The sequence below is a fragment of the Singulisphaera rosea genome, assembly GCF_054877945.1.
In genome coordinates, this window is record NZ_JBTYIP020000001.1 from 1 (window position 1) to 115343 (window position 115343).

95 protein-coding genes and 2 pseudogenes (1 of these 97 running past the window's edge) are annotated in these 115343 nt (G+C 64.9%); 54 read left to right on the forward strand and 43 right to left on the reverse strand.

The annotated features are described in order from the left end of the window. Positions 1-702 precede the first annotated feature (702 nt). The gene (gene mutM, locus ACYOEI_RS00005) at positions 703-1581 is read right to left on the reverse strand and encodes a DNA-formamidopyrimidine glycosylase (RefSeq protein WP_462847185.1); all 879 of its coding nucleotides are present in this window, start codon (positions 1579-1581) and stop codon (positions 703-705) included. A 123-nt stretch (positions 1582-1704) separates the two neighbouring features. Here mutM and ACYOEI_RS00010 point away from each other — a divergent pair, with 123 nt between their 5' ends. The 15 genes and pseudogenes from ACYOEI_RS00010 to ACYOEI_RS00080 all read left to right on the forward strand — a co-directional run bounded on the left by ACYOEI_RS00010 (position 1705) and on the right by ACYOEI_RS00080 (position 14203). Beyond that, a complete protein-coding gene (locus ACYOEI_RS00010) occupies positions 1705-2592 on the forward strand; it encodes a DeoR/GlpR family DNA-binding transcription regulator (RefSeq protein WP_462847186.1) in 888 nt (295 codons plus the stop codon). Next, positions 2589-3275 carry a PduL/EutD family phosphate acyltransferase gene (locus ACYOEI_RS00015; RefSeq protein ID WP_462847187.1) on the forward strand — a complete coding sequence of 229 codons (687 nt, stop codon included), beginning with the start codon at positions 2589-2591 and terminating at the stop codon, positions 3273-3275. The genes ACYOEI_RS00010 and ACYOEI_RS00015 overlap by 4 nt, the downstream gene beginning before the upstream one ends. 99 nt (positions 3276-3374) lie before the next feature. Continuing rightward, on the forward strand, positions 3375-3707 hold the full coding sequence (locus ACYOEI_RS00020; RefSeq protein WP_462847188.1) for a BMC domain-containing protein: 333 nt from the start codon (positions 3375-3377) through the stop codon (positions 3705-3707). A gap of 5 nt (positions 3708-3712) precedes the next feature. Beyond that, positions 3713-4036: a BMC domain-containing protein gene (locus ACYOEI_RS00025; protein WP_462847189.1), complete on the forward strand. Its 324-nt coding sequence runs from the start codon at positions 3713-3715 to the stop codon at positions 4034-4036. Between the two features lie 112 nt (positions 4037-4148). Next, on the forward strand, positions 4149-4436 hold the full coding sequence (locus tag ACYOEI_RS00030) for a BMC domain-containing protein (RefSeq protein ID WP_462847190.1): 288 nt from the start codon (positions 4149-4151) through the stop codon (positions 4434-4436). Beyond that, on the forward strand, positions 4433-5626 hold the full coding sequence (locus tag ACYOEI_RS00035) for an acetate/propionate family kinase (protein ID WP_462847191.1): 1194 nt from the start codon (positions 4433-4435) through the stop codon (positions 5624-5626). The genes ACYOEI_RS00030 and ACYOEI_RS00035 overlap by 4 nt, the downstream gene beginning before the upstream one ends. A gap of 66 nt (positions 5627-5692) precedes the next feature. Then, on the forward strand, positions 5693-6010 hold the full coding sequence (locus tag ACYOEI_RS00040) for a EutN/CcmL family microcompartment protein (RefSeq protein WP_462847192.1): 318 nt from the start codon (positions 5693-5695) through the stop codon (positions 6008-6010). An 83-nt stretch (positions 6011-6093) separates the two neighbouring features. Further along, entirely contained in the window at positions 6094-7521 is a 1428-nt protein-coding gene (locus ACYOEI_RS00045) for an aldehyde dehydrogenase (protein WP_462847193.1), read from the forward strand. A gap of 123 nt (positions 7522-7644) precedes the next feature. Beyond that, positions 7645-7899, forward strand: coding sequence for a EutN/CcmL family microcompartment protein (locus tag ACYOEI_RS00050; protein ID WP_462847194.1), 255 nt, complete (start codon positions 7645-7647; stop codon positions 7897-7899). Beyond that, positions 7896-8696: a hypothetical protein gene (locus tag ACYOEI_RS00055; protein ID WP_462847195.1), complete on the forward strand. Its 801-nt coding sequence runs from the start codon at positions 7896-7898 to the stop codon at positions 8694-8696. The genes ACYOEI_RS00050 and ACYOEI_RS00055 overlap by 4 nt, the downstream gene beginning before the upstream one ends. Positions 8697-8718: 22 nt before the next feature. Then, entirely contained in the window at positions 8719-8997 is a 279-nt protein-coding gene (locus ACYOEI_RS00060) for a EutN/CcmL family microcompartment protein (protein ID WP_462847196.1), read from the forward strand. 34 nt (positions 8998-9031) lie between these two features. Next, the gene (locus ACYOEI_RS00065; protein ID WP_462847197.1) at positions 9032-9943 is read left to right on the forward strand and encodes a class II aldolase/adducin family protein; all 912 of its coding nucleotides are present in this window, start codon (positions 9032-9034) and stop codon (positions 9941-9943) included. 54 nt (positions 9944-9997) lie between these two features. Further along, positions 9998-10918, forward strand: a pseudogene (locus tag ACYOEI_RS00070) (lactate/malate dehydrogenase family protein); the annotation flags it as partial. A gap of 166 nt (positions 10919-11084) precedes the next feature. After that, on the forward strand, positions 11085-12428 hold the full coding sequence (locus ACYOEI_RS00075; protein ID WP_462847198.1) for a hypothetical protein: 1344 nt from the start codon (positions 11085-11087) through the stop codon (positions 12426-12428). Beyond that, the gene (locus ACYOEI_RS00080) at positions 12425-14203 is read left to right on the forward strand and encodes a hypothetical protein (RefSeq protein WP_462847199.1); all 1779 of its coding nucleotides are present in this window, start codon (positions 12425-12427) and stop codon (positions 14201-14203) included. Before ACYOEI_RS00075 ends, ACYOEI_RS00080 begins: the two co-directional genes overlap by 4 nt. Before the next feature lie 138 nt (positions 14204-14341). Here the strand turns inward: ACYOEI_RS00080 and ACYOEI_RS00085 are convergent, their stop codons facing one another. Further along, complete coding sequence (locus ACYOEI_RS00085; protein ID WP_462847200.1) at positions 14342-15463, reverse strand: Gfo/Idh/MocA family protein; 1122 nt, start codon at positions 15461-15463, stop codon at positions 14342-14344. 148 nt (positions 15464-15611) lie between these two features. Here ACYOEI_RS00085 and ACYOEI_RS00090 point away from each other — a divergent pair, with 148 nt between their 5' ends. Next, positions 15612-16733 (forward strand): Gfo/Idh/MocA family protein, encoded by a 1122-nt coding sequence (locus ACYOEI_RS00090; RefSeq protein ID WP_462847201.1) that lies wholly within the window; start codon positions 15612-15614, stop codon positions 16731-16733. A gap of 87 nt (positions 16734-16820) precedes the next feature. Here the strand turns inward: ACYOEI_RS00090 and ACYOEI_RS00095 are convergent, their stop codons facing one another. After that, positions 16821-17957, reverse strand: a complete 1137-nt coding sequence (locus tag ACYOEI_RS00095; RefSeq protein WP_462847202.1) for a carbonic anhydrase family protein — start codon at positions 17955-17957, stop codon at positions 16821-16823. Between the two features lie 499 nt (positions 17958-18456). Between ACYOEI_RS00095 and ACYOEI_RS00100 the strand changes: the two genes are divergently transcribed. Next, positions 18457-19122 (forward strand): MBL fold metallo-hydrolase, encoded by a 666-nt coding sequence (locus ACYOEI_RS00100; RefSeq protein WP_462847203.1) that lies wholly within the window; start codon positions 18457-18459, stop codon positions 19120-19122. A 237-nt stretch (positions 19123-19359) separates the two neighbouring features. On the opposite strand, the gene ACYOEI_RS00105 is transcribed toward ACYOEI_RS00100, so the two are convergent. Next, positions 19360-20340 (reverse strand): YfaP family protein, encoded by a 981-nt coding sequence (locus ACYOEI_RS00105; RefSeq protein WP_462847204.1) that lies wholly within the window; start codon positions 20338-20340, stop codon positions 19360-19362. A gap of 231 nt (positions 20341-20571) precedes the next feature. On the opposite strand from ACYOEI_RS00105, the gene larB reads away from it, so the two are divergent. The 3 genes from larB (at position 20572) to ACYOEI_RS00120 (ending at position 22983) form a co-directional block, all read left to right on the forward strand. Beyond that, the gene (gene larB / locus ACYOEI_RS00110; protein WP_462847205.1) at positions 20572-21390 is read left to right on the forward strand and encodes a nickel pincer cofactor biosynthesis protein LarB; all 819 of its coding nucleotides are present in this window, start codon (positions 20572-20574) and stop codon (positions 21388-21390) included. Continuing rightward, the gene (locus tag ACYOEI_RS00115) at positions 21380-22252 is read left to right on the forward strand and encodes an NAD(P)H-hydrate dehydratase (protein ID WP_462847206.1); all 873 of its coding nucleotides are present in this window, start codon (positions 21380-21382) and stop codon (positions 22250-22252) included. Before larB ends, ACYOEI_RS00115 begins: the two co-directional genes overlap by 11 nt. A gap of 224 nt (positions 22253-22476) precedes the next feature. After that, positions 22477-22983: a hypothetical protein gene (locus ACYOEI_RS00120; RefSeq protein WP_462847207.1), complete on the forward strand. Its 507-nt coding sequence runs from the start codon at positions 22477-22479 to the stop codon at positions 22981-22983. A 138-nt stretch (positions 22984-23121) separates the two neighbouring features. Here the strand turns inward: ACYOEI_RS00120 and argJ are convergent, their stop codons facing one another. Both argJ and ACYOEI_RS00130 read right to left on the reverse strand, forming a co-directional pair. After that, positions 23122-24330 carry a bifunctional glutamate N-acetyltransferase/amino-acid acetyltransferase ArgJ gene (gene argJ / locus ACYOEI_RS00125; protein WP_462847208.1) on the reverse strand — a complete coding sequence of 403 codons (1209 nt, stop codon included), beginning with the start codon at positions 24328-24330 and terminating at the stop codon, positions 23122-23124. An 89-nt stretch (positions 24331-24419) separates the two neighbouring features. Continuing rightward, positions 24420-25190 (reverse strand): SDR family NAD(P)-dependent oxidoreductase, encoded by a 771-nt coding sequence (locus ACYOEI_RS00130; protein WP_462847209.1) that lies wholly within the window; start codon positions 25188-25190, stop codon positions 24420-24422. A gap of 406 nt (positions 25191-25596) precedes the next feature. On the opposite strand from ACYOEI_RS00130, the gene ACYOEI_RS00135 reads away from it, so the two are divergent. Further along, a complete protein-coding gene (locus ACYOEI_RS00135; RefSeq protein ID WP_462847210.1) occupies positions 25597-27855 on the forward strand; it encodes a hypothetical protein in 2259 nt (752 codons plus the stop codon). Between the two features lie 82 nt (positions 27856-27937). On the opposite strand, the gene rdgB is transcribed toward ACYOEI_RS00135, so the two are convergent. The 6 genes from rdgB to argB all read right to left on the reverse strand — a co-directional run bounded on the left by rdgB (position 27938) and on the right by argB (position 34281). Beyond that, the gene (gene rdgB, locus ACYOEI_RS00140) at positions 27938-28594 is read right to left on the reverse strand and encodes an RdgB/HAM1 family non-canonical purine NTP pyrophosphatase (protein WP_462847211.1); all 657 of its coding nucleotides are present in this window, start codon (positions 28592-28594) and stop codon (positions 27938-27940) included. 110 nt (positions 28595-28704) lie between these two features. Next, entirely contained in the window at positions 28705-29832 is a 1128-nt protein-coding gene (locus tag ACYOEI_RS00145; RefSeq protein ID WP_462847212.1) for a hypothetical protein, read from the reverse strand. Positions 29833-30054: 222 nt separating this feature from the next. Next, positions 30055-30771 (reverse strand): ribonuclease PH, encoded by a 717-nt coding sequence (rph, locus tag ACYOEI_RS00150; protein WP_462847213.1) that lies wholly within the window; start codon positions 30769-30771, stop codon positions 30055-30057. A 251-nt stretch (positions 30772-31022) separates the two neighbouring features. After that, entirely contained in the window at positions 31023-31970 is a 948-nt protein-coding gene (argF, locus tag ACYOEI_RS00155) for an ornithine carbamoyltransferase (protein WP_462847214.1), read from the reverse strand. Between the two features lie 23 nt (positions 31971-31993). Next, positions 31994-33202, reverse strand: coding sequence for an aspartate aminotransferase family protein (locus ACYOEI_RS00160; RefSeq protein ID WP_462847215.1), 1209 nt, complete (start codon positions 33200-33202; stop codon positions 31994-31996). A gap of 107 nt (positions 33203-33309) precedes the next feature. Further along, the gene (gene argB / locus ACYOEI_RS00165; protein WP_462847216.1) at positions 33310-34281 is read right to left on the reverse strand and encodes an acetylglutamate kinase; all 972 of its coding nucleotides are present in this window, start codon (positions 34279-34281) and stop codon (positions 33310-33312) included. Between the two features lie 233 nt (positions 34282-34514). Here argB and ACYOEI_RS00170 point away from each other — a divergent pair, with 233 nt between their 5' ends. The 3 genes from ACYOEI_RS00170 to ACYOEI_RS00180 all read left to right on the forward strand — a co-directional run bounded on the left by ACYOEI_RS00170 (position 34515) and on the right by ACYOEI_RS00180 (position 39803). Further along, entirely contained in the window at positions 34515-34982 is a 468-nt protein-coding gene (locus ACYOEI_RS00170) for a hypothetical protein (protein ID WP_462847217.1), read from the forward strand. Positions 34983-35313: 331 nt separating this feature from the next. Beyond that, positions 35314-39018 carry a methionine synthase gene (gene metH / locus ACYOEI_RS00175; protein WP_462847218.1) on the forward strand — a complete coding sequence of 1235 codons (3705 nt, stop codon included), beginning with the start codon at positions 35314-35316 and terminating at the stop codon, positions 39016-39018. A gap of 269 nt (positions 39019-39287) precedes the next feature. After that, on the forward strand, positions 39288-39803 hold the full coding sequence (locus ACYOEI_RS00180) for a hypothetical protein (protein ID WP_462847219.1): 516 nt from the start codon (positions 39288-39290) through the stop codon (positions 39801-39803). A 141-nt stretch (positions 39804-39944) separates the two neighbouring features. Here ACYOEI_RS00180 and fusA read toward each other — a convergent pair whose 3' ends face one another. The 8 genes from fusA to aroE all read right to left on the reverse strand — a co-directional run bounded on the left by fusA (position 39945) and on the right by aroE (position 47856). Then, entirely contained in the window at positions 39945-42017 is a 2073-nt protein-coding gene (fusA, locus tag ACYOEI_RS00185) for an elongation factor G (protein WP_462847220.1), read from the reverse strand. 99 nt (positions 42018-42116) lie between these two features. Then, positions 42117-42848 carry a 1-(5-phosphoribosyl)-5-[(5-phosphoribosylamino)methylideneamino]imidazole-4-carboxamide isomerase gene (hisA, locus tag ACYOEI_RS00190; protein ID WP_462847221.1) on the reverse strand — a complete coding sequence of 244 codons (732 nt, stop codon included), beginning with the start codon at positions 42846-42848 and terminating at the stop codon, positions 42117-42119. A 103-nt stretch (positions 42849-42951) separates the two neighbouring features. Continuing rightward, entirely contained in the window at positions 42952-43557 is a 606-nt protein-coding gene (gene hisH, locus ACYOEI_RS00195; protein ID WP_462847222.1) for an imidazole glycerol phosphate synthase subunit HisH, read from the reverse strand. Between the two features lie 93 nt (positions 43558-43650). Further along, on the reverse strand, positions 43651-44238 hold the full coding sequence (locus ACYOEI_RS00200; protein ID WP_462847223.1) for a hypothetical protein: 588 nt from the start codon (positions 44236-44238) through the stop codon (positions 43651-43653). A 181-nt stretch (positions 44239-44419) separates the two neighbouring features. Next, entirely contained in the window at positions 44420-44794 is a 375-nt protein-coding gene (locus tag ACYOEI_RS00205) for a lipopolysaccharide assembly protein LapA domain-containing protein (protein ID WP_462847224.1), read from the reverse strand. A gap of 43 nt (positions 44795-44837) precedes the next feature. Next, the gene (locus ACYOEI_RS00210; protein ID WP_462847225.1) at positions 44838-45776 is read right to left on the reverse strand and encodes a prepilin peptidase; all 939 of its coding nucleotides are present in this window, start codon (positions 45774-45776) and stop codon (positions 44838-44840) included. Positions 45777-45805: 29 nt separating this feature from the next. After that, positions 45806-46363, reverse strand: coding sequence for a shikimate kinase (locus ACYOEI_RS00215; protein ID WP_462847226.1), 558 nt, complete (start codon positions 46361-46363; stop codon positions 45806-45808). Beyond that, positions 46360-47856 carry a shikimate dehydrogenase gene (gene aroE, locus ACYOEI_RS00220; RefSeq protein ID WP_462847227.1) on the reverse strand — a complete coding sequence of 499 codons (1497 nt, stop codon included), beginning with the start codon at positions 47854-47856 and terminating at the stop codon, positions 46360-46362. Before aroE ends, ACYOEI_RS00215 begins: the two co-directional genes overlap by 4 nt. 449 nt (positions 47857-48305) lie before the next feature. Here aroE and ACYOEI_RS00225 point away from each other — a divergent pair, with 449 nt between their 5' ends. Then, positions 48306-51407 (forward strand): PSD1 and planctomycete cytochrome C domain-containing protein, encoded by a 3102-nt coding sequence (locus ACYOEI_RS00225; RefSeq protein ID WP_462847228.1) that lies wholly within the window; start codon positions 48306-48308, stop codon positions 51405-51407. Positions 51408-51527: 120 nt separating this feature from the next. Continuing rightward, on the forward strand, positions 51528-52910 hold the full coding sequence (locus tag ACYOEI_RS00230) for a DUF1501 domain-containing protein (protein WP_462847229.1): 1383 nt from the start codon (positions 51528-51530) through the stop codon (positions 52908-52910). Positions 52911-52986: 76 nt separating this feature from the next. Here ACYOEI_RS00230 and ACYOEI_RS00235 read toward each other — a convergent pair whose 3' ends face one another. Continuing rightward, positions 52987-53367, reverse strand: a complete 381-nt coding sequence (locus ACYOEI_RS00235; protein WP_462847230.1) for a hypothetical protein — start codon at positions 53365-53367, stop codon at positions 52987-52989. A 269-nt stretch (positions 53368-53636) separates the two neighbouring features. On the opposite strand from ACYOEI_RS00235, the gene ACYOEI_RS00240 reads away from it, so the two are divergent. The 5 genes and pseudogenes from ACYOEI_RS00240 to ACYOEI_RS00260 all read left to right on the forward strand — a co-directional run bounded on the left by ACYOEI_RS00240 (position 53637) and on the right by ACYOEI_RS00260 (position 58226). Beyond that, a complete protein-coding gene (locus ACYOEI_RS00240) occupies positions 53637-54266 on the forward strand; it encodes an MIP/aquaporin family protein (RefSeq protein WP_462847231.1) in 630 nt (209 codons plus the stop codon). 342 nt (positions 54267-54608) lie between these two features. Continuing rightward, positions 54609-55349 (forward strand): 3-oxoacyl-ACP reductase family protein, encoded by a 741-nt coding sequence (locus tag ACYOEI_RS00245; RefSeq protein WP_462847232.1) that lies wholly within the window; start codon positions 54609-54611, stop codon positions 55347-55349. A 462-nt stretch (positions 55350-55811) separates the two neighbouring features. Then, positions 55812-56432: a hypothetical protein gene (locus tag ACYOEI_RS00250; protein ID WP_462847233.1), complete on the forward strand. Its 621-nt coding sequence runs from the start codon at positions 55812-55814 to the stop codon at positions 56430-56432. Between the two features lie 249 nt (positions 56433-56681). Further along, positions 56682-57930: pseudogene (locus ACYOEI_RS00255) on the forward strand (IS256 family transposase). A gap of 50 nt (positions 57931-57980) precedes the next feature. Continuing rightward, entirely contained in the window at positions 57981-58226 is a 246-nt protein-coding gene (locus tag ACYOEI_RS00260) for a hypothetical protein (protein WP_462847234.1), read from the forward strand. On the opposite strand, the gene ACYOEI_RS00265 is transcribed toward ACYOEI_RS00260, so the two are convergent. The 4 genes from ACYOEI_RS00265 to ACYOEI_RS00280 all read right to left on the reverse strand — a co-directional run bounded on the left by ACYOEI_RS00265 (position 58220) and on the right by ACYOEI_RS00280 (position 60943). Then, positions 58220-58849: an MSMEG_1061 family FMN-dependent PPOX-type flavoprotein gene (locus ACYOEI_RS00265; RefSeq protein WP_462847235.1), complete on the reverse strand. Its 630-nt coding sequence runs from the start codon at positions 58847-58849 to the stop codon at positions 58220-58222. The genes ACYOEI_RS00260 and ACYOEI_RS00265 overlap by 7 nt on opposite strands. Positions 58850-58925: 76 nt before the next feature. Next, entirely contained in the window at positions 58926-59573 is a 648-nt protein-coding gene (locus ACYOEI_RS00270; RefSeq protein WP_462847236.1) for a cysteine hydrolase family protein, read from the reverse strand. Positions 59574-59798: 225 nt separating this feature from the next. After that, the gene (locus ACYOEI_RS00275; protein WP_462847237.1) at positions 59799-59960 is read right to left on the reverse strand and encodes a hypothetical protein; all 162 of its coding nucleotides are present in this window, start codon (positions 59958-59960) and stop codon (positions 59799-59801) included. A 707-nt stretch (positions 59961-60667) separates the two neighbouring features. Continuing rightward, positions 60668-60943, reverse strand: a complete 276-nt coding sequence (locus tag ACYOEI_RS00280; protein WP_462847238.1) for a hypothetical protein — start codon at positions 60941-60943, stop codon at positions 60668-60670. A gap of 1034 nt (positions 60944-61977) precedes the next feature. Between ACYOEI_RS00280 and ACYOEI_RS00285 the strand changes: the two genes are divergently transcribed. The 4 genes from ACYOEI_RS00285 (at position 61978) to ACYOEI_RS00300 (ending at position 64443) form a co-directional block, all read left to right on the forward strand. Next, positions 61978-62325: an RNA-binding regulator gene (locus tag ACYOEI_RS00285; RefSeq protein WP_462847239.1), complete on the forward strand. Its 348-nt coding sequence runs from the start codon at positions 61978-61980 to the stop codon at positions 62323-62325. Between the two features lie 275 nt (positions 62326-62600). Beyond that, positions 62601-62939, forward strand: a complete 339-nt coding sequence (locus ACYOEI_RS00290; RefSeq protein WP_462847240.1) for a hypothetical protein — start codon at positions 62601-62603, stop codon at positions 62937-62939. A 749-nt stretch (positions 62940-63688) separates the two neighbouring features. Continuing rightward, positions 63689-63898: a helix-turn-helix domain-containing protein gene (locus ACYOEI_RS00295; RefSeq protein ID WP_462847241.1), complete on the forward strand. Its 210-nt coding sequence runs from the start codon at positions 63689-63691 to the stop codon at positions 63896-63898. Then, a complete protein-coding gene (locus ACYOEI_RS00300; protein ID WP_462847242.1) occupies positions 63895-64443 on the forward strand; it encodes a hypothetical protein in 549 nt (182 codons plus the stop codon). The genes ACYOEI_RS00295 and ACYOEI_RS00300 overlap by 4 nt, the downstream gene beginning before the upstream one ends. 309 nt (positions 64444-64752) lie before the next feature. Here the strand turns inward: ACYOEI_RS00300 and mutL are convergent, their stop codons facing one another. The 8 genes from mutL to ACYOEI_RS00340 all read right to left on the reverse strand — a co-directional run bounded on the left by mutL (position 64753) and on the right by ACYOEI_RS00340 (position 78887). Then, on the reverse strand, positions 64753-66729 hold the full coding sequence (gene mutL / locus ACYOEI_RS00305) for a DNA mismatch repair endonuclease MutL (protein ID WP_462847243.1): 1977 nt from the start codon (positions 66727-66729) through the stop codon (positions 64753-64755). Between the two features lie 127 nt (positions 66730-66856). Beyond that, entirely contained in the window at positions 66857-68227 is a 1371-nt protein-coding gene (locus ACYOEI_RS00310) for a sigma-54-dependent transcriptional regulator (protein ID WP_462847245.1), read from the reverse strand. 7 nt (positions 68228-68234) lie between these two features. Further along, the gene (locus tag ACYOEI_RS00315; protein WP_462847246.1) at positions 68235-69023 is read right to left on the reverse strand and encodes a sensor histidine kinase; all 789 of its coding nucleotides are present in this window, start codon (positions 69021-69023) and stop codon (positions 68235-68237) included. A gap of 444 nt (positions 69024-69467) precedes the next feature. Then, complete coding sequence (gene pnp / locus ACYOEI_RS00320) at positions 69468-71777, reverse strand: polyribonucleotide nucleotidyltransferase (protein WP_462847248.1); 2310 nt, start codon at positions 71775-71777, stop codon at positions 69468-69470. A 246-nt stretch (positions 71778-72023) separates the two neighbouring features. After that, positions 72024-72293 carry a 30S ribosomal protein S15 gene (gene rpsO / locus ACYOEI_RS00325; protein ID WP_462847250.1) on the reverse strand — a complete coding sequence of 90 codons (270 nt, stop codon included), beginning with the start codon at positions 72291-72293 and terminating at the stop codon, positions 72024-72026. A 425-nt stretch (positions 72294-72718) separates the two neighbouring features. Continuing rightward, positions 72719-75256: a YfhO family protein gene (locus tag ACYOEI_RS00330; protein ID WP_462847251.1), complete on the reverse strand. Its 2538-nt coding sequence runs from the start codon at positions 75254-75256 to the stop codon at positions 72719-72721. Positions 75257-75270: 14 nt separating this feature from the next. Next, the gene (locus ACYOEI_RS00335; RefSeq protein WP_462847253.1) at positions 75271-76866 is read right to left on the reverse strand and encodes an ArnT family glycosyltransferase; all 1596 of its coding nucleotides are present in this window, start codon (positions 76864-76866) and stop codon (positions 75271-75273) included. A 224-nt stretch (positions 76867-77090) separates the two neighbouring features. Further along, positions 77091-78887 carry a TIGR03960 family B12-binding radical SAM protein gene (locus ACYOEI_RS00340; RefSeq protein ID WP_462847254.1) on the reverse strand — a complete coding sequence of 599 codons (1797 nt, stop codon included), beginning with the start codon at positions 78885-78887 and terminating at the stop codon, positions 77091-77093. Between the two features lie 320 nt (positions 78888-79207). Between ACYOEI_RS00340 and ACYOEI_RS00345 the strand changes: the two genes are divergently transcribed. Next, on the forward strand, positions 79208-79372 hold the full coding sequence (locus tag ACYOEI_RS00345; protein WP_462847255.1) for a hypothetical protein: 165 nt from the start codon (positions 79208-79210) through the stop codon (positions 79370-79372). 37 nt (positions 79373-79409) lie between these two features. Continuing rightward, positions 79410-80489 (forward strand): 4-hydroxythreonine-4-phosphate dehydrogenase PdxA, encoded by a 1080-nt coding sequence (pdxA, locus tag ACYOEI_RS00350; RefSeq protein ID WP_462847256.1) that lies wholly within the window; start codon positions 79410-79412, stop codon positions 80487-80489. A gap of 13 nt (positions 80490-80502) precedes the next feature. On the opposite strand, the gene ACYOEI_RS00355 is transcribed toward pdxA, so the two are convergent. The 4 genes from ACYOEI_RS00355 to ACYOEI_RS00370 all read right to left on the reverse strand — a co-directional run bounded on the left by ACYOEI_RS00355 (position 80503) and on the right by ACYOEI_RS00370 (position 84441). Next, positions 80503-81660, reverse strand: a complete 1158-nt coding sequence (locus ACYOEI_RS00355) for a hypothetical protein (RefSeq protein ID WP_462847257.1) — start codon at positions 81658-81660, stop codon at positions 80503-80505. Positions 81661-81819: 159 nt separating this feature from the next. Next, entirely contained in the window at positions 81820-82512 is a 693-nt protein-coding gene (locus ACYOEI_RS00360) for a hypothetical protein (protein ID WP_462847259.1), read from the reverse strand. A gap of 47 nt (positions 82513-82559) precedes the next feature. After that, on the reverse strand, positions 82560-83687 hold the full coding sequence (locus ACYOEI_RS00365) for a PfkB family carbohydrate kinase (RefSeq protein ID WP_462847260.1): 1128 nt from the start codon (positions 83685-83687) through the stop codon (positions 82560-82562). A 439-nt stretch (positions 83688-84126) separates the two neighbouring features. Beyond that, positions 84127-84441, reverse strand: a complete 315-nt coding sequence (locus ACYOEI_RS00370; RefSeq protein WP_462847261.1) for a carboxymuconolactone decarboxylase family protein — start codon at positions 84439-84441, stop codon at positions 84127-84129. Positions 84442-85189: 748 nt separating this feature from the next. On the opposite strand from ACYOEI_RS00370, the gene ACYOEI_RS00375 reads away from it, so the two are divergent. Beyond that, on the forward strand, positions 85190-86071 hold the full coding sequence (locus tag ACYOEI_RS00375; RefSeq protein ID WP_462847262.1) for an MBL fold metallo-hydrolase: 882 nt from the start codon (positions 85190-85192) through the stop codon (positions 86069-86071). 124 nt (positions 86072-86195) lie between these two features. Here ACYOEI_RS00375 and ACYOEI_RS00380 read toward each other — a convergent pair whose 3' ends face one another. Continuing rightward, on the reverse strand, positions 86196-86501 hold the full coding sequence (locus ACYOEI_RS00380; protein WP_462847263.1) for a Rieske (2Fe-2S) protein: 306 nt from the start codon (positions 86499-86501) through the stop codon (positions 86196-86198). A 279-nt stretch (positions 86502-86780) separates the two neighbouring features. Here ACYOEI_RS00380 and ACYOEI_RS00385 point away from each other — a divergent pair, with 279 nt between their 5' ends. The 8 genes from ACYOEI_RS00385 (at position 86781) to ACYOEI_RS00420 (ending at position 97703) form a co-directional block, all read left to right on the forward strand. Next, entirely contained in the window at positions 86781-87704 is a 924-nt protein-coding gene (locus tag ACYOEI_RS00385) for an NHL repeat-containing protein (protein WP_462847264.1), read from the forward strand. 27 nt (positions 87705-87731) lie between these two features. Beyond that, on the forward strand, positions 87732-90824 hold the full coding sequence (locus ACYOEI_RS00390; RefSeq protein ID WP_462847265.1) for a glutamine amidotransferase: 3093 nt from the start codon (positions 87732-87734) through the stop codon (positions 90822-90824). A gap of 212 nt (positions 90825-91036) precedes the next feature. Beyond that, complete coding sequence (locus ACYOEI_RS00395; RefSeq protein ID WP_462847266.1) at positions 91037-92071, forward strand: AAA family ATPase; 1035 nt, start codon at positions 91037-91039, stop codon at positions 92069-92071. Between the two features lie 88 nt (positions 92072-92159). Beyond that, positions 92160-92522 carry a hypothetical protein gene (locus ACYOEI_RS00400; RefSeq protein WP_462847267.1) on the forward strand — a complete coding sequence of 121 codons (363 nt, stop codon included), beginning with the start codon at positions 92160-92162 and terminating at the stop codon, positions 92520-92522. Positions 92523-92529: 7 nt separating this feature from the next. Beyond that, complete coding sequence (locus ACYOEI_RS00405) at positions 92530-93423, forward strand: DUF58 domain-containing protein (RefSeq protein ID WP_462847268.1); 894 nt, start codon at positions 92530-92532, stop codon at positions 93421-93423. 22 nt (positions 93424-93445) lie between these two features. Then, positions 93446-93577: a hypothetical protein gene (locus ACYOEI_RS00410; protein ID WP_462847269.1), complete on the forward strand. Its 132-nt coding sequence runs from the start codon at positions 93446-93448 to the stop codon at positions 93575-93577. Positions 93578-93723: 146 nt separating this feature from the next. After that, a complete protein-coding gene (locus ACYOEI_RS00415) occupies positions 93724-95838 on the forward strand; it encodes a VWA domain-containing protein (protein ID WP_462847270.1) in 2115 nt (704 codons plus the stop codon). A gap of 359 nt (positions 95839-96197) precedes the next feature. Beyond that, on the forward strand, positions 96198-97703 hold the full coding sequence (locus ACYOEI_RS00420; protein WP_462847271.1) for a Gfo/Idh/MocA family protein: 1506 nt from the start codon (positions 96198-96200) through the stop codon (positions 97701-97703). Positions 97704-97800: 97 nt separating this feature from the next. Here the strand turns inward: ACYOEI_RS00420 and ACYOEI_RS00425 are convergent, their stop codons facing one another. Beyond that, entirely contained in the window at positions 97801-99594 is a 1794-nt protein-coding gene (locus ACYOEI_RS00425) for a PKD domain-containing protein (RefSeq protein WP_462847272.1), read from the reverse strand. Positions 99595-100225: 631 nt separating this feature from the next. Between ACYOEI_RS00425 and polX the strand changes: the two genes are divergently transcribed. The 6 genes from polX to ACYOEI_RS00455 all read left to right on the forward strand — a co-directional run bounded on the left by polX (position 100226) and on the right by ACYOEI_RS00455 (position 105797). Beyond that, complete coding sequence (gene polX, locus ACYOEI_RS00430; protein WP_462847273.1) at positions 100226-101956, forward strand: DNA polymerase/3'-5' exonuclease PolX; 1731 nt, start codon at positions 100226-100228, stop codon at positions 101954-101956. A 262-nt stretch (positions 101957-102218) separates the two neighbouring features. Beyond that, on the forward strand, positions 102219-102677 hold the full coding sequence (locus ACYOEI_RS00435) for a DUF2203 domain-containing protein (RefSeq protein ID WP_462847274.1): 459 nt from the start codon (positions 102219-102221) through the stop codon (positions 102675-102677). Between the two features lie 136 nt (positions 102678-102813). Beyond that, positions 102814-103491 (forward strand): (d)CMP kinase, encoded by a 678-nt coding sequence (gene cmk / locus ACYOEI_RS00440; protein ID WP_462847275.1) that lies wholly within the window; start codon positions 102814-102816, stop codon positions 103489-103491. Positions 103492-103631: 140 nt separating this feature from the next. Continuing rightward, positions 103632-104321 (forward strand): lysophospholipid acyltransferase family protein, encoded by a 690-nt coding sequence (locus ACYOEI_RS00445; protein WP_462847276.1) that lies wholly within the window; start codon positions 103632-103634, stop codon positions 104319-104321. 162 nt (positions 104322-104483) lie between these two features. Beyond that, on the forward strand, positions 104484-104849 hold the full coding sequence (locus ACYOEI_RS00450) for a hypothetical protein (protein WP_462847277.1): 366 nt from the start codon (positions 104484-104486) through the stop codon (positions 104847-104849). Positions 104850-104882: 33 nt separating this feature from the next. Beyond that, positions 104883-105797: an SDR family NAD(P)-dependent oxidoreductase gene (locus tag ACYOEI_RS00455; RefSeq protein ID WP_462847278.1), complete on the forward strand. Its 915-nt coding sequence runs from the start codon at positions 104883-104885 to the stop codon at positions 105795-105797. Between the two features lie 46 nt (positions 105798-105843). Here ACYOEI_RS00455 and ACYOEI_RS00460 read toward each other — a convergent pair whose 3' ends face one another. Together ACYOEI_RS00460 and ACYOEI_RS00465 are read right to left on the reverse strand one after the other, a co-directional pair. Beyond that, positions 105844-106683, reverse strand: a complete 840-nt coding sequence (locus ACYOEI_RS00460) for a Matrixin (RefSeq protein ID WP_462847279.1) — start codon at positions 106681-106683, stop codon at positions 105844-105846. 51 nt (positions 106684-106734) lie between these two features. Continuing rightward, positions 106735-108597 (reverse strand): tetratricopeptide repeat protein, encoded by a 1863-nt coding sequence (locus ACYOEI_RS00465; protein ID WP_462847280.1) that lies wholly within the window; start codon positions 108595-108597, stop codon positions 106735-106737. Between the two features lie 553 nt (positions 108598-109150). Between ACYOEI_RS00465 and ACYOEI_RS00470 the strand changes: the two genes are divergently transcribed. Beyond that, positions 109151-112456 carry a hypothetical protein gene (locus ACYOEI_RS00470; RefSeq protein WP_462847281.1) on the forward strand — a complete coding sequence of 1102 codons (3306 nt, stop codon included), beginning with the start codon at positions 109151-109153 and terminating at the stop codon, positions 112454-112456. A gap of 34 nt (positions 112457-112490) precedes the next feature. On the opposite strand, the gene ACYOEI_RS00475 is transcribed toward ACYOEI_RS00470, so the two are convergent. Further along, a complete protein-coding gene (locus tag ACYOEI_RS00475; protein WP_462847282.1) occupies positions 112491-113987 on the reverse strand; it encodes a class I adenylate-forming enzyme family protein in 1497 nt (498 codons plus the stop codon). Between the two features lie 446 nt (positions 113988-114433). Between ACYOEI_RS00475 and ACYOEI_RS00480 the strand changes: the two genes are divergently transcribed. Continuing rightward, entirely contained in the window at positions 114434-115051 is a 618-nt protein-coding gene (locus tag ACYOEI_RS00480; RefSeq protein ID WP_462847283.1) for a DUF6655 family protein, read from the forward strand. 132 nt (positions 115052-115183) lie between these two features. On the opposite strand, the gene ACYOEI_RS00485 is transcribed toward ACYOEI_RS00480, so the two are convergent. Continuing rightward, positions 115184-115343, reverse strand: the 3' portion of a protein-coding gene (locus ACYOEI_RS00485; protein WP_462847284.1) for a CoA-acylating methylmalonate-semialdehyde dehydrogenase. 1376 nt of this gene lie beyond the right edge of the window; only the last 160 of its 1536 coding nucleotides appear in the window; its start codon lies off the right edge, out of view; its stop codon occupies positions 115184-115186.

Consider the following 115343-nt stretch of genomic DNA (forward strand, 5'->3'; position numbering starts at 1 on the left):
CTGGCTCCGCAGCGAAGCGCAGGTGCCTGTCCCCGTTTCCGCCGCAGCGGACGGCGACGGCCCGGAAAATGGGGACAGGCACCCGGCCTCCATGTTCATTCGCGAAAACCCCAGCCTGATCCTGCCGGGAGCCAGTCCCCGTTTTCCTCCGACGTGCGCAACGCGTGTGTGATCCGCTATAGTCGCCCGACATGCGAGCCCGGGTGGAGAGGTCGCCTTCGTAGGGATTCGTGGGTGCGATCCTTTTCGACTCGGGCTTCGCGGGAGGCTATTCTACATCCCGGAGCGTCTAGAAGGCCGGCGCTGGGTCCTCGACCGGGCCGACGGGCCCTTGCTGGGCAGATGCGCGGTCACAGCACCACAAACACACCAATGCAAATATCTTATTGACAAACGTCCGGTGTCCAATCCCCAGACACGGCGTCACAATCGTTCCAGGTTATGTGCCATACGGGCCAGGCCTTTCCTGAAAAAAGTATCGTTTCAATGAAGTGTCTTCATGAGCCGATTGATTTCCGGGCAGCCGGTAGACCCGACATACAGGTCGCGTCCGGGGACCAAACTGGGCCAGAACTCGAAGGGACAGGGCCGGGCTTGCTTCCAGCAACCGTGGTCTAAGCTCGTTCAAAATCCCTACATCCCGTCGAGCCCCCCAAAACCCTCAACGAAAACGACATTCGCTCTATTTCATGCTATATCATGTCAACTTTTTATTTTATCGGGTCTCTCCCGGCCTCGTTGGGAGGGTTTGAGCGGCTGGCAGGCGGGGCAGAAGTGGGTCGGGCGGCCCGCGAGGCCGGCGATCCGAGTCTTCTCGATCGGGGAGCCGCAGGAGGGGCAAGGTTGTCCCCCTCGACCGTACATGGCGTTCTTGGCGAGGAAGCCCCCTTCAAGCCCTAGGACCGTGCGGTAACCGGCGTCGAAGCTCGAGCCCTCGGCGGCGATCGCCTCCGCCAGGACTTCGCCGATCGCCGCATGTAGCCGGCCGAGTTCGTCCGCCTTCAATGAGTCGGCCGGCCGGGTCGGGTGGATTCGCGAGCGGAAGAGCACTTCGTCCGCATAGATGTTACCGATCCCGGCGAGGACCTTCTGATCCATCAGGGTCGGCTTGATGCCCCGCGTGGTCCTCGAAAGGCGTGCGGCGAGGTCGTCTCGAAGGATCTCGAGCGCATCGGGCCCGTGGGAACGGTCGAATGCCTCCTGGGCGAGTTCGGGGCTGGCGAACCAGGCGATTTTCCCCAGGCGACGGTTGTCGCAAAACCAGACCGTCTCCCTTGATCCGTCCGGATGGAGCGTCATGCGCACGTGGTCCGGGCGTTCGGGAGTGACGAGCCAAAACCCTCCAGTCATTCGGGGCTGGATGACGATCAATCCACGGTCTCCGCCGAAGATGATGACGACCCACTTGCCCCGACGCTCGACTCGCGCGACGTTCGCGCCTCGGCTCCGGGACTCGATCTCATTCGTCGTGCAGCCTTGTAACAGGAACGGGTCGATGACCTTCAAGTCGCGCAAGGCTCGACCTTCGAGGGCCGGCCGCAACCCACGAACCATCGTCTCGACTTCGGGCAACTCGGGCATATTCGGTTTCCTCCGCCTTCTTTCCTCATTTTAAGCCTCACGACAATCGTTCGCCGCCTCGAGCCGCGAATCCGTCAAAAACCTCCAAAAGCGGCCAATCGCCTTGAAGGTTCTTGACAAATCGTGATTGAGGTTGAAGACTATTATCGTAAGGTCGTGCTCGGTTCCCTCCGGCAGGATTTCATGCTCGCGGAAACACGGCGTCGACTGCTCCTGGATTTGATCACCCGGCAAGGGTTCGCGACCCTTGAGGAGCTGGTGAGGTCTTCGGGAGCCTCGGAGAGTACCGTTCGCCGCGACCTCGAGGCGTTGGACATGTCGAGGGCCGTCAAGCGGACCCACGGCGGGGCGGTCTTCCTCGGCGAGGTCCGACCCGTTCCGCCGTTCGAGGAACGGGCGACGACCGCGACCGTGGAGAAGCAGGCGATCGGGCGGGCGGCGGCCTCGCTCCTCGAGGACGGCGACACGGTACTGCTCGACGGCGGGACGACGACCCTGGAGGTGGCCCGGGCCCTGATCGGCAGGCCGCTGCAGGTGGTGACGAATAGCCTCCCGATCGCACAGCTCCTGGCGTCGAGCGCATCGATTGATTTGATCATGATCGGTGGATATCTCTACCCGAGGACCGGGGTCGCCCTCGGTCCCCTGGCCATCGCGACGATGCAGGGGATCCGCGTGCGGAAGTCGATCCTGGGCGCGGGGGGGATCATGACCGAGGGAATTTATAACGAGAACCTCCTCCTGGTGGAGACGGAGCGGCAGATGATGTCGTGCGGCCAGGAGGTGGTGATCGTCGCCGACCACTCGAAGTTCGGGCGTCTGGCGTTGTCGAGGCTCTGCGGCCTGGACGAGATCCACCACGTCGTCTCGGACCCGGGCCTGCCGTCCGACTACCGCAACCTGCTCGACTCGCACGGCGTATCCATCCACCTGGCTCACTTGGGCGCGGAATCGGCCGAAGGCCGGACAAATGGGGCGGCCCGCCTCGACGGGTCGAGGACAGACGCATGAGCAGCCTCGTCGCATCGCGTGACCAAATCGAGCACCTGGTCCGCTCGATCCTCCAGAAGCAGTTGGGGGGCGCCCCGGCCAACGGCCAGGCGAAGGCCGATACCTATCGGCCAAACCTCGTGGCGAACATCTCGGCGCGTCACTGCCACTTGACCCAGGCGGACGTCGACGTCCTGTTCGGCCAGGGCTACCAGCTCACGGCGATGAAGTCGCTCTACCAGGCCACCGACTTCGCGGCCAACGAGACGGTCGCGGTCGTGGGGCCTCGCCAGAGGATGATCCCCGGCGTCCGGATCCTCGGGCCCTGCCGAACGTTCAGCCAGGTCGAGCTCTCGTTCACCGACGCGATCAGCCTGGGGATCGACATCCCCGTCCGACTCTCGGGCGACATCGAGGGGACTCCCGGGTGCCTGCTCATCGGGCCCAAGGGGAGCCTGGTCATGCCCAAGGGGGTCATCCGTGCCGAGCGACACGTCCACATGGGGCCGAAGGACGCCGAGTACTACGGCGTCAAGCACCTCGACCGGCTGAACATGCGGATCGAGGGGACCTGCCCGACCACGCTCGAGGGGCTCCTGGTGCGGACCCACCCCGACTGGAAGCTCGAGGTCCACATCGACACCGACGAGGCGAACTGCTGCGACCTGGCGAAGGCCACCAAGGTCACCTTGGTGCGTCCCTGATCCGTCCCGTACGAATCATCGATAACCGTCTGCGCAACCGTGCGAGTCATCCCCCAACGAACGACCTGATCCGACCCGAATGACCGAAGGAGGGCCGCGATGGCCTCATCGACGCTTGAAGCACTAGGCATGATCGAATGCAAGGGGTTCGTCGCGCTCGTCGAAGCCAGCGACGCGATGTTGAAGGCGGCCAACGTTGAGCTGGTCGGCTGGGACAAGATCGGCAGCGGCCTGGTCACGGCCTTCGTGGCGGGCGACGTCGCGGCGGTCAAGGCGGCGGTCGACGCGGGTGCGGCGGCGGCGAGCCGGATCGGCGAGGTTGTGAGCGTCCAGGTCATCCCGCGTCCGCACGAGGACCTCGCCGGGATCCTCACCTTCACCAAGGCCGCGCCCCCCGCCCCCGCCAAGTCCTCCAAGAACGAGGGAGCCTGAACCCCATGGCCACGATCCAGAAGAGTGCCCCCCAGGCCGCGTCGAACGGCCGAGGGTTCAATGGTGACGCCCTCGGCCTGGTCGAGACCAAGGGCCTGGTCGGCGTGATCGAGGCGACGGACGCGATGCTGAAGGCCGCGAACGTGACCCTCGTCGGTCGCGTCGGCATCGGTGCCGCGTTCATCACGACGCTGGTCCGCGGCGACGTCGGCAGCGTCCGCGCCGCCGTCGAAGCCGGTGCCGAGGCCGCCAGCCGCGTCGGCGAGCTGGTCAGCGCCCACGTCATCCCCAGGCCCGACGAGGCCGTCCTGCGGACCTACATCGGCTAAGGCGAGGGGGACGCGCTCGTCCCCCATCCCCGGCGAGCCCGGCAAATCCAGCCGGGCGGGCCCTGCTCGCGCCGAGGCCCGGGACGAGTCTTCCATCGAAAAGGCAGCACACATGAATGGCTCTGCACTTGGACTGATCGAGACCCAAGGTCTCGTCGGCCTGATCAATGCGGTCGACGCGATGCTCAAGGCGGCGAACGTCGAGCTCGCCAGCTCCGTCATCAAGCTCGACGGCGGGATTGTCAGCGTCTTGATCCGGGGCGACGTCAGTAGCGTCCGCGCCGCCGTCGAGGCGGGCGCCGAGGCGGCGAGCCGGATCGGCGAACTGAAGGCCGCCCACGTCATCCCCAGGCCGGGCGCCCGCGTCCTCGAGGCGTTCGGCGGAGGTTCGGCACGTTGAAAATCCTCGTCGCGAATCTCGGCAGCACCAGCTTCAAGTATCGCCTCTACGACCTCGGCGACGGGTCGGAGCAACTGCTGGCCCGCGGGTCCGTCGAGCGGATCGGCTCAGACAACGCCAAGGTCGTGATCCGCTCCGACCACGGCGACCTCGAGTCGGTCCGCCCGATCGCCGACCATGGCGACGCCTTGCAGATCTGCCTCGACCAACTGGTCGACCCCAAGAACGGGGTCTTGGAGCGGGCCTCCGACGTCGCGGCGATCGGGTTCAAGGCGGTCCACGCCCGCAACCTGACCGGCGTGCAGCGGGTCGACGAACGCGTCCTCGAGGCGATGGAAGCGTTCGCCGACGTCACCCCCGCGCACAATCCACCCTACATCAAAGCGATGCGGATGCTCGGGGAGCGATTCCCGAACCTCCCGCTCGTCGCCGCCTTCGAGACCGGCTTCCACCGCACGATCCCCGAGTGCAACCAGCGCTATGCGATCCCCGAAGAGTGGGCGACCACCCTCGGCGTCCGCCGCTGGGGCTTCCACGGGGCGAGCCATCGGTACATCTCCGGCCGGATGGCCGAGCTCCTGGGTCGTAACGACCTCAAGCTGATCTCCTGCCACCTCGGCGGCAGCTCCTCCGTCTGCGCCATTCGCAACGGCCAGTCGGCGGCGACCTCGATGGGCATGAGCCCCCAGTCCGGACTGCCGCAGAACAACCGCGTGGGCGACTTCGACCTGTTCGCCCTGCCGGCCCTGATCCGCGAGACCGGGCACTCGCTCGACCAGATCCTCGACATCCTTGCCAACAAGTCGGGCCTCGAAGGGGTCAGCGGCGCCGGGAGGGACTTGAGGGACATCGAGGCGGCCTCGGCGGCCGGCGACGAGAAGGCTACCCTGGCCCTCGACGTCTACATCGCCTCGGTCCGGCACTACCTCGGCGCCTACCTCGTCGAGCTCGGCGGGGCCGACGCGATCGTCTTCACCGGCGGGATCGGCGAGAACTCGGTCAAGATCCGCTCGGGCGTCTGCCGAGACCTGGGCTGGTTCGGCATCGAGCTCGACCCGACCGCAAATGCCTCGGGCGACGCCGAACGCAAGGTCTCCGCCCCGGGCTCGCGCGTCCAGGTGTGGACGGTCCCGACCAACGAAGAGATCGTCGTCGCCCGACAGGCGAAAGAGCTTCTCTCCGGGGCGTGATCGCCGCTCGTACTTGCCGACGATTACCGACGTCCGCGTCCGAGTCCCCAGGGAGTCCCTCCGACCATGTTCGTCGCCCGAGTGACCGGCAGTGTGGTGGCCACCCAGAAAGTGGCGTCGATGACCGGGCACAAGCTCCTGACCGTCGAGCCCTACCGGGTCGACGAGAAGGCGAAGGACCGCCTGGTCCCGACCGGGAGGACGTTCGTGGTGGTCGACACGCTAGGGGCCGGGCTCGACGAGATGGTCCTCATCTGCCAGGGGTCGAGCGCCAGGCTCACCCCCGAGACCGAAAAGCTGCCGATCGACGCGGTCGTCATCGGGCTGGTCGACACGGTCGACGTCGGCGGCCAAACGATCTTCTCGAGTCGCGAGCCGTCCTGAACCGGACTGAAGCCTCGCGGCTCGCGTCCTCGACTCGCCCCACCGGACCGGCGTGACGTCCACGCCCTTTACGAGTGCCTGACATGGAAATGACCGAAGATCTGATCCGCAACCTGGTCCAGCAGGTCCTCTCGCAGATGGGGGGCGAGGTTGCGCCGACGAATGGCAAGGCCCCGGCCAAACCCTCCGGCCAGCTCGGCGTCTACCCGACCGCCGATGCCGCCGTCAACGCCGCCAACGCCGCCTTTGATCTCTTCAAGACCCGGCCGTTCGGCGACCGCAAGAAGGCGGTCGACTGCATCCGCAAGATCTGCGTCGAGCAGGCCGAGGAACTCGGCAAGCTCGAGCTCGAAGAGACGAAGATCGGCCGGCTCGACCACAAGATCGCCAAGCTCCGCGACGCCATCCCCAAGGCCCCCGGGGTCGAGTACATCCGCACCGAGAACTTCTCGGGTGACGACGGCCTGACCCTGACCGACTTCTCCCCGTTCGGCGTCATCGGCGCCATCACGCCGGTCACGCACAGCCTGCCGACCCTGGCGGGTAACGCGATCAACATGCTCGCGTCGGGCAACACGGTCGTCTTCAATGCCCACCCGTCGGGGGCGAAGATCGCCGCCGAAGGGGTCCGCCGCTTCAACAGGGCGATCCGCGAGGCGATCGGCCTCGACGACCTGCTGACGATCATCGACCCGCCGACCCTCGAGTCGGCCGCGGCCCTGTTCGACCACAAGGGGGTCCGGCTCCTCGTGGTGACCGGCGGCCCGGCGGTCGCGAGGGCGGCCCTGGCGAGCAAGCGCCGGGCGATCGTGGCGGGACCGGGGAATCCGCCGGTCGTCGTCGACGCGACGGCCTGCCTCGAGAACGCCGCTCGCTCGATCGTCGCGGGCGCGGCGTTCGATAACAACCTGCTCTGCATCGGCGAAAAGCAGGTTTTCGCCGTCGCCGAGATCTACGACAAGCTGATGGAGGCCGTCTCGAGGCACGGCGGGTTCCGGCTCAACTCGGCCCAGATCGACGCGCTCACCAAAGTCGCGTTCAAGCCGGGCAGCGACGGGGCCTTGCACGTCAACAAAGACCTGGTCGGCCAGGATCCGGTCGTGCTCGGCAAGTTCGCCGGCGTCGACGTCCCTGCCGGGACCCAGATCGTCTACGGCGAGACCGGGGTCGAGCACCCGTTCGTCGAGCACGAACAGATGATGCCCTTCATTCCGTTCGTCCGGGTATCGAACGTCGACCGCGCGATCGCCCTGGCGAAAGAGACCGAGCACGGCTACGGCCACACGGCGATCCTGCACTCGCGCGACACCTCGGTGATGTCGAAGATGGGCAAGCTGATGGACTGCACGGTGTTCGTTATCAACGGCCCCAGCCCCGCCGGCCTCGGCCTCGGCGGCGAAGGCGTCCTCTCCTTCTCCATCGCCGGCCCGACCGGCGAAGGCGTCACGACGCCGCTGACGTTCTGCCGGCAACGCCGGACGGCTGTCGTTGGAAGCATGCGGTTTGTCTAAGCGGCGGACCCACCACAAAGGACACAAAGACGACAAAGGAAATTATTCGAAAACTTTTTGATTTGCATTTCTTTGTGTCCTTTGTGCCTTCGTGGCGAACTCTCCCCTCCGGGAATCGACCCAATGCAACTCGGCCGTGTGATCGGGACGGCGACGGCAACGGTCAAGCATCCGTCCTTTCAAGGGGAACGGTTGCTCGTCGTGCAGTTGGAGGGTCGCTCGGGGCAGCCCGACGGCGAGCCGGTCCTGGCGTTCGACCGGATGGGGGCGGGGCGAGGTGACATGGTCCTGCTAACGAACGACGGGATGACCTTGCAAGAACAGCTCGGGCGTAATACGCCCGGGCGTTGGAGCGTGATGGGGCTGCCCGACCGATGAGTCAGCCGAGTCTCGAAGAAGTCCAGGCGGCCGTGAGGTCGGTCCTGCTGGATCGTGCGGAGCGGCCGAAGCCGAAGGCCCAAGCGGCCCCGGCCCGCGCCGATCGGTACGCCGACGTCTTCGCGGGGCGACTCCTCGCACTTCGGCACGCGGAAGCCTTGTCCGATCGGGCTCGAGAGGTCCGGGTCACGCCCGGGACCGTGATCACCCCCCTCGCCCGGGATTTGTTGAAGCGGCGAGGCATCGCGGTGCGAATCGTCTCGAGGCACGAAATCGCCTCGGTTCGCCGGGAAGGGGAGTGGGGATTCGCGATCGGGCTCGAGTCGGGCCTGGTCTCGGCGATCCGCAGGGGCCTCCTCGACGACGTCCGCCCCTGGGTTGAGCTCGACCCTTCGGTTGACGCCGCGGCCCGATGGGTGGCCGAAGCGACCGACCGAGGCGCGATGCTCGTGACCGAGGAAGCTTCGGTCGCCGTCTGGAAGGCGTGCCAGATCCCGGAGATCCGTGCCGCGACGGCCGTCGACGTCGAGTCCGTCACGCGAGGCGTCCGAAGACTCGGGACGAATCTGCTCGTGGTCGAACCCGCCGGGAAGTCGATCGCCTTGCTGAAACACATGGGCCTGGCGTTCCGGCAAGCCGGGGCCCCCGAGCTCCCCGAAGAATTGTCGGATGTGCGGCCCGGGCCGTCGGACGAGGATCGGTTCGTCGAGCGCGTCCTTCGCTCGATGCAACCCCCGACGATCACGCCGGTCCGGCTCCAGGGACAACCGAATCTGTTGGGCTTCCCGACGTGGTGATCGAGGGAAGGGAGGGGCGGAGATGCGAATCGCCGAGGTGATTGGCCGAGTGACGCTGTCGAGGATCCACCCGAGCCTCCGCGCCGCCCGGTTCGTCATCGCCCTCCCGATGCCGTTGGAAGCCCTGCTCGAAGATTCCCCCGGGCGCGGCGAGGAGGTCATCGCGTATGACGACCTCGGGGCCAGCCCGGGTGCCTTGATCGGACTCAGCGAGGGCCGCGAGGCGGCCAACCCGTTCGGAAAAGTCAAAACGCCTGTGGATGCTTACTGCGCCTGCCTCCTGGATCGACTGTCGCTGTGAGCGGACCGGGGCGGCCTCTTGATCGGAGAGAACGATGATGGTCGGCAACGGTTCGATGACGAGCGAATGGAAACTCCGCGAGGAGATGTGTGAAATTGGCCGGCGCGTTTATGCCAAGGGCTTCGCCGCCGCCAACGACGGTAACATCAGCTACCGGCTCAGCGACGACCGCGTGCTCTGCACGCCGACGCGGGTCTCGAAGGGCTTCATGAAGCCCGACGACCTCTGCATCGTCGACATGGACGGAAAGCAGGTCGCGGGGAAGCGCAAGCGGTCGAGCGAGATCCTCTTGCACCTCTCGATCATGAAGACCCGCCCGGACGTGAAGTCGTGCGTCCACTGCCACCCGCCCCACGCCACCGCCTTCGCCGTCGCCCACGAGCCGATCCCGAAGTGCACGATGCCGGAGTTCGAGGTCTTCCTCGGCGAGGTCGCGATCACCCCGTACGAAACGCCGGGCACCCAGGCGTTCGCCGACACGGTGATCCCTTACGTCAAGGACACCGACGTCATCCTGCTGGCGAACCACGGCACGATCACCGCCGGCAGCGACTTGATGGACGCCTACTTCAAGACCGAGATCATCGACGCCTACTGCCGGATCCTGATCCTCACCAAGCAGCTTGGCCGAGTGAACTATTACAGCGACGAGAAGGCCGCCGAGCTGCTGAAGATCAAGCCGAACCTCGGGATCCGCGACGTCCGGCTCGAGAAGGGGCTCGAGAACTGCGACCTCTGCGGCAATAGCCTGTTCCGCGAGGGCTACACCGAGTTCAAGCCCGAACACCAGGCGTTCATCCCGGCCAAGCTCCAGCAGGCCGCGACCCCGGCGCCGGCACCGTCCTCGAACGGCTCCGCGTCGAAGGGTGGCGCGGACATGGAGTCGCTCGTCAAGTTGATCACCGACCAGGTCGTCCAGGCGATGGGAAGCGTCAGCCGGTCCTGAAACCACCGCTCGCAAGCAAGGTCGTCCCCCGCGAAGGGGACGAGGAGGCAACAGATGAAAGTCAGCATCATCGGCGGCGGCGGCCTGGTCGGCTCGTGCGCAGCCTTCGCGTTGCAGTGCGGCGGTGTGGTCAGCCAGATCGACCTCATCGACCTGAACGCCGACCTCTGCCGAGGCCAGGCACTCGATCTCCTCCACGGCGCCTCGCTCGTGGCGGACCAGCGAATCCGGGCGACCGGTTACGAGGCGATCCCCGAGAGCGACGTCATCACGGTGACCGCCGGGTTGCGGAGGAAGCCGGATGAGAGCCGCCTCGACTTGATCAACCGCAACGTCGAGCTCTTCCTCAGCATCCTCGGCCAGGTCAAGGCCGCCGGTCCGAAGAAAGACGCGATCGTCCTGGTCGTCTCGAACCCGGTCGACGTGCTGACCTACCTGGCGACCGCCCAGCTCGGACTCCCCTCGAACCAGGTCATCGGCCTCGGCACCCAGCTCGACTCGGCGCGGTTCCGGAGCCTGATCGCCGAGGCCCTCAAGCTGCCGCCGACGCAGGTCACCGCGACCATCCTCGGCGAGCACGGTGATAGCATGGTCCCGATCTGGTCGGCCGCCCAGGCCGCCGGCCTGCCGCTCGAGAAGTTCCCCGGCTGGGACTCGGGGACCGCCGAAGCCCTCTTCAAGCGGACCAAAGGCAGTGGCGCCGAGGTCATCAAGCTCAAGGGCGGGGCCGGCTTCGCGGTCGGGATGTCGATCCGCGACGTGATCCACGCCGTCGCGCTCGACCAGAAGCGGATCCTCCCGGTCTCGTCGCTCGTCTCCGGCCAGTACGGCATGCGAGACGTCTGCATCTCGGTCCCCACGGTCGTCGGCCGCAAGGGGGTCGAGGCGCAGCTCGAGATCGAGCTCTGGCCGAAAGAAGTCTCCGCCCTCCAGCATTCAGCCCAGGTCCTCCGCGAGACGATCGACCAAGTCCTGAAGACGAACCCGAACGCCGCGAAGTCCTCGCCCAAGCCCTCGACCGGCTCGAACGGGTCCACCTCGGGGTCTTCGAAGCCGGTCCGAGTCACGATGAGCTCGGGAGGCAACGGCAACTACGGCTCGTCCCGCGTCACGATCTCGGGCCAGTCGAACGGGGGAAATCGTGGATAAGTCGCTCGACCGGAAGCTCGCCGCGATCCACGCCAACCCGAACTGCCGCGAGTTCATCCTCGCCGATGCCAAGGACGCCGACATGGCGTTCGGCATCGGCGCGCCCGGACTCTCGCCCGAATCCCACGCGGGCGAGGTCCGGAACAAGACGCTCGAAGAGTACCGAGAGCAGATGCGGCAAATCACCCGCCAGGGTGCCGTCGACATCATGCTCATGTCGGCCAGCACGAACTACGCCCTCACGATCCACGAGCGGCTGTTCGAGAACTCGCACGTGACGCCGGCCGTCCGCGCCAACGACACGACCGACGTCCACCTGGCCCGGGGCGCCCACTACGCCGAATCCCCCTCGCGGCCCTTCCGCACCGCCAGCCTCGACCACATCCAGTGCGGGCACCTCGACTGTGCCCCCGATGAACGGGTGCTCGGCGCGAACCTCGGGCTCTACAGCGTCACGTTCAATAACGATCTCGCGCACGACGTAGCCACGCTCGAGCGGTTCCACGAGTTCCGCGCCGAGGCCGAGCGCAAGGGGTTCCGCTACTTCCTTGAAGTGTTCGACCCGAACATGCCCGAGGCCATCCCTCCGGACGTGCTCCCGGGATTCATCAACGACATGATCGCGCGGATGCTGGCGGGCGTCGCCCCGGCCGGCCGGCCCGTCTTCTTGAAGATGGTGTATCACGGGCCGAGGGCGATGGAAGAGCTCTTCCGCTACGACCCGCACCTCGTGATCGGGATCCTCGGCGGCTCGGCCGGGACGACGCTCGACGCCTTCCAGCTCCTCTTCGACGCCCAGAAGTACGGGGCGAAGGTCGCGCTCTTCGGCCGTAAGATCAACGGGGCGGAGAACCAACTTGCCTTCGTGCAGTTCCTCCGACTGATCGTCGACGGGGTGATCGCGCCCGTCGACGCGGTGAAGGCCTACCACGCCGTCCTCGGAAAGCTCGGGATCCGGCCACATCGCTCACTCGAGGTAGACCTGACGAACCAGGTCGGCTCGATGAGCTATGGCGAGAAGAAGGTCTCCGTGACCGTGCCGCCGAAGCCGCAGGCTGCCTCTCCTATCCTGGCGCCGGCCCCGGCTGCCGCGGCCCTCGATTGCCAGTGCCACACGAACGGTGCCAAGGTTCAGGAACCGGCCCGCAACGGTTCGGCCGCGGCCCACGACTGCGGCTGCCACTCGAACGTCGCGAAGCCCTCCGTCGAGCCGCAACGGAACGGCTCGATCGAGAAGGGTTTCCCGATTTTCTCCGACGGGCGACCCGACTTCGGTAAGATGGATGTCGGTCAGCGCCTCGCCTACCACCGACAGAGATTGGGACTGGGTCGATGAACCTGAGCACGACCGCGGCAGGACCTCCGGGGATTTCGACGGCGTCGAACTCGGATCAGGAGGTCCCGTACCGCGGCCATCTCGCCGCGGCGTGCCTCAGCATCGTCATCGGAATCGCCATCTCGGCCCTCCCCCACCTGCTCTGGTGGCCCAAGCTAGGTGTCCCCGTCTGGCTCGCCGACTATGACAACATCATCTACGCCCAACTCGGCGCTCAAGCCTACGACAACCATCCCACCCATCTCGCCGACCCCGTCGTCCCTTTCGGCAGCCGGAGCCCCTATTCCGACGTCGCCCTCCTGCCGAGCGTGATCGTCGCCAAGCTGCTCGACCTCGGGCCGATGGACATCTCATTGGTCTGGCGGATTTGGTCCGGGTTCGCCATCGGCCTGACGACCTATCTCCTCGTCAGCCAATTCGTGAAGCGTCCCCTCGCCGCGTTGGCGGCGACGTCGATCCTCCTGGTCGACGCCGGGAACCTGTCGACACAACTCCTCATCAAGCCGGCGGTGTTGACGCTCCAGGTCCTCTCGGGGAAGACGGGAGACCTCTTCTCGACCTATCCCCAGATCATGACCGTCTGGCGGATCGGGAACCCCGCGCTCACGCTCCCCTACGTATTGCTCCAAATCTGGCTGCTGACGCGGGCCCGTGAGTCCCCGACAGTGGCCAGGATCGTGCTCGCGGGACTCGGGTTCGGACTCTGCTTCTTCGCCGGGTTCTACTTCTGGACGGCGGCGGGGCTCGCCCTCGTGCTGGGGATCGCCCTCGACCCGGGCCGACGTCTGATGTACTTCCACGTCGGCTGGATCGGCGTCCTGGCCGGGCTCTATGCCATCATCACCTCTTACAACTTCAGCAAAGAGTTCCCGGTCGACTGGCTCCTCCGCGCCGACAAGTTCCTGAAGATCCCCCGGTTCCACGAGTTACTGTTTCCGAAGGCCTCGATCGCCCTCCTCGCACTCGGGCTCGTCTGGGCCCTCCGGCGCCGGCGCGACTTGATCCCCGTGGCGACGGTGGGGATGGCAGGACTGCTCCTGCTTAACCATCAAGTCGTGAGCAAGCTCCAGATCGAGAACTTCCACTGGATCTTCGTCTTCGGCCCGGTCATCTCGATTTTGGGCGTCCTCGTGGTGGCGGACATCCTTTCACAAGGGCTGGTGTGGTCGCCGGCGGTGCGAGTGCTGCTCGTCGCCGGAGTCGTCGTCCATCTGGCCATCGGACTCTGGCTCCGAGGCGTGGAGGCGACGCGGACCCTCGAGCCCCGCGAGATCCTCGCCGACTATGCGAACTATCGGGCGCAACGGGTCGTGGCGAAAGAGGGAAGGCTCGCGCCCAACGCGATCATCGGCGGAGATCAGAAATTCGCCGACCTCGCCGCCATCCTCGAGAACCAGCGCCCCCTCTCGGGCTACACCGTGATGATCAGCCCTTACATCGATCACGAAGAATGGGATGACCGCATTGCCCTGAACGCCTTCCTCCTCGGGCGCGACACCGCGACCTTCGAAAGCGAGCAGCGTACGCTCCTCGCGACCGACAAGTGGGGTCCCTGGTCTCGCGACAAGTCTTTGCAGGCCGTGCGGCTCGCCAGGCGCATGGGCACCTTCGCGGCGATTGCCGCCGGCACGCCGGCCGCCCTCGACCGGTTCAAGGTCCGTTACGTCGCCCTGCCGATAGAGACCCCGACGCCCGCCTACCTCCAGAAGGATTGGCGGTCGCTCCAGGCGGGAGCGACCTGGAACCTTTGGGAACGCACTCCCGCGTCCCGTTGACCACAAATGGTCGGGGCTCGTGTGATGTCCGTCCGAAATACAAGCTCGAAGCGCAAACGAGTGAATCTTCCTCGGATTTCATGGGGGAAGATTCATTCGCTTGCGCGTCGCGCTTTTAAAGTTCCGTTCGAGCGGTAATCAAGGAGTGGCGAGCGGGGTCTGGATCCAGGTCTTCTTCGCGTAGGATTCGAGGACCGCGTCGGCGACGATCTGGGCGTTCAGTCCGTCGTAGAAGCTCGGGACGGCCTGTCGGCGTTCCACGATGGCCGAGATGAACTCCCAGACGAGGTCGTAACGGAATACGGTCGCGGGAACTCCTTGGCTCGGATCCCGCGGGCTGTCCGCCGGCTTGAGGAACTCGGCCGGGACCTCGACGGGGGCGAGGTCTTGACCGGTCTTGCCGAGGAGGATCGCGTTCGGCTCGTGGAGCCGATAGACGGCCGAGCCTTCCGAGCCGTTGATCTCGGCCCACTCGTGGCCGAAGCCATTTCGTCCATACCCCTTGGCGAGCGTGGTCCCTTCCCAGACGCCCGTTGCGCCCGAGGCGAACTCGCCGATCAGGCTCGACCAATCATCGACGTCGGAGGGGGGACAGGGCTTGCCGTCAGGGGTCTGGGTGCGCGGGGCGAACCGCGCCACGGCGCCGCAGACGTGGGTGATCGGGCCCATGAGATCGATGGCGAAGTCGATCCGGTGGATCGTCATGTCGTAGAGGTCGCCCGCGCCGGCCTTGTCCTTGTACTGGCGCCAGCCCCAGCTCGTCTCGGGCCAGTCGAGGAAGCGCTGAGAGCGGAAGTGCCTGGGCTCTCCGAGCGCGCCCGACTTTAGCAGGTGCCGGAGGTATCGCATCGAGGGGGCGAAGCGGTAGGTGAACGCGGTCATGTGGACGACATTCGCGTCACGCGCGGCGACGTACATGTCGTGGACTTCGCCGGCGTTCAAACCGAGCGGCTTCTCGCACATGATGTGCTTGCCCGCCTGGGCCGCGGCCACCGAGATCGGCTTGTGGGTGAAGTTGGGCGTGGCGATGATCACCGCATCGACGTCGGGCGACTGGCAGAGGGCGACGGGGTCGGTGGTCACGAAGTCGACCCCCCAATCCGTCCGCCGCTTCTCGGCCAAAGCCGGGTCGGCGTCGCAGACCCCGGTCAGCTCGGCGCGAGGGTCGAGGCGAATCGCCGGGACGTGATGATAGTCGCTGACGGCCCCGGCCCCGATGATCCCGACACGCACCTTGCCCCGATTGGAAACATTCGACATCGGACTCTAAATCTCCTCGCCCCGACAACGCCCGGGCCGGCCTCGATCCCTTCTGAACGCTTGCCATTCACCCCACCGTCCTACTATCCTGCACGCGACTCCGCAAGGGTCCCGATCTGAATTCCACGCTGACCGAGGGCGACGTCCAATGGCAAACGACTCCACGATCCGGGTGGCCATCATCGGCCTGGGATTCGGGGCCGAGTTCATCCCGATCTATCAGGCGTACCCGGGGGCCGAGGTCTCCGCGATCTGCCGGCGCTCGGAGAAAGATTTGAACGAGTGCGGTGATCGCTGGAGCATCGCGAAGCGTTACACCCGCTTCGAGGACGTCCTGAACGACCCCGACATCGACGCCGTCCACATCAACTCGCCGATCCAGGACCACGCCCCGCAAAGCCTCGCCGCGCTCAAGGCCGGCAAGCACGTCGCCTGCACCGTCCCGATGGCCACTTCCGTCGAGGACTGCCGCGCGATCGTCGAGGCCCAACGCGCCTCGGGCAAGGTCTACATGATGATGGAGACGGTCGTCTACAGTCGCGAATATCTCTTCGTCAAAGACCTGTACGACAAGGGCGAGCTCGGCCGGATCCAGTTCCTCCGCGGCAGCCACCAGCAGGATATGGAAGGCTGGCCCGGCTACTGGGAAGGGCTCCCGCCGATGCATTACGCCACCCACTGCGTGAGCCCTTGCCTGGCGATCCTCGGCAAACACGCCGAGCACGTCGTCTGCCATGGCTCCGGCCGCATCGCCGAGCACCTGATCCCGAAGTACAACAGCCCGTTCGCGATCGAGACCGCCACCTTCAAGTTCAAGGACTCGGACGTCTGCGCCGAGGTCACTCGCAGTCTGTTCGCCACGGCCCGGCAGTACCGCGAGAGCTTCGACGCCTACGGCAGCAAGAAGACCTTCGAGTGGCAACAGGTCGAAGGCGAAGAGCCCGTCATCCACACCCTCGGAGTTCCCGAGCCCGAGATCCCCAAGCGCGTCCCGGTCCCCGACTTCGCCGAGCGGCTGCCGCAGCCCATCCAGCGCTTCACCACCAAGGGCGTTTACAGCCTCGACGACGAACAGCACCTCTCGTTCACCCAAGGGGGCGGGCACGGCGGCTCCCATCCCCACCTCGTCCACGCCTGGCTGAGCGCGATCCGGGGCGAACGACCGGCCCTGCCCGATGCGGCAACCTCCGCTAACTGGACCATGGTCGGCCTCTGCGCCCATGAGTCGGCGCTCAAGGGGGGCGAGAAGATCGTTATCCCGACCTTCTGAGCGTTCGAGATCCATTCAAAAAAGAGACCCGGCCTTTCGTTCAAAGCCGGGTCTCTGTGGCGACTTCGACCGAGGCACCAGGAGTGCTCAGAACCGGCGGACGTTGGTGAAATTCAGGCCGACCATCGTCGGCCCCTGGAAGTTGACATTGTAAGTGAATTGGTTCAACTGTCGGCCGTCCAGGGGCTGGATCGGTCGGTTGTTTGGCAAGAATCCAGACCCGCTGGCGACCGCTTCGTACTGCTTGAGCTGCTGGAAATCCATCGTCATCGGGGTCGAGAGGACGAAAAAGTTGACCGGCTGCGACAGGGGCGGGGTCGTCAGCGAGCCCTGGTAGAACCAGCCTTGAAGGCTTGAAGGGATCAGGCCCGCGAAATTGATCGCGCTGGTCCCCGGCGTGGAGGTCCCACTCGTCGCGAGGTGGGCCGTCGCCGTGTCGAGGATCGGTTGCAACGCGTTGTTATGGGCCCCGAGCTGGAGGAAGACCGCGACCACCGAAATGGCGCCCGAGGCGTTCACATTCACGAAGTGCTCCTCCATCGTGAATCCCTGATGGGCGACCAGGTGCTCGCTGGGATCATGGAAATGGAACTGGGCGAGTTGGAATGGCTGGCCACCGACCGTGATGCTGTCGGCCGTCGAACTCGAGAATTGCAACTGGAGCTCATGCCCATCGTTCACGATCTGCGAGGGGACGGCACCCGCATAGTTGATGGAGAGAAACTGTGAGAGGTCGACGGGGGGGACGTTGATGTCGATCGGCGACTGGAACGGCCGATCACCACCGGTCGAGACCGTGTCCCAGAAATAGACTCCGACCGGCCCAAGCGTCGGGTCGCTGTTGCCCGTGGTGTAATTCCACGAACTGCTGCCGAACCCCGGCGCCATCGAACCGGTGGGCGTCCCGAAATTGAAGGTCGGGGACGTCTGCACGAACCGCCCCGGTACCATCTCGCGGATCACATACGCGCCCGCCGTCGGCACCCTGAACGCATAGTTGCCCCGCGCGTTCGTCAGGGTCTGCCTGATCACGACCCCGTTGGCATCGAGCAATTGGATGCGAACCCGGGCCATCCCCCGGCCAGTCGCCCCGTTCGTGACGGTCCCCCCCACAACCCCCACCGACGTTTGCCCCGACTGATCGGCGTGCAAACCATGACGGGCTGGGACGTGGCTTCGCGTCGCCGCCCCGATACCAACGCTCACGGTCGAGGCAGACGCCACCGTCCGATCCTCGAGGGATTCGCACGACGGCCTAAACGGTCGGCGCGGCTTCCTACGCTCGGATCGGACAGGATCGATCATGGCAATCTTCATGGATGTTCATCTCCGAATTAAAATCACAGGAGATCGACCGAAACGAGGCCATCGCCGTCGTCCTGACGACGACCGCGCCCGACCTTCACGGGTCCCGTCGCATGGGCTCATCCGGCGGCATCGCCTCGACCAAGGCTCCGCTGGGCCCACGGACAACCTAATCCCCCAAACGACCCCATCACCCTACCTTCGCGGAATCCATACTATTGTCCCGCTTTCACTCCACGCAAGAGACAAGCCTAACTTGTCCACGCGATTCCTCCCAAATTAACAGCATTCGGATCCCTTTAGGCCCTCCTGCGGTCTCGATGGCGAGGAATTGAGGGCCGTCGCGAGGGTTCGCCTCGAACGGGTATGATGGAGGACTGCCTTATGAAGACGTTGAACGCAGGTTTCGCCGGGAGAGATGATGCGAATTACCTGGTATGGGCATGCCGCGTTTCTGATCGAAGCGGAGGAGCGAAGGATCATCCTCGACCCGTATCGGTCGCCCGACTCGGGAGGATATTTACCGATCAATGAAGGGGCCGACCTCGTCGTGGTCAGCCACGAGAACGACCGATACCACAGCCATCTCGGACAGATCACTCCCCCCTTCCGGGTGCTGAAAGCCCTGGAAGTCGGTCAGGAGGGAGAGTTCGCCTGCGGGATCCGATTCGAGACGATTCGCGTCTACGAAACGCCCGAGCGGAAACCCGAGGACGAGGTGACGATCGTCCACTTCCACGCGGAAGGCTTGCACGTCGTGTTCCTCGGTGATCTGGGTCATGCACTAGGTGAAGGTGAGGTCGAGCGGTTGCGAGGTGCCGACGTCTTGATGATCCCGGCCGGAGGTCCGCCGACCCTCGACTTTCCCGAGATGCCCCCCTTGCTCGACGCCATCGGTCCCAAGCTGATTCTCCCGATGCATTACAAGACACCGAGAATTAATCTCAACATTCAGCCCCTCGAGCGATTCCTCGATCTGTTCGAGGAGATCCCCGTCGATCGTCCTGGAGGCCCGACTCTGGAAGTCGTCCCCGGAACCCTGTCGTCAGCGTCTCGGATCGTCGTCCTCGAGCATGCACGTTGAGGTGACGTCGGCTCGACAACAGGTTCGATCGATGAGGTACGACGGGCCGTCGAAGTCGCCCGTGGATCAAATCGAGACGCCGGGGCGTCATTCCTCAATCTCGGCCCGAGATTTAGGTCAAGTCAATCGAAGTTCGGGCCGATGCTTATCCCTAGAAGATTTTCCAGTGGTTGAACACGAAGGCGTCGGTGATACCTGGCGGTTCACCGACGCCTTCGTGTTTGCGCGTGAATGAATTCATCGAGACAAAGAAGGTACGACGGCGGGCTCGGTTGGCTTGACGTTGAGCGTGTAAATCTTGCTCCGCTCGTTGAGTGCGCGAAACTTACCGTTCACCACCGTGACTTTGCCGTTGTGCTTGATCCGGACTTTCCACTTCGTCGGTTTCGGGATCCCTCCGAAGCCTCCCCAGTACACGACGAACCACTTGTATTCGCCGGGTGGCCCTGCCCCTTTGATTTTCCCGCCATCGGGGCCGTCGTCGTGGAGCCAGTAGATATTCTCGGGGCCGAATCCCTTGGTATTGTCGACGTCGAGTTCACCGCCGAGCCCGGCCTTGCCCTTCGGGTCTTCCCAGAAGATCTCCTTGCCTCCCGGTTCGATCACGTGAAGGTCGAGGTCGGCGTCGTTGTCCCAGAGGAGCGTGAACTGGGGGTCGCCGACCTTCACCTCGACGCCTCGGATCGTTTCGCCCCCATCGCCGAACCGAGCGAGACCGAAGCCGTCGCCATTCCCGGCGCCGGGGTTGATGGTGTCGAGGCCGCCATCGGCAGACGGCTTGTCCGAGCCTACCGACTTGGCGACGACCTTGGGTTCGGGCTTCGGGAGCTCGAGCGGCTTGATGACGGCTGGCAGAGGATCCGGGGCGGTCGGGACCGGGGCCGGTTCGATCGTCAGTTCGGTATTCAGCCCCCCCGTCTCCGTCAGGCCCTCGTCGACCCCCATCTCCGCTCCCATGAGCCTCGAGCTGATCGGCCTGGGCGTATCCGCCTTGGGGGAGAAGTACCAGAAGGCGAGGATTAGTAGGACGACGGCGTGGATGACGAGCGAGGAGCTCCAGCCCTTGACGTCCTCTTTCGTGAGGAAGGGTTTGGGGGCCCCGTCCTCAACATCCGGTGAGGTGGTGACGAGAGGGAGCGGGGGAGCGACCTTCGGAGGGTTGGCGGGTTTGGCGATCAGGGTGATCGCCCGAGCGGCCTTCGGCGACTCGGCAAACATCGCTCAGTTCCCTCCGCATCGGGGACGCGATCGTCGTAGGGGCTCGTCCGAGGGGAAAACGGCCGGTGACGCACGGCACAGAAAGGTCGTCGTTAGGAACCACGATAGCACGCCAACAGACACGCGCGAAAGTCCGAACTGATTGCGGTATGACGGTCGCTGGGTTACAAAGGTTTCGTTGAGTTGGGCCGCCCTCCGCGAAGCCGAGGCACCGAGAGTCGAGACAGTCACATGGATTCGGAGTCGCTCAGACAGTTGCTCGAGGCGGTCCGCCACGGCCGGGTCTCCCCGACCGAGGCCACGCACAAGATCCGGACGGCCCCGTTCGAAGACACCGGCGGTTTCGCCACGGTCGACCTCCATCGGGGTGTCCGGTGCGGTTTCCCCGAAGTCATCTTCGGGCAAGGGAAGACCGCGAAGCAGATCGAAGACATCCTCGCCGTCTTGCTCAAGCACGACCAAGGGGGCCTCGTCACTCGCGTCGAGGAGGCCACGGCCGAGCACCTGAAACGAGTCTATCCCCAGGGCGAACACAACGTCCTGGGCCGGACGTTCCGCATCAAGGGCCCGGCCGACCCCGGCCCGGCGCTCGGGCGGGTGGTAATCGTGACGGCAGGGACGAGCGACCTTCCCGTCGCCGAAGAGGCGAGGGTCACCGCCGAGTCGTGGAACTGCGACGTCCGGGTTTTGGCCGACGTCGGCGTCGCCGGGCTGCACCGGATCCTGACCAAACTCGACGCCCTCGGCGGGGCCGATGTCGTCGTGGTCGTCGCGGGGATGGAAGGGGCGCTGCCCAGTGTCGTCGGGGGCCTGGTCGACTGCCCGGTCATCGCCGTCCCGACGAGCATCGGCTACGGCGCGGCCTTCGGCGGGCTCGCCGCCCTCCTTGGGATGCTCAACAGTTGTTCATCTAATGTCGTCGTCGTCAATATTGACGCAGGATTCAAGGGAGGCCACGTGGCCGGCCTGATCGCGCGGAGGGCCGGGCAGGCTCGACTCGCGGGGGCGGCCGACGCGGCCTCGTCTGGAGAGCCAGTTAATGTCGCTTGAACGGATCACGACCCTGCCGACCCTCCCGAAACGGCAACCGGACAGCCACAAGGGCCTGTTCGGCACCGTGCTCGTCGTGGCAGGGAGTCGGGGCATGGCGGGCGCCGCGGCCCTCAGCGGAGCTTCGGCCTTGCGGTCGGGGGCGGGTCTCGTCCGAATTGCCACGGCCGCCGAGGTCCAACCGACGGTCGCCAGCTTCGAGCCCTCCTACATGACCTACCCCCTCGAATGCGACGGGGAGGGGTTGATCCGATTCGAACCGGCGCGTGCCCGACTCGAACGATTCCTCGAGACCTCGAGCGTCCTGGCGATCGGACCGGGCCTTGGCCAATCGGACGACATTCGCAAGCTCATCCGTTGGGTCACCGAGTCGGTCAAGATCCCGGCGATCCTCGACGCCGATGCGCTAAACGCCCTGGCGGGACAAACCGATGCGCTCTCGGGCCTCAGGCATCCGGTTGTCATCACGCCCCACCCCGGCGAGTTCGCCCGACTCACCGGTCGGAGCATCGCCGAGATCCAGGCGGACCGCGAGCGACACGCCATCGCCTTGGCGCAGGAGGCGGATCACCTCGTCGTCGTCCTGAAGGGGGCGAAGACCGTCGTCACCGACGGGACGAGGGTCTATGAGAACATGACCGGCAACCCCGGCATGGCGACGGGTGGCTCGGGCGACGTGCTGACGGGGGTGATCGCGGCCTTGATCGCCCAGAAGCTCCCTCCGTTCGAGGCCGCCCAACTCGGCGTCTATATCCACGGCCTCGCCGGGGACATCGCCCGGGACCAGAACGGGGAGATCGGAATGATCGCCGGCGATATCGTCGACGTGCTCGCCGACGCGTTTTATCACCTCAGCGCCTGACGTTCGAGCCTCATCGCTGTTTCCATCGACGGGTCCGACGATCGGTCGGGCTCGTCGAACATCGAACAGAGCCTTCACAATACGGCAACTCCCGCGCCGCTTGGCCTGTCCCTGAGAAGATTCCTCTTGTATACTTCCTAGTTGGCTGGATCGGGCCGGGACGGATCCATCGAGAGGCGGGCCCCGGCCACACTCGCCGAGCGATGAATGCGAAGGAGGTCGGGGTGTCGTCACGCGAAAACCCATCGTCGCCGCCTTGGACGTACCGCATGGAAGTCTCGCCGACGGGCCAGGGCTCCTCTCAGCCCGCCCCCAACTACAACGACCCCATCGCCCTGCTCCACTTCCTGGTGAATCTCCAGAACCAGTCGCTCGAGATCCAACGGCAGATCCTCGAAAATCAGAAGCAGCAACTCGAACTCGCCCGGGAAGCGGCTCAGGTGAGCCGAGACCAACGCATCCGTCAAATCGCCGAGCTCGAACGCTGGCAAACCGGCCACGAGCCCGTCCTCGAACACTGCCGAGAGTCGCTCGGGAATCTCGAGAAGGTCCACGCCGCTCTCATGGGCGAGCTCGCGACCTACGTCTCCGAGAATCACGAGAACCTGATCGATGGCGACTACGCCCTCACCGACTTCGTCGATCGCTTCGGGCCCAGGCTCGCCCACCTCAACACGATGCTCGCCGTCCTCCGCCCATTGGCCGCGTCGATCAAGAAGGCCGAAGCTTGAGCACCGCTCCCGAAACCCGGTTTTTTCTTCAAAACCGGGATTCTGACACAGTCGACGTCGACCCCTCCCGGAATCGCCCGGCCAACTCCATCATAAACCCGGTTTTGAAGAAAAAACCGGGTTTCGAACGACTTGAAATCACGTCGTATAGTCGGCATTCAAGTGGATGTATTCCGCCGTGAGGTCGCAGGTCCAGAACCGGATTTTCGCCTCGCCTCGGCTGAACACCAGTCGGATCGACGTCTCTCGCTCGGCCCGGAGTTGGGCTGAAACCGCGGGCGCGTCGAACCGCTGGGGCACGCCGTCGAGATACAGCAAGGTCCCGTTGAGCCAGAGCGAGACCTGGGATTCCTCGAAGTCGACCCCGGAGTAACCGGCAGCGGAGACGATCCGACCCCAGTTCGGGTCGGCCCCGTGGATCGCCGTCTTGACGAGCGGACTATCGGCGACAGCCCGGGCGAGCGTGCGCGCCTCCTCGCGATCGCGTGCCCCTTCGATGTCGATAGTGATCAGGTGCGTGGCCCCTTCCCCATCCTCGGGGATCATCCGCGCCAGCGATTGACATTGCTGATATACCAGCTCGCCGAATGCGTCGAGATCCTTGCCCTTCAGCGGCGTGGGCCCCCCGGACGAGGCGCCGTTGGCCAGAAGCAGGACCGTGTCATTGGTGCTGGTGTGTCCCTCGACGGAGATGCAGTTGAACGACTCCTCGACCGCCTGAGAGAGGATCTTCTGGAGGTCATCAGGGGCCACATTCGCGTCGGTCAGGAAGAACCCGAGCATCGTGGCCATCTTCGGGCCGATCATCGCGGCCCCCTTGGCCATCCCGAAGAGGGTGACTTCGGCTCCACCCAGTCCACGACGGGCCGAGACGACCTTAGGACGGGTATCCGTCGTCAGGATCGCCCGTGACGCCGAGTCGAAGCTCTCGGCCGACGGGGAGAGTCCTTCGAGGGCTTGGGTCAGTCCGGCACGGAGTCGGTCCATCGGGAGTTGGTGGCCGATCACACCCGTGGAGGCGACGAGGACCTGTTCCAAATTACAACCCAGCCCCTTGGCGGCGTGCTCGGCGGTCGCTCGGGCATTCTCCTCGCCCTGGGCGCCGGTCGCGGCGTTGGCATTGCCGGCGTTGATCACGATCGCCCGGATCGCCGAAGACGGCAGGAGCCTGCGGTCCCAACGCACGGGGGCCGCGCAGACGCGGTTGGTGGTGAAGGTCCCGGCCCCGGCGCAGGGGCGATCCGAGACGAGCAAGGCTAGGTCCAGGCCCCCCGAAGGCTTGATACCCGCCTTCACCGACGCCGCCTGAAATCCCGAAGGAAGCTCCCAACCCATGTGCGACCCCATGATCCGACCGTCCTCTCGCGAACTCAGAACCGTCGACTCGAAACCCTTCACGTCCCGAGGCCCGCGGCAACGGGCCTCGAGGCTTTCCCTCACTGGGCGGTGTAACCGCCGTCAATGAACAATGTGGCGCCCGTCATAAAGCTCGAGGCCTCCGAGGCGAGGAACACCGCGGCGGGCCCGAGTTCCTCGGGCTCTCCCCAACGCCCCAACGGCACCTTCGACTGCATGGCCGCCTTGACGGTTGCGTCGGTCAGGAGCGCCGTGTTGATCTCGGTCGCGAACGGCCCGGGGCAGAGGGCGTTCACATTGATACCGTCGCCGGCCCACTCCAGGGCCAGGGTCTTGGTCATCAAGGTCAGCCCTCCCTTGCTCGACGCATAAGGAGTGCGGCCCGGCAGTGCGATCTCTCCGAGCATGCTCGAGAGGTTGATCACACGCCCCCACTTCTGCCGCTTCATCGGCTCGGCCACGGCCCGACAGCAGAGCCAGGGGCCTTTCAGGTTGGTGTCGATCACCTCGTCCCAGTCCGCCTCCGAGAGTTGCTCGATCGGGCCTCGGATGTTGATCCCGGCGTTGTTGACGAGGATGTCGAGCCGGCCGAACGACTCGAGGACCTTCGCGACCATCGCGCGGACGTCCACATCCTTCGTCACGTCACCGGTGAGGCCGAGCGCCCGTTGGCTGGTCGCATCGGAGACCTGCCCCGCGACCTCGGTCGCCCGAGACGGGTCCCGCGCCGTGAGCGCGACCGAAGCACCCGCGGACGCCAGGGCGTCGACGATCGCCCGGCCCAGGCCACGGGTCCCGCCCGTCACCAGCGCCACCTTGCCGTCCAGGCGAAACCGATCCATGACGCTCATCGCCAACTCTCCCGAGGCCCAGGGCCCGGACCGCTCGTCCGGCGCACCGCCCCGATAGCGTACCCCACGCGGAGGAGAGGCCATAGGCCCTCGGAAGGTTCGCTGGGAGTTGGTGCCGGTTGGCGAAACTCTCTCGGTTCTTCCCGATCGCCTAATTCCGGTCTCCTTGGCGGATTTCCTGGTATTAAGGGGCCTCTAAGGAAGCTACGTAACACCTGGGTAAACCTTGCGTTTTGGCAAACTTGGTTTGCTAGGAAATTTGGAGAAGTCGTTGAAGCCCCCGAGGCCGGTTGGCCGAAGGTTAAGGGTGAGTTGGCGGAACGTGGTTGATTGAGCGGAGCTCGACGGCCCGTCACCCGTGAATCAGCGATGATAGGTCGGGAGTGTTGTTGAGGAGCGTCTGACGATGTGGAAACTTCTGTCGGTCTCTCTCGTGACCCTGTTCTTGGGGGCATGGGCGACCGAGCACCCGGCGGAGGCGGCCAGCTATGCTGGTGGTGCCTCAACTCGATGTTGCCCGGTGCCCCAGGAGTGTGGGGGGCACGTAGAATATCAACTCCAACGGCAGACCGTCCTCCGGAGCGTCCAGGAGACGGTCTACGAGTCACAGCAAGTCGCGTGCGTCCGTGATATCTGCGAAACGGTGATGCAGCCCAGGACCGTCACCACCCTGCAGAGCTACACGGAGCAACACGTCCGCGACGTCCCCTATACGGTGCAACGGCCCGTGTATCGTACCGTGCAGCGGGAATGCCGCTACACCGTACAACGGCCCGTTTCCAGGACGATCTGGAAGGATTGCACCTACACGGTGAATCGACCGGTTCGCGAGACCCATATCGAGAACCGTTTCTATACCGTCAGCCGGCCCGTGCGAGAGACCACCCTCAAGTCCTGCGTCTACAACGTATGCACGCCGGTCCGCGAGGTCTCGTACAAGCAGTGCTACTACACGGTCTGCCGGCCCGTGCAAGAGACCTTCATGAAGACCGTGAACTACACGGTCTGCCGGCCGGTCCAGGAGACCGCCTACAAGAACTGCACCTATACGGTGTGCCGCCCGGTGCAGAAGACCTGCTACCGCTCGGTCCCCTACACGGTGCAGGTGCCGGTCCAGTGCACGGTGATGGAATGCCAGCCGTACACGACGATGGTCTCGGTCCAGCAGTGTGCTTATAAGCAAGAGGCTTATACCGTCAATCGCCCGATCCGCGAGACGGTGATGCAGGAGCAGCGCTACACCGTCCAGACTCCGGTGCGCCGGACCGTCATGGAGAACTGCACGTACACGGTCAGCCGTCCCGTCCGCGAGACGGTGATGCAGGAACAGCGCTACACCGTGTGCCGCCCGGTCCAGACGACCACGTACCAGACGGTCAACGAGACCTGCTACCGCACGGTCAGCGAGACCGCGGTCCGCGAGGTCTGCGAGACGGTCTGCGTGCCGACGACCCAGGTCCAGCAGGTGACCCGCGAGTGCGGCGAGTGGGTGACCCAGCAGATCGAAGTCCCCGGCAAGATGGTCTGCCGCGACGGTTGCTGGTATCAGTGCCCGCCGACCTACGTCTGCAAGCGGGTCTGGTGCCCCCGGACTGTCGTCGAGAACGTCTCGTGCACGGTCTACACGCCCCAGCAGGTCGTCAAGCAGGTCCCGTACACGGTCTGCAAGCAGGTGCCGTACACCGTCACCAAGCAGATCCCCGTGACGACCTGCCAGATGGTCGCGCAGGAATGCGTGAAGACGGTCCCGGTGACCACCTGCCGCATCGTCAATGAGACGTGCGTCAAGCAGGTCCCCCGGACGATCTGCGAGATGGTCGCCAGCGAGTGCGTCAGGCAAGTCCCCGTGACCACCTGCCGGATGGTCAGCGAAACGTGCTACCGCACGGTCCCCTACACTTACTGCACCCAGGTCCCCCGGACCTGCATGCGGCGTGTTCCGGTCACCGTGACCAAGATGTGCAGCAAGACCCTGTGCCGACAGGAGGCCTACCAGGTCACCCAGATGGTGCCCGAGACTTGCGTCAAGCAGGTCCCCTACACCATCACCCGGATGATCCAGGTCCCCTGCACGAAGCAGGTTCCGTGCACCATCACCCGGATGGTCAGCGAGACCCGCGTCAAGCAGGTCCCGGTCACGACCTGCCGGATGGTCACGACCCAGCACGTGAAACAGGTGCCCGTCACGACCTGCCGGCTCGTGACCGAGACGCGGACCTGCCAGGTCCCCGTCACCACCTGCCGCTTGGTCTCCGAGACCTGCGTCAAGCGGGTCCCGCAGACGATCTGCGAGACGGTGACTGAGGAGTGCGTCAAGTACGTCCCGCAGACGATCTGCGAGACCCAGACCGTGCAGTGCGTCCGACAGGAGCCCTATACGGTCTGCAAGCAGGTCCCGGTCACCACGACGGTCCACTGCCCCGTGACCGTCAAGCGGCAAGTGACCGAGACTCGCAACGTCTGCGTCCCGCGGACGATCTGCCGGCAAGTTCCGGTCGAAGTCTGCGTCCAGGTCCCGGTCACCGTCCACTGCCCCCCCGCCGTGCTCCCCTCGGCACAGAGCGTGGTGGCTTCGGCCCAGACCGAGATCCCCACGACGACCCTCCCGGCCTGCGATCCTTGCGACCGCAAGCACCCGCTCTTCGGCCGCTTCGCGAGGCATTGAGCCGAGGCTCGACACCTCCCCGGGCCCTAGATCGCTTGGACGCCTTCCGGAACCCTTCCGGAAGGCGTCCTTCCGTTTCGAATCAGCCCATCGCCCCCTGGACGATCAGCCGTTCCAGCCCCGCGCGGAAGACGGAGAAGGCGCGGGCTCGGTGGCTCAACTGGCTTTTCACCACGGGGCTCAACTCCCCGAAGCTCTTGTGATATTCGGGGATGTCGAAGAGTGGGTCGTAGCCGAACCCGTTCGGCCCCCGGCCGACCCGGGCGATCCGCCCTCGGCAGGCCCCTTCGGCCTCGAGTCGGACCTCCCCCGAGGGGTCGGCGAGCGCGAGGGTGCAGATGAAGGCCGCCCCTCGGCGTTCGTCGGGGACGTCGGCGAGGGCTTCGAGGAGCTTGCGGTTGTTCGCCTCGTCGTCCCCGTGCACGCCTGCGTAACGGGCCGAATAGACGCCGGGGGCGCCTCCCAGGGCATCGACGGCGAGCCCCGAGTCGTCGGCAAGGGCCCAAAGGCCGAGGGTCTTGGCGGTCTCGCTTGCCTTCTTGCGTGCATTCCCCGAGAAGGTCTCGGCGTCTTCGACAACGTCGGGGAAGTCGGGGTATTCGGCCAGGGAGACCAGGACCAGTCGCCCTAACCTCGGGTTGGGTTCCCAGCTCGGGTTGAGGAGTTGGGCGATCTCCAACCCCTTCTTTCGATTCCTCGTCCCGAGGACGACGCGGATGGGGTCCGTTGCCTCGTTCATGGTCCATTCAGCCGGGTTTTGGGGTCAAGTCGTGCCATACCAATGGAAGAGGCCGTCCCGGTCAAGAGTGCCGGGGCGGCCCTTTCGCCAACAGGCGATACCCCTCCGACTCAGTTCGGCTTGATGGAGCCGAGGTCTGTCAGTTGGGTTGCCGGGACAATCACCATACCAGTCTTTTCCGGGCTCGACAGGGCGCTCGCCTGCCGGAGCAGGTTGTCGCGAAGCGCGGCGGCATTCGGGTCGGTCGGCGAGTTGAACGACCCGATGAGCACCTTGCTCGAGGTCCGGTCGTGGTAGACGTAAGCTTGTTGGCCCGTGGTCTTCACCATCGGATCTTTCGAGATCTTGGAGGCGAGTCGCTCCGCGTCCTCGGCGGCGGTGGCCAGGGGGCTACGACCCAGGGCCTGGCTGCCGCCGAGCGACTGGTTCATGTCGATGTTCAGCGCGGCGGAGCCACTGAAAATCTTCGACCGGCCGGTGAACTCCGCGATCTGGAGCGAGTAGCGACCCGGGCAGTTGAAGATACTCCGAGGTCCCTGATTCATTTGCGCGATCAGCGGATCCTGCTTACCCGGGAAGATGTCCTGGACCGGGACGAAGGGGTTCGTCGTCCGGATCGCCTGCTTGAGACCCTCGCGAACGAACGTCCGCCCGAGCGCCTCGCCCCAACTGTGACTCTCTTTCATGTTCTCAAGGCACTTCGGCTTGATCTTCTTGACCTTGTGCAGGAGGACTTCCGAGCCCTTCAAAGTCTTCTCGTTGCCGACGAGGACGACCGCCTCGTCGGTGGACCGGAATTTCTCCGGCGGGGTCAGGCGTGAACGGGCCGCGGCACGCTCGGCGGTCGGCGGAACTCCCCAGATATTGCTGTTGCGCGGGAAGTCCTTCAGGCGGAGGATGTAGGCGGGGAGGTTGTAATCCCTCCTCAACTCGAGGACGAGCGCGAGGGCCTGCTGCTCGGAGCCGGGGCCGCGGAACGGGCGAGCCATGACCATGAACGGGCCGGCTTCCTTGGTGAGGAGATAGGGCTCGAGCGGGTCGTGGTCGACGAGCATCGGCCCGCGAGGGTCCGGCGTCGTGGGCGCGGTCGAGGTCGCGGCCGGGACGACGTTCTTATCCACCCGAGCGGCGGCGGGCGCCCCGCGTCTCGCCGCGTTGCGCGAGACGGGAGACTGGGCGAAGACGGTCCACGCGGTCAACGAGCTGGCCAGGGCCAGGGCGACGATCGGCGCTTTCATGGGCGATCCCCCATCCTGTCGGGTTCGCGAATGTGCAGGCAGGAGGGGTACCCGTCCTTGGGTCCTCCGTGTCCCGCCTCGGGCCTATTGGTACCGGAACGGTCGCGAGGTTGTGGAAGCGCGTTGTCGTGTCGGCGACGTGAGGGCCGGACTCTAGCAGAACTCCCAAAGAGGGGCCAGATCGATTACGGCCCATTCTTTCGGAGACTTGAGTGTTTCCACTCACGTCGCGAACGGCCAGTCCTCGCCGAGGGCTTCGCGCTGGAGCCGTGTCAGTCGATCGATCCCGAACTCGCCGAGCGTCGTGAGGGCCTCGAGTTGACCTCGCGAGAAGGTCCCCCCTTCGCCGGTTCCCTGGAGCTCGACGAACCCGCCGCGACCGAGCCGGACGACGTTGAAGTCGACGTCGGCCGAGGAATCCTCGCGGTAGTCGAGGTCGAGGACCGGCTCCCCATCGACGATCCCCGTGCTGACGGCCGCGATGCTGTCGCGCAAGACGGAACGGGCCGCCTCGCCGAGCCTGGCGCAGAGGCCGTCGACGACGGCGATGAACGCGCCGGTGATGGCGGCGGTCCTCGTGCCGCCGTCGGCCTCGATCACGTCGGCGTCGACGTGGACCGTCCAGGGGCCGAGCGCCTTCGTGTCGATCACCGCGCGCAGGCTCCGGCCGATCAATCGCTGGATCTCGGTCGAACGGCCGTCGGGCCCTCGCGACTTCCGGGTCGGCGTGCTCCCCGGCAGCATCGCGTATTCGGCCGTCAACCAGCCGATCCCTTTGCCCTCGAGGAAAGGCGGGACCTTGTCCGAAATCTGCGCCGTGACCAGCACGGTCGTCCCGCCGGAACGGTAGAGGACGCTCCCCGGGCTGTTCCTCGCAAACCCGCGATCGATCTTCACCGGTCGCAATTCGTCGGGACGTCGACCGTCGTGTCGGCTCATCGTAGGCTCCCGGTGCGCTTTGTTTATAGGGATGTTCACGTCCGAAACCCAACACCCAAGAATCGGTGCCAGATCTTCGGATACAGGCTCGAAGCCGATCCCGAAACCCGGCCTTTTCGTGAAGACCGGATTACTGACGGAATAAACGACGACGTCCCAGGCGGAGTCGGCAGCGTCGACCGCGTCGGAACCCGGTTCTTAAGAAAGGACCGGGTCTCGACAAGGACTCACTTACCCCCGGTCGAAGCAGCCTAAGGTTTGGGGGCGAAGCCCTCGGGCCATCTCTCGGTCAGTTGCCAGATCAGGAGGGCCTTCTGGAGATGGAGCCGATTGGCGGCCTGGGGGATGACCACGCTACGAGATCCGTCGAGGACCTCCGACGTGACCTCCTCGCCTCGGCGGGCGGGGAGGCAGTGGAGGAAGATCGAGTCGGGGCGTGCCGAGTTGAGCAGTTCTTCGTTGACCTGGAACGGAGCGAACGCCGCGGCCCTGAGCTCGGCCTCGTGCTCCTGGCCCATGCTCGCCCAGACGTCGGTGTAAATGACGTTGGCACCGACCAGGGCGCGTCGGGGGTCGTGCTCGACCACGAGCGAATGACGCGGGAAGGTCGACTCGAACTTGGCGCGGAAGTCGGCCGGGAACTCGTAACCGACGGGCGACGCCAGCACGAACTCGAGGCCGAGCAGCGCCGAGGCCAGGGCCAGCGACCTGGCCACGTTGTTGCCGTCGCCCACGAAGACGAGCTTGATGCCGTCGAGCCGCCCGAGGGTCTCCTGGATCGTCAGCACATCGGCCAGGGCCTGGCAGGGGTGGGCCGCGTCGGAGAGGGCGTTGACGATCGGGATCGTGGCGTGCCTGGCGAGTTCCTCGACGGTCGCGTGCGCGAAGGTCCGGACCGCCAGGGCATCGACGTACTGGCTGATGACCCGGGCGAAGTCGGCGATACTCTCGCGAACCCCCATGCCGACGTCTTTGCCGTGCATGAAGATGGAGCTACCGCCGAGCTGCGCGATCGCGGCCTCGAAGCTCACGCGAGTCCGGAGTGAGGGCTTCTCGAAGATCAGGCCGAGCGTCCTGCCCGACAAATACGGCGGACGCTCTCCTTGCGCATCGCGACGCTTCAGCTCGATCGCATGGTCGAGAAGGTCGCGGGCTTCGTTGGCCGAGATGTCGAAGAGATCGATCAGGTGGCGAGTCATGGGGGCAGCCTCCACTGTGGCGGTCAGGACGGCTGCCGACGAAGCACATCGACCAGGACGGCACACCCCTCGTCGATCTGGTCATCGCCGAGGTTCAGTGCCGGCAGGAGTCGCACGACGTTTCCGTGGGTCGCGTTGATCAGGAGCCGACGTTCGAGGCACTCGGCGACGACCGATGACGCGTCGAAGGAAAGCTCAAGGCCGATCATCACGCCAGCGATCCGGATGTCGCGGACCAACTCGGGACGTTCCTTCTTGAGGGCTTCGAAGTGGCCTCGGAACCGTTCCCCGATGGCCGTCCCTCTCTCGAGGAGGTCTTCCTCCTCGATCGTTTCGATCGCGGCGAGCCCCGCACGACAGGCGATGGGATTCCCCCCGAAGGTGCTGGCGTGCAACCCGGGCTTGAGGGCCGCCGCCACCTCGGGCCGAGCCATCATGACCCCCGCGGCGACGCCCCCAGCCAGGGCCTTGGCGCAGGTCAGGATGTCGGGAGTGATGTCCGAGTGCTGATAGGCGAACCACTTGCCGGTCCGCCCCAGGCCCGTCTGGACTTCGTCGAGGATCAAAAGGACCCCGCGCTCATCACAGGCTTCGCGAAGGCCGGCGAGGTAACCGGGCGACGGGACATTCACGCCCCCTTCGCCCTGGATCGGCTCGACGATCACGGCAGCGGTCTGGTCGTCGAGGACGGCCTTGACCGCGTCCAGGTCGTTGTACGGTACGTACGAGAACCCCGGGAGCATGGGTCCGAGGCCCTCGTGGTACTTCGGCTGGGCGGTCGCCGTCAGCGCGGCGTAGGTCCGACCGTGGAACCCGTGCTCCATCGAGACGATCTTGAATCGACCCGAGGGATGACCGTAGGCCCGGGCGAGCTTGATGGCGGCCTCGTTCGCCTCGGCACCGCTGTTACAGAAGAAGCACTGGCCGCCGAAAGAACGGGTCGAGAGGGCCTCGGCGAACGCCCCCTGGGCCTCGATGTACCAGGTGTTCGGCACATGGATCAACCGGCCCACCTGCTCGCGCACCGCCTCGACGATCTTGGGCGGGCAATGACCGAGCAGGTTGCATCCCCAGCCGGGGAAGAAGTCGAGGTAACGGTTCCCCTCCGCGTCCCAAATCCACGAGCCCTCGCCCCTGACCAGGCAGACCGGATAGCGTCGATAATTGGGGATTACGTACTGGCCGAACTGGGCAATCGTCTCCGCGGAACTCTGATTCGCGACTGGCGCCAAGGCAGGAGCTCCCATCATGGCCGGCGGGCCGGCGAAGGGTGATTCGGGGACACGGCGATCACGTCGAGACGAGGCCCGCACCCGCGACAGGGCCGGGCCGGGGACCGTCAATGCCTGGCGAGGTCCGAATTCCGAGCCTTGGACCGTTTATCCAGGTCCTTCAGCCCGATTTCGGTCCCGATGCCGGTCTCGGTATACATCTCGAGCAGGAGCGAGTGGCGGAGCCTGCCGTCGATGATGTGCGTCTTTCCCACCCCTTGCGCCAGGCTCTCGAGGCAGGCCTCGACCTTGGGGATCATCCCCTTGTCGATGACCCCTTCCCTGATCAGGGCGTGGCACTCGTCGGGTGACAGACTCGGGATCAGACTCCGAGGTTCATTCCGGTCGCGGAGGATGCCCGGTGTGTCGGTTAGGAAGACCAGTTTCTCGGCCTTGAGCGCCTCGGCGACCGCGGCCGCCGCGGTGTCCGCGTTGACGTTCAGGAGGCGACCGTCCTCCGCCTCGGCGAGCGAGGGGAGTACGGGCACGACGCCCGCAAGGCAAAGGTTCTCGATCGGCGGGACGTCGACCTCGTCGACTTCGCCGACGCGCCCCAGGTCGATCTCGTTCCCCGCCCCGTCCGGCAAGGTCAGGCGGTGCCCGAAGAGGCATTGCGTCGTCTTGTGGTGGAGACCGGCCGCGCGACCGCCATATTTGGTGATATGTCGGACGATGTCGGCGTTGATCTCCTCGGCGAGCACCCGCGCGACGATGTCGAGCGTCGCGTCGTCGGTGTACCGCCTCCCCTGCACGAAGCGGGCCTCGAGGCCCGCCTTCTCCATCGCGAAGGTGATCGCCTTCCCGCCGCCGTGCACGACCACGGGGCGCATCCCCACGGTTTGCATGAAGACGATGTCGACCAGGAGGGCACGGAGCGACTCGGGATTCTCCATGACGGAGCCCCCGAGCTTGATCACCGTGAATCGGCCGTGGAACTTGCGAATGTAGCCGAGAGCCTCGATCAGGACGTCCGCCTTGCGGATCGCTTCTTCATACAACGTCGTGACCCCCACTGCCTGTCCCAAACGGTCGATGGCCAAACCACCATTGTCCTCACCTCGGGCGGTTTTGTAAAGCCCTTGCCAAACGTCATCCATGCTCGCAGCACAAGCTCACACACATGCGACGATCACCTCGGCACCAGGCTAGCCCGGAGGGGCCGCACTCACACCCGACGGGCCGGGCAACGGGATGGTGAAATCATGCGTCCCTGATTAGAATGAAAGCGGAGTCGTCTCATTCCGAACCCGGGCAAGACTTCGGGATCCCGTCGATGCGGTCGATTCGAATTGGGCCCCGTCGAAGACCAGTCGTCGAGGGCGTGATCCACGACCCGGAGTTCGACGTGCCGAGACGGCCACCCCGGGTCGTCCTCGAATCCCAACTCGCCGCGCACCAGCGGTTGGTCGCGAACCCGTTCCTTGCGTTCCTGGCCTTGATCGTGTGGGTCATGGGGATCCACTTCGCCTATTCGAGCAAGGACCTCCCGATCCTGATCATGTTTTTACTCGGGCTGATCGGAATCGGCCTCCTGTTCCAGTACCACTGCCTCGATTGCGGGTCGACCGGGAACCTGTTGCGCTGGCGGCGACACGCGTGCGAACGGGTCATCGCCAGGCAGGAATCGGGGCGAGTGCGACGATTCCGAGGCCCGAACCCCGCGATCCAGACCCTCCTCTGGTCCTACATGGCGATCCTCGCGGCGATCTTCGCCGCGGTCACGGCCGTCTTTTCACCTTGATGCGGACCGCCCAGCCCGCGTCGGCCATCCCCCACGCGCAGGCGAGATCGTGTCCGCCTTGACAGTTCCTCCCGACCCGCAAGATAATTACGTTCCGCCAGGTCTCGCGACCCGCGCGGAGCGATCTTTTCGCGCTCATGTTGAGATCTCAGTGGTGCTGAGATCGATCGGTGAAAGCCCTATCGTGTAACACTCTCAACGCTTGTGATGCGAAGCCCCGGAGTCGACCCGACCCGAGGCTTCGCCCAACGCCCGCTTGGCTCCTCCCCGACGCATCAACGTACGCTATTCCCTCCTCGCCTGCGTCCAGGCCTTTTCCCGGGGTTCTCTGATGACCACGACCACCGCGACCGACACGCGATCTCGTCTCGAACAGATCCTCTCCGAGCGGATCATGGTCCTGGACGGTGCCATGGGCTCCATGCTGATGCGCCACAAGTTCAAGGAGGAGGATTTCCGCGGCGAGCAATTCCGCGACCATCCGAAGGAAGTTCTCCAGTGCTACGACTTGTTGACGATCACACAACCGCATGTGATCGAGGAGGTCCATCGCGCGTATCTCGAGGCGGGCGCCGACATCATCGAGACCAACTCGTTCGTGGCGAATGCCGTACAGCTCGCCGGTTGGGGGCTGGAAGACTATGCCTTCGAGCTGAACCGTGCCGCCGGCCAGCTCGCACGGCGAGTCGCGGACGAGATGACCGAGAAGACGCCGAACAAGCCCCGGTTCGTCGCGGGCAGCATCGGCCCGACCGATAAGACCGCGTCGATCTCACCGAAAATCAACGACCCCGGCTACCGCTCCATCAGCTTCGACGAGTTGGTCTCGGCGTACAGCACCCAGGTCGAGGGGTTGATCGCCGGCGGGGTCGACATCATCTTCCCCGAAACGTCGTTCGACACCTTGAACCTCAAGGCCTGCCTGTTCGCGATCGACCAGGTCTTCGAGAAGCTCGGGCGAAAGCTGCCCGTGATGATCTCGGGCACGATCACCGACATCAGCGGCCGGACCTTGATCGGCCAGACGACGGAAGCGTTCTGGGAGTCGGTCTCGCAATTCGACATGCTCAGCGTGGGCCTCAATTGCGCGCTGGGCGCGAAGCAGATGAGGCCTTTCATCGAGACGCTTTCAAATCAATCGCATAGTTTCATCAATTCCCACCCCAACCTTGGATTGCCGGACGGCTTCGGCGGCTTCACCGACACGCCCGAGAACATGGCCGCCACCATCGGCGAGTTCGCCGCCAACGGCTGGCTCAACATCATCGGCGGGTGCTGCGGCTCGAACCCCGAGGTCATCCGCCTGATCTCGGAGACTGTCAGCAAGTATCCCCCCCGACAGCGCCCCAAGCGATCGACCCATAGCAGCTACAGCGGCCTCGAGTCGCTCACGCTGACGCCGGAAACGAACTTCATCATGGTCGGCGAGCGGACCAACATCACCGGCTCGAAGAAGTTCGCCCGCCTGATCCGCGAAGATCGTTACGACGAGGCGCTCGCCGTGGCTCGCGACCAGGTCGAGGGCGGGGCGAACATCATCGACGTGAACATGGACGAAGGCCTGATCGACGGGCCGAAGGCGATGACCCGGTTCTTGAATCTCATCGCCTCGGAGCCCGACATCGCCAAGTTGCCGATCATGATCGACAGCTCCAACTGGGATGTCATCGAGGCTGGGCTCAAGTGCGTCGCCGGGAAGTCCATCGTCAACTCGATCAGCCTCAAGGAGGGCGAGGAGGAATTCCTCCGACGCGCGAAACTCGTCAAGCGGTATGGGGCCGCCGCGGTCGTGATGGCGTTCGACGAGCACGGTCAGGCGGTCACCGCCGATCACAAGGTCGAGATCTGTGCTCGCAGCTTCAAGCTCCTCACCGAGACCGCCGGCTTCCAACCGTGCGACATCATCTTCGACACGAACATCCTCACCGTCGGCACGGGGCTCGAGGAACACAACAACTACGCGGTGGAGTTCATCGAGGCGGTCCGACGTCTCAAGGTGATGTTCCCCGAGGCGAAGACGAGTGGCGGCGTCAGCAACGTCTCCTTCTCCTACCGCGGCAATGACACCGTCCGCGAAGCCATGAACGCGGCTTTCCTCTACCATGCGATCCGCGCCGGGCTCAGCATGGGGATCGTCAACGCGGGCCAACTCGCCGTGTATGACGAGATCCCCAAGGACCTCCTCGAGCGCGTCGAGGACGTCCTGCTCAACCGCCGCCCGGACGCTTCCGACCGTCTGACCGAGTTCGCCGAGACGGTCAAGAAGAAGGGCAAGAAGGATACGGGACCGGACGTCTCCTGGCGGCAGGGGCCGGTCGAGGAACGCCTCAAGCATGCCCTCGTCACCGGCACGGCCGACTATGTCGAGGCCGACGTCGAGGAAGCCCGCCAGTCCTACCCGCGCCCGCTCTCGATCATCGAAGGGCCGCTCATGGACGGCATGAACGTCGTCGGCGACCTGTTCGGGGCGGGCAAGATGTTCCTGCCCCAGGTCGTGAAGAGCGCGCGGGTGATGAAGAAGGCGGTCAACTACCTCATGCCCTTCATGGAGGAGGAGAAGTCCAAGGGGGGTGGCGTGAGGAAGGCCCGTGGCAAGGTCCTCATGGCCACGGTCAAGGGAGACGTCCACGACATCGGCAAGAACATCGTCGGCGTCGTCCTCGGCTGCAACGACTACGAGATCATCGACCTCGGCGTCATGGTCCCCTGTGCGACGATCCTCCAAAGGGCTCGCGAGGAGTCGGTGGACATGATCGGGCTGTCGGGCCTGATCACCCCCTCACTTGATGAGATGGTCCACGTCGCCAAGGAGATGGAGCGCGAAGGCTTCGAGGTCCCGCTGCTGATCGGCGGCGCCACGACGAGCCCCAAGCACACCGCGGTCAAGATCGCCCCGAGCTATCACGGGAGCGTCATCCACGTCAAGGACGCCTCGCGTTGCGTCGGCGTCGTCGATCGGTTGAATCGCCCCGAACTGCGTGAGCAGTTCGATCGCGAGAACCGCGAAGCCCAGGAGAGCGATCGCGAGAGCTTTTCGCGACGGCGCCAGCGCAAGCTCGTCAGCTACGCCGATGCCCTCGCCCGTCGTTTCACCATCAACTGGGCCGAGTCGCCGGTCTCGACGCCTTCGTTCCTCGGTCCTCGCGTCCTTTGCAACTATCCGCTCGGCGAGCTCGTCGATTACATCGATTGGTCGCCGTTCTTCATGTCCTGGGAACTCAAGGGGAAGTACCCCGCCATCTTCGACGACCCGATCGTCGGGACCGAGGCCAAGAAACTCTTCGACAACGCCAGCAAGTTGCTGAAACTGATCATCCAGCAGAAGCAACTTACGGCCAACGCGATCTATGGCTTCTTCCCGGCCAACTCCGATGGCGATGACATCGTCCTCTACGAGGACGAGTCGCGGACGACCGAGCGTTGCCGACTCCCGATGCTCCGGCAACAGTGGGAGCGCGAGGGACAGACCTCGTTCCGCAGCCTGGCCGACTACATCGCGCCCAAATCGTCGGGCATCCCCGACTATTTGGGGGCCTTCGCGGTGACGACGGGCATCGGCATCGAAGCGCTCGTCGAGGCCTTCGAAAGCGACGACGACGACTACAACTCGATCACCGTCAAGGCCCTGGCCGACCGGCTCGCCGAGGCCTTCGCCGAGCACCTCCACGAGCGTGCCCGGCGCGACTGGGGCTACGGGCGTGACGAACGCCTTTCGAAGGAAGAGCTGATCGACGAGAAGTATCGCGGAATCCGGCCCGCCTCGGGCTACCCGACCTCGCCCGACCACACCGAAAAAAAGGTGCTCTGGGAAATCCTCGACATCGAGGCGGCGACCGGGATCCGCCTCACCGACTCCTACGCCATGTACCCCGGCGCCGCGGTCAGCGGGCTCTACTTCGGACACCCGCAAGCCCGCTATTTCGCCGTCGACATGATCACCCGCGACCAGGTCGAAAACTACGCGGCGAGGAAGCGGATGCCGATCGCGGAGGTCGAGCGCTGGCTCGCCCCGAACCTCTCGTACGATCCGGATTGATTCCGGGCCGACTTGCAGGGGGGCGCAGGGGACTCGCCCCGGGCCTCCGACCGAAGTCCCCCCGTCCACGGCCCGACTGTTGCACGACTTCGGCTGAAGGTCGGGACTCAGGATCTTCCACGACGATTCCAAGGCCATAAATCCGACGCACCCGAGGCTCGAGGCTAGGTCAAGTCACGCGGGTGCTTTAGGATTTCATTGTGGACTCGTTCGACGAGGCTGCTTCGGCCTGGTCGAAGGGGACACGACCCAGCACTCGAGGTACTCTCATGAAACGACACCGCCAGGTCGTATTCGCCGCAGTCCTCTCGGCCTCGACGCTCACCCTTGCGCTCGCGCAAACGCCGCCGGCGTCACCACCGCCCCCGCCGACATCCGCCCCGGCCGTTCAGCCGGCATCGGCTCCGAATCGCCCCGCAGCCGCACCGGTCAAGCGGGCGCAGTCAAAGACCCGGCGTCAGAGCATCGTCCATCATTATCCCTATCCCTATCCCGCCTACTACCACGGCGATCGTTCGGCCGGATGGAGGAACCCGGGCGGGGTCGGACGCTTCGCCGAATATTATCCCGCGGGCAATCAGATGCAGATCGACAACTCCAACGAGCACGATGCCGTCCGCGTCGCGACCTTCGGCGACGGGGGAGTTCCGACGCGACAGGAACAAATGCAAGCCCAGCAGATCGGCATCCAGCGCGAAAACTCGATCATGCGTCACATCGACAACTACGCACGGCCTTCTTACGGCTACGGGATGGGCGTTGGATACTTCGGCGGCTTCTATTGAGCCGCAATTCGGGTGGCTGCTCGGCGGGCTGCGGGCCTCCCGACTTCCCGTCCGGCCGACGCGAACGGGCCGAGGGATCCTGTTGAGCCCCCGGCCCGATCCTCATTCAAACCCGGTCGATCAAAGCGGTCGAAAGGGTTCTCAGTCTTCCTCAATCCCGGCTCGCGACTTGGTCCAGCGATCGACGAGGTTCTGTTGGACGTTCGGAGGGACGGGTTCGTAGGACTTGAACTCCATCGTGAACGAGCCCCGGCCCCCGGTCATGCTCTTCAGGTCGGTGGCATACCGGAGCACTTCGCTGAGCGGGACGGTCGCCTGGATCGACTGGAGGCCGCCGGCCTGCGACTCCATGCCCGTGATGTGCCCTCGTCGCGTCGACAGGTCGGCGGAGATGTCGCCGAACTTGTCGATGGGGACGATGACCTCGAGCGAGACGATCGGTTCGAGCAAGCTCGGCCGGGCGGCGACGAACGCCTTGCGGAACGCCGTTGCGGACGCCGTCTTGAAGGCTTGCTCCGAGCTATCGACCGCGTGCGAGGAGCCGAAGAAGACCTCGACCTCGACGTCCACGACCGGATTGCCCGACACCACCCCCTTCTCCAGCTGCTCGCGGACCCCTTTCTCCACGGCCGGGATGTACTGGCTGGGGATTACCCCTCCCTTCACCGCGTCGATGAAGTGGAAACCGTCGCCACGAGCCCGGGGCCGGACGCGAAGTTGCACGTCGGCGAATTGACCACGGCCCCCGGTCTGCTTCTTGTGCCGGTGATGGGCCTCGGACTCGCCGGAGATCGTCTCGAGGTAGGGAACGTGGGGGACATGCGTGTTGATGTCGAGCTTGTAACGGTTCTTCAAGCGATGTTGGATGACGTCGAGGTGGAGCTCGCTCATCCCCGAGATGACCAGCTCGTGCGTCTGCGAGTCGCGGCGGAACTGGAAAGTCGGGTCTTCGTCGGCGATCTTGGTGAGGCCGACCGAGATCCTCGGCTCATCCTCTCGGGTCTTGGGCTCGACCGCCCGAGGCACCATCGGCGTAGGAAACTTGATCGGCTTCATGACCATGTGGGTGGCGTGCCCATTGCCCGCGCCGGTGACGGTGTCGGAAATGTGCAGGTCGTCGAATTTGGCGATGGCGATGATGTCGCCGGCGATCGCCTCCTTGACTTCCTCCTGCGTCTTGCCCTGGAGCCGGTAGAGATGGCCCGGCTTGCCGGTCTTGCCCGTCCGGAGATTGACCAGGGTCGTGTCGTGGGAAATCCGGCCGGAGTGGATGCGGAGGAAGCTGAGCTTGCCCATGAAGAGGTCGTTGCTCGTCTTGAAGACTTGCGCGACGAGCTCGCCGTCCTCGTGGGGTTCGAGCTCGACTTCGGCGTCCTCGACGTCGTCGCGGGCGGCCAATCGGTGGACGTCCGTCGGGTTCAGGCTGCAATCCGCGAGCAGGTCGAGGAGTTCCCGGAGCCCGATGTCCTTGCGGGCCGAGATGCAGACGACGGGCACGAGTTCGCCTCGGGCGATCGCGTGGCAGGCGGCGGTCCGGAGCTCCTCGATCGGGAGCGTCTCGCCTTCGAGGTAACGGTTCATCAGGTCTTCATCGGTCTCGACGATCTGCTCGACGACCATCTGATAGGCTTCGGCCGGATGCATCGGGCAGCCGTCAGGGATGTCGGCGGGTGGGTCGAGGACGTCGATGATCCCCGTGAGCGACGTTCCTTGCCCGACCGGGACGAAAAACGGGACGCATTGGTGCCCGAAGCCTTCGCGCAGGCGTTCGAGGGCCGCGAGGAAGTCGACGTTGTCCGCGTCCATCTTCGTCAGGCCGATGATCCGACCGAGCTTCAGCCGGGTCGCCTCGTGGAAGATGCGCCTGGTGTTGACCTCGATGCCGGAAGCGGCGGCGACGGCCAGGACGACGTTCTCGACCGCGGCGAGGCTGCTGAGGGCATTGCCGATGAAGTCGGGATATCCCGGCGTATCGATGAGATGGATCTGTTTGTCGTGCCACTCGAGGTGCAGGAGGTGGGAATCGATCGTGAAGTGGCGACGCTTCTCCTCGTCTTCGACGTCGGAGATGCTGGTCCCGTCATCGACCGAGCCGCGACGGTCGATGGCCCCCGAGGAATAAAGAAGGGCGTCGGCAAGGCTGGTCTTGCCCGACGCCCCATGTCCAGCCAGGGCAATGTTGCGGATGTCCGTGAGGTGATAGGTCGTGGTCATGGCGTCTCGTCTCCCGTGGGTGTGGGTCTGAGTCATTCGCCTTGGGGCCGACGACCCGAACACCCGGAAAGGAAAGGAGACGAACCCGACGAGGCCCGCCTAGGGTGTCGGAGAATGGTCGCCGGCCCGTTCCCGGGCTTCGCGTAGCCGGAAACGACCGTCATAAAGGGCGCGCCCGACGATGCAGGCCACGACGGGCAAGGCCGCCAGGTGCGCCAGATCCTCTAACGTACCGACGCCCCCCGATGCGATCACGGGGGTCTTGAGGCGTACGGCGAGCGCCTCGGTGGTGGCCAGGTTCGGCCCCTCGAGCATGCCGTCGCACGCGATGTCGGTATACACGACGCCCCCGAGGGGCAGGTCATCGAATTGTTCGGCCAGGTCCACGGCCTCGACCGAAGAGACGTCCAGCCAGCCGGCGGTGGCAACCCGGCCATCTTTCGCGTCGAGCCCGAGCACCAACCTTTGCGGGTAAGCTCGGCTCATGGCCCGGAACCAGTCCGGGTCTTTCAAGGCCTGGGTCCCGACGATGACACGTTCAATCCCCGCGTCGAGCCAGGTTTTGATCGTCGCCTCGTCGCGGACTCCGCCCCCCAATTGACACGGGACGTGGACTCGGCCGAGGATCGCTCGGACCGCGTCGACGTTGACGGGCCGCCCGATCTTCGCGCCGTCGAGGTCGACCAGGTGGATTCGGGTGGCCCCCTCCTCCTCCCAGCGTGCGGCCATGGCCGCAGGATCGTCGCCGAAGACCGTCTCCTGGGCATAATCCCCCTGGCGAAGGCGCACGCAGCAACCCCCCCTGAGGTCAATGGCCGGGATCACTTGCATGGCTTCACCAAATCTTCCGCGGCCCTACCGCAAATGTACTGTAGCCGCGCCCCAAACCCGTCGCAAGCACCTTGTCCGAATCCGGAAAAGGGGACGATCGCGGTCAAAGCGCGGCGAAGTTGGAATACATCGCCAGCCCGACACGCTGGCTCTTCTCGGGGTGGAACTGGCAGGCCATCAGGTTGTCGCGCCAGACGAGCGCGGGGAACAGTCCGGAGTGGTCGGACTCCGCGGCGACGTCCTCGGGATGATTGGCGACGGCGTGATAGGAGTGGACGAAGTAGACCGAAGGCTCGGGATCGATCCCCGCCAAGATCGGCGCCGGTCGGCGGATCTGAAGCGTGTTCCAGCCCATGTGGGGGATCTTCAAGCCAGGGGCCGGCTTGAACCGGACGACCCGGCCCGGGATCAGGCCAAGCCCTTCATGTGTGCCGTCTTCCTCACTCCAATCAAACAGGAGTTGGAGGCCCAGGCAGACACCCAAACAGGGCTTGCCGGCGTGGACTACCTCGCGAAAGGCCTCGCCCAGGCCCGTCTTCCGCAGCTCCGCGGCCGCGTCGGCGAAGGCCCCGACCCCCGGTAGGATGGCCTTATCGGCGTGTCGGACCCGGTCCGGGTCGGACGTGATCTCTGCCTTGGTCCCGACCGCCTCGAGCGCCTTCTGGACGCTCCGGAGATTCCCCATCCCGTAGTCAATAATGACAATCATGATCGTTGCGCTTGATCCTCGAGCCTGCCATCTCCCGCAACGATCGTAACACTCGACGCCCACACTCACAACTCGGGCCGACGCGTGAGCCGCTCAGCGGACCTTCTTGGCGGAGCTGGATTCGCTCGTCCCTTGTGCGACCGGGAGCCACTTGTCGTCGTCTCGCATCCCCTGGGACCCGAGGTCGTCCCTGCGGTGGGTCCTGGGAAGGTTGAGCAGGTCGTCCGGGTTCGAAGCGTCGTCATCGCCTTCGGCGGTTGGGGCGGGGATCTTCGTGAAGGGCGACGGGCGTCGCTTCCGGGTCGACCGGGCGGCCGGGAGTGCCTTGGGTGAATCGGAATTCCCCCAACCATCGTCACGATTCGCGGTCGAGGTCCCTTCCTCGCCGAGAGAACCGCCGTTCTGGCTCAACGCGTGCCGAGCGTCGTCGAGTCGAGCCTTGAGCATGCCGTTATCGTCTTCTTCGAGGACCAGTCGGTCCTCGATTTCTCGATTCTCGGACTCGAGGGTCGCCATCTGAGTGCGGAGCTTTTGATTCTCCTGCTCGAGATGGCTGACGCTCGACTTCAAGGCCCCGACCGTCGTCCTCCTGGTGAGGACGGAATCCGTCCCCGAGCAGCCGGCCAGGAGGCACGTGGCGGCCAGGATGAGGCCGAATCGCTTTGTGGCGCCGCTCAGCATATCGAAACCTGGCCGTCTTCGGCGTCGCTTGGGGACGGAGTTCGGGCTTTGGATCGAACCAAACCTCGCGGGACGTTGCCGACGAAGCTCGGGGGGTCCGACGAGCCAGTGGTCGCGGCGTTCGCGCCCAACCGGCCCGGAAGAACGCGCGTCTTCTCTCTTAGATCGGCCAGAAGAGCCTTCACGACCATCGAGAGTCCGAAAACCCTTCGGTTGTCTTCGAGGCGTAGTCGGTCGGAGGCCGGTCCTCGGCCAATTCCGTCGGACGTTCCTCCGCCCAGGGGGCGGCGTGATCTCGCCTGCGCTTGAGCGAGTACACCAGTGTCATCGTCAGCGCCGTGGCGACCGAGCCGACCAGCGCACTCGAGAGGATGACCAGGCCGAGCGAGCTGGACAGGCTGCCGAGCCCGAACGGGAACGCCACGGTCACGGGCGCATTGTTCGCCCAGATGAACCAGAGCATCAGGCCAAGGACCATCGCGAGGGCGACCAGGCGTCGATAAACCCAGAGGTTGCGGACGATCGAGTGCCTGCGTCTCTTGTAGGGGGAAGGCATTAGAGACACTCCGATCAGGTGGGATTCGTCGGGAAGGCCCCGCTCACGTCTCCAGGCCCAACACCCACAAAGATACCATGCCGAGCGTCTTGAAGAATTCGGCCCCCCAGTATCGCCAGAGCCAGGGCCAGGAGAGGACGAGTGTGGCGGCCGCCATGCTGAGGTAGGGCCCGAAAGGGAGTTCGCGATCGGCGCTCGAGGATTTCCGCCCGCTGACAAGTTTTCCCACGTATCGCGTCAGTTTCCAAAGGGCGTGCGCGATCCCGAAGAACGGGGCCAGGAAAAACGTCAGGACGGCGGCCTGCCACCCGAGGAATGCCCCGATCATCGCCATCAAGGTCACGTCGCCGAAACCCATTGCCTCCCTGCGGAAGATGACCGACCCGACGATGCGGACGGTCTGGGTCAGCCCACCCCCGGCGAGCAAGCCGGCCACCCCGATCCAGAAACCCGACATCGGAGTAAGCGCCGAGGATGGGACGGGCCGAATCTCCGGGAACCATGCCCCCAAGCCGATGCCGACCACCATCCCGGTCACGGTGATCTCGTCCGGGATGATCATCAGGTCGTAGTCGATGAAGGTCGCGGCGACGAGGAGCGCGATCAGGATCGCGTGGTAGAACCAGACGCCGAAGAGCCCGACAGGCGCCTCGCCCGCCCAGCTCCTCGGCCCGTAGATGACGTCGACGACGAACAGCGCGAGATAGAATATCCCGACCAGCGCCTCGACCAGCGGGTATCGTGCGGAGATGGGGTCGTGGCAACTCCGGCACTTCCCCCCCAAAGCCAACCAGCCGAGGATCGGGATGTTGTCGCGTGCCGGGATGGAATTCCAGCACTTCGGGCAGTGGGAGCCCGGCCAGATCAAGCTCTTCTGGAACGGGATCCGGAACACGCAGACGTTGATGAAGCTCCCCACGACCGTTCCCAGGGCGAGGAGCCAGAGGCCGACGAGCAAGACGACCGGCAAGGAGAGGGGCATGGCGGACCTTCTCGTCGAGAGTTGTCAGATCAAGAGCGGGCGGGGATTGTCGGGGACCAGCGTTCGAGGATCGCGTCGACCACCTCGGCCGCCGATCTTCCCTCGGTGTTGATGACGGCGTCGGCCACGTCTCGATAGAGCGGCTCGCGTGCCTCGATCATTCCGGCGAGTTCGGCGATCGTCCCCGCCGAGGTCAGGGCGGGTCGGTCGGCCAGTCCTCGAGGGTCGGCGAGCAACCGGCCTTCGAGCACCGAAGGGTCGGCCGTGAGCCAGGCCACGAAGCCGAACGCCCGGAGTCTCGACCGGTTCGACGGCCGGAGCACCGCTCCGCCTCCGGTCGCCAGGACCAATCCGGTCCTCGAAGTCAGCTCGGTGAGCATCTCCTCCTCCCAATCGCGGAAGGTCGGCTCGCCAAACTCGGCGAAGATGGTCCGGATCGGCCGGCCGACTTTCGCCTCCAATTCGACATCGGCATCCGCGAACGGCCACCCCAGTCGTTCGGCAATGATCCGGCCGACGGTCGATTTCCCCGTCCCTCGCACGCCCACGAGGGCAAGGCCCCTGCGTTGATTCGTCTCGGTCGTCATTCGCGGAGCGGCCCCAACTTCCGTTTCAACGCCTCGCGCATGACGTCCTTCGGGGCCTCTTGCCCCGTGTACATCTTGAACTGCTCGGCCGCCTGATTGACGAACATGTCCACTCCCGTCACCGCCTTGCACTCGCGTTCCCTCGCGAGCTTCAAGAACATGGTGTTCTCGGGGTGGTAGATGGTGTCGAACGCCGTCATCCCCGGCTTGTTGAACGCGGCGGGGGGGACGGGCGTGTCGTCGACGTGCGGATGCATCCCCACCGGGGTGCAGTTGATCAGGATTTCCGCGAGCGTGCTCGCCCGCTGGGCCCAACTGATCGTCCGACAGCCGACCTCCTCGGCCAGGCTGGTCGCGCGGTCGTCGTGCCGGTTCGTGATGATGACGTTCGCCCCTCGGCGCACCAGGCCGAAGGCGATCGAACGGGCCACCCCCCCGGCGCCGAGGATCAGGGCCATCCGGTCCATGAGCGGGCTCGACGACTTTTCCCCCGTCGAACCGCCGAGGGCCTCTTCGAGCGACTCCATCGCGGCGCGGTAGTCGGTGTTGTACCCGACGCGCTTCCCGTCCCGGATCACGACCGTGTTGCAGGCCCCCGTCCGCTCGACGCCGCCGTCCTTCTTGTCGAGGACCTTGATCACGTCTTGTTTGTGCGGGATCGTCACGCTGAACCCGTTGATCCCGAGCCACTGCAGCTCTTTGAACGAGGGCTCGAGTCGACCTGCGGGGATCAGCAGCGGCACAAGGACCTTGTTCATGCCCAGGTGCCGGAACGCCGCGTTGTGGATCGCCGGGCTGAGGCTCTGTTCGATCGGGTCGCCGATGACCGCGAAGACTTCGGTCTCGGAGTTGATCTGGTCGTAGAAGTAATCTCGCTTCAGCTCGAGATACTTGAGCATGCCCGGCGCGAAGGTCCGCTCGGGGTTGAAGCCGGCGAAGGTGAACGGGGAGCCGTACTTGGCGTTCAGGACCCGGGTGAACACGCCGACCTGCCCCATCGCAATCGTGATGGTGGGGACCCCGGTCTTCGTCCCCAGCTCGAGGACGCGAAGGGACTCACCGAGGCTGGGGGCGTTGGTCGCGATCTTGACGATGTCCGCGTCCTGGTCGCGGCACTGTTTGGCGATCGTCTCGATGTCCTTCGGAGTCGTCTTCAGGTTGTGGTAGCTGATGATCCGTTTCGTCTTGCCGTACCGACGGATCTGCGAGGCGATGTCGACTTCGAGGTCGACATAGTCGACTCCCAGGGCGATCGCCTCACGCAGAAACTGCTGACGCTTCGCTTCCTCGCCTCGCCAAAGGCCGCCGTCGGCGCCTCGACGTAAGGTGAAGACGATCGGCGTATGCCGTTGGGCTAGGAGCCGCTTCATGTCGGGTTCGCGTCGGAGGCAATCCGCCCGGAGCTCGACGAGATCGACGCCGGCCGCGGCCGCCGCCTTCCATTCTTCGGCGAGCGACGCATGCCGCCCCCTCCCGATCGTCACGCAGATCATCGCCAGACTCCAAGACCCGGGCCCCCATCGACTGGCTCGAAAGCGGCGCCTCGGATCGATTGTACGACGAGATAAGGAGAAAGCGAAAGAGGGACGCAAACCCAGGCCATTCAGTCCCCCCTCCCCTCCATGGTCTCGTCTCGAAACCTTCTAACCCCTTTTCAAGTCAAGGTCTATGGCACCATTCTTCGCGCCACCCATTCCCGAGAACGAGAGATCTGACCTACCGACGACAGGACCACAATCAACCCCCATTTCACCCACTCGACAACACGGATTGGCTACCCGGATCTACGCCCCAACTCGAACTTCGAGGTTGCCGACGCCCCTCCGATCGGTTGAGGTATCGGTAACCGCGAGATAGATTGGTATTGTCGATCAAGGGAAGCCACCCTTTGGTCCGGCGATGAGCTCCTGCCCCATTCCCCCACCTTCGAGGGCATCGGATCATGAGGACGTGGTCAATCAGCCTGGCCCTGTTTCTCTGCGGCTCCTCGCAGGCTCTCGCCTTTGAGCCCTCGACGGCCCCCGTGCCTTCGTTCGATACGCAGGTCATGCCCCTGCTGAAAGCCCGGTGCGTCAAGTGCCACGGGCCCGCCAAGCGCGAAGGGGGCGTGAACCTGGCCACTCCGAAAGGAGTTGCGCGAGGCGGTAAGGAAGGAGTCGTCGTCGTCCCCGGCCAAGCCGAGGAAAGCGAACTCTGGGCCCGAGTCGCCGAGGATGAGATGCCCCCCGAAGAGCCGCTCGAAGCAGCCGAGAAGGAGATTCTCCGGCGCTGGATCGAAACGGGTGCCTCGGGGCTTCCCAAGATCAATCCTGGTGAACCCGAAGGGGCCGATCACTGGGCCTTCGCCCCCGCCGCTCGCCCCGAGGTCCCCGACGTCCGAGACGGACTTCGCGTCCAGAGCCCCGTGGATCGCTTCCTCCTGGCGAAGCTCGAGTCAATCGGCCTCACCTTCGGCCCCGAGGCCAATCGCTCGACACTCGTCCGTCGCGTCAGCTTCGACCTGACCGGCCTGCCCCCGACCCCCGAGGATGTCTCTCGGTTCGTTGAAGACGCCTCACATGACGCCTACGAACGGATGGTCGAGCACTACCTCGCCTCGCCGCATTATGGCGAGCGCTGGGGGAAATACTGGCTCGACACCGCCGGGTATGCGGACTCGAACGGCTACTTCAACGCAGATACCGACCGTCCCCTGGCCTACCGCTACCGAGACTACGTCATCCGATCCTGGAACGAGGACCGGCCGCTCGACGAGTTCGTCCGAGAGCAGCTCGCCGGCGACGAGATGGGCGGGTTCCGCGCCGGGGTCGAGGTCACGCCTAAGCTCGTCGACCAGCTCGTCGCCACCCATTTTCTCCGCAACTCCCCCGACGGCAGCGGCGAGAGCGACGGCAACGACGACGAGGTCCGGGCCGACAAGTACGCCGTCCTCGAGGGGACCACTCAGATCATCGGGTCATCATTGCTCGGGATGACCATGCAGTGTGCCCGCTGCCACGACCACAAGTTCGAGCCGATCTCGCAGGCCGACTACTACCGGATCTACGCGATCCTCTGGCCCGCCTACGACCTGGATCGCTGGGTCAAACCCCAGAAGCGAATCACCGAGGCCGCAACCCCCGTCGAGCTCGCCGCCTGGGAGTCGCGGGCACGCCAGGTCGACTCCGAAATCGCCGCCAAACGTAAGGAGTTCATGGAATGGGCGCGGCAGAATCGGCAGAAAGGGACCGTCCTCTTCCAGGACGACTTCGATTCGACCGAGCCCCTCGCCGCCCGCTGGAGCGCAACAGCCCCAGGAGACGACGCCCCGGCCGGGAACGTCTCGGTGAAAGTCGACTCCGAGTCGGCACCCGGGGCCCTCGCCAGAGACGGGACGCTCCGGATCATCGAGTCGGGGAGCGCGGGAAATCGCTGGCTCTCGACCCGGTCGGCCTTCGACTGGACCCCCGAGGAGAAGGGAAGCTGGGTCCAGGCCACCTTCGACCTCGTCGACACGAAGCTCGCCAAAGGGGACGGAGACGCGGAGCGGGTCGGCTACTACATCGCCTTGACGGACTATGACGACGGCGGTTCCAAGCCGGGTGGCAATATCCTCATCGACGGCAACCCCGCCGGAGGCGCGGCGATCGACGTCGACTATCCCGGCAACGACATGGATCACCGCGGCTTGATCGGCTCGGGCGGGTATTCCGCGGGACAGAACTACGGGGTCCGGGTTACGAACGTCGGCGGCGGGAAGTTCCTCCTCGAGCATCTGGTCAACGGCATCCCCGAAGGGAAGAGTCTGAAACTTACCGCCGCCGACCTCCCGGACGGGGGCTTCGGCTTCGAGTATTGCTGCGGTCGGAGTTTCATTGTCGATCATGTCTGCATCGAGTCCGGCAAGTCCGCTCCTTCGTCCGAGGGCAAGAGCTCGCCCGACGAGCTCGTCAACTCGAGGCGGAAAGAGCTCGACGACGCGTTGGCGGCGCTTTCCGCCCGCAAAGGGGACCGACCCGGCCAGGTCGCGGCCGTCTCCGACCTCTCGGCGAACCCGTCACCGACCCACCTGCTCCGCCGAGGACTTTACAACGACCCCGGCCCCAAGATCGACCCGGCCCCGCCTTCGATCCTGTCGGATCCCCAGAACCCGTTCGAGGTCCGTAGTCCCGAAAATGGGGCCCCATCCACCGGCCGACGCTCCGCCTTCGCCCGCTGGTTGACCCGGCCGGGCTCGCGCCCCGCGGCGCTCTTGGCCCGGGTCCTCGTCAATCGGCTCTGGCAGGCCCATTTCGGAGTCGGTCTCGTACCGACCGTCGACAACTTCGGCTACTCGGGCACTCCTCCAACCCACCCCGAGCTCCTCGAGTTCCTCGCGGATGAGCTCGTTCAACAAGGTTGGCGTCCCAAGGCCTTGCATCGCCTGATCCTCAATTCTGCGGCCTACCGACAGTCGAGCGAGACCACGACCGAGGCGGTGCGGATCGATCCTGATAACTCGATGTACTCACGCTACCCTGTCCTCCGCCTCAATGCCGAGGCGGTCCGCGACGCGATGCTCGCCGCCTCGGGCGAGCTCGACGACCGGATCGGTGGCCCCTACGTCCCGACCGTCCGATCCGATGACGGCGATGGGGTCATCGAGTCGGATGTCAAGGGCCCAAGGCGACGCTCGGTCTACCTCCAGCAGCGACGAACCCAGGTGGTGAGCCTCCTGGACGTCTTCGACGCCCCCTCGCTCGTGACGAACTGTTCGAGGCGAAATCCGACGGCGACGCCGCTCCAGTCGCTTAGCCTCCTCAATTCCCAATTCGCTTTGACCCGCGCCAAGGGACTTGCGACAAGGCTGCGAGAGCTCCGGGACGTGAACGCCGAAGCGAAGGTGGATCGAGCGTTTCTGCTCACGACCGGGCGTGCGCCGTCCGTTGACGAACGCTCGGCCGCACTCCAGTTCCTCGAGGCGCAGCCTTCGCAGTATCCCGGCCGGGCCGACGCCGTCGACCAATCCTGGGCCGACCTCTGCCAAATGCTGTTTGCAAGCAACACGTTTCTCTACGTCGAATGACCGCGAACCCCGGACGGACAGGCTCGCCCGCGACCTGCGGGCCGAGCTCAACTCGCGGGCGAATCCCCGAGCCACCGACCCGACGAAAGAAGGGACATGCCGATGCGGCCGATTGACGAGATGACGACACGACTGAGCCGTCGGGCCTTCCTCGGGCAGTCCTGCGGGGCCCTCGGGTCGCTGGCGCTCACGCAGTTGCTCTCCGACGAGGCCCGCGCCTCGCTCGTCCCCACCGCCTCCGCCCCCCGGGCCAAGTCGGTCATCTGCCTCTTCCAGCACGGCGGCCCGAGCCAGATGGACCTCTTCGACCCCAAGCCCGAGCTGACCCGCTGGCACGGGAAGCCGCACCCGGGGACGCTCGAGGTCCACTTCGACAAGCAGAAGGGGAACGTCCTCAGCTCCCCGTTCAAATTCCAGCCTCGGGGCCAGTCGGGGATCGAGCTGTCCGAGCTCCTCCCGTACACCTCACAGATCGTCGACGACGTGACCCTCGTCCGTTCGATGACGACCGAGTCGGTCGACCACGAGTCGGCCCTTCGGCTGATCCACACCGGCAAGTTCCAGGCGGGCCGTCCCACCCTTGGCTCGTGGGTCGTCTACGCACTCGGATCCGAAAATCGCGACATGCCGGCGTACGTCGTCCTCTCCGACCCGGGCGGCCCTCCCGTCGACGGCACGAGGAACTGGTCGGCCGGCTGGCTCCCGGCGACCTATCAAGGAACCCCGTTCCGCTCCGAGACCATGCCCGTCCTCAACCTGAAATCCCCCGAAGGGGTGACCGCCGGGGCCCGGTCGGGCCAACTCCGATTCCTCGACGAATTGAACCGGCACCACCTCCAGCGCCATCCGGGCAACAGCGAGCTTGAGGCCCGCATCGCCAACTACGAGACCGCCGCGAGGATGCAGACGGCTGTCCCCGAAGTCCTCGACATCCGCGGCGAGACCGAAGAGACGCGCCGACTCTACGGCCTGGACCGCGACGAAACGCGCGAGTACGGCACGCGCTGCCTCCTGGCCCGTCGCTTGGTCGAGCGGGGCGTCCGCTTCGTGCAGATTTTCATGAGCGGCCAGCCCTGGGACACCCACAGCAAGAACGCGGAGACTCTGAAAGGTCTCTGCGCCCGGACCGATCAGCCGAGCGCGGCCCTGGTCCTCGACCTGAAGCGTCGCGGCCTTCTTGATTCGACCATCGTCCTCTGGACCGGCGAGTTCGGCCGCCTCCCGATCTCTCAAGGGGCCGATGGCCGGGACCACAACCGCCACGCCTTCTCCCTCTGGCTCGCCGGCGGCGGCTTCCGCGGCGGCCATACCCACGGCAGCACCGACGACTTCGGTTACCAGGCCGTCAAGGATGAAGTCACCGTCCACGACCTCCAGGCCACCCTCCTGAACTCCCTCGGCCTCGACCACAAAAAGCTGACCTATCCCCACGACGGACGTGCAGACAGCCTCACCGATTCCGAGGTGACCAAAGCGAAGGTCGTCCGCAGCCTTTTCGCGTGATGCCGTTCCAAGGCCGAAGACCGCCGGGGGATCCTGTTGAGGACTCCCCCGAGGCGGTCCGTCGCATGGAACGACGTCAGCCTCGGAACACTTCGGGCTGGACCAGGCCGACCTTGTTCCCGTCGGCGACGACGAGGCCGGCGGGTCCACCACCGGTGCTCCACCCCGCGTACTGGCCGTCCTTGGTCAAGACATAGAGGGCAACCCCCGCGCTCAGCTTGCCGTCCTCGTCGCGGAAACGGGGATCGCGCGGGGTCACTTCTTCGACCCGCTCGGCGGCGAGCAACAACGCATCCTTGGCGGACTTCCCTTGCCGGAGGAACTCGACGCACAGGTAGGAAGTGCCGTTCAGGAGGTTCAACTCCCCGAGCCCGACCGACCCGCACCAACCGACCGTGTTGTCGAGGTAGAGCCCAAAGAATCCTCGGAGGAAGGCGATTGGGGGGGCTGAGGCCATCTCGAAATCCTCGCCGGTAGCGTACCCCTTCACCTTGGCCAAAGCCAGGCTTGCAAGGACCGGGACCTTCGCTCCAATATATTTATATATATTATGATTCCGTTATGACTTATTCCCGATACAGGCTTCCGACTGAATGCCGTGGTCGAGCCCGAAATCAGGACATGGAAACGAACGATCCCATAGGCGTCCAACAACACGTCGATTACGCTTGGGGTCGGTGCCTCCTCTCTCAGGCCCATCCCCACCTTCCAAGAACCGAGGGTCCATTGCGAAAGTACACGGCGGAATTCATCGGGACGTTCTTCCTGGTCTTCGCAATCGGCATGGCCGTGATCGGCCACAAGTCGGACGATGGGGTGATCCCACCCCTCGTGATCGGTTCGACGTTGATGGTCATGATCTACGCGGGTGGCCACATCTCCGGCGCCCACTTCAACCCGGCGGTCACCCTCGGGGTTTGGTTGCGTGGGCGCTGTGATACGAAGGATCTGGTCCCCTACATGATCGCCCAGGCCGTCGGCGCGGGCTTGGCGTCGGTCACCGTCATCTACTTGAAGGGGACCAGCGGCACGGGAGTCGATCCGGATGTTCCCAAGTGGTTCCTGGCCGAATTCCTCGGGACGTTCGCACTCGTCTATGTCGTCCTGAACGTGGCAACCTCGAAGGAAACGGCGGGCAACTCCTACTATGGGTTGGCCATCGGCTTCACGGTGCTGGCCATGGCGTTCTCGGTCGGTGGGATTTCCGGTGGTGCGTTCAACCCGGCGGTCGCTCTCGGCGCGTCGCTCATGGGATTGATCAAACCCTCGGCCGTCTGGATCCATCTCCTCTCGGATTTCGCCGCCGGAGCGGCAGCCGCCGTCGTCTTCCGCCAGCTCAACCCCGACGACGAGTAACCCGCAACCGACGACTCCGTGAATCCTTCCGATCGTAATGACGACCCTGGAGGATCCACACGGGATGCTCGTCGTCAGCGACTCGCACTATCTCGCTAACGTCAAGGTCGTTTGAAGAATCAACGGCGGAGCCATGGTGAGCCAACCCTCGACCCGAGGACTCGTCACGAGAGCCTTCGGCGACCACGACGACCTTGCCTGGGAAAATTGACACAAGGACGTCACTCAAGAAGCACGTCGCCTCCGCTCCGATTACCCTCGACTTGACCGTGCCGCCATAGTTCTTCGAACGGTGGGATCCGAGTTCCCCCCTTCGCAGCGATGAACATGGGAGACATTCCAATGGCAGGATTGAACGGGAAAGTGGCCTTCGTCACCGGAGGTTCGCGCGGGATCGGGGCGGCGATCGCCAAGCAGCTCGCGGCCGACGAGGCTCGCGTGGCGATCACCTATACGAAAGGCGTCGAGGCAGCCCAGGCGACCGTCGAGGCCATCGAAGCCGCGGGCGGGAACGCGATCGCGATCCAGGCGGATGCCGCGGATGCTGAAGCCGTCAAGGCTGCCGTCGAGAAAACCGTCGCGACCTTCGGCAGCCTGGATGTGCTCGTGAATAACGCCGGAACGGCCATCCCGAAGCCATTCGAAGAGACGACCTTGGAAGAGATGGACAGGGTGATCGCCATCAACGTCAGGGGAGTCTTCGTCGCGACCCAGGCGGCCTTGAATCACATGAAAGCGGGAGGCCGGATCATCAACATTGGCTCGTGCGTCGGGGAGAAGGTGATGGCGCCCGGCCTGGTCCCTTACTCGGCCACAAAGGGTGCCATCAAGATGTTCACGCAAGGCCTGGCGCGCGAGGTGGGAGAGCGTGGTATTACCGTCAACAACGTCCAGCCAGGGCCGATTGACACGGACTTGAACCCCGCCTCCGGCGATTGGGCGACTCCCCAAATTGCGATCACGGCGCTGAAGCGATACGGAAAAGCCGAGGAGGTCGCCGCCTTGGTCGCCTTCATCGCCAGCCCGGACGCGTCCTACATTACCGGAGCGAACCTCACCGTCGACGGCGGTACCAACGCTTGATCCTCAAGACGGGATCATACACTCCAGGCTCCCGAAGAGCGCAAGGACATGTCGATCACCGTCAGTGAACACGCCTTAGTGAGAATCTCCAGAGCCTATTCGGACGAGAGACGGCACAGGTCGCTGCCGTCCTTCTCGGCCTTGTTTTCGACCGCATCCCCCGGCGATCGACTCCTCTCGTCATCGATGGCACCCGACCAAACCTTACGAGCTCGATTTCCATCGGCACGATCGGGTTGCCCCCTGCTCGGCTCGCGATACGTCCGTCGCCGGAACGATCCGGATTTGCCCACGATAACCGAGATCCATCTCCTCTCCAGACTCAAATTGGCTTCCAATCCCTTCGCCAGGGCCGCCAAGGTCCTCTCGGAATTACGCCCATCTGGATCGCCGCCCCAAAGCTTGTCATGGTACCGAGCTCTGCAAGCGAGCAAGTTGACGAACGAATGACCCGACACAAAGATGACGCTTTCCGATTTTCAATTAAATAATTCTTTCAAGGTGAAATTATTGGATTTTTCCGATGGAAGAAGGCTAGGCGTCCGCGTCGTCGTCTCGATGGCGTTGATTGCCATCATCGCCCCTGCTCTTCGAATCCCGGTTTGGTTGGACGCAATCGGCCCGGAGGGGCCGGCCTGGTGGCATGACTACTGGTGGGGGAGGCAGGCTCGGGCGAGGTTGGACAGCCCAGTCACGATTCATGTGACAAGCCAAGCTCGCCTTGAGCCAGTCCTGACCCAGATCAGGGCGGCCACGACCGACAAGCTCTTTCGTAATGGCCTTCCAATCGGTGTTGATCCAGGCGGGCCTGGCGAGGCCGTTAAAACCTTGCATTCCCCGATCGGAATTGATCTCGAGGTCAAGGAAATGCCGGCTCGGGCGTTCCTCGAAAGTATTCTCCCGCCGATGGGATTAGCATGCAAGATCCAATACGGAGCGTGTCTGGTGACTTCGCGGAGATCCTTGGGCGAGCCGATTTCATTCGGTGACCATGGCGAGATGTTCTGCGGACGCGCGCTCCTTGGCATCGAGGTTGCCCTCAGCTTCGCCACTCCGCTCGCAATCGTACCTACGATTCAGTGACGACCTGACCTCATAGTAGATGGCGACCTGCAGGCATACCGCGAGGTCCGCTAACACGAGTGAATGTTTTGAACGTCGATTACTTGCGGTCATGTCCACCGTTTAGATGAACAACGATGTCCTGCCAAGTCGCACCCAAATGCAGTGGTCGAAACGGTTTTTCGGAGGATTGAAAGGCGGCGGGTATCCTTGGTGATGCAATCGCTAAAAAGCACACCGATGGCCAACGAGGCCGAGGAGTCCCCCGCCATGATTCCGTCTACGACCGAGATCCGCATCGTGCCCCTGGCCCCCTCCCAGGACGTCCTCACCGTCATCCTCCGGGACGGCGCACGGCGGCTCCTGGCCCAGGCCATCGAGGCCGAGGTCTCCGCCTGGATCGATGATCATGCCCATCTCTAAGGACAGCCAGGGCCGCCGCCCGGTGGTTCGCAATGGCCACCTGCCCGAGCGGGCCGTCCAGACCGGCATCGGCCCCGTCGAGGTCCAACAAACCCGAGTCCGTGACCGCAGGCCCGCCGACCAGAGGGAGGCCTTCACCTCGGCCATCCTGCCGCCGTACCTGAGGAAGACCAAGAGCCTGGAAGGGTTGCTCCCCTGGCTCTATCTCAAGGGGATCAGCACGGGCGACTACTCCGAGGCCCTCCAGGTGATCCTCGGCCCCGACGCCCCGGGGTACTCGGCCAGCACGATCACCCGGCTGAAGGCCTCCTGGGAGGAGGAGTTTGCGGTCTGGAGCAAGCGGTCGCTGTCGGGAAAACGATACGTTTATGTCTGGGCCGATGGCGTGCATTTCAACATCCGGCTCGAAGGGGGCCGGCAGTGCATCCTGGTGCTGATGGGGGTGACGGCGGAGGGGAAGAAGGAGCTGAGCACGATCGCCGACGGTTACCGTGAGAGCGAGCAGTCGTGGAAGGAACTGCTGCTCGACTGCAAGGCCCGAGGGCTGGATGTCGAGCCGAGCCTGGCGATCGGCGACGGGGCGTTGGGTTTCTGGAAGGCGATGCGTCAGGTCCGGGACAAGACGAAGGAGCCGCGTTGCTGGGTGCACAAGATGGCGAACATCCTCGACAAGCTGCCCAAGGGTGCGCAACCGAAGGCGAAGGGGGCGTTGCACGAGATCTATGGTGCCGAGAGCAAGGCGGATGCGGAGAAGGCCCTCGACCTGTTCGTGAAGACGTACGGTGCGAAGTATCCGAAGGCGACGGAGTGCCTCGAGAAGGACAAGGAGGAGCTGCTGGCGTTCTACGACTTCCCGGCGGAATATTGGCGGCACAACCGGACGACGAACCCGATCGAGAGCGTATTCTCGATGGTGCGGCTGAGGCACGACAAGACGAAGGGGAGCGGTAACCGGGTGTCGTGCCTGACGATGGTGTTCATGCTGATGGAGAGTGCATCAAAGAGTTGGCGATCGTTGAACGATTCGCCGTTGCTTCAGGACGTCGTGAAGGGGACCGTCTTCAAGGACGGCGTCAAGGAAAAGACCGCCGCCTGAGAAATCCCCAAACACAACTCTTGACCATACCCCAGCTCCAGGGACTCAGTATGCTCGACCCGAAGATCTTCAGCCGATTCCCGTTCGCCTCGGCGGATTCCACGAACATCGCCCGGAACATCGGGATCGACGGAAAGTGGCGGGGCACCTACACGCCGCCGAACATGGAATGCCGGGCCCAGGTCATGCGGGAAAGGATCGAGTCGCACCAGGCCGCGGCGAGATGGGATCGAGCGGCGCATTCGGTGAATGGGTGGCGTAGCTCAGCACTCCAGCACGGCTGGCAAGGTCAATAGAGATTGTGCCGGTACGATTCTTCGATGAGTCGGTTCAGCTCCTCGACCGTCTGCCCTTCGATTTGCGCCTGATCGTTCAGGATCTCGGCGAAGCACGGTCGCGATGACCGCCTCTCCACCTGTTCCCACAGCTTCGACCGGATCACGGCCTTGCCGCATTGGAGGAAGCACTCCTCCACCTCGACGCCGATCCCGACCTGTGGAATCTTTCCCGCCACGGTCAGAGGCGCCAGGACAGCCTCGTCCCGGATCACGCAGGCCCGGCCGTTAACGCGTAGCGTCTCGCTCTCGCCCGGGATCAAGAACAGCAATCCAATGCGACCCGTCTCGATGATGTTACGCAGGCTATCGGCGCGTCGATTCCCGCGCCGCTCGGGGATGACCAGCGTCTTTGGGTCCAGGACCGCCGCGATGCCCGGTGCGTCGCCGCGCGGCGAGACATCGCAGGACCGGTCACGGCCGAACGTACCGATCAGGAGGAATGGCGAATCCGCTATGTAAGCCCGCATGTGGCCGTCGAGCTGCGAAAGCTGCTTCTTCACTGCCAGCTCGCTCGGTGTCCCGATCAACGCGGCGAGCTCGTCGGCGGACGTCACAAGATCCCGGAATCTTGAGCTGATCATCGGTTGCTCCCCGGGGCAATAAAGCGGTTAGGTCGTAGAGGTTTACGCCGACAGTCAGGTAGGCGACCGTTTCCGTCTAAAGCATCGCGACCACCGCCTCCTCGGTGGTCAGCACCGCATTGGCGATGAAGTTGTAATTGACGACGGCGGCTTTGTAGCCGTCACCAAGATTGGGATGTTTGGGCCCTGCCGTCGCGTCCTTGACCACGGCGACGTCGAATCCTTGCTCGATCAACTCGCGTAGGTGGCTCTCGACGCAGAGATTCGCGAGCATGCCAGACAGGATGATCCGGTTCAGACGACGCTTGCGGAGTTGGAGGACGAGGTCATTGGTCTGCGGCCCCCAGACCTTGTGGGTGCTGACCACGACCGTCTTGCCATCCTCGATATACGGCTTGTAGCGGTCGAGCCAGTCGGCCCCGGATCCCTTCAACCCGTCGAGGCTGAGCGGATCCGGCCGGAAGAACTCCTTGCTCTCGAGCATCATCCTCTCGACCGCCCCACCGAACTCCCAGGCCTGGTCGGCCGGATAGAGGTAGTGGGGCGAGATGAAGACCTCGTAACCGCCGGCCTTGGCGGCCTTGAAGAGGCGGTCGAGGTTCTCGACGGTGTTGTTCTCCTTGACACTCTCGCCGACCAGTCCCCAGGAGACGCCCTTCTCGCTCAGGACATCGTTCTGGGGGTCGATCACGACCAAGGCAGTATCGCCCTTGTTGAATTTCATCGCGAAGCTCCTCATCCCGGTTACGTCTTCACGGGCTTGCCGAGGGAGTTCCAAATCAACAAGGCGATCCCACGCCAGTGGGTGGTCAGGGAGAAGTGCCCGGCGTCGATCAGATGGAACTCCTGCGTCTTCAGGTGATGAAGCCCATTTCGCAGTGGCCGGCGGTTCGCGGGCCTCCACGAGCCGGCCCCGGATCGGCGAAATTATCGCATGCCGGGGCCTCTGTTACACTCTTCTTGCCGCGGAATGGGCCATGCCGAGCTTCGTGCCTAGGCACACGCGGCGTTGGCTGGGGAGCAAGTCCGAGTCGCGATACTTGCGTGCGGTCTTCTCGTCGATGTCGGCCCTGTCGGCGGCGTTGGCCAGAGTCGATTCGGTCTGGATCAACTTCCGCAGCCTCCTGAATTGTCGATCGGTGACCATCCCGGTGTTCCAGCTCGAAGAAGCCGAAAGGGGACAGCCTACCAGGGGCCAGGAGCCGGGAATTCTAATTGACGTTGACCGGGAAAAATAATTGTCGTCGATCACCCAGATGGCGGAACTGGCGAAGTGACCCAAGAGGGAGGCATGAGGCCGCCCTTTTCTTTCTCCGGGAGGCACGCCATGCGACGCAGCGAAGAACTCCAGCTTTTGCTATTCGCGATCACTTATCGCGGAAAACGAGACCCGAGCGGCTGCCTCGGATCGACGAGGACCAGGCCGCCGAGCTCATCACCTAAGAATGGCGCATGCCGGACGGGACGGAAATCACACCCGAGCGAGCCAGCGAATGGGCCTACGCGTTCATCCTCCACCTGACCTATCAACGGCGGCCATGCGAGCCGCCTCCACCGAGGAAACGACCCGAGCGTCCGACGGCGGCGTGGCGGTGGGGATTTCTGAGACTTGAGACGGATTGGATGAGGAAATGTCGATCGGAGGGAAGGGAATCGCGTGCTTGGCCATGCCAAACTCAAGGAACAGGGTCCTTGACTGCTCTCCACGTCTCGAAATACTCCGCTCTCCCGCCCGCCACCGAATTGGGCTCCACCTACCAGATCATCGGCGCACCCTCTTCGAGGTGCATCCCGGGCATCGAGGCCGGGAACCAATCCTCAATACAACCTGACCAGCTTCGGGGTCGAGCTGAGGATATTGCCGTCGGGGTCGGTGGATAGAAAGAAGCTGTTGGCGATCCGACCGGAGTTGAAGTCCTTCCCGACGAAGACGTTCGCCCGGTAATGGTCGACCCCAACCGGTCGGACTTGCACTCGGAGCAAGTCGACCGGCATGCCGAGGGTGCTGACCAGTTGTTTCCCGACGAAATCATGCAGCGTATCACGCATGATACGGGCGGTGGTCTCTTCCTCAGTGGATTTCTTGTCAAGCATCGTCGTCACCCTGGGGTGTGTTGGATGGGTCCGCTGGAGGGCTGCGAAGGGACGCCATCTTCATCGAAAAGGCGAACGCTTCATTCTACAAAATTTGAATTGATTTGCAAATATTTCCGGGACGATCAAGGCGAGGGGGGGTTGAGAACACCTCCTTTGTATTCTGACATATATATACAAACAGGATCGATTCAACTAATTCTCGAGAGCATCCCGGCTAGTATAAGATCCGGCCCGGATCTCAAGAGACCGCTTCGAGGATTCGCGCCATTGCCAAGTGGTTATTGCCACGCTTTCACTACGGAAAGAATGTCCGATCCCTGCAACGAATTTCATTCACAGGACAAACGATGCGGTCAGTAAGGTTCAACGTAGACGCCCTGGTGACGGTTCTCGACATCAAACGGAAGGCAATCGAGCTCGATTGGGCGGGCGTCGCGGTCAAGTTGGTGGGATTGTGTTTGAGCCGAGCTTCAAGATCGCCGCCCCGCGTTTCGAGGTCGGCATGCCGCTGCTGGATCGCCCCGAAGACGGCAGCGATGGCCGCTTGAGCATCGGGCGGCACTGTCGCCCAGAGATCGTCAGGGATGGGCAGCGGGTTGGTCATAACGAAGATATAGTGCCGTCATCGGCAACTTTCAATACCGGACTGTGGACGGCTACGAGAAGGGTGACAAGCCCAGTCGGGCCACGAACACATCATTCTTCTTGAGGTGAAGGAGTTGGGAGGGCTGGCGAGGTAGGCTTGATGCTCTCGCCAGCATCCGAGACGACAAGGAGCAGAAATAGGAGGAGGACGGGACGGCCGGATTTATAGGTCGGAGAAAACTATAAAAAATCCTTTGAGTATTTTCTAGTTTTTGTTATATTGACGATGGCTGGTATGACGACCGAGCGGTATGGCCGGCTCCTCCGGAACCTGTCTTAGTTCCCCTCTCTCGCCTTTCCCTCCCGTCGAGTTCCCCTAGAGCTCACCTTTCTCCTCGACCCGGGAAGCGCCATGCGGGTCGCCCCTCTTTGCTGCGGAGCTGATCTTGTCCAAGAAGCTGTACGTCGGGAACCTCACCTACAACGTCAACGAGACCGACCTGGAGGCGATGTTCTCGCCGTTCGGTACGGTGCAGAGCGCCCAGGTCATCGTCGATCGGGACACCAACCGCTCGAAGGGATTCGCCTTCGTGGAGATGGCCTCGGACGCCGAGGCGCAATCGTCCATTCAGGGCCTCAACGGTCGGGAACACGATGGCCGGAACCTGACGGTCAACGAGGCTAAGCCCCGTGAGCCCCGCTCGGGCGGTTACGGCAGCGGCGGCGGCGGTGGCGGTCGTAGCGACGGCGGTAGCTACGGTGGCGGAGGTTATGGTGGCGGCGGCCGAAATTGATCGTCCCGCCCAATCGGTGGAGACGGCGGACTTCGCAGGCCGAATACCCTCGGCTCTCCTGCCGGTAATCGTCCCGGGAACCCACGTCGTAGATCTTGGCGACGTGGGCGATTATCCGACGATCTTGAACATCGGACTCGGTCGGGAGATCTCGCCCAGCCCGTGCCGGGGCAAACGATGCTCGCCCGACGTCGGCCCGGCCCTTCATACGCCCTCTCTGTGGCGGGGATGTCGGATATTACCGACCGGAACTTCACCACCGTGAGGCCCTCCTGATGCACACTTACCCGTTGGATGAGCGACGAATCGCCGAAGTTGAACAAGGTCGCAGTTGCGAGGCGGTCGTACCGTTACCCTCCAAGGGGACGCTCATGGTCGGCGATGCCGTCCTGTTCGCCCTCTCGGTGACCCGGCGGGGCCAGTCGCCTTACTACTTCATGGGGGGCGATTCCGTCGCTGTTTCGCTCACCGGCGTGACCGACCTCGGGGTGACCGATCCGGCCACCGGCCGGGCGCTCGTCCAACTCTCCTGGGCCTCGCCCGGACGGCGGGAGCCGTCGGAGAACATGCACGGGCGAGCCGGGAAGTCACGCCGCTCCCGTGGGAGTCTGTGACCGCATATGGAGCTCGCACGGGCGAACAAGCTCCGCAACTTGTGGGGCCCTTCTCCTCGACACTACAACCGGCGTGACCACAGCCAGGAGGCAGCCTCGATGTACTATAGGCATTATCACGACCCAGTCGGTCCGCCCTCGACGAGGGTGCGCTGCCCGGTCTGCCATGAGGCCGTCTACTCTCTGGCGGGTATCCATCCGCAGTGTGCCGTCAAGCAGTGTGACCCGCCAAGGCCGAAGGTGAGGCCGCTGAAGGCTCCCCGTGTAGGCGAATAGGATGCCGATCGCATTAAAGTCACCCGGTCGAGCCAGGGCGGGGATCGTCGCCAACTCGCCGGATTCTGTCGTCCGATGCGCCCTCGATTGAACGCGGATTTCCGCAGCCCGGGACCCGATGACACTTCTTGATACTGGCAGAGCCATTTCCTCGGAGAAATGCGTCGCCGGTTCCAAGTCTTGTCATCGCTTTTGCTCGGATTTCCGCGCCGATTCAGGTCCTTATCGACAGCGGTCGGCCCGCTGTCTTCGTCGTCTCATCGCCTGTTTTACGCCATTCGAGCCGAATCTCGGGCATTCTCACCCTGCAGCAGGGATCTCATAGCGGTCGTCTCTGGGACGAAAATTCGATGACATCCTGTGCGGAGGCGGAAATGGACCTCGCAACCGGGAAGGACTCCTTTCTCCAACCGTCCGATGTCTGACATCGCCGCTATGAAGCCCCACGGGCGGTATTCGTCGAGGAACGACCGATGCAAGAAGTCGCGGAGCGCTTTCGCGTCAGTTCCGGGACGCTCCGCAATTGGGTCGGTGAGTTCCGTCGCTATCGGGATGCGGCCCTGCGGCCCCCCTTTTCGCCACACCGGCCCTCGGCCGGCCCCCACTCGCGGTCGATCGAGACGAACGTCGGATCGAGATCGCCGATGCCCAAGTGTCGTCGCCGGAGACGGGCCGCCGATTGATCTCTCGCCACGTCGGCGTGTTCTTGTTCTTGCCGTTACTGGCTCGGATCCATTTCGACCAGATCGTCGAGCGTGCCGTCTACCCCGGAACGGCGATGGTCCCTGCCCCACATGCCTTGATGAGTCTGCTCATCATCGAGCGACTCGACAAGGAACGCCTCGGTCATATCGATGATTTCAACTGCGATGAAGCATTGGGCCTCCTCGCAGGCCTTACCATCCTCCCCAAGAAGAGCTTCGCCACGGATTATTCGTACCGCACGGTGCGGGAGCACCAGGAAAAGCTTCTTCAGGAGTGGGTCAGGATGATCTCACCGCTCTTGTTCCCTGAAGCCGATCCCTTCTCATTGGATTTTCACGCCTCCGGCCATCGCGGCGAGGAGATCGATCCGGAAAGCCACTGCCAACCGCGGCGAGGCAAAGCCAGCCCGGCGATCTTGGGTTTCTTCGCCATGGAGCAGAAGAGTCGGGTCTTGTGCTATGCGAATGCCAACCTGACTGGCTTGCGCCAAGCCGGGGAGATCCTGCGTTCCGTCGAGTTTTAGCGACAACCTACGTTCCGCACATCTCCGCAACTCATTGCAGGCGAATGCGTTGTGGAGAGCGGATTTCTGGTCCGCGACACATAAATTGGCACCAATATCTCAGCAATCACAAGGACTTACGTCGAGATAATCGCGCGAGATGTGCGGAAAGTCAGCGACAACTTACGGACAAGACTAATTTATTTACGCATTTATGCGGCGGGGATGAGGACAGGCACCGCCGCCGCGCCGCGAAGCCAGTCCCTAATTCCGCCTCCGCTCTCGGATGATGGACACATTGTTCGGTGTGCCAGCCAGACGTAAGCCGCTCTAGATGCGGCCGAATTGCCGCTCGAGCTCCGACTTGGTGAAGACCAACGCCGTGGGTCGGCCGTGGGGGCAGTGGTGCGAGTCGGCGACGAGGTGGCGTCGTTCGAGGAGGGCGGAGACTTCGTCGGGGGAGAGGCGTTGGCCGGCCTTCACGGCGGCCTTGCAGGCGATCATATGGAGGAGGTCGGCGAGGAGGGCGTCGCGAGTCGGGGGCAAGGGCTTGGAGCGAAAATGGTCGGCGAGGTCGCGGAGGAGTCGATCGGGGGCGACTCCGGCGAGCATCGCGGGGGCGGTGTTGATGAGGATCGTGTCGCCTCCGAACGGCTCGACCTCAAGCCCGAGGCTCTGGAGGACCTCACGGTGCTCCAACACCGTCGCCGCTTCCGCGGCGGTCAGGTCGACGGGCTCGGGGACGAGCAACCGCTGCGCCTCGACCCCGCCGCGGGCGACCCGGGCACGGAGTTCCTCGTAGAGGATTCGCTCGTGCAACGCATGCTGATCGATCACCATCATCCCGTCGTTCGTCTCGGCAATCAGATAGCTGTCGTGGACCTGGAGCGCACGGAGAGGCACCTCGCCCCGCTCGATCAGCGAGGGGGGAATGCTCGGATCATGCGCCGAGAGGGGGCCGGACTCGTGGGGAATGCCCTGACTCTCGATCGCGAAAGTGGGGGCCAAGTCCGGGCCGGTCGGAGGCGAGATCGACGGGGCGAACTCGTCGAACTCCTGTCCCGAAACGGGAGTTGTCGGCGCGGCCGGCTTGTAACGCGACCAGTCGGTCGCCGGCGGCCCCCCCGCGTAACCAGGGGTGGGGAACGTCTGGAAGGAGGACGACCCGCCCGGCGCAAACCACGATGCCACCGACTGGCGGTCGGGGCCCGGATCCGCCAGCTTGAATGGCGAGGGAGGAAGAACCGTCGGCTCATGACCCGTCGTCGAGACCGTCGGTGCCGGACTCTCGGGGGCAGCCTGGAGTCGCGAGTGCAGGTCGCTCGCGAGGAAGGTCTGGCGGACGGTCGCGAGCAACTGGCTGTAGATGCGCTGGCCGTCCCGGAACCGAACCTCGACTTTGGTGGGGTGGACGTTCACGTCCACCTCCTCCGGGGGAAGATCAAGGTGCAGGAACGCCACCGGGAGGCGGCCGACCATCAGGAGGCCGCGGTAGGCCTCCGAAAGGGCGTGGCCGAGGGAACGGTCGCGGACGTAACGCCCACCGACGAAAAGGAACTGCCCCTTGGGGCTTGAGCGGCTCTGCGCCGGGTGCGCCACGTAACCCCACAGGTGGATCGACTCGAGCCGGCTCTCGATCCAGAGGAGCGAGTCCGCCAACTCCTGGCCGAAGAAGACGGCCACACGCTCTTTCACCCCGGTGACGGCCGGGAGGTCGTGGACGAGCTTACCTGCCGAGCGGAACGTGAGCCGGACGGTCGGGTGGGCCAGCGCGATCCTCGAGAACATCTCGGCGACGTGCCCCGCCTCGGTCGAGTCCGACTTCAGGAAGGTGCGCCTGACGGGCGTATTTGCGAAGAGGTTGCGGACCTCGATGACGGTCCCCGGTGGACACCCGCAGGCCCGTACTGGGCTCGCCACGCCCGCGTCGATCGCGATCTCGGAGCCTTCGGCGGCGTCGGCCTGGCGCGTCTGGCAGCGGACCTTCGAGACCTCGGCGATCGCCGCGAGCGCCTCGCCCCGGAAGCCGAGCGTGGTGATCCGGAAGAGGTCTTCGGCCTCCACCAGCTTGCTCGTCGCGTGGGGTGTGAAGGCGAGCGGGAGGTCCTCGGGCGCCATCCCCTTGCCGTTGTCGGCGACCCGGATGAGGTCCTTCCCGCCGCGCTCTACCGTCACGTCGATCCGGGTCGCTCCGGAGTCGATCGCGTTCTCGAGCAGTTCCTTGACGACGCTCGCCGGCCGCTCGACAACCTCGCCCGCGGCGATCTGGTTGATGACCGACGCGGGCAGTTGCCGGATGATCCCCATGGCGTCCCCTCCCCGAAGAAGTCCACGCCAAAGATTATATCATCTGATCTTGCGTACAGAAACGCGGCGAGGCTCTCTGAGGGTCGGACGGTGCGGGTGGTACCGAGTCGGTCCGGTCGCGACGGGCCTAGCCGATGCCGTATTCCTTGATCTTTCGGTACAGCGTCCGCTCGCCGATCCCGAGAAGCCGGGCAGCCTCCTCGCGGTTGCCGTTGGTCATCTTGAGCGTTTCGGCGATGAAGTATTTCTCGACATCCTCGAGCGAGCGGCCGACGAGGTTCCCCCCTGCCCCGGCGAGGGCCTCGCCCCCCACCGAGACCGTAGCCTGGACGTCTTCGGTCAGGTCGTCGACGTCGAGCACGCCGTCGACGTCGATGACCACCATGCTCTCGATCGTGTTCTTGAGCTCGCGGACGTTCCCGGGCCAGGCATAGCTCATCATCGCCTTCCGCGCAGCGGGCGAAATCGAGGTGACGACCTTGCCGTGGGAGGCGGTGAACTCCTTGAGGAAGAATTCGATCAGGAGGGGGATGTCCTCCCGGCGTTGGCGGAGCGGCGCGAGTTTGACGCTGACGACCTTGAGGCGGTGGAAGAGGTCCTGCCGGAAGCCGCCCGAGGCGATGGCCTCGGCAAGGTCACGATTCGTGGCAGAGATCAGCCGGACGTTCACCTTGATCGGCTCGTTGGTGCCGACGCGGACGATCTCGCCCGACTCCAACGCCCGGAGCAGCTTCACCTGAGTCGAGAGGGGGATATCGCCGACTTCGTCGAGGAAGAGGGTCCCCCCGTTGGCGTGCTCGAACCACCCCTTGCGCTCGCGGTCGGCCCCCGTGAAGGCGCCTCGGATGTGGCCGAAAAGCTCGCTCTCGAGGATGTTCTCGCTCAAGGCGGCGCAGTTCAGCGGCACGAACGGCTTGTAGCGTCTCGGGCCGTTGTTGTGCAGGGCCTTGGCGACGAGCTCCTTGCCCGTGCCGCTCTCGCCCGTGATCAGCACGGTCGCGGAGGTGGGGGCGATCTGGCGGAGGCGGGCGACCACCGAGTGCATCGATGGAGAGTTGCCAACGACCCCCTCGAAGCCGAAGCGCTCGTTGAGCTGGCGCTGGAGCTCGAGGTTCGAGCGGGCCAGTCGTTGAGTCTGCGAGACCTTGTCGGCGACGGTGCGGAGCTCGCTGATGTCGAGCGGCTTCGTCAGATAGGTCGTGGCCCCCGACTGCATCGCCGTGACGGCCGTCTTGACGGTACTGTGGCCGGTGAGGATCACGACCTCGGCGTCGGGGAGCTCGCGCTTCGACTTGGCGAGGACTTCGAGGCCGCCGACCCCTTCCATGATGAGGTCGGTGACGATGATGTCGAAGCTCTGCTCCTCGATCAGGCGAAGCCCTTCTCTGCCGCTCGTGGCGACGACGCACTCGTACCCGACACGCTCAAGGCTCTCGGCCACGGCCTCGGCGTGGGGAGCATCGTCGTCGACGACGAGCACACGGATTTGCTGATCCATCGGCCCCTCAACCCCGTTCGCTCGAGACTTCACCGCCGGGGAGCCGGACCGTGAATTGCGAGCCCTTCCCGACGTCGCTCTGCACGTGGATCGAGCCGCCGTGCGCCTCGACGATCTTCCGGGTCGTCGGGAGCCCGAGCCCGCTCCCCCCCGGTCGTGTCGAGTAGAAGGTGTCGAAGACCCGCGAACGGACCTCCTCGCTCATCCCCCGCCCTGTGTCGGTGACGTCCAGTACGGCCCAGTCCCCCTCGCGACGAGTCCTGAGGATCAGCTCCCCCCCGTCCGGCATCGCGTGCTCGGCGTTCAGAATCAAGTTGAAAAGTGCTTGCTTGAAAAGGTCGACATCCATGCCGACTTTCGGCAGGTCCGCCTCGTAATGGGTCCGGATCACGATCCCCTTGGTCACCGCCTGGGGTTCGCAGAAATCCCGGAGGTCGTCCACGACCATGTTGAGATCGGTGGGCTCCCGCGTGAGGTCCTGCACCCGGGCGAACCGGAGGAAATCCTCGAGGATGTCCTGGAGCCGCTGGGTCTCCTTGCGGAGCCGGCCGATTTTCTGGAGGACGCGACGTTCCTTCGGGGTCTCGGCGTCCTGGAAGTCCTCGGCAAGCAAGTCGAGGTTCAGGCTCATCGTCGAGAGCGGGTTGCGGATCTCATGGGCGAGCCCGCCGGCGAGTTGGGCGATTTCCGCGTACTGCGCGCGGAGTCGACGATTGACCTCATGCTCGTCATTCTCGTCGCCGAGCATCGCGAGGGGGGGATGATCGAGCGCAACCGCCGTCGAGGATTTGGACATAGAGTCGTCCATGGCCGAGGCCCGCCGCAAAGGGAGACGTCGGAGACGCGACGCGGAGAAGGTCATGCGGGCCGAGAGGCTCTCGAGACACTCGGTCCGCCAGATTCATCGGACGATCCCCGGGGTTGTCTCGCCGGTGTCGGCGACCGGAGGTCGGATTATCTCTTCGCGAGACGACTCGTCTGAGCGGATTCCCTTCCGACGATTGCAATCCCGACAATTCAACTCGCCGCAACGGGATGAACCCGCTCCGGAGACTGTCGCACCCGCCTCCAATCCGGGGAAATGCGGAGGAGTCCGCACCCTGTACCCCAGAGTCGGCGGCAAGAAGACCGGAGATCAACCCGCGTCCGAGTCGCGCGGTCTCCGGACCACTACGGACGAAGTCGGGCCGGCGAACGTGTAGCTGTCCACGATCGCCGCCTCGAGTTTTGAAGAAGAGGCTCAGTCGCGGTCGCGAGGGCCGCGAGGGCCACGGTCGCCCCCACCGCCGTAGCCACCCCCACCCCCACCGCCACCACCCGGACGATCGCCACCGCCGCTGAAGCCACGACGCGGCGGACCACCACCAGGTCCTCGGTCACCGCCCCCGGCGGGGCGCTCCGAGGCGGGATGGGCCTTGGCATACTCGTCGACTTCGCCACGCTCGGCCAGGGCCGCCTTGCGCGACAGCTTGACTCGATCCTGGTCGTCGACGGAGACCGCCTTGACCAGCATGACGTCGCCGACGCGGCAGATGTCGGTCACGCTGCTCACATACCCTTCCGAGAGCTCGCTGATGTGGACGAGGCCGTCCTTGCCGGGGAGGATCTCGACGAACGCCCCGAAGTCCTTGATCGAGCTCACGCGCCCTTCGTAAATCCGACCGATCTGGACGCCTTCGGTCATCGCCTGGATCTTGTCGCGGGCCGCCTCGGCCCCCTCGGCAGTGCTGCTCGAGAGGGTGACGATGCCGGTGTCCTCGATGTCGATCTTGGCGCCGGTCTCTTCCTGGAGGCGTCGGATCGTCTTGCCGCCGGGGCCGATGATCAGGCCGATCTTCTCGGGGTTGATCTGGATCTGGATCAACCTCGGCGCGTTGGTGGAGATCTCTTCACGCGGCCGCTTGATCGACCGGAGCATGGCCCTGAGGATCTCGAGCCGAGCCTCGTGGGCCTGGTCCAGCGTCTCGCGGACGATCTGCTCGGTGATGCCCAGGTTCTTCAGGTCGAGCTGGATGCCGGTGACGCCGCGCTGGGTGCCGGCGACCTTGAAATCCATGTCGCCGAAGTGGTCCTCGTCCCCGATGATGTCGGTCAGGAGGACGTGGCGGCCACTCTGCTCGTCCTGGACGAGGCCGATCGAGATCCCGCCCACGGGGTCGCTGATCGGGACACCCGCGTCCATCAGGCTCAGGGTGGCGCCACAGACGGACGCCATGGAGCTGGAGCCGTTGGACTCGAGGATGTCGGAGATCACGCGGATGGTGTAGGGGAACCGCGAAGCGCCTGGGAGGATCGGGGCGACCGAACGTTCGGCGAGGGCACCGTGTCCGATCTCGCGACGACCCGGCCCTCGGATCGGCCGGACTTCGCCGACCGCGAACGAGGGCATGTTGTAATCGAGCATGAACTTCTTGCTGAACTCGTTCATGATCCCGTCGACGCGCTGCTCGTCGGCCCCGGTCCCGAGGACCGTGGTCACGAGGGCCTGCGTCTCGCCACGCTGGAAGATGGCCGAGCCGTGGGCACAGGGCAGGACGCCGACCTCGCAATGGATCGGCCGGAGGTCGCGCGGGCCTCGCCCGTCGGCACGCTTTCCGTCGAGGATCAGCTCGCGGACGACCCGTTCTTCGACGCCGTGGAACGCCGCCTTGACCTGGCCGGGTGTGACCTCGGCTTCGCGGTCCGCGGGGCAATACTCGGCGGTGATCCGCTTGAGCAGATCCTTGGTGGCGCCGTTGCGGTCGGCCTTTCCGTGGATCTGCTTGATGTCGCGGAGCTCGCGGCCGAACCGTTCGTACAGGTTCTGGCGGATCGGGTCCGCAGGAGTGGCCGGAGTCTCGAACGGGGGCAGGCCGAGGGCCGCGACGAGCTCATGCTGAAGGGCGATGACGTCCTGGTTAATCCGGTGGGCCGTCATGATCGCTTCGAGCATTTCGGGTTCGGGCAATTCCTCGCCGAAACCCTCGATCATCACGATCGCCTTCGAGGTGCTCGCGACGACCAGGTCGAGGTCGCTCTCGGCCATCTCGTCGACGTTGGGGAGCGGGATCAGCTCACCCTTGACCCGAGCCAGTCGCATGCCGCCGATCGGCCCCATGAACGGGACGCGGGCCAAGACGAGCGACGCCGAGGCCCCGATCATGGACAGGACATCGGCGTCGTTCTTGCGGTCCGCGGAGATCGGCCCGGCCTGGATCTGAATCTCGTCGCGATACGACTCGTGGAAGAGCGGGCGGATCGGACGGTCGATCAGCCGGGAGGTGAGGATCTCCTTGGTCGTCGGGCGACCTTCCCGCTTGATGAAGCCGCCCGGGAACTTGCCCGCGGCATACACCTTTTCGCGATAGTCGACCGTCAACGGGAAGAAGTCGAGGCCTTCACGCCCCGGCGCCCCGACCGTCGCGACCAGGGTCATCGTGTCGCCGACACGAACGACGACCGAGCCGCTTGCCTGTTTGGCGAGCCGGCCGGTCTCAATTGTCAGTTTTTTGCCACCGATCGTACGTTCGACCGTTACGGGCTTCCGCGTTGCGAAAGACGAGGTTGACATGAACTCCACCTAACTACGGCCGAAATCGGTTGGGGCAGGAGAGGGCGAAAGGGTCACGGCCCCGCCATTTTGCATTGGACGAGGTCCGCGACGTTTCGATCGGGTTCCCGGGCGATCCAAGAGAGGAATCGGCCTCGGAGAACGCCATGGAAGACCGGGCCTTCGGTGGCCGGGAGCCGCGTAGTTTTCGAGAGTCCCGGGCCGGAAGACAACGGCCGAGCACGACGTATCGTGGCCGCAAGCCTGTTACTTACGAATCCCCAGTCGGCCGATCACGTCGAGGTAGCTCTTACGATTGTGCAAACGCAAATACTTGAGCAGGCTCGACCGCTTCGAGACCATCATCAGCAACCCCCGGCGGCTGGCGTGGTCCTTCGCGTGACTCTTGAAGTGATCGGTCAAATCGGTGATCCGGGCCGTCAGCAGGGCAATCTGCACCTCGGGCGACCCCGTATCGGAAGTACCCCGGCCGAAAGTCCCGATGATCTCCTGCTTCTTCTCCTTCGTGATCGCCATCGCACGCCCCAAAACCGCTGGCCTTGTCGTCAAAGCCGTTCTTGAAAAAAATCCTACGCTGGGAGGTCCATAATCTAGGCGATCGCCCCCCGAATTGCAACCCCTCGGCCCCGGATCGTGCCCATTCGTTCCTTCCTCCGCGTCGAGGTGGACGACATCTCTGGGAATGACATCCTGCACGCCCGATGCGCCAGCGAGTGATTCCCACCGCGAACGATCGAAGAGGATTCGCTCGCTGGCGCTTCGGGCGTGTATCCAAAGCGAGGTCCCTCCGGCGTTGACAGTTCGAGAGCGATCCCTTCGGTCATCCCCGATCACCGTTCATCGCCTCGGAGGACGCCAGGGCTCCGGACTCGAATCCACGTTCCTGCCCGAGGGTGGAGATCCCCTATTCAGCGACCTAGGTTGACGATCTTCTGCCGGCCCTACTTCCGTTGCATGGCCAGCAAACCGGCGCCCCAAGTGAAAGGGTGAAAGCCGCCGTTCCAGCGGGGGTGTGTCGTCACCGTCCCCGTCGGGTCGATCTTGATGGCCGATCCTGCGATCAAGAGCACGACGGCCAGGAGACCCCACCAGGGCCAACGCCTCGGCCATCGCGATCCGCCGTGTTCGGGCTCGAGCTCGGCCAACCGACGACGGCGGATCAGAAGCAGGATCGCGACCGCGACCCCCGCACCCGATAGCCTCAACCCGGATGCGAAGCCCGCCGGGCTGTAGCGAAAGGCGACGGTATGCTTCCCATGGGGAACGTAAACGGCCCGAAACGCCACGTACGCCGGACGAATCGAGGTCGGCTTTCCGTCGAGGGTCGCCGACCAGCCGGGGTCGAATGTGTCGGCCAGCACGAGGTAGGCGTCGGTGGACGACTCCGTGGTCACCTCGACGTCCTCGGGGAGATCGCGGACAATCCGAGCGGAACCGGAGACGACCGCGTCCTCGCGCAGGGGACGTGTGGGGTCTTCGACGACGACCCGCTCGCGAGCGGCCCCGCCGAGGGACTTGAGAGTCGCCATGGCCCCCGATTCGCCATCGGCATAGGCGGGGCGTCCCATCAGGCGGGCCCGGGGCTGGACTTCGGTGTTCTTGATGATTGTCGCGGCGCCGGCTCGCTCACCCTTCCGCGCCCCAGGCTGTTGGGCCTGGTCCGTGACGAAATGGCTCACGCTCTCGATGTCGAGCCGGCCCTGCCCCGAGAGGGCAGTGTCGGTATATTCGACCATTCGCTTGGGGATGATCGGCGTCTCGCCGCCGGACGAAGCCAGCCCCCAGACGGGGGCGATGCTCCAGTCGAGCGCATCGCGGACCGAGAGGAAGTCGATGGGCTCTGAGGCGTATCCCGGCTCGCCCGCCGAACGCTTGGCGACCCCGAAGACGCGGATGAACGAGGGATCCGCCTTGAGCTTCAGGGCGCTTGCCGGCGGGTTCGTCCAGTAGCTCGGGGGGACGGTCGGGACGTCGGCGAGGTGGGAACCGAGGAGATCCGCGATCACCAGGACCGGCAGGATCGCCGCGAGTCGCCGACGGTTCGCGGGGTCGAACGTCTCGGCGGCCCTCCGCGAGATCCAACCCGCCGCGAGCACCAGAACCGCCGTCCGACAGGTCGCGACGGCCAACTCCTTACCGAGCCAACGATATCGGGCCAGGTGATAGGGTCGCGTCCAGCGGGCCGGGTCGGTCCAGATTGGCGCGTAGATGAACGCGAGGATCGGTATCGAAGCCACGACCATCGCCAGGATGACCAAACCGGCGGTTCGTAGCCCGACGATACCGGGCCTCGCCAGGCGATCCACGCCGACCGCTGCGAGGGCCGCCACCGCGAGGGAAACCCAAAGGTGGTAACGGACCGGGATTCGCGAGCTGCCGAACACGGGGATGCGATGCGCGTAGTCGAAGAGCGCCGTGAATCGGCCGAGCATCAGCACGCAACCGACCCCGGTGAGGAGCACCCAGAACGCCACCCAGCGATCTCGGTACGCTCCGGCCCCCACGATCGCCAGCCCCATCGCGATCACGCCGAGATAGGCGTTCATCTCGTGAAAGGGGTAATAGCCGTCGGGCCAGTCGGTGTCGCGGGCCCTCGTACCATACGCCTCGCGGACGATCAACGTCGGGAGCAGTTCGGGGTTCCATGAGCCGTACGTCAGGTCCTCCCAGGTCAGCCCCCCCGATCTTGGCGAGCGATCGAGCAGCTCCTTCGATGGGATCCACTGGACCGCGGAGAGCCCGATCCCGAGGACGACCAGGCCGACCCCCGCGCCGAATGCGAACGTTCGTCGCCCCGGTCCTCGTTCGGTCGCCGCGCGATAGAGCGAGTAGAGTCCCACCATGCCCGAGGTGAGGATCGTGTCCTGGAGATGTCCCGCGAAGACCTGGCAAGCCAGAGCCAGTGCACCGAGGACGATCGGCCAGCCACGCCCTCGCTCCCAGGCGACTTCGAGGGCCCAGACGATGAACGGGACGCTCGCCAGCGCATTGAGCATGCTGGTATGGATCAGGTGGGCCCAGAGGAAGCCGCCGAGGCCGAAGACAGCTGCCCCCGTCAGGGCGCCTGAGGGCCCGACGTGGCGGCGGAGCCAACCGTACGTGCCGAAGCCCGTCAGCCAGATCGACGCGACCGTGTCGAGGCTGAACGCCTTCCAGGACGCCATCCACGGGTAGAAGAGATACTTGAGGGGGTGGAGGTAGCCGGCCTGGCTCTCGCTGAAGAGCGGCATGCCGCAGTAGAGCCCGGGAAACCACCGCGAAAATCGCCCCGCGCGGAGCTCGCTCGCGAAGAAGTCGCGGTACGGGAAATTGATTTCCGTGATGTCGAAATAAAAGAGTGCTTTCTGGAACGTGATCACGTCCCAGAAGTAGGCGACGATGGCGAGGGTCCAGACGCCGATCGCCACCGCATCGGCCTTGCCCCAGGGCCTTGGCTCGGGACGCCAGACCGCCTCGTCTCCGCCCGCTGCTTGCGACATCGCTCCCACCCCGCTCAAGGCCAAGTGACGACGATCACGCCACGCGCCCGGTGCAAGACCCGGCCCCCGTCCTTCAAGGCGCGTGATACGAAGAGATTCCCCTCGGGCGAAGGGCGGGCGGCCACGATCCCCGGATGCCCGTTCGTCGAGGACGATGCCCACTCCGGGAATCGGTCGGGGTAAACCGGGTACGGGATCCCCCGCACGCGCCTCGTCGAGAGGAACGAGACGCGGTAGACGTCCCAGTACCCCCCGAGGAACGAATCGACCTCGCCGTGGGCCTCGACCCAGTCGAGGACGGGGTCATGGGGAACCGACCGGACGGGCCTCCCCCGATCGTCGATCCAACCGAACCGATGATACCAACGGGCCGCGTCGATCGTCATAAGGATCGCGAGGCCCGAGGTGCCCAGGATGGCCGCGGCCAGTCCGCCGCGACCTCGACTCGCGAGCCCTTGCATCAGCACGCCGAACCCGACCGACCACGGGACGAGGAACGCGACCAGATAGCGATAATTGTCCGAATTGAAAATATTCCGATTCACGAGGAACCCGGCCATCGTGACCAGGGCCGAGAGGATCAACCCGAACCGCACGGCGCGCTCGGAGATCGACCGAGTCGTGGGGCCGGGGACGGCCAGCGTCCCCATCGCGAGCGCGAAGAGCGATAGACCGACGACCGTGTTCGCGACGGCGAGCACGCCGAAATCCCCCTTCGTCCCCTGCGGGGCCGGCAACGACAGGGCCGAGGGATCGGGGTCGGACTGGAACCCGGGGAGTCGATGCCCGGCAACCAGCCTGGGCAGGCAGTCGAGGGCGAGGATCTTCGCATGGCCCTCGACGACGTCGCGGCGGAAGATCGGGTCGAACTGCTCGCGATAGGCGTCGTGCGGGTCAACCCTCGCGCCAATCTCTCTCGGCAGGATCCCCACGGCGAGCCCGAGGCCAAAAACTAACGTGCAGACGACCCCCGACCGGGCCTTTCCCGAAGCCCACCATCCCGCCAACGCGGCGGGAAGGAGGCCCGCCAGGCTCATCAAGAATAGGGAATCGATCGAGAGCCCGAGACCGCACCAGAGCCCGAACCCGAACGCGTCCGGGCGTCGGCCTCGATCCAACGTCCTGGCGAGGAGCAGGAAGGCGCCCGCATGCCAGGCCGCCGCGGTCAGGTGCCCGCCGGTCACGCGCCCGGAGAGCCAGATAGCCCCCGTCGAGGCGAAGACGAGCGGGACAAGTCCCCAGGCCGCCGCGACGGTCCCGAACACGCGACGGGTGAGCAGGAACGTTGCCACGACGAGCCCCGCGAAGGCGACCGCCCCCCCCGTCACGAGTGTGGCCGGGGTCGCTCCCCAGATCAGTGCTTGAGGGTAGGAAAAGACGACGGGGAGGATCCCCATGTAGGGAGTCCCCGGATAGTGCCAACGCCAATGGCCTTCGACGGCGTCGCGCAACGTCAGGCCGTCGACAGCCAGGTCGCTGTCGAGGTGCGTCGGTGCGTTCACGATCAGCGGGATGCGGAGCACCGCGACCCAGGCGAGCGCGACGGCGAGGAGCGCCCAGGGCCAGCCATGCCGGATCGCCCGTCGGCCGAGGGCAGAAGGCGAGGTCATGGGTGCCCGTTCGCTCCGACCGGATTCAGCCCCGCCCCCTCGTCGATGTTCATATCCGCCATTCTCACGAGGTTCGGTTCGAGGGTTCCAGGGCCGTAGCGCTGGAATCGGAAGTCGCGGGTGCGACATCGGACCCGCGATCGCAGAGTTTCACCGGCTTGCGAGGCCCAAGCTGACTATCTTCTACGGCTCCAATCGTGAATCGGAAGTCCCCGAGAGCTCGTTCAGACCGCTCCGGCCATCGCTTCGAGTTGGATGACCGACCGGGTCTGCTCCTTGGCAAGGTAGTCTCGCCCTTTCTTGACGTGGATGTGGTCCCACGGCAAGACCTCTTCGAGCGAGCGCTGTCGCTGGCTGTAGAAGGGGACGTCGATGTCGAGGTCCTCGAAGGCCGACCACCAGAGCTTCGGGTTGAAATGCTCGGACCAGGCGTCGAGCCGCGCGCCCCGACGCCAGGCCTCTTCGAGCCCTGCAGACACGCGACGGTCGCCCCGCGTGAGGATTCCCTCGAGCAGACTCCGTTCGATGTCGTGGCACTTCACAGTGACGGAGCGGAGCTTGACCCTCGAGCGGAGGTAGCGATGGGCCCAGTGGAAGTAGTCCCGATCTTGCATGCCGCTCCACTGATACGGCGTATGCGGCTTGGGAACGAAATTGGAGACGCTCGCGACGACCTCGGCATAGCGGCCAGTGACGTCCTTGCCGATCCTGGCGATGGTCTCCGCCATGTCGACGATCCCGTCGAGGTCCGCCGGTCGCTCACCAGGGAGTCCGCACATGAAATAGAGCTTGACCTTGCGCCAGCCTCGGCGGAAAGCCTCGGCCGCGCCGTCGTAAAGATCCTGGTTGTTGATCGGCTTCCGGATCTGCTCGCGCATGTCGTCCCGGGCGACCTCGGGCGCGAGCGTCAACCCGCCTCGGCGACCCTCGGCCAGCAGGGCGGGGATCTTCTTGAGCGTCTCGGTGATCCGCAGGCTGGGGAGCGAGATCTTCACGCCGAGCGGGGTGAAGACGTCGCTCATCCGGGTCACGAGCTCTTCGAACTCGGGGTAGTCGCTCGTGGAGAGGGAGAGGAGGCTGATCTCGTCGTAGCCCGTGTTCTTGTAGCTCTCCATCGCGGCGTTGACGATCGTGTCAACGGTGCGGAACCGCATCGGGCGTTTGAGGACCGTGCTCTGGCAAAACCGGCACTGCCAGGGGCACCCGCGCATGATCTCGATCGCGATCCGGTCGTGGGCCGTCTCGACGAACGGGACGATCGGGCTCGTGGGCAGCGGGGACCCGTCGAGGTCGTCGATCACGCACGCCTTGATCGCGGCGGGGACGTCGTCGCGGAGCCGGACGATGTCGCCGATCGTGCCATCGGCGAGGTACTTCGGCTCGTAGAATCGGGGGACATAGGCCCAGTTGACCGCGCCGGCGATCTTCGCCAGCTTGTCCTCGCGCGACAGGGTTGGATCCCCTTGCATCGCCTTCCACATCTCGCAGACGATCGGCAGGCTGGGCTCGCCGTCGCCGAGCACGAAGAGGTCGACCTGAGTCGCGAGCATCTCGGGGTTTTGCGCCCCGGGGCCGCCCGCGATCACCAGGGTGTCGTCCGGCCCGCGATCCTCGGCGTGCAGCGGGATCCCGCCGAGGTCGAGCATCGTCAGGACGTTGGTGTAACAGATCTCATACTGGAGCGAGAACCCGATGACATCGAACTGATTCAGAGGCGTGAATGTCTCGAGGCTGTAGAGCGGCCGGCCGTGCTCGCGGAGTGCGGCCTCGAAATCGGGCAAGGGGGTGAACGCACGCTCGCAGGCCCAGTTCGCGGCATTCATCAGGCTGTAGAGGACCTGAAGGCCGTGGTGGCTCATCCCGAGCGAATAGGTGTCCGGGAACGCGAGGCAGACGGTGCCCTGGACCGTGGAATGGTCCTTGCGGATCGTATTGAGCTCGCCACCGATGTATTGCGCGGGGGTCAAGACGTCCGGCAGGATCCTCGAAGTGACGTAGGTCTTCAATTCGTGATTGAGCATCGTCCTGCACTCCGCGGCGTAAACAGGGGGGCCCAGGACTCGAGACCGGTCCTCGCCCCCCACTTCACTCGAATTCGTGAGGAAATCGCCGGAAAGTCCTATGGGCCCAAGGTCGGCCTCATCATAACCGATGGTTCCATCCGTCGAACAGTGCGGCCCTCACGTGAAGATCGACGACAACACGTTCCGGAGGCGGTGTCGGCTCGACATCCCACGAGTCCGCCTCGATAATGGAGCGGCGGAGTCAAAACGAGGAGAACAAAGGCCGCTCTGCCTGTGCGGGGTCGGCCTCCCTCTTTTTCGGAACGATAGGTCGTTTCATGTTCCGTTCGATTGGCATCGGGCTCGGCCTCTCGGCGCTCCTCCTCGGCTGCGGCGAAGAAGAACGGTCCCATAAGGCTCCCCTGACCGGTCCTCGCGAAGCGCAGAACGCCCCCGACGTGGATTCGCGAACCAAAGCCCCGAGGGCGATTCCCACGCATTGAGTGCCCGCCCCGAGGCCAGGATTGGGAGGATAACGTGATGAGGACCGACGACAGGCCACTGGTGGCGTTAACGATGGGCGACGTGGCCGGGGTCGGCCCCGAGGTGATCGCCCGCGCCTGGGGCAACTCGCCCCTTCGGGCTCTCGCCAGGCCCTTCGTCGTCGGGAATACCTCGGTCCTCGAACGGGCCCTCGCGTGCACTCACGTCCGGGCGGATGTCCAGACGATCTCCCGGCCCGAGGACGCCCGGCCGTCCGACCGGGTCATCCCCTGCCTGGAAGGGACCGAGGTCGACCTCGCCGACGTCCGCCCCGGCCTCGTCGACCCGAGGGCCGGGCGGGCCGCATACGACTTCCTGACGACCGCCGTCGACCTCGCCCTTGCCGGCCGGATCGACGCGATCACGACGCTCCCGCTCAACAAGGAGGCGCTCCACGCGGCCGGCGTCGACCACCCGGGCCACACCGAGATCCTGGCCGAGCGTTGCGGGACGCCCGACCACGCGATGATGCTCTACCTGGCGACTCCCGACGTCGGCCAGGATGCGGGGCTCGGCGTCGTCCACGCCACCCTCCACGTCTCGCTCCGGCGCGTATTCGACCTCCTCACCGAGGAGGCGATCGAGTCGAAAATCCGCCTCGCCGACCACGCCCTCCGCCCCTTGACCGGCGGCCGAGCTCCTCGGGTGGCCGTCGCCGCGTTGAACCCCCATGCGGGCGAGGGCGGTCTGTTCGGAGACGAGGAAATCCGCCTGATCGCCCCGGCCGTCGCCCGCGCGCAAGCGGCCGGCATCGATGCCAAGGGCCCGATCGCGTGCGACACCCTTTTCGTCCGCGCGTTCGGCGGCGAGTTCGACGCGGTCGTCGCAATGTTCCACGACCAGGGCCACATCGCGCTCAAGACCGTCGGCTTCGACCGAGCGGTCAACGTCACGCTCGGCCTGCCGATCGTCCGCACGAGCGTCGCCCACGGCACCGCTTACGACATCGCCTGGCGCGGCGAGGCCGAGACCTCGAGCCTGATCGAGGCGGTCCGTATCGCCGCCCGGCTCGTCTCGGGGCGCCGACGACTCGAGAAGACCGCCGTCGGCGAAGGCGAAGCTCCGACGAGGTGGTGAAGACCGCCGCCGGCTATCGACGGACGATCCGCGCCGAGGTCCACTCCGTCTCGATCGTTCCCGGCCAGAGCGAGCGGACGTCGGGGTCGGCCCAACCGAGATTCGCGTCGGGCGTAAGGATCGCCCGAATCTTCCTCGATCCGGGCTGAATGGTCAGCTCGACGGGGATGTGTGCGAACGGTCCCAGTTCGTGGATACTGGCTCGCGGGAGTGGGGCGTTCGCCCCCGCCGTGGCGTTGAATACCACAGTCCCCGCGACGTAGCGGCCGGGAACCCCCTCGAACTCGACCTCCAGCAGGTGCGCGAGATCAATCCCAAGGCTCGGGTCCACGACCAGCCGGGGTGGGTCCTGGACGACTAAGTCGTGATTCAGATCGAGGTAGTGGCTGCCCCCGGAAGGCTCGGGCGTCCTCGATTCCAGCCGCAGGGCCCGCGCGATCGACTCGGCTCGGCTGGCATCCGGGAGCGTGTAAAGCGACCCGGGTTCGAGCCGGGGATCGAACTCGAACGAGAACGGGATCTGGGGCAACTCGAGTTCCCAGGGCTCGGTCAACCCGACCGTCCGAACCCGGGCGTGGAGGACGAGCTTGTGGGGGCCGTTCGTATCGAAGTCACCGGGGACGATCTCGAACTCGGCGGCACCCGGACCGGCCTTCCACTCGGAGAACGACTCGAGACCCGCGCGTTGGGCACCGAGGATCCGGTGGGACCATTCGAGACTGGAAGGGCCGACTCCCTCTCCCTCGACGAGGAACGGAACCCCGTAGGAGACGGCGATCGGGATGTTCGCGGTGAGGGCGCGAGGGTAGCGTCTGCGAGCCCGCCAGTTCGCGACGAACCCGCGGCGGACGAGGGCCTTTTCTTCCTCGGCCACGAGGTTGTCCTGGTCCCAGAGACCCGCCAGGGCCCGGCCGGCGGCGTCGCGGATCGAGGCCGAGTCGTGGGTCCCAAGGATCCGGAAAAGGTCGATCAAACCCGCACGGCCGTGCCGGGCCGCCTCGGCGATCGCGGCCTCGTCGACGTCGTCCCCCTCGAGCCTGAGGGCCGCCTTCCGGGCTCGGAGCCCGTGGAGGAGGCGCCTCCCGCCGCCGACGATGAAGACGGCGGCGAGGATCAGGAAGACCAAGCTCCGAGGCTCACCGAGCCAGCGGATCCAGCGATTCCGGGTCACGACCGGAACCGTGGGCCGTCCCGTTCGTCGGCGGCCGACTGTCCGCGCCGGCGCGCTCGGCGTCATATCCTCGGAGCTCTCTGGGGCCATGGGGTGGCTCTCGGACCTAGGGATGGCTCGTTCGCTGCGACTCGTGGTTCCTTCGCGATCCGAGCGGAATCAAACTCCCGGCCTGGCGCGGGTCTTGGGGGAGGCGGGCTCGACATTGTCGGCCGGGACCTCGGGCTGTTCTTCGATGATCGTCGGCTTCCGCATCTTCGCCCCTTCGTCCAGGCCGAGGACCTCGCGCATCTCGTCGACCGAGTCTCGGACCTCATGCAGGTCGCGGTGGAGCGCCTTGATCTCGGCGAAGATCCGCCGCAGGGGGTCGTCGGCCCCTTCCTCGTCGGTCAGGAGCAGGAGGTTGTCCTCGGCGATGACGTGGTAGGTCAGCCCCACCTGGCTCAGCAGGAGCTTGAGGCCGGTCCTGAGGCGGACCCCCTCGAGCTCCAGCTCGACCGTGTCGTCGGCCCGGACATCCTGGCGATCCATGGCCGCCCGGTCGAGGACGACCGGCACCTTCAAGGCCTTCTGAAGCTGATCGCGGACCTCGCTGACTCGCGTCGGGCTCTGGAATCGGAAGGGGTAGGGACGCTCGAGCAAATCGTGGATCGAATGAGTCGGGGCGGTCGACGGAGTGACCGGGTCGACCCGGACCTCGGCCTTTTTGGAGGGCGAGAGGTCCTCGATCGCGACGGCCGGAGGATCGACCGGGATCGGCTGATCCTTGGCCTCGATCGTGAGCCAGGCAGAGGCCAGGACGCCGGCCGTCACGAAAGCCATGATGAGCGAGGATTGGACGCGCGTCTTCATCAGCGTATCTCTCGCGAACGAGGAACTCCCGAGCGGTCGCGTGCATTCTAGCGGAGAATGTCGAGAGCGTCTCCGTTTCCTGCCGACACCCTCCCCCGTTCGATCGCCTCGTCGATCGCGCGGGCGTCAGGGAACCCGAAGTCGGTCAGGTCGAGCACCAGCGCGGCGGCCGCGGACCCGCGAATCGTCGCGTTCCGAACGAGTTCCTCCTCGACGACGCCGCCATTCCAGCCGCCATCGAGGAGCGTCCCGACGAGTGTCGACGCGAAGGCCTCGCCGGCCCGGTTGGTGTCGCGGGGCGGCAGGTCTCTCGGGAAAGCCGGGACGTCGACGCGTCCCGGCTCGCCGGTCGGCGTCGTGAACCGTACCCGGCTCCCGTTCGCGCCGTCGGTCACGCAGAGGATCGAGACCTGCCAGGCCACCTGTTCGCGGTCCTCGAGCGACTCCCACTCATGGCGGTTGCAGCTCAAAACTTCGATCGCATCGGCGAAGCTGGACACCGGGGGATCGCGATCGACCATGTTCCGCATCGCCGGCGCGAACAGCCTCACACCCCGCGTGGGGGCCCGGAGTGCCATCGCTGCCAGGGCGTTCGGGAGCGCCGCGACGACCCGCAAGTCCCCGTTTTCCCGGATCCAGGGCTCGAGCGATCGGAGCGAGGCGTGGCATCCTCGGAAACCGATCGGCAGCTTGTCGCCGAACTGGCCGCTGCTGATCAGCAGGGTCCAATCGGCCGGACGGCCATCGACCCGGATCGCCCGATGCGTAATGCCCGCACGCCGAAGTCCCTCCGCGACGGCGACGCTCGTCGGGTCCCCTTCCGGACCGAGTGCGCTGATCAACTCCCCACCGAACGCCGCCGCGTACCCCGCCCCCATCCCCCCGAGATCATCCTGCCACAACGTCCCTTTGACCTCCGTCCGATCGGCACCGGCGCCTCCGATCAGGCTCCTGGAGAGTGTGATCAGGCCCCAAGGTCCCGGCCAGTCCTCGGGAGGGTCGATTGCGATCGTATGACCGCTCGGGTCGAGGATCGTGATCCCTTCCCTCGACTCGAGTCTCCCGTCCACGCTCTGATCGAGCGGCGGGCCGAGTCGACGATCGACTAAAGGCCGGTCCACGCGGAGTACTCGATCGAGATAAGCCGGGCCGAAAACCAACGTCCGTCGCTTCATTGCCGCGGAATCCTGTCTGCCCGTCGCCTGCACTGGAGTCCCAAGAAACTTTCCCAGTTTCGTCGGGCGCGCACCAGTGGTCGGCCGGCCGGCGATTTCCGCGGGCGTTTGGCAGACTGATCCCAAACCCTGTTATTGCTTCAAAACTCGAGATGAGTCACGGAGCGCGTTTGCGGGCGACGTTGAGAACCCTTTCGACCCCAGCCCAGGACTCGAGCGAGGGTCGAGTCGTGACCGTCTTTTTCGTAGGTTCGCCGGTCGGCGGATCTCCCCACACAGGAGCCACCTTGGTGACTCGGCTCCGGTACTTCTCGGGAGTCGGCGTCAGATAGCTGTGCGGCATCTCCGGGGGGCGGCTCGTCGCCTCGGCGTTACCTCTCTCGGACCGAGCACCGCCCCCCCCTCCCTGCGACTGGGGCACTCCAGCCCCTTCTTTCCATCAGTTGATGGCGTTGTTCCCCGCGACGGAACAGACCATCTCGAGGAGCTGAAGATCCTGATAATACTTGCGAAGTCCCGGAATGTCGGCGTCGCTCAGCTTGTCGGGTTCGGACGTGAGCTTCCTGGTGAACGCGAATGCGGCACGTTCGGCGGGCGTGAACTCCGACCAGTCCCCGTCGAGCGCGGCGATCGTATCCTCCTTGATCCCGTCGGCGACGAGCTTGACCTCCTGGTGCCCCTGGCAATAGGTGCAGTTGTTCGCCCGAGAGACGATCCAGAACAACATCGTCTTGAATGTGTTGTCGACCGTCATGAGCGGGTCGGGCTCCCGAGGCCCGGTCGAACCCGGTCCGAGGAGCTCCGGATCGATGTGGAACTGTCTTCTCGTCGTCTTCAGGGTCGCAGGGTTAGCGACGATGGGCGTGGCCTGGGTACGACCTCAACCTCTATTTTCTTCGATGAAACGGGCGGACGATCGATGGATTGCCCAAGTTCTCGTCCAACAGACGAGGATCGGCCACAGCCTCATTCGTCATCATCCTTGCAACCACGAATTTCCATTCGTGAAAATTTACCCAATCCAGAAGTACGAACTCAAGAATCCTAAGAAAGCCGCAGTTCCAGTGTGCACTCATTGCCCCTCCCGGTGGGAGTTCACATCGATGCGGGCCTTGGTTCGGGTTCTTCGAAGCCTCGGGGTCTACCGGGACAGACTGCGGCGTTGACCGCAGGACTTTCGAGGGTTTTCGCGAGTCGCGCCCTCTCGGCAGGCATTTCGTGACCTGGCTCGCCTCGACTATAATGGGTGGTTTGCCTAGCGACTCCCCGGTCAGAGATCCTGGCACTCGGCGGTCGGTGCGCGAAAGCTGCGGGATGGGTTGGTCTCCCTTCCCCGTACTCGATGACCTCGGGAACGCCAGTTCCCCGTCGTCTGGTCTCGCGGATCGTCGCTTGTGTGCGAGGGATCTTTGTGACGCCGGGTATGGTCAGGGCGCCGATCTCGAGCTCGGGGTCTCCGGGTGGTCGGGGATTTGGTAAACGCAGAGAAAAGGAGTGGGTCGTTGGCTTCCGACCTTGAGACGACGGTGGAATCGCTCGATCACCCCGTGGACAATGCACCAGTGCGGTCGCTGGTCCACAAAGGGCTGACGATCGAGGGGTATTCGCGGGCGGCGGTCCAGACCTACTGGCGGATCCCCGAGCTGAAGCTGGGCTTCGACCTGGGGGCTCAGCCGTGGTCGTTCATGTCGACGCCGACGTGGTTCGTGTCGCACGCCCACCTCGACCACATCGCGGCCTTGCCCGTCTACGTCGCCAGGCGTCGGATGATGAAGATGGAGCCGCCGACCATCTACCTCCCCGCCGACGCGATCGACGGGGTCGAGATGCTCCTCCGCGCCTTCCAAAAACTCGACCGGGGCCGGCTCCCGGCCAACCTCGTCCCGATCCATGCAGGGCAGGAGATCGAGCTCTCGCGCGAGTTGGTGGTCAAGGTGTTCGCGACCAAGCACACGGTGCCGTCTCTCGGATTTCTGGTCTGGGAGCGTCGCAAGAAGCTCAAGCCGGAGCATCAGCATCTTTCCGGCGAGGAGATCCGTGACTTGCGGCTCTCGGGCGTCGAGGTCTCGGCCGAGATCCGGATCCCCAAGGTCGCCTACCTCGGCGACACCGCGCCCGCCGGAATCGACGCCTTGCCCGAGGTCTACCGCGCCGAGATCCTGATCATGGAGATGACCTTCGTCGCCCCGGGCGAGCGGGCCTCGGTCATCCACAAGTTCGGGCACACCCACCTCGACGACATCCTCGCCCGGAGCGAGCGATTCGAAAACGAGGTGATCGTCGCCTCACACTTCAGCACGAGGCTCCATCCTGACCAGATCCAGCGGATCATCGACAAGCGGCTCCCCGAATCGCTTCGAGGCCGGCTCAAAGTCTGGCTCTGAGGGCAACGATTCCTCACAAACCCGAGGCGTCAGCGAGTGATATTCCTCGCGAGAAATCGAAGAGGATCCACTCGCTGGCGCCTCGGGCTCGTATCGAAAAGTTGCCACTCGAATGTTCTCTGTTCTAGGCCTCGACCCAAATCTCCTCACCTCGGACCTCGCACCGGAAGACGTGGAGCGACTCGCCGCGGACCGTGGTGCAACGGCCCGTCGAGAGTTTGAATCGCCACTGGTGGAGTGGGCAGACCGCTTCCCCTTCCTCGATCCAGGCCATGCCCATTGGACCATTGGCATGCGGGCAGCGGCCGAGGAGGGCGTGGAACGCGCCTCCGTCGTTGAAAACCGCGACGCGGAGGCCCTCGATCTCCACGGCCAATCCCCGGCCCTCGGGGACATCCTCAACCCGACAGACGGATACGAACTTGCCCACGCGCGGACCCACACTCGTGATTCGGGAAAGGGTGAAAAAACGAAGCCTCTCGGACTTGCGTCGGAGACAACGCGCCTAGTAGAGTCTACGAAAAGACGGGACCACTCCCAATGGCTGGGGCGTCCCCGATCGATTCGACTCGGTTCGACGGCACTGCCGTGCCTCGACCTTCGGGAAGCCGGAATCGGTCCGACGGTGGGTCGCGTCCGTCCGCGAAGTTGACGAGGGGATCTCGATGAATACCCCTTGGCATTCGCATCTCAACGAGGATCTCACCGCATGAAGTCATCCCCGATCGCGGCCTTCTGGCTCGGGATGATCCTCGTCGCGTGCGTTGCGGGGTGCGACGGCTCGGGTTCGTCCCAAGCCGATCTGGTCTGGGGGATCCACGGCACCAAGCCCGGCTGGCTCCACAAGCCGAGGGCCGCCGCGTTCGACGCCGACAACCACCTGTTCCTCGCCGACCTCACGGATCGCATCCAGGTCTTCGACCGCGACGGCCATTACCTCCGGGGTTGGTCGACTCCCGAATTCAACGTTGACGGTGCGAGCGGCCTGACCGTGGATCGTTACGGCCGACTTCTAGTCGCGGACACGCATTTCTACCGCGTCCTCGTCTATTCGAGGGTCGGCGAGTTGCTCTTCCAGATCGGCGACGGCGTCCAGGGGTCGACGGACGGCCGCTTCGGGTATCCGACGGACGTCGTGATCGACCGTGCGGGCAATTTCTACGTCGCCGACTACGGCGAGAATGACCGGGTGCAGGTCTTCGACCCGAAAGGCAAGTGGCTCCGCGGTTGGGGCGGCCACGGCTACGCGCCCGGCGAGTTCCTCAAGCCGCGTGCCCTGGCGATCGACGAAGACGATCAGCTCTACGTCGCGGACAGTTGCAACCATCGGATCCAGGTCTTCGACACCCAGGGCAAGCTCCTGAGGTCATGGGGGACCCGCGGACCGGCCTCGGGCCAGCTCTCGTATCCCTACGACATCGCCCTGGGGCCCGACAAGTCGATTTACGTTTGCGAATACGGGAACCATCGCGTGCAGAAGTTCACGCGTGACGGCAAGTCGCTGGCCGTCTGGGGGAACGCGGGCCGGCAACCCGGCCAGTTGTATAACCCCTTCGCCCTGGCCATCGACCACACGGGAGCGGTCTCGGTGATCGACTCGAACAACCACCGCGTCCAGAGATTCCGCCTCTAACGGCCGTCGAAGGAGGCTCGTGCGACGATGCTCGGGAACTATTCGGTCTCGGTAGGTCAGCCCTGGTGGCTCTTGCTCTTGCCGCTGATCATCCCCCCGTTGATCCTGGTCAGCTTCCGGAGCCTTGCGGGCCTCGGTGCCGTCCGCCGGGCGGTCGCGATCCTGATCCGGACCGTGGTCGTGACCCTGATCGTGCTCGCGCTCGCCGAGTTGCAGACGGTCCGCAGGAGCGACCGCCTGACGACGATGTTCCTCGTCGACGGCTCGCAGAGCGTCCCGCGCGAGCTCCAGGGGCCGACCCTCGACTACGTCTCGGCCGCGTCGAACAAGCGTCGCAAGGATGACCTCGCGGGCATGATCGTGTTCGGCAAGGATCCGAGGGTCGAGGCCCCGCCTGCCCCGACCGAGCTCAACCCTCTCGGGATCGAGAGCCAGATCGACTCCGAATACACCGACCTCGGCTCGGCAATCAAGCTCGCGCTCGCGACCTTCCCCGAAGACACCGCCCGCCGGATCGTGATCGTCTCCGACGGCAACGAGAACCGAGGCAACGCGATCGAGCAGGCGATCGCCGCCAGGGACCTGGGCGTCCAGATCGACGTCCTCCCGCTCGAGTATCACTACGACAAGGAAGTGCTGGTCGAAAAAGTCTCGATCCCCCCGGACGTGAAGAAGGGGGAGACGGTCAACATCAACGTCGTGGTCCGCGCCAGCGAGCCGACCCGAGGCACGCTCCAGATCTTCCAGAAGGCGGACAACTACCGCGCCCCCGCCCCCGGGAACGAAAAGCCCCAGCCGGTCGATCTCAAGCGGGGCATCAACGTCTTCAACCTCCGGCAGCAGATCAACGAACCGAATTTTTATACGTTCACCGCCGAATTCATCCCCGAGGAGGGGAGCGGCGACCGTCGGGCGAAGAACAACGTCGCCGAGGGGTTCACCCACGCCCGAGGGACCGCCCAGGTCCTCTTGATCGAAGGGACCGCGGGGGAGCACGTCGAGCTCGTCCGGGCCCTCCGCGAGAAGAAGCTTGAGGTCACGACGTTGGTCGCGCCCCGGATCGACGGGTCGGGGGCCGTGGGGGGCGACTCGCTGCCGACCGACCTGGCCCAGCTCCAGGCCTACGACACGGTGATCCTCGCCAACGTCCCCAAAGATTCGTTCACGGAGGCCCAGCACCAGCTCCTCGAGTCGAACGTCCACGACATGGGGAGCGGCCTCGTGATGATCGGCGGCCGCGAGAGCTTCGGCGCCGGGGGTTGGATGAACACACCGGTCGAGAAGGCACTCCCGGTCGACATGCAGATCAAGGCCCTGAAGGTCCAGGGCCTCGGTGCCATGGTCCTGATCATGCACGCCAGCGAGATCCCTGAAGGGAACTACTGGCAGAAGGTCGTCGCCAAGGCGGCCCTCAACGCCCTCTCGACCTACGACTACGCGGGGATGCTCCACTGGGAAGGCCAGGAAGCCTGGCTGTTCACCCTCCGCGCCATCGGCGGAGGCCGGCCGGTGATGCTCCGGGCGATCGACCGCATGACACCGGGCGACATGCCCGACTTCGACCCCTCGCTCCAGATGGCGATGAAGGGCTTGATGGGCGTGAAGGACGCGATGTCGCGCCACATCGTCATCATCAGCGACGGCGACCCCACCTCGCCCACGAACCAGGTCATCAACCAGCTCGTGAAGAACAAGATCACCGTGACCGCGGTGCTCACCGCCGCCCACGGCAATGATCCCGATGCCTTCAACCGGATGCGAAATCTCGCAAACCGGACGAAGGGCCGGTTCTACAACGTCACCAATCCGAAGGCCCTGCCGCGGATCTATCAAAAAGAAGCCCGGACGATCTCTCGCCCGCTTATCTTCGAACGTGAGACCCCCTGGGCGCTGCAGGTCAACTACCTGAGCGAGCCCGTGATCGGCCTCCCGCAGAATATCCCACCGGTCAACGGTATCGTCCTGACGAGTCTGAAGGAGAACGAGCTGGTCGAGGCGCCGATCACGTCGCCCTTGCCGACCGGCCAGGTCAACCCGGTGCTCGCCCACTGGACGTACGGCCTTGGGCGTTCCGTCGCCTTCACGTCCGACGCCGGCCGGCGCTGGGCGAAGTCGTGGCCCGACTGGGAGAGCTATGCTGCCTTCTGGTCCCAGATCATCCGCTGGTCGATGCGGCCGGTCGACCCCGGCAACCTGACGCTGAACGTCCGTCGCGAGGAAGGGCGGGTGAAGGTCGTCATCGACGCGCTCGACAAGGAGAACCAGTTCCTCAACTTCCTGGAGATTCAGGGGACCGTCGTCAGCCCCGACCTGAAGCGATCGAGCATCGAGCTGGTCCAGACGGCGCCGGGCAAGTACGAAGGGACCTTCAACGACGCCGAGGCGAGTGGCAACTACTTCGTCAGTCTCGGCTATCGAGGCTCGGACGGGGTCCAGGGGTTCATCTCCTCGGGCGTGTCCGTCCCCTACTCCGACGAGTATCGCGAGCTCCGCTCGAACCCGGCGACTCTTGACTCGATCGCCAGCCTCACCGACGGGCAGGTCACGAACTGGAAGTATCGGGCCGACGGCCGCCGGGACCTCCCCCAAACCGTCGAAGCGGTCGACCACTTCCGCCGCGAACCGAAGCTGAAGAACCCCCAAGCCTACTCAGACCTCTGGCCCAACCTGCTCTGGCTCTCCGCCATCCTCTTCCTCGGTGACGTCGCCGTCCGCCGCGTCTCGCCCGACTTCGACCGGATGCGGAAGACGGTCGCCGACCAGTGGAAGAAGCTCCGCGGCCAGGAAGTCGCCCCTCCGGTCGAATACCTGGAGAAGCTCAAGGGCAAGAAGGCCGAGGTCGGCGAACAGCTCGAACGTTCGCGGTCGAACATTCGCTACGAGGCGCCTCCCGCGGCATCCGTCGCGGAGGCCCTCCGCGACGAGCCGCTCCTCCGAGGGACCAGTTCCACCGAACCCAAGCGCCCTGCGAATACGCCCCCGAGTGGCCCGAGCCTCGGGCCCGACGCCGCCAAGGCCTCCGAGCCCGAAAGCTACACCAACCGGCTGTTGAAGGCCAAGCAGAAGGTCTGGGAAGAGCGAGACAAGGACAAAGAGAAGAACGAGGGCAAGCCCTCATGAGCGCCAACATTTCGAGGTTTCGCTCCAGCCCCGAAACCCGTTTTTTCCTTAAAAAACGGGTTTCTGACGGGACGCACCCTGAAATCCCAGGGCGACTTCGACATCGAGAGCGCCAGAAACCCGTTTTTTAAAAAAAGCAGGTTTCGAACGAGACATTAAGACCACCGGACGGTGGGCAACTCCCCCAGTTTTCACGACGAGGACGCAACGCGATGTCCACCGCCGAGTCCGCCACGATGGAAGCCCGGGCCGACGAGTTTCGTTCGGCGTATAACCGGGTCAAAGCCGAGATCGCCAAGGTGATCGTCGGCCACGAGGACATCGTCCACGGCGTCCTGACTTGCCTGTTCGTCGGCGGGCACGCGCTTCTGGAAGGAGTGCCCGGGCTCGGCAAGACGCTGCTCGTGAAGACCCTGGCCGATGCCCTCTCGCTCGACTTCAACCGGATCCAGTTCACCCCCGACCTGATGCCCGCCGACATCATCGGCACCAACATCGTTATGGAGGGTCCCGACGGACGCCGGGTGTTCGACTTCCAGAAGGGGCCGATCTTCTCGCAGATCGTCCTCGCCGACGAGATCAATCGCGCCACGCCGAAGACCCAGTCGGCACTCCTGGAGGCCATGCAGGAGCACTCGGTGACGGTGGGAGGGACGATCCATAAGCTCAAGCAGCCGTTCTTCGTCATGGCGACGCAGAACCCGATCGAGCAGGAAGGGACCTATCCCCTCCCCGAGGCCCAGCTCGACCGGTTCTTGTTCAAACTCGTCGTCGGGTACTCGACCCGCGAAGAGCTGAGCGTCATCCTCGACCGGACGACCCGCGGCGAGCGCCCGAGCGCCGAGCGAGTGATCGACGGAGAGACCCTCATCAAGATGCAAGGGCTCGCCCGTGACGTGATCGTCGCACCCCACGTCCAGGACTACGCGATCCGGCTCGCGCTCGCGACCCACCCGGAGGGGCCCTTTGCCGCCGACGTGACGAACCAGTACATTCGATGGGGGAGCAGCCCTCGCGGCGTCCAGACTCTCGTCCTCGCCGCCAAGGTCCGCGCCCTGCTCGATGGACGTTACAACGTGAGCTTTGAGGATCTCCGCCGCGTCTATCTCCCCAGCCTCCGGCACCGGGTGCTCATGAATTTCGAGGCCCAGGCCGAAGGCGTCAACTCCGACGACGTCTTGCTGAAGGTGCTCGACTCCGTGCCCGAGAAGGCTGAGGAGAAAGCGGCAATCGCCAAGGCCGGGTGAACCGCTCCGCCACGGAGCGGCTCGGGCGAAGGCCCCTCGCCTTCGCCTCGAGCCCGAGGCGCCAGGAGGTCTGTGAAGGAATGACACCATGCACGACATCTACAATCCACCCCCGGCGCCCGTGCCCTGGAACCCGCCGCAAGCCGAGAAGCTGGCCTTCACCAAGGGCGACATCGTCTGCCTGGTGACCCTGTGCGTCTCGCTCTTCGCGGCGTCATCCCTGGTCTGGAGCGCCCAACCGATGGTGGCGGTCATCACCACCCTCGGCGGGACCCTGGTAATCCTCGAGAGCTGGTTCACCGCCCTCGGGTTCCTCCACCGTCGCCGCTCTCTAGGCCTCCGGGCTCGATGGACGATCTTCCTCGCGGCGCTCATCCCCTGGCTGGTCGGCCTCGGGGTCGCCGCCACCTTGATGCTCGCCCTCTTCCTGATCTCCGACTGGATGGGATGAACTCGCGATGACCGAGACCAAGGCCCCTCCCCTGCTCGACCCCGAATTCCTCCACAAGCTCGAGCAGCTCGAGCTCGTCAGCCGCAAGATTTTCGTCGGCCGGATGAAGGGGGAACGCAAGAGCAAGCGGCGGGGCTCCTCGGTCGAATTCGCCGACCACCGCAATTACTCGGTCGGCGACGACCTCCGGCACATCGACTGGAACGTCTACGGCCGGCTCGACAAGCTCTTCCTCAAGCTGTTCCTCGAGGAAGAAGACCTCCACTTCTACACCTTGCTCGACACCAGCCTGTCGATGGACTTCGGCGAGCCGACCAAGCTCCATTACGGCAAGCAGGTCGCCGCCGCACTCGCTTTCATCGGGCTCGTGAATCACGACCGCGTGCTCCTCGACACGTTCAGCACGACGCTCGACGCCGGGATGCCGAGCGTCCGGGGTCGCTCGCAGATGTGGCGCGTCGTCCAGTATCTCGACAAGCTCAAGGCCTCCGGCGCGAGCGACCTGACGGCCGCCGCCAAGGCCTTCGCGATCAAGCACGCGGGCAAAGGCGTCGTCGTCGTCATCTCCGATTTCCTCGACAAACGGGGATATGAGGACGCCCTCCGCTATCTCCTCGCCCGGAACATGGACATCTACGTCGTCCACGTCTTGAGCCAGGAAGAGGTCGAGCCCGAGCTCGTCGGCGACCTCCGCCTCGTCGACTCCGAGGACGAGGACGTCACCGAGATCACCGTCAGCGCCCCGCTCCTGAAGCGCTACCGAGAGAACCTCGAGGCCTTCGTCGGAGGCCTCAAGACCTGGTGCACGAAACGCGGGATCACTTATATCTTCACCACCAACCATAACCCCTTCGACAAGCTGATCCTGAACTATCTCCGCGAGCGCGGATTGGTGAAATAGGCCCTGGGATGGAACGATTCTGATGTGGGATGTGAATGATCCTTGGGTCTTCTTCGGATTCTCGGCGGCCCTGATCGCCTACCTCCTCTACATGATGATCCGCAGACGAAAAGGGGAACGCCCCGGCTCCCCCGAACGCGAGCCGGAGCTCTGATCGCCAGATCCGGGTAGGTGGGCATCGCCCACCGACATTCCGGAAGGCCCTGTGGGCGATGCCCACCCCACGAAAAATACCCGCACCGAACCCTCAAAAAAACCGCGACGCCTCGTCCGCGAGGCCCTAGAGCGAGGTCGACCGGTATGAATTTCGGGAGCCTGAGTCGCGCCAGTTTCCCCGTCCAGTTCTCTAGCCCGATCGGCGGAATGGAGTGGGCCGTCCTGGCGGGAATCCCCGTCGGGATCATCGCGCTCTACTTCCTCAAGCTCCGCCGGCGGCCGGTCCAGGTCGCGAGCACCTTGCTTTGGAGACGGAGCCTCGAAGACCTGCACGTCAACAGCCTCTTCCAACGGCTGCGGAAGAACCTCCTCCTGTTCTTGCAACTCCTCGCCATCGTGCTGGCGATGCTCGCGCTGGCCGGGCCGAAGGTCAAGGGGACCAGCACGCAAGGCCAGCGCTACGTGCTGACCATCGACAACTCGGCGAGCATGTCCGCCACCGACGTCAAGCCGAGCCGACTCGCTCGCGCCAAGGAAGAGGCCAAGAAGCTCGTCGATGCCATGGAGTCGGACGACCTCGCGATGGTCATCACGTTCTCGGACCGGGCTCGAGTCGTCTCCAACTACACGGGCGACCGCAACCTCCTCCGCAGTCGGATCGATGGGATCGCCGCGAGCGAGAGTTCGACGTCGCTCCGCGAAGCGCTCGAAGTCTCATCCGGCCTGGCCAACCCCGCGAAGCAGTTCGGCGAAGGGGAGGTCGCAACCTCGGTCGTCCCCCCCAAGCTGATGATCTACACCGACGGCGGCTTCTCCGACGTCGAAGGTTTCAGCCTGGGCAACCTCGAGCCCCAGGTCGTCGTGATCGGCCCCCCCCCTCCCCCGATCACCGACTCGCCGGAACTCAAGGCCACGAGCGGCGCGAGCAAGAAGAACCCGTCGGACAACCTTGCCATCCTCGCGCTCCAGACTCGCCGGAACGACGACAAGCCCGACCAGTACCAGGTCTTCGGCCGAGTCCACAACTATCGGGCCGAGACGGTCTCGACTGAGGCGCAGCTCCTCCGGCTCGATCCCAAGAAGCCGGGCAGCCCGGGCGCACTCATCGATGCCATCGCGCTGAAGCTCGGGCCCAAGAGCGACCAGTCCTTCAAGTTCGAGCTCCCCGACACGGGCTTGGCCGAGCTCGAGGTCCGCTTGACCGAGCGCGACTCGTTGCCGCTCGACGACCGTGCCTATGCCGTCGTCGGCAACCCGCGCAAGGCCCAGGTCCTGCTCGTCACCTCGGGGAATCGCTACCTCGTCGACACCCTGAAGACGCCGACCGCAACCGAGCGGGCCGACGTTACAGTGATCGCCCCGGCCGAGCTCAAGTCGGACGACGTAATGCGTTTGATCAACTCCGGCCGGTACGACCTCGTCATCTATGACAACGCCCGCCCCTCCGCGCCGCCCGAGGCGAACGCCCTCTATTTCGGCACGATGCCCCCCGGCGCCGCTTACGAGAAGACGAAGGCGCTAGAGCAGCCGATCATCCTCGACTGGGACGCGGGCCATCCGCTCATGCAGTTCGTCCGCGACCTCCCGACCGTCGCCATCCTCAAGGCGACCGTCGTGGAGCCACCCCCCGGTTCGAGTACGCTTATTGAGAGCGATAAAGGGCCGCTCGCCTTCATCGCCCCGCGCCAGGGCTTCTCCGACACGGTGATCGCATTCCCCCTCATGGACGGCGACAAGTTCAACACCAACTGGTATCGAAACATCAGCTTCCCCCTCTTCCTCTTCAACAGCCTCCAGGTCCTCGGCAACGCCCGCGAGTCGTCCGGCGACGAGGTCCACCTCCCCGGCCAGCCCGTCGTCATCCGCGCCGAGGTGTCGAAGGGGGACGTGAAAGTCACCAGCCCCAACGCCAAGGTCGAAGGCCTCACTCGCACACCGCAGGGGACCTACATCGACAACCACGCCGACACGACCGGGATCTACCACGCCCGCTGGGAACCCGAAGGGATGCTCGCCTTCGCCGTCAACCAGTTCGACTCGCGCGAGAGCGACCTGGCCACCCGCGGCCTCGTCCCCGAGGGGATCGACCCCAATTCCTCCCAGGCGGAAGCCTACAAGATCAAGATCGGCTACAGCCCCGTCGCGGGGATCGGCAAGACTCGCCCCAGCCGGAAAGACTGGTGGAAGCCGCTCGCCATGCTGGCTCTCGGCGTCGTCCTGCTGGAATGGTACATTTTCAACAAACGTGTCTACATTTAAAGACGAACAAGCCTATCATTCCTGCAATGCAGGCTGATGAACGTCTCGAACCCCGGTTTCTTCTTAAAAGCCGGGGTTCTGCTCCAATAGACGTCGGCACTCCAAAATTCCTGGGTCGGATCTGACCGCGGCAGAGCCCCGGTTTTTGAGAAAAAGCCGAGGTTCGAGATCCGCACCCTTCCCAACCCTTTTCCCAGCCACCCGGCTGATTGCCCCGGTGGTGGGTCGACGCGTCGAGGCATACGTAATAGTCTTTGATCTGCGGGCTGGAGGGTGACGATCCCCTCCAACCCGATCGGTCCCTCGTTTCATGAGCGTTCGTTCCAACCGATGCCTCAAGACCCAAGGTGAGCCAGGACATGAAACCGATCACACGCCGGAACTTCCTGAGTGGTTCGATGACGGCTGGCCTGGCTTTGGGGATGCCTCGGATCATGCTCGGCGAGGGGACCCGGTCGATCGGCCCGAATGATACGGTGAACCTTGCGGTGATCGGCCTGGGGTCGACCACGGCGGTCGGCGGTGTGGGAGGCCGCGGACATCAGCTCATCGGCCGACTCCGCGAGATCCCCGGGGTGAAAATCGCCGGACTTTGCGACGCGGACCAGGCCCACCTCGACCGCGAGGTCGAGGCGGCTCGAAGCCACGAGGGGAAGGTCAAGACCTACCACGACCCTCGCGAAGTCTTCGACGACAAGGACATCGATGCGGTGATCGTCGCCTTGCCGAACCACTGGCACGCCCTGGCGACCGTCTGGGCCTGCCAGGCCGGCAAGGACGTGTACGTCGAGAAGCCGTTCTCATACAACCTCTGGGAAGGCCAGCAGATGGTGGCGGCCGCCCGCAAGTATGGCCGAATGGTCCAGGTCGGCACGCAGAACCGCTCGAGCGCCTTCCTCCGTCGCGTCTTCGAGCGGCTTCGCGGGGGCGAGTTCGGGGCCATCCGTTTCGCGCACGCGCTCGTCTACAGGGCCCGCGACGGCATCGGGACCGTCCAGACACCGACTCAGCCGCCGAGCACCGCGAATTATGACCTCTGGTGCGGCCCGGCCCCCAAGATCCCCCTTATGCGCAAGCAGATGCACTACGAGTGGCACTGGTTCTGGGATACGGGCAACGGCGAGATGGGGAACAACGGCATCCACGTCATCGACGTCTGCCGCCTGGCACTCGGGCAAGACCAGACCCCGCCGCGCGCCATGAGCATCGGCGGTCGGTTCGCATTTCACGACAGCGGCGAAACGGCCAACACCCAGATCGCCTTCCTCGATTTCCAGCCGGCTCCGATCATCTGCGAGGTCCGCAACGTCGGGAGCGGCAAGGGTGCGCAGACGATGGGGAAGTTCCGAGGCCAGAACAAAGGCATCGTGATCGACTGCGAAGGGGGCTATTTCGCGGGCGACTCCGGCGGCGGAGCCATCTACGACCGGGACGGGAAGAAGATCCACGACCTCGGGACAGGCGACAGCCCCAAGGCACTCGAGATCACCCACCTGACCGCGTTCCTGAACGGAGTACGAAGCCGGAAGACCAGCGACCTCGGGGCCGAGGCGATCGAGGGTCATCGTTCGACAGCAGGCTGCCACATGGCCAACGTCTCGCACCGGCTCGGCAAGGCGTCGACACCCGACGCGATCCGGGCCTCGATCTCGAGCAACGGCGAGATGGCCGATGCGTTCGACCGCTGCCGCGGCTACCTGGGTGAGAACGGCGTCAACCTCGACGCCACTTCGGCCACCCTCGGCCCCTGGGTGACCCTCGACCCGAAGAGTGGCCGCTTCGTCGGCGACTTCGCCGACGCCGCCAATGCTCTCTCTCGCCGGGAATACCGCAAGCCGTTCGAGGTCCCCGACCTCACGGCATGAGGTCGGTCAACCGAAATGAGCCGAACGCTCGAGTCGTCGGCGACGAGGGTTGTCGCGTGGAGTCGACCAACGCCCACCATCGTCGCCGACGAAGTTCTTACAGGCCGAAGTCGTTCCGAATTCGGAGGTAGAACGGGAGGTGCCTCGAGCGGCGTCCCATCCCCGACTCGGGACGTCCTTCCAACCTCACCACACGCTGCGAAGGAGCAGCGTGGGACGCCAGCGGGGTGCTCGTCCCAGCCTGTGAGCCCGCATGACCGACCGAGCGTGCGGCGACCCGGGAGAGGATCGCCGGCCGAACGGCGGCGGCATGCACCCGCCCACGACGGCCAACGGTCGGAATCGTAACCACGGAGGTCGTCGACGAGGCCTCGTCATCGGTTTCAGGAGTCGCGGCGACGTTCGACGGAGCTTCTGAATCGTCCGAGTCGTCAGAGTCGTTGCCCGTCGGCGCCGCACCTGAGGGTGCGGTGACGTGGATCTGGACCGATCGGCTGGCAGACCCGGTCACGGCCTTGACGGTAGAAATGCCTACGCCCGACGCCGGTGCGGTGAACCTCCCGGCCGCATCCACGCTGCCACCGACGCCCCCGCTCGCGACGGACCATGTGAGGGAGGGCTGCGTCGTCAGGGCCTTACCGAATTGGTCGAGGACGTTAGCCGAGAACGTCAGGGTCCCACCATCCACGACCGTGTCGCTCGAGGGCTGGATGGACACGGAGGTCGCGGTCGAGACGACCGTAACCGGGACGTCGCTCGTGACGCTCTGGCCCGAGGCCGCGGTGATCGTGACCCGGAAGAGGTAGCTTCCGGGCGCCGAGAAGCTGGCCCCGAGCGTCGAGGCCGAGTCGGTCCCATTTCGGCCCGAGGGGCTGAACGTGACCCCCTGCCCTTTCACGACCGACCAGGTGTAGCTGACGCCGGTCCCCGCGGAGCCGGAGACCGTGAGTGTTGTCGAGGTCCCGCCGACCGTCGACGGAGTGGCGGTCGCCTGTCCTGTCACCTTCGGGGCAAGAGCCGTTTGAACCGCCGCGGCCGGGTCGATCACGGCCCCCGTCTTGACGAGGCCGACGAGAGCCGGCGAGGGGCTCGCGGTCGACTCGACGAGATTGACCCGGTCCGTCGCCGACATCGCGGGGGTCAGCGCGGCGACCACCCCGGTGATTCCGCTGACGTAACCGGCCGCGAACGAGGTCGCGTCCTGGAACGCCGGCGTCCCGAGGTCGACATGCGTCGCACCGAAGTTCGAGACGGAAGTCAGCCCGCCCGACGCGGTCGTCGACGCGGCGACGATGAGATTATCTGCGGACGTGTAAGCCGGGAACAAATGATAAGGAAGATAAGTGTTGACAGTCTTGTCGGTGCTGTCGATGTTGATGTGGTCGTTTCCGGCCCCGGTGACGACGAGCGCCCCCTTGGAGCGGGCGTAGTCGAGGGCGTCTTGATACGTGGGATTGGCGTTGGAGTAGGAGGGGTCGGGATTATTGGGGAGGCTGATTGCCGTGTCGCCGGCCTCCTCGATCAGGATGCTGATGTTGATCACCGACGCGTGGTTATACGCCGCGTAGAAGATCCCCCTGAGGATGGAACTGAAGGTATTGGCGCCCAATTGTCCCGTGTTGTCGGTGACGCGGATCGGCATGATCTTCACGTCGGCCGTGCTTGCGCCGGCGTGGGACTTGGCCGCGACGATCCCCGAGACGATCGAGTCGGCGACAGTCGACCCGTGGCCGTGGCCGCCGGCCGCACTGTTGTCGGCGATATTGCTGCCGTCGGCGGCCGCGCCCTGCTGGGTATAAGCGTTAAAGCCGCTCGCCAAATTGTAATACGGTGAATCGGTCTGACTCGAGAGGTCGACCCCCGTGTCGATTTCGGCAATAAGGGTCGTCAAGAGGCGGCGTGCCTCGAGGGTTTCCGTTTGATACCTGCACGCTCGCGGAAGTGTTCGTGATTTCAAGGTGCCACCTCAGCGTTTCGTGTAGGAAATACAGTCGGCCTATTCTCGCCAGGGGCGGCCGTGCAGGCTTGTCACTCGCCACACCCGTAATGTGATAGACCGTTTCCGATAGTCCAATCATTGATGAACGATTTCTTTCAATGAGGGTGAGACTCCTAGGAGTTGGAGGACTCGCGCCGATTTTCACCTGTGCAAGAAGCGCCCCAACGCGAGGGATGGCGATGCGAGTTTTCGGACCGGCCGGCTTGGATCGCCTCGCGCCATTCTCGCGTTCGATCCGGCCGAGAGGATTCGAGGGCATGGAAGGCCGACGCGATCAGGCCCGCGCCCCGCGTCGCTGCCGAGTCGCGCGGGCAGGATTGGTCCGATCACGACGTGTGCAAAACGTCGATGCAAACGCAAACGGCCTGAGCGTTGAAGCCGTCATGGCGTCCGCGCGAGGGCGTGCGATTCCGGTCGCGGGGGATTATCCTGGGGACGAATTCGGGCGGCGGGTCGTCAGGGCCGGACGAGCACCCCGTCGTTCGTCATGACCGGTGGAAGATGAGGAGGAGACGGTAACGCCATGGAAACCGCGAGAATCGCGCAGGTCCTCGACGAGATGGGGACCTTGCTCGAGGTCAGGGGCGAGAATCCGTTCCGGTGTCGCGCCTATCACAACGCCGCACAGGCATTGAAGAGTCTACCGGCCGACCTCTCGGCGATGATCGTCGACGGGACGCTCGCCGAGATCCCGGGGATCGGGGAGACGATGCTCTCGAAGATCGTCCAGCTCTCGACCACCGGTCATCTTCCCTCCTTCGACGAGCTCCGACGGACGACACCTCCGGGCCTGGTCGCGCTACTGCGGGTCCCCGGCCTGGGACCGAAGAAGATCAAGCTCCTGCACGACTCGCTGAAGATCGAAAGCCTCGCGGATCTGCGTTCCGCCGGGGAAGCGGGGAAGATCGCCGAGCTCAAAGGTTTCGGGGCGAAGACCGAGGCCAAGATCCTCGAAGGGATCAGCTTCATCGAATCGGTGGGCGACCGGATCCTCCAGAGCAAGGCCCGTCGACTCGTCTCGCCGATCCTCGAGGCGGTGCGAACGCATCCCGGAGTGATCCGGGCCGAGTCCTGCGGGAGCCTTCGCCGACGCGCCGAGACGATCGGCGACATCGACATTCTTTTCAGCGCCGACGACCCGATCCCGGTCTTGAATCATTTCGTCGCGCTCCCCGAGGTGGCGAAGGTGCTCGCCCACGGGCCGACCAAGGCCAGCGTCCGCCTGGCGGACGGTGTCCAGTGCGACCTCCGCGGGGTCTCGGATGCTCAGTTCCCGTTCGCGCTCCATTACTTCACCGGGTCGAAAGCCCACAACATCGCGATGCGTCGACGCGCGATCTCCCGGGGGCTCACGCTCAACGAGTACGAGCTCGCCGGCGCCGAGGGCTCCATCCCCTGTCGCACCGAAGCTGAGGTGTTCGCCGCGTTGGGACTGGCGGAGATCCCCCCCGAGCTCCGCGAGGACACCGGGGAGTTCGAACTGGCCGAGGTCGGACCGATCCCTCGATTGGTCACCCTCGAGGATCTCACCGGGACGTTCCACTGCCACACGGATTGGAGCGACGGCGGGGCGACCCTTGAGGAGATGGTCGAGGCCGCCCGAGCGGCCGGACTCCAGTATCTGGGAATCGCCGACCACTCGAAGTCGGCCGGCTATGCGGGAGGACTGAGCATCGATCGGGTCGCCGAACAATGGGAGGCGATCGACCGGCTCAACAAGCAGTTGGGCGACACGTTCCGGGTGTTCAAGGGGACGGAATGCGACATCCTCGGTGACGGCTCGCTCGACTATCCCGACTCGGTCCTCGACGGTTTCGACTACGTCGTGGCGAGCGTGCATTCGCAATTCGGCATGCCGCGTGCGGAAATGACAGAACGGATCGTCCGGGCCGTCTCGAACCCCAGGGTGACCATGCTGGGGCACCCGACGGGACGGCTCTTGCTCGCGCGGGACGGTTATGCCGTCGACCTCGACGCGATCATCGAGGCCGCGGCGGAGGCGGGGACGATGATTGAGATCAACGCCAGTCCGTATCGGCTCGACCTCGACGCGACGCACTGTCGACGAGCCCGAGCTCGAGGGGTGATGATTGCGATCAATCCCGATGCGCATTCGACCGCGGGGATCGCCGACCTGGATTTCGGCATCGGCGTCGCTCGGCGCGCGGGGCTCGGGCCGGCCGACATCCTGAATACGAAATCCCTCGCCGAGGTCATCGAGGCGCTCGAAGCACGCCGACGGGCGAGAAGATGAGTAAGAAAGACGACGAGTGTCGATGAGGGACTCTTGCGGGGTGTCTTCACCGTCCTATAATTTTTCGGAAGAGGGACACGGTCCAAGGTCGATCGGGAACCTAGGGAGAGTTCCTCGAGCGGAGGCTCGAGATTCATCCGTCGGGGCCCATCGCCGAGTCTCCGTGAAGGGCCGTCCGTCGGGCCGTCGGCCCGTCCGCTTGTGACGAGTTTCCGACCCACTTACCGGGTTCCATTGGCCTCATCTTCACAAGGATCTTGTCATGGCCCCTCCCAAGCCGGCTGAAGTCAAGAGACGCTACTTCAGCGTCGAAGAGGCGAACAAGACGCTCCCCCTGGTCCGGGCGATCATGACCGACATCGTCCGGCAGTGGAACACCGTCAGTGAGTTGAAGCAACGCCTCTCCGCAGTCAAGAGCGACCGCGGCCGGGCGTCGGGCGACGTCTATTCTGAAGAGCTGGCCCAGAGCCAGGCCGAGATGGGAGCCGAAGAGAAGGCCCTGGGCGCTTACATCGACGAGCTGACCGAGCTCGGGGTCGAATTCAAGGGACCCGATGGGCTCTGCGACTTCTACTCGATGATGGACGGCCGCGAAGTGCTGCTCTGCTGGCGTCTGGGCGAGCCCGAGGTCCTGTTCTGGCACGAGACCAACGCGGGAGTCGCCGGTCGCCAGCCCCTGGTCGCGGCCTCCGCTCCTCGGGCCGGTCGGCGTTCTCACTGAGCTCCGGTCGACGAATCGACTGCCGTCGGGGCTCGATGTGAGCGGTTGTTGGACCAATCCCGACTTCCCGGATAAACTGGTCCGCCGGTATCGGTGGTTCGGTGCCTCCTGGGGTGTACGGAAAGGTCGCGGTGCGATGGGTCGGGTGGTGACGATTGATGGGCCGGCGGGGGCGGGCAAGAGCACGGTATCCCGCCGGTTGGCCGAACGACTCGGGTGGCGGTTGCTCGACACCGGCGCGATGTACCGGGCCGCGACACTCGCGGCCCTCCGCGCGGGTGTCGACCTGCACGACGACGCAGCCCTCGGGAACCTGGCCGCTCGAATCTCGATCCGACTGCCTCCCGGGGAAGTCCGGCTCGACGGCGAGGACGTCAGCGTGTTGATTCGAACCGTCGAGGTCACCCGCACGACCCGTCACATCGCCGACAGCCCGAGTGTGCGTCGGCAGCTCGTCGCGTGGCAACGCGAATTCGCGGCCGAGAACGATGTGGTCGCCGAAGGTCGCGACCAGGGGACCGTCGTCTTCCCCTCCGCCTTCCGGAAATACTTCCTGACCGCCAGCCTCGAGGAACGGGCCCGGCGTCGCCATGCCGAATTCCTGTCCAAGGGCGAGGCCCTGAATCCGGACGACGTGCTCCGCGACCTCCGGGTCCGAGACGAGGGGGATGAAGCCCGGGCCATCGCGCCAATGAAGCCGGCCGACGATGCCCATGTGATCGACACCACGACGATGGACCTCGATCAGGTCCTCGTGTGGATCGAGGCCGACGTCCGCGCCCATCGAGCCGCGGATTCGGGACTCTCGGCCTGAAGCCTGGTGGTCTCCGGCAGCCCCCGCTCCAACTCCAACATGTTGACGAAGCGAACTCCTCCTCGGTCGGAAAAAGGTCGGGCGTGAAAAAGTCGAGCCAGGTAACAGACGGAGAGGGATCAGCCCCCGGCCCCGAGGGCATGGATCGGTCGCGCCTCGCACTCCTCTGGTATCGCATCGTGCAGGTGTCCGTCGCGACGCTCCTCTCGGCGACGGGAGGCCTCCGGGCCTCGGGGCGGGAGAACCTGCCCAAGTCCGGCGGGGCGCTCCTCGTCTCCAATCACCTCAGCCATCTCGATGTCTTCATCCTGGGGATCCCCCTGCATCGACCGTTGAACTACATGGCGCGTTCGACGCTCTTCTTCCCTCCCCTCGGGACCTTCATCCGCTCGGTGGGTGGGTTCCCGATCCAGCGCGAGGGAATGGGAACCCAAGGGCTCAAGGAAACGTTGAAGCGAGTCCGGAAGGGGGGGATCGTCGTCCTCTTCCCCGAGGGGACGCGAAGTCGCGATGGTGAGATCGCCGACTTGAAGTCGGGCATCGCCGTCCTGGCGGCAAGGGCTCGCGTACCCGTGATCCCGTCGGCCCTGGCGGGGACCTACGAAGCATGGCCCCGGTCACGTCCGTTCCCCAGGCCCCATGCCGTGCGGATCCACTACGGCCGACCGATCCTGCCCGAGGAACTCTCGAAGTTACCAACGGACGACGTCGTGATCCTGATCCGCGAGCGGATGCTCGAATGCCAGCGCGAGGCCAGGCTCGGGCTGGCGCGCGACATTGGGAATCCCGTCGAAGAAATTGCGGTTGGAGAAAAGGCCGAGTTGGGATAATGTGCCGTCGCCCTTGACGGTTGGCGTCACCAACCCTCGAAGGGGACTCGACGAGGCACCTCGGTCCGACTCGCCCTCTCCATTCCTTGATTTCGTAGGCCCGTTCCGGTTGCGCCGCTCGGCGTGTCACCGAGATCCCGGTCGCGGCCAAGGAGTACCGCAATGCAACGCACCGGAAACGTCCGCAGGGTGTTGGAGACTGTGCTCATCGGGACCATATTCGGCTCGATGGGCTGCACACATCACCACTACTACTACACGGGCACCGCGGCTTCCGCGTGCCCCCCGACCGTTTCGACCACGGCGGTGACCAACGGCGAGGTGTGCCCGATCCCCCAGACGGGCGGGACCGTCCTGCAGTCGGGCCAATCGGCGACCGTGGTCTCGGGGAGCCGACCGCCCCAGGTCGTGGTCAGCGAGCCAAAAGGCAGTTTGATGGGACGTTGGCGATCACGCGGCTCCGAGGTGGACAGCGTGGCCACGACGACCGTCGAGGGAGCCCTCGAGGACGACTCGGCCTCCCGCTAAGCCAGGCCTAGTCGACGCGATCGAGAGCGAGCCATGACACGACGCCGACGAACGTGGAAGGACGCTCGCTGCCTCGTCACCGGCGCGTCCTCCGGCCTGGGCCGAGCCCTAGCCGAGGCGCTCGTCCGCGAAGGTGCACGAGTGGTCCTGACCGGCCGTTCGCACGAACGACTGGAACAGGTGGCAAACGGGCTCCTCTCGGCAGGGGCTTCCGCCGATCAAGTCATCACGGTCGCGGCCGATTTGACCGTACCCGAGGATCGTCATCGCCTCGTCGAGACGGCCAGGCAACGCCTCGGCGCAATCGACCTCGCCATCAATAGCGCAGGGGTCGGGGCGACGGGACATTTCGAAACGCACGACCCGGACGTCTTGCGGAAGGTCTTCGAGATCAACGTTTTCGCCCTCGCCGAGGTCACGCGCGAGGTCCTCCCCCTCTTGAGGCTCGGGGAACAACCGGCCCTCGTCAATCTCGGATCGATCGTCGCGCGACGTTCCCTCCCCGGTCGCCCCGAATACAGCGCGAGCAAGCACGCCGTCGCCGGATTCACCGACTCGATCCGGGCCGAATGGGCGAAGTTCGGGATCCACGTTCACTTACTCAATCCCGGCTTCACGGATACCGAGTTCGAGCGCAACCTCGTCGTCGACACGGCCGTCTATCCGGTCTCCAACCGCCGGATCATGACGCCGGACAAGGTTGCCGAGGCGGCCCTGCGGGCGGTCCTTCGGGGCAAGAATGAGCTGACGTTGACCCTCGGGGGCAAGCTCCTACTCCTCGTCAACCGGATCTCCCCACGCTTCGTCGACTGGGGATTCGGTCGTTGGACGCTCCACCTGTTTCCCAACGCGCCGGTCTTGAACCGAGCCCGATCCGGGCACGAATCGCAGGCTACTCCGATCGAGTCTGGAGTCGACGCGTCCGGACATTCGTCCCCCCACGCTTGATCACTCCGTCCTGCTGATCAGCCCTCCGACTCGCACTCGCTACATCTCAAGGTGATTTTGCGGCGTCAGCTTCGACCCGCTCGAGCTGCCGACGGGCCTCGTTGGCCCCCTCTCCGGGGATCGCCGCGAGCCAGCCCCAGTATCTTCGAGCCTTGACCGCATCACGTTCCTCGACCGCTTTAGTCGCGAGGAGGGTCAACTCGTCGACCGTCCAGGCCCCTCGGGTCTTGGTCGCTTCGCGACGTGCGCCCTCGGCCTCGTCCGGACCGAGGACGGTCCCGGTCGTGCCCGAGGCGAGGAGATGGCTTTTGTCAGCGTGATGGGATAGCCCGAGGGTATGGCCGAGCTCGTGCGAGGTCACGCGAGGGATGGGCTCGTCGATCCCTCCCGGGACGGACCTCAATTCGGCCGTCTCTTTCACGATCACGTAGTCTTCCCCCATCCAAACCCCGTTGGCGGGAAGCTCGTGGAGGAAGTAGACGTCGATGCCGCGGTCGTGGGTCGGCCCTTTGGGAACCAGGAGGCGATAAAGGGCCAGGTCGACCTCGGCGTTGAGGGAGAGGGCGAGCCTGAACGAGTCCTGACGCGCCGCGGGCTCGTTGACGAGGGACTCGAGTCCCCAGAAGACCTCCGCCTGCTGCCAGACCCTGTTCACTTTGCCGAGTATCCGAGAGATGTCGGCCTCGGTCAGGTGGCAATCGACTTCGGGCAGTTTGGACGCCTTGAGGATGTGGACGCGGAGCGGGATCACCAGGAAGCGATCCCGTGACGGGGCCGGCTTCACCGCCTCGGGATTCGGTTCATCGCCTCGGGCGGCGGGGGACATCAACAGTCCGGCGGACAACGAGAGCACGATGACCAGGGCACGTCCGAGCTGGGCGATCAACGCAGGTCTCCTTCAGTCCCGGGGTGCCGAGAGCTTTTGGTTGGCCCAGGATCAGTCGAGGTGGGGCATTTCCGCGTCCTGCAATCCGAAATCGATCTCGGCTCGCGTCCGGGAGACGGAGGTTCGGGCAGGAGGGGGCGGGGTTTCCTTCGGCTTCCTGAACTTTGGGGGAACGACGTTGCGAATCGACACGGGGGACTCGGGGCCATCGGTCGAGTGCGCCTGGACAAGGGGAAGCGGCCCCGCGATCACGCCCGGCCCGATCCTTCGGAGGATCGGGTGCTCGCCGACTCCTCTCCGCCCTTTGAGCAGACGAGCGTTCTCCGCGAAGCGAGGCTTCGGGGACGCCAGGGTGATCTCCGGTTCGCCCTCGTTCTCGGGATCGATCCGTTCGGGTTTCGGCTCCGCCGCGGAATCAGTCGGAAGGGTGACGGTTCGTCCCATCGCTTCGACGAGGCTCGACATCACGAGGTCGCTCGCGAGCGGCCCGACCGCCGTCGGCACGGTCTCGGCCTGGCTCCCCGGACCCGGCGCACTCTCCCCCGCTCCCTGCAAGGACACCCCGACGATCGTAGGCGAGGACGCCGAAGTGCCCCGATCGGCGGCCCGAGCGGCCGATCCGTTGGCGAGCTCTGCCCATGGAGGAGTCGGAGTGGGCGTCTGCGCCCGCGAGGAGTTGCTCCGTTCGGGGCGCTCGACCAGTCGTCCCTGGGCGGCCGCACGGGCCATGGCTTGCGAGAAGGTCTCGCGGACCGACTCGAAGTGGTCCGCCCATTTCCGGTCGCTCAAGGTCTGATGATCATTCACCATCGCCAGGAGATGCACGAACGCGTGCTCCCCCGACATGAGCGTCGGCGTCTGGGCCGGGAGTTGATCCCAGGAGGCCTCCGAGATCGACTCACGGAGATCGACGGCCCAGGCCCTCGCCTCGATCAGGGGGGCGAATTCGTGGCCATCGCCGTGCTCGAGGGCGAGGATTTGATCGAGGATCTCCAGCGCCCGTCGTCGGCTCTCCTCGCATTCCTCCCAGCGACTTTCCCGCTCGACGATCTCGTCCACCAGGGTCGCGATCTCGAGCAGTGTCGGGAGCGAATCGGGGGCAGGCCTCGGGATCCGTCTCGATTCGGCGACCTGTCGGGCCTTTTCCCGAAGGAGGGTAAAATCCCGATGCCGGGAGAGGACCTCTCCGATTTGTTCGTCCGAGATCGGAACACCGGCATCGGCGAGCTTGGGGGCGGCTTTCGACAGTCGCTCGCCCAGGGCCTTCAATGCATTCGCGAGGTCGACGACCGAATTCGCGAGATCGCTGCCGGCCGTTGAGCCCGGGAAGGGTTGCCAGGCTTTCGGCTCCCCGCTAAGCCCGTCGAGGACGCGGGCCCCCTCCCAGTTGCCGAGCCGGCGCCGGAGCCCGGCGAGCTCGCGACGGTTCCGGACCGTCTCGGGGTGTCGGGCACCGAGCGCATCGATCCGAACCTTCAACGCGCGATCGAGGTAGGGTTCGGCTTGCTCGCGAGGCCCGCGTCTCCAATACAACCGACTCAGGCAGCCGAGCACGTTCGCGAAGTCGGGGTGGGATTCCCCCTGACTCTCTCGACGAATGTCGAGCGCCTCGCGGAGCATCCGTTCCGCCGCGGTGAAGTCGCTGCGGATCAGACGGATCTCCCCCAGCATGCTCAGGGCGAGTGCGTAATCGGGATGCCTCCGACCGATCACTCGCTCCTGGAGGTGGAGGAGTTGGATGACCTTGGCTTCCGACTCGACATAGCGCTTATGGCCGAAAAGGAGCTCGGCCTCGTGATACAGCCGAGCGGCAATGGCGGTATACGGACTATGATTCCTCGCCCCCGCAGTCGTCCCGATCGTCCGCCTGGGTCGACGCCTCCGCTCGACGAGAGGCGTTGTGGTCGGATTCAAGGACTCGCCTGCCGGCGGAATCTGATCGTTTTGGTCTCCACCATGCGAAGCCATGATCGATGGCTGTCCTCTGACCTTTGGAGTCGGAGCCGAAATCCCGCCTCCGAGTCCTTTGACCGGGCGGGGTGCCTTGAATGCCCCCGGAAGAGTCGCCGGAAGTCGCTCCCGTGTTAGTATCGTACCTCCAACCTGCGCCTTGGCGACGACGTCGGTGAAAAAAAGCGAAGGAGATTCGCTGGGAACGATCATCCCAAAGCCAAGGGCCTTGGCGATGAGTCATGTCCCGACGGTCGGGCGAGTCGGGACGAGCCCGGTCTCCGTCACGGCCAAGCCTGATCGCAGTCCGAGGACTTCGTGGTCGGGTTCGGCCGCAAGGTCGAGCACTCGGGTGTACCTTAGATAGCCGATCCGGTTAGCATGACAGTCGCCGTAGCCTGGGGGACGCCGAAGTCCCATGCCCCGATGGAACGTCTCGGGAAGCCTCCCGTCCCGAACGTCCTCAAGGGGTGAAGAGCCGATTCTTTGTTGCTATGTAGGGGAGCCTCGAATCGCCATGCTCGACCCAGGTGAACGCTCGCTCGAGGTCGCCGAGGTCGAGAGAGCCGTGCGCGACGCCGAGCCGTCGGCCTGGGTCGTCCCGCACCGGATCCTCCGTCGGGTGATCAAGCGAGACCGAGGCCTGAACGCATACGGGCTCCAGGTCCCCCACCGGTTGGTTTACACGATCTCCGGCGAGACTTTGGGGACGATCGTCGACCCGTCGGAGCTGGAGATCACGACCCCAGGCCCGATGCCCTCGAAGGTGATCCTCGTCGCCCGGCCGCTTCCTGAAGAGCTGGCGCGTACTCCTCGACAAGTCGCCCTGACCGACTACTGGCGGTTGCTCTTCCACGCCCGGGTCCATGCCGCCCTCGAGGAGACGCTCTCGAGTTGGAAGGACGTCGACGCCGAGATTCGCGAACGTGTCGCGGCGATAGGGCCGATGGAGTTCCTCGAAATCCGCTCCGTCCTGAAGCAGGAGGGGTTGCTGCTCCCCCCGGCGGACGACCTGACGGTCTACAACGAGTTCGCGGCGCACTACCTCGAGCTCCGCCACTTCACCCCCAGCCTCCTCCCGCACACGTTCCCAGGACTCGGCGACCCGGCCGTGATCGACGCCCTGCTGCGTGTCGACGTGGACGATTTAGCGCTCCTCGCATCGACCCGACTCGCCGGTGCCCCCGACCTGGGCCTTGGGGCCATCTCCCTGAATCTCGACGCGACGGACCTCGAGCCGCAGTCGACGAGTTTCGTCGCCGCCGCCGAGGAGGCCGTCGATCGTGCACCGAGGCGGCTGATCCGCAAGGCCTCGGCCGCCGCCGAACGAGGGAATCTCGTCCGCGCGGCGATCTTGCGGACCCAGGCCGCTCGTTGCTCGCCGCCTCATCTCGCCGGCGCCTTTCTTTCCAGGGCGGGCGAGGAACTCGACAAGCTGGTCCACAGGCTCCAGCAGGCCCTCGACTTCGACGATGGCGAGGCCGAGGCGTGGTCGAAGACCCTCTCCCAACTCCTCGACCGCGCCTCGAAAGGATTCTGGACCCCCGAGGCGAGGCTCCTCTACGACCTCCAGAAGGTCTGCGTCGACCACGAACGTGAAGTCTTCCGGATCGACCTCGTGGGCTGGCTCTTCTCGGGCTTCCGTCGGCCGATTCGGCGCGTCCAGCCCTACCTCCGTGAGGCGATGGGGGCGAACCATCTCCGCGTCGCCGCGGGGCGGATTCGCTCGGTGCGAGTCACCGGCAAGGACCTCGGCCGTCTCGACGTTCTCCTCCGGACCGCCGTCGAGCGCGGGGAGCGGACCCTCCGCGAACGACTCCGAGGGCCGATCGACGCGACACTGACGTCGAAGGGCGTCCGCCCGACGAACCTCCCCGAGGTCGTGGCCTACGAGAAGCTCATCGACGAGCTGCTCGACCGGATCGCAGGGCGTGGCTACCTCTCGATCGGAGACCTCCGCGACGCATTCTCTCGGAGCGACCTGAAACTTCCCGACCTCTCCGGCCCTCGCGAGTTCCTGCGAGGCGATCGACTCCTCCAGGTCGATCGCGAATTGGCCCTCGTACTCGACGGAGTCTATCGCCGGGGCGAGGTCTATCTCCGGGCTTTACAACGGGCCAGCTCACTGGCGTTCGGCACCCCTTGGGGACGGTTCCTCTCCCTATTCGTGGCGTTGCCGTATGGCGGAGCGTTCGTCGTGCTCGAGGGGCTCCAGCACCTCTCGGAGCTGGTCATGCACCTGGCGGGTGGCGGTCACGTCCAGATCCGCAACACGACATCGCTCCTGCTCCTCGGGACCGTCGCCCTGGGGGCCGTCAATTTCCTGAGCTTTCGCCACCGGTTCCTGATCGCGATGCGCGCGATGGGCCGGATCGTGCGACTGATCCTGTTCGACACGATCGCGTGGCTGCTCCAGCGGCCCCTGTTCCGACTCGTTTTCACCGGGCGCGTGGCGACGATCGCGTGGCAGTATGCGATCAAGCCTTCGGTCGTCGCGGTCCCCGCGGCCCTCCTGGCCGAGGCCCTCGGGGCCCGCGACATTCTCGCGCTCGCCGTCGGCGGGCTGACCCTGCTCGCGACCAACCTGCTGATCAACTCCCGGACCGGGCAGATCGTCGAGGAGATCCTCGTCGACGAGGCCGTCCGCACCTGGCGGCAGCTCTTCCAGGACCTGATCCCGGGCCTCTTCCGCCTCGTGATGGCGACCTTCGACGCCATCCTGGAGTCGGTCGACCGGCTCCTCTACGCGGGCGACGAATGGCTCCGTTTCCGAAAAGGGCAGACGCGCCTAACCCTCGCCGTGAAGGTCTTCCTCGGTGCAATCTGGTCGTGCATCGCCTACCTCGTGCGGATCTATGTCAATCTCCTGATTGAGCCGCAAGTCAACCCGATCAAGCATTTTCCCGTGGTGACGGTCTCCCACAAGGTCATCCTACCCTTCTCGCCGCACCTGGCGCGAATCTTCGCGGCTCCACTGCTCCCCTTCGGCCGGGTCGTCGCCGAGTTCGTCGCGTGGCCGACGGTCCTGCTCTTCCCCGGCGTCTTCGGCTTCCTCGTTTGGGAACTCAAGGCCAACTGGCGGCTCTACGAGGCGAACCGGCACGAATTCCTCGGGAAATTGATTGTGGGGACTCACGGCGAGACGGTTGGCCGGCTGCTTCGCCCAGGGTTCCACTCGGGGACCCTGCCCAAACTCTTCGCCAAACTCCGCAAGAGCGAGCGGCGCCGACTTCGGGAGGGGCGAGGCGAAAGGGCGGTCCTGAAGCAACTGGAAGCTCTCCACCACGTTACGCACGCGCTCGAACGGTTCGTCGAGCGCGACTTCCTCGCGCTTGTGCACCGGAGCCGGATCCTCGGGCCGCTCGGGATCGAGGCGGGGCACCCGACGGTCTCGACCAATCGGATCGCCCTCTCGTTCTCGATCCCGGGACACGACCGAAGTCTCCGGATCATCTTCGAGGAACGCTCGGGCCAGCTAGTCGCGACGGTCGTCGAGGCCGGCTGGCTGCCGGGCGTCACCGACGCCCAGCGCCGGGCGGTCCTGGTCGCGGTCGTCGGCCTCGACACCCTGAGCGGGATCGAGTGGATCCGCGAGCCCGCCCGAGGCGACGGCGACTTACCGGCGTCTTCTCACGGCGGGCGGACATCCGGGCCCACGTTGGTCTCGTTCCAGGACGTCACGATCCCCTGGGACCGATGGGTCGAGACCTGGGAGCGCGACAACGCCGGGCTCGGCCACCTGCGTCGGTTCGTCGTGGGCCTCCCCATCCTCCCGGCCCCGAGCCTGGCCCGGGGCAAGCGAGGGAGGACGACTCGACGTTGAAGAGATTCGTTGCGGGCGAATCATCCTCGTCCGATCAACGGAGTAGTCGCCGGAGCGCCTTGCCCGAGGGGCTCCGGGGGATGGCGTCCACGAACTCGAAGCTCCGGGGCAGTTTGTAGGCAGCCAGGCTCGGCTTGAGGAACTCGAGGGCAGCGTCCGGGGTCAGGCTCTGTCCGTCTTTGAGAGCGATGAACGCCTTGACCACCTCACCGCGATCCGCGTCGGGCGTGCCGAGGACGACGGCGTCGGCGATCGCGGGATGGCGGTGGAGGACCTCCTCGACGTCGCGCGGACAGACCTTCATGCCCCCCACGTTGATCATGTCCTTGAGGCGGTCGACGATCGCCACGTATCCGCATTCATCGATTTTCGCGATGTCGCCGGTCCGGAACCAGCCGTCCTCCGTGAATACGGCCTGGGTTGCGTCCGGGCGCCGGTAGTAGCCCCCCGAAATCGCCGTGCCCCAGGCCCAGAGCTCCCCGGCCTCGCCGCAGGGGAGCGTGTTCCCTTCGAGGTCGGTCACCTTGAGCACGGTGTCGCCCATCGCCTTGCCGCACGAGCCGGGTTTCGTCTCGGTGTGGTGCGTGGTCGTGATCACGGGACTGGTCTCGGTCAGGCCGTAAGACTCGGCGTACCCGACCTTCCAGTGGTTCCGCAGGACGTCGATCAACTCCAGAGGCATCGGTGCGGCGGCGCAGAGCACGGAATTCAGGCTCGAGGTGTCGCGCCGAGCGATCGTCGGAGACTTCGACATGTAGTTGATCATCGTGGGGACGCCCATGAAAATAGTCGGGCGGACCTCCTCGATCAGGTCGAGCATGGGTTCGGTGCGATAACGCCTGACGACGATCGCGGTCCCTCGGGCCGCGAACGTCCCGAGGACCCCATTGATCAATCCCCAGCAGTGGAACAGCGGGGCCGCGATCAGGAGTCGATCGTCGGGCCCATAGTGGATCCTCGAGAACTGCCGGGCATTGTCGAGCACATTACTGTGCGAGAGCATGACCCCCTTCGGCCGCCCCGTCGTCCCGGAGGTATAGAGCAAGTTGGCGAGGGCCTCGGGCGGGGTGTCGACGACATCGAACGCGTCGGAAGCCTCGTCCAGGGCCCTCGCGAACGAGGACGTCCCCGGCGGCGGAATGTCGTCGCCCGTCATGAGCACGGCCTGCGTGCCGAGCTCGCTTCGAACCGCCGCAATCTCGTCCCAACGGGCCGGATCGGTGACGAGCAGCCGAGCCTCGGAGTCGGCGACGACGTTGCGGACCTCCTCGGGCTTGAGCATCGCGTTCACGACGTTCGGCACGGCGCCGCATTTCAACGCGCCCAGGTACGCGGTCAACAACTCGGGGCCGCTCTCCAGGAAAATCGCGACAACCTCCCCCTCGCGCACGCCAAGCCCTACGAACGCATTCGCGCAGCGGTCCGTGACGCGGTCGAGCTCGGTATAACTCCAGGCCCGGCCTTCGAACAGGAACGCGGTGTGAGACGCGCGGTCCCCCGCGGCCTCCTTCAGAAGATCGGCCACATTCATCGCGGTGCTCCCGGTCGACCCCTTGACCCCACGCGCCCCTGATGCCCGGATCGGTCGGATCGTCATGGACCACGATAGCGGAGCGGAAGGATCGCCGCCAGGATGAATAGGGGACACAACATGATCCCACGAAGACAATCCATGAGTTCTTCTTCATCAATCGCGTACGTTCCCGACGCCGACGCCCCTAACAACGCAACAATTCAATACCATTTACTGATACGCACCGCGATCGACCACCCCACGACGCGACAGATTCTTACAATTAAATACATAAAATTATTTAAACAACTTACACTCAACCATCAAGCGGCGACACTTATCATCGGTCCTGAACCGAAAAGGACAGGCTTCGTCTCCGGCGATCGGATTGATCCTAGACTGCCGGTTCTGCCGATAAATGGAACGGTTCGGAGAATCAACGGGACGGCATGGAGGGGTTGGCCATGGCTCGGACGACGGGCATGATCGTGCTCGGTCTGACCACGGCGTTGAGCGGCTGTACGAACGTCGCCGTCAAGATGACGGGATCTTCACGCGCCGGCGCCGAGCAGCTCCTGATGACCGGGACGTTCGACCGGGCCATTGCATGCCTCGATTTTCGTCCCCTTGCCGGACAACGCGTCTTCCTCGACACCTCGCAGCTCAACGCGACGGATTCCGGTTGGATCATTTTCAGCCTTCGCAGGGAGATGGCCAAGCAGGGCCTACTCCTGGAAAGCGAGAAGAAGGAGGCCCAAACCATCGTCGAGGCGGCGGTCGGGGCTTACGGGACTGACGAGGTGGACTGTCAGATCACCGTTCCGTCCTTGGTAGCGCCCACGTTGCTGCCGTCCGCGTCGAGCGGCCTGAATACCGGAGCCTTGGTTCGCAAGAACCGTCAAGACGCCGTGGTCAAGCTCGCCCTCTTCGCATACAACGCCAAGTCTCGCTCTCTCGTTTGGGACTCGGGCACCATCCTGGACTTCGGCCACCTCGACCGCCACTACCTGGGGACGGCGAACGTGAAACGGCGGAGTTCCCTCAACGAACTCGAGCACTATCCTATCCACCGAGTCTGGTGATCGCGCCTCCGACGATTGAGCGGCCGAGCGAACGCACTTTCGGTCGGCACCGGCGCCCGCATCTCGCCCCGAATCGGTCCGACTTGGTCCTCGTTGGGAGAATCCCGGCAAGGACTCCTTCGGTTTGTTCGATCAAATCCATCCCTCTTTCGGCGCCTCGGAACCGAACCAGCGTTCCGTGATCACTTTCTTTCGCGTGTAGAAAGCAACGGCATCGGCTCCCTGCGTATTGAGATATCCATAAATCGAATTCTTCCATCCACCGAACGGGAAGAACCCCATCGGCGCCGGC

Coding starts and splice junctions, on each gene's coding strand:
- ACYOEI_RS00475 (WP_462847282.1), bottom strand. CDS start 113,987: ATGAATGTGGCCGATCTTCTGAAGGAGGCCGCGGGGGACCGCGCGTCT.
- ACYOEI_RS00135 (WP_462847210.1), top strand. CDS start 25,597: ATGTGGAAACTTCTGTCGGTCTCTCTCGTGACCCTGTTCTTGGGGGCA.
- ACYOEI_RS00015 (WP_462847187.1), top strand. CDS start 2,589: ATGAGCAGCCTCGTCGCATCGCGTGACCAAATCGAGCACCTGGTCCGC.
- ACYOEI_RS00270 (WP_462847236.1), bottom strand. CDS start 59,573: ATGAAATTCAACAAGGGCGATACTGCCTTGGTCGTGATCGACCCCCAG.
- ACYOEI_RS00360 (WP_462847259.1), bottom strand. CDS start 82,512: ATGAAGACGCGCGTCCAATCCTCGCTCATCATGGCTTTCGTGACGGCC.
- ACYOEI_RS00365 (WP_462847260.1), bottom strand. CDS start 83,687: ATGAAGCGACGGACGTTGGTTTTCGGCCCGGCTTATCTCGATCGAGTA.
- ACYOEI_RS00050 (WP_462847194.1), top strand. CDS start 7,645: ATGCAACTCGGCCGTGTGATCGGGACGGCGACGGCAACGGTCAAGCAT.
- metH (WP_462847218.1), top strand. CDS start 35,314: ATGACCACGACCACCGCGACCGACACGCGATCTCGTCTCGAACAGATC.
- ACYOEI_RS00180 (WP_462847219.1), top strand. CDS start 39,288: ATGAAACGACACCGCCAGGTCGTATTCGCCGCAGTCCTCTCGGCCTCG.
- ACYOEI_RS00265 (WP_462847235.1), bottom strand. CDS start 58,849: ATGATCAGCTCAAGATTCCGGGATCTTGTGACGTCCGCCGACGAGCTC.
- ACYOEI_RS00345 (WP_462847255.1), top strand. CDS start 79,208: ATGTTCCGTTCGATTGGCATCGGGCTCGGCCTCTCGGCGCTCCTCCTC.
- ACYOEI_RS00080 (WP_462847199.1), top strand. CDS start 12,425: ATGAACCTGAGCACGACCGCGGCAGGACCTCCGGGGATTTCGACGGCG.
- ACYOEI_RS00370 (WP_462847261.1), bottom strand. CDS start 84,441: ATGACGGTCGACAACACATTCAAGACGATGTTGTTCTGGATCGTCTCT.
- ACYOEI_RS00405 (WP_462847268.1), top strand. CDS start 92,530: ATGACCGAGACCAAGGCCCCTCCCCTGCTCGACCCCGAATTCCTCCAC.
- polX (WP_462847273.1), top strand. CDS start 100,226: ATGGAAACCGCGAGAATCGCGCAGGTCCTCGACGAGATGGGGACCTTG.
- ACYOEI_RS00295 (WP_462847241.1), top strand. CDS start 63,689: ATGCAAGAAGTCGCGGAGCGCTTTCGCGTCAGTTCCGGGACGCTCCGC.
- argF (WP_462847214.1), bottom strand. CDS start 31,970: ATGACTCGCCACCTGATCGATCTCTTCGACATCTCGGCCAACGAAGCC.
- ACYOEI_RS00415 (WP_462847270.1), top strand. CDS start 93,724: ATGAATTTCGGGAGCCTGAGTCGCGCCAGTTTCCCCGTCCAGTTCTCT.
- ACYOEI_RS00130 (WP_462847209.1), bottom strand. CDS start 25,190: ATGAGCGTCATGGATCGGTTTCGCCTGGACGGCAAGGTGGCGCTGGTG.
- ACYOEI_RS00030 (WP_462847190.1), top strand. CDS start 4,149: ATGAATGGCTCTGCACTTGGACTGATCGAGACCCAAGGTCTCGTCGGC.
- ACYOEI_RS00235 (WP_462847230.1), bottom strand. CDS start 53,367: ATGGCCTCAGCCCCCCCAATCGCCTTCCTCCGAGGATTCTTTGGGCTC.
- ACYOEI_RS00200 (WP_462847223.1), bottom strand. CDS start 44,238: ATGCTGAGCGGCGCCACAAAGCGATTCGGCCTCATCCTGGCCGCCACG.
- ACYOEI_RS00055 (WP_462847195.1), top strand. CDS start 7,896: ATGAGTCAGCCGAGTCTCGAAGAAGTCCAGGCGGCCGTGAGGTCGGTC.
- fusA (WP_462847220.1), bottom strand. CDS start 42,017: ATGACCACGACCTATCACCTCACGGACATCCGCAACATTGCCCTGGCT.
- ACYOEI_RS00445 (WP_462847276.1), top strand. CDS start 103,632: ATGGATCGGTCGCGCCTCGCACTCCTCTGGTATCGCATCGTGCAGGTG.
- ACYOEI_RS00335 (WP_462847253.1), bottom strand. CDS start 76,866: ATGACCTCGCCTTCTGCCCTCGGCCGACGGGCGATCCGGCATGGCTGG.
- ACYOEI_RS00395 (WP_462847266.1), top strand. CDS start 91,037: ATGTCCACCGCCGAGTCCGCCACGATGGAAGCCCGGGCCGACGAGTTT.
- ACYOEI_RS00170 (WP_462847217.1), top strand. CDS start 34,515: ATGCGGTCGATTCGAATTGGGCCCCGTCGAAGACCAGTCGTCGAGGGC.
- ACYOEI_RS00310 (WP_462847245.1), bottom strand. CDS start 68,227: ATGGATCAGCAAATCCGTGTGCTCGTCGTCGACGACGATGCTCCCCAC.
- ACYOEI_RS00115 (WP_462847206.1), top strand. CDS start 21,380: ATGTCGCTTGAACGGATCACGACCCTGCCGACCCTCCCGAAACGGCAA.
- ACYOEI_RS00450 (WP_462847277.1), top strand. CDS start 104,484: ATGCAACGCACCGGAAACGTCCGCAGGGTGTTGGAGACTGTGCTCATC.
- ACYOEI_RS00290 (WP_462847240.1), top strand. CDS start 62,601: ATGCACACTTACCCGTTGGATGAGCGACGAATCGCCGAAGTTGAACAA.
- ACYOEI_RS00250 (WP_462847233.1), top strand. CDS start 55,812: ATGACGCTTTCCGATTTTCAATTAAATAATTCTTTCAAGGTGAAATTA.
- ACYOEI_RS00020 (WP_462847188.1), top strand. CDS start 3,375: ATGGCCTCATCGACGCTTGAAGCACTAGGCATGATCGAATGCAAGGGG.
- ACYOEI_RS00065 (WP_462847197.1), top strand. CDS start 9,032: ATGATGGTCGGCAACGGTTCGATGACGAGCGAATGGAAACTCCGCGAG.
- ACYOEI_RS00040 (WP_462847192.1), top strand. CDS start 5,693: ATGTTCGTCGCCCGAGTGACCGGCAGTGTGGTGGCCACCCAGAAAGTG.
- ACYOEI_RS00330 (WP_462847251.1), bottom strand. CDS start 75,256: ATGTCGCAAGCAGCGGGCGGAGACGAGGCGGTCTGGCGTCCCGAGCCA.
- ACYOEI_RS00045 (WP_462847193.1), top strand. CDS start 6,094: ATGGAAATGACCGAAGATCTGATCCGCAACCTGGTCCAGCAGGTCCTC.
- ACYOEI_RS00455 (WP_462847278.1), top strand. CDS start 104,883: ATGACACGACGCCGACGAACGTGGAAGGACGCTCGCTGCCTCGTCACC.
- mutM (WP_462847185.1), bottom strand. CDS start 1,581: ATGCCCGAGTTGCCCGAAGTCGAGACGATGGTTCGTGGGTTGCGGCCG.
- pnp (WP_462847248.1), bottom strand. CDS start 71,777: ATGTCAACCTCGTCTTTCGCAACGCGGAAGCCCGTAACGGTCGAACGT.
- ACYOEI_RS00410 (WP_462847269.1), top strand. CDS start 93,446: ATGTGGGATGTGAATGATCCTTGGGTCTTCTTCGGATTCTCGGCGGCC.
- ACYOEI_RS00245 (WP_462847232.1), top strand. CDS start 54,609: ATGGCAGGATTGAACGGGAAAGTGGCCTTCGTCACCGGAGGTTCGCGC.
- aroE (WP_462847227.1), bottom strand. CDS start 47,856: ATGATCTGCGTGACGATCGGGAGGGGGCGGCATGCGTCGCTCGCCGAA.
- ACYOEI_RS00435 (WP_462847274.1), top strand. CDS start 102,219: ATGGCCCCTCCCAAGCCGGCTGAAGTCAAGAGACGCTACTTCAGCGTC.
- hisA (WP_462847221.1), bottom strand. CDS start 42,848: ATGCAAGTGATCCCGGCCATTGACCTCAGGGGGGGTTGCTGCGTGCGC.
- rdgB (WP_462847211.1), bottom strand. CDS start 28,594: ATGAACGAGGCAACGGACCCCATCCGCGTCGTCCTCGGGACGAGGAAT.
- larB (WP_462847205.1), top strand. CDS start 20,572: ATGGATTCGGAGTCGCTCAGACAGTTGCTCGAGGCGGTCCGCCACGGC.
- pdxA (WP_462847256.1), top strand. CDS start 79,410: ATGAGGACCGACGACAGGCCACTGGTGGCGTTAACGATGGGCGACGTG.
- ACYOEI_RS00385 (WP_462847264.1), top strand. CDS start 86,781: ATGAAGTCATCCCCGATCGCGGCCTTCTGGCTCGGGATGATCCTCGTC.
- ACYOEI_RS00100 (WP_462847203.1), top strand. CDS start 18,457: ATGATGCGAATTACCTGGTATGGGCATGCCGCGTTTCTGATCGAAGCG.
- ACYOEI_RS00280 (WP_462847238.1), bottom strand. CDS start 60,943: ATGCTTGACAAGAAATCCACTGAGGAAGAGACCACCGCCCGTATCATG.
- ACYOEI_RS00470 (WP_462847281.1), top strand. CDS start 109,151: ATGCTCGACCCAGGTGAACGCTCGCTCGAGGTCGCCGAGGTCGAGAGA.
- ACYOEI_RS00390 (WP_462847265.1), top strand. CDS start 87,732: ATGCTCGGGAACTATTCGGTCTCGGTAGGTCAGCCCTGGTGGCTCTTG.
- ACYOEI_RS00090 (WP_462847201.1), top strand. CDS start 15,612: ATGGCAAACGACTCCACGATCCGGGTGGCCATCATCGGCCTGGGATTC.
- ACYOEI_RS00480 (WP_462847283.1), top strand. CDS start 114,434: ATGGCTCGGACGACGGGCATGATCGTGCTCGGTCTGACCACGGCGTTG.
- ACYOEI_RS00205 (WP_462847224.1), bottom strand. CDS start 44,794: ATGCCTTCCCCCTACAAGAGACGCAGGCACTCGATCGTCCGCAACCTC.
- ACYOEI_RS00225 (WP_462847228.1), top strand. CDS start 48,306: ATGAGGACGTGGTCAATCAGCCTGGCCCTGTTTCTCTGCGGCTCCTCG.
- ACYOEI_RS00315 (WP_462847246.1), bottom strand. CDS start 69,023: ATGTCCAAATCCTCGACGGCGGTTGCGCTCGATCATCCCCCCCTCGCG.
- ACYOEI_RS00210 (WP_462847225.1), bottom strand. CDS start 45,776: ATGCCCCTCTCCTTGCCGGTCGTCTTGCTCGTCGGCCTCTGGCTCCTC.
- ACYOEI_RS00400 (WP_462847267.1), top strand. CDS start 92,160: ATGCACGACATCTACAATCCACCCCCGGCGCCCGTGCCCTGGAACCCG.
- ACYOEI_RS00025 (WP_462847189.1), top strand. CDS start 3,713: ATGGCCACGATCCAGAAGAGTGCCCCCCAGGCCGCGTCGAACGGCCGA.
- ACYOEI_RS00060 (WP_462847196.1), top strand. CDS start 8,719: ATGCGAATCGCCGAGGTGATTGGCCGAGTGACGCTGTCGAGGATCCAC.
- rph (WP_462847213.1), bottom strand. CDS start 30,771: ATGAGCCGACACGACGGTCGACGTCCCGACGAATTGCGACCGGTGAAG.
- ACYOEI_RS00260 (WP_462847234.1), top strand. CDS start 57,981: ATGCTCGACCCGAAGATCTTCAGCCGATTCCCGTTCGCCTCGGCGGAT.
- ACYOEI_RS00215 (WP_462847226.1), bottom strand. CDS start 46,363: ATGACGACCGAGACGAATCAACGCAGGGGCCTTGCCCTCGTGGGCGTG.
- ACYOEI_RS00230 (WP_462847229.1), top strand. CDS start 51,528: ATGACGACACGACTGAGCCGTCGGGCCTTCCTCGGGCAGTCCTGCGGG.
- ACYOEI_RS00105 (WP_462847204.1), bottom strand. CDS start 20,340: ATGTTTGCCGAGTCGCCGAAGGCCGCTCGGGCGATCACCCTGATCGCC.
- argJ (WP_462847208.1), bottom strand. CDS start 24,330: ATGGGGTCGCACATGGGTTGGGAGCTTCCTTCGGGATTTCAGGCGGCG.
- cmk (WP_462847275.1), top strand. CDS start 102,814: ATGGGTCGGGTGGTGACGATTGATGGGCCGGCGGGGGCGGGCAAGAGC.
- ACYOEI_RS00145 (WP_462847212.1), bottom strand. CDS start 29,832: ATGAAAGCGCCGATCGTCGCCCTGGCCCTGGCCAGCTCGTTGACCGCG.
- hisH (WP_462847222.1), bottom strand. CDS start 43,557: ATGATTGTCATTATTGACTACGGGATGGGGAATCTCCGGAGCGTCCAG.
- mutL (WP_462847243.1), bottom strand. CDS start 66,729: ATGGGGATCATCCGGCAACTGCCCGCGTCGGTCATCAACCAGATCGCC.
- ACYOEI_RS00085 (WP_462847200.1), bottom strand. CDS start 15,463: ATGTCGAATGTTTCCAATCGGGGCAAGGTGCGTGTCGGGATCATCGGG.
- ACYOEI_RS00340 (WP_462847254.1), bottom strand. CDS start 78,887: ATGCTCAATCACGAATTGAAGACCTACGTCACTTCGAGGATCCTGCCG.
- ACYOEI_RS00420 (WP_462847271.1), top strand. CDS start 96,198: ATGAAACCGATCACACGCCGGAACTTCCTGAGTGGTTCGATGACGGCT.
- rpsO (WP_462847250.1), bottom strand. CDS start 72,293: ATGGCGATCACGAAGGAGAAGAAGCAGGAGATCATCGGGACTTTCGGC.